Source organism: Bacteroides clarus (assembly GCF_015555825.1).
GTDB lineage: Bacteria > Bacteroidota > Bacteroidia > Bacteroidales > Bacteroidaceae > Bacteroides > Bacteroides clarus.
The window spans coordinates 1-115,343 of sequence record NZ_JADNLF010000004.1 but is presented as its reverse complement, the minus strand read 5'-3'; the positions used below and the strand labels follow the sequence as shown (position 1 = coordinate 115,343).

Genomic DNA, 115,343 nt, shown 5'->3' with positions numbered 1-115,343 from the left:
TACCGAATATACAAGGAGATGATCCTACCAATAATGTTTACGGTTCTTTTGTACCTGTATATTCTAATCCGAGAGGTTCTGTTGGTGCATATGGTTTTGATCAGCCTACTCAGAATTTGGTTGATGAATTTGAAGAAGGGGATCCCCGTTTGTTGTTTACTATTGTGCAGCCTGGTGATAAATTCCCCGGTACGGTGAAAGATGAAGTTTTGGATTTCTCCACTTACCCTAATACAGGTTATCATAGCCGTAAAGCTTTTTTGGTAGCTTCAAGAAGGGGACTAGGGTTTGGTGATGATGCCTGGACATTCAATATCATTCGTTATGCCGATGTTTTGCTGATGTATGCAGAGGCTTTAATTCAAACTAATGGTGATAAACAGACTATAGTAAAATGTATCAACGCAGTTCGTCAACGCGCTAATGATTCGCGTGGAGAAGATGCTGAAGCCGTTTCTCGAGTATTGACTATTCCTGATAAAGACTTGAAAATGGTAACTGTAAATGATGATTTATTGGAAGCTGTCAAGCATGAACGCAGGGTAGAGTTGGCAATGGAATATAACCGTTTGTATGATCTTAAACGCTGGAATTGTTACATTGAAACGATGAACGCATTTGCCAATTATCCTTATGCAAAGGGGCGCGGCGCGGCATTTAAAAAAGGAGTTAATGAATTGTTTCCTATTCCGCAGTCAGAAATTGACCGCTCTGGTGGTTCTATTAAGCAGAATCCCGGATATTAAGAAAATGGGTATTATTAATTAAAATAAGACGGGATAGTTGTATATTTGTAAACTATCCCGTCTTATTATTTTTAATGAGAGTATAATATTATTTTAAAAATAAAGCATATAGTGGGCATAATGAGTATTTTAATAATGATTGAATAATGGTTAGTATAGATATGAAGAAAATAGTTTGCATACAAATATTGTTATGGATGTCATGCCTGATAAATGTATCAGCGCAAGATTCTTACAAAGAATATGAGCAAAAGGTGTATGTGTCTTCCCAGGGCGATTCTTTGCAATATTGTTTGTTGCGTCCGGAAGTGGAGAAGCCGGGTGAAAAATATCCATTGGTACTATTCTTGCATGGTGCAGGTGAACGAGGTAATGATAATCGGAAGCAGTTAAAGCATGGGGGGCAAATGTGGCTTAATCCTGTCAATCGAAAAAAGTATCCGGCTTTTATTTTGTTACCTCAATGTCCTGCAGAAAATTATTGGGGGTATGAAATGCGTCCGAATTCTTTAGAACCTTTTGGGATGCCTGATAATCCGGAACTCACCACTACTATACGTACGTTGAAAAGTTTGCTTGACACTTTTCTTGATATGCCACAGGTAGATAAACTTCGCGTTTATATAATGGGGCTTTCTATGGGTGGAATGGCAACCTATGATATGGTTATTCGTTATCCTGAAATCTTTGCTGCTGCAGTTCCTATTTGCGGCACGGTAAATCCTGTCCGCATTGGAAAAGAACTAAGAGAAATTAAGTTCCGTATTTTTCATGGTGATACAGACTCTGTTGTAACACCTGAAGGTTCCCGGGAAGCTTATAAAGCATTGAAGGCTATTGATGCCAGCGTTGAATATATCGAGTTCGTAGGATGTGATCATAACAGTTGGAATCCTGCCTTTAATTATCCTGATTTTATGAACTGGTTGTTTAATCAAAAGAAAGAGAAATAATTCTCTTTCTTTTGATATGCATTGTCTGTTTTTTATACCCAGAAGTATAATCTTTAGTCAAACAAACTCTTGAACTTCTTGAAAATCTTCTCCTTAATAGAAGTATTCGGCTTGAAATTATCCGAACCTTCCATTTCTTCCAAGGCTTTTTTCTCCTCTTTATTCAGAGTTTCAGGTACATATACACTGACATTCACCAGTAAATCCCCGGTACCGTATCCGTTTACATTAGGCAAACCCTTGCCGCGTAAGCGGAGAACCTTTCCCGGTTGTGTACCCGATTCGATTTTCACCTTCACCTTACCGTCGATGGTGGGTATTTCTACCGCACCGCCCAATGCCGCTGTCGGGAAGCTGAGCAACAGGTTATAAATCAAGTCGTTTTCGTCACGAATCAGTTCCTTATCCTGTTCTTCCTCTACAAGAATCAGCAAGTCGCCCGGTACGCCGTTGTGCTTGCCGGCATTACCTTTGCCGCCCATGGAGAGCTGCATGCCTTCGGCTACGCCTTTCGGGATGTTTACGGTAACAACTTCTTCACCGTAGACGATTCCTTCACCGGCACATTCCTTACATTTATTCTTGATAACTTTACCTTCGCCGCCACAGGTAGGACAGGTGGTGCGTGTCTGCATCGTTCCGAGAATGGTCTGCTGGTTGCGGATTACCGTACCGCTACCTTTACAGGTAGGACAGGTTTCCGCGCCGCCGTCTCCCTCTGCACCGGTTCCGTGACAGTGGCTGCAGGGTACATATTTTTTCAGTTTGAATTTCTTCTCTACTCCGGTAGAAATCTCCTTGAGGTTCAGCTTCACCTTAACGCGTAAGTCCGAGCCGCGATAACGGCGTTGCTGTTGCGCGCCACCGCCGCCGAATCCGCCGAAACCACTGAAACCGCCGCCAAAGCCACCGCTGTGTCCGCCGAATATATCGCCGAACATGGAGAATATGTCGTCCATGGACATACCGCCGCTGAAACCGCCGAACGGTCCGCCGTTACCGGCGGCACCACCCATTCCGGCATGGCCGAATTGGTCGTAACGGGCACGCTTGTCCGGATTGCTTAATACATCGTATGCTTCCGCCGCTTCCTTAAACTTCTCCTCGGCTACCTTGTCGCCAGGGTTTTTGTCGGGGTGATATTGGATGGCTTTCTTGCGATAGGCTTTCTTTATCTCTTCTACCGATGCTGTTTTTTCGACTTCCAGTACTTCGTAATAATCTCTTTTTTCCATATAACTGTGTATGTTATTCTCCAACCACTACTTTGGCATGGCGGATTACTTTGTCGTTTAGCGTGTAACCGGTTTGTACGCAGTCCAGAATTTTACCTTTCAAAGCTTCGTCGGGAGCCGGGATTACGGCAATGGCTTCGTGGTAGTCTGTGTCAAGCGGCTGTTCTTTGGTTTCGATTACTTTGACACCGTTCTGACCCAATACTGTCATAAACTTGTTGTAGATAAGCTCCACACCTTCTTTTACGGCAGCTACATCGGTGGCGGTCTCCATGTTTTTCAGGGCGCGTTCAAAGTCGTCCACGATAGGAAGAATGCTGCTGATGCTCTTTTCTCCGCCATTCAGGATAAGTTCGGCTTTTTCTTTCATTGTACGTTTACGGTAGTTGTCGAACTCGGCGGAGAGACGCAGATACTTGTCTTTCTGGTCTTCAATCTCTGCATTGGCCTTTTCCAATTCCTGAGCGAGTTTCTCTTCTTCAGTCAGGGCAACCTCTTCTTTTTCAGTTGTTTCCTCGCCGTTCTCGTCTTGGACGGCTTGCTCTTTCAACTCTTCTTCGTTGATGTTTTCTTTTTCTTTCGGGTCCATATTGTTATGCTTGTTATTCTTATAAAATGATTTTGCTTTCATTGCTGTCAAGGGTTTAAGTTAATATGATACGGTTTTGATAGCAAAAACTTTGCCAAATTGACGGCTTTTGCCAAAAACGCTGCAAAGGTAATACTTTTATGTCAGATTGACAGCGAAATATTCCATAAATAGGAAGTTAACATCGTGCGGGGAGTAAGTTAACTTGATAGGTTGCAGTAAGTTAACTTCATTGCAGATGTTTACTTAACTTCATATCATGCAATAAGTTAACTTGTTGTAAGCTGTTTTACCGTATTATTTCGTATCTTTGTGCCCGCAATTCGCAGAGTTATAGGTATTAAATAGTAAGTAGTACATAATAAAATAGTAAATATAAAGATGATTACAGTCTCGAACGTATCGGTACAGTTTGGTAAAAGAGTGTTGTTTAATGATGTAAACTTGAAGTTTACAAGTGGTAATTGTTATGGTATAATCGGTGCCAACGGTGCGGGAAAGTCCACTTTCTTGCGGACCATTTCGGGAGATTTGGATCCGACGACCGGCTCTATCATGCTGGGACCGGGCGAACGTCTGTCTGTATTGAGTCAGGACCACTTTAAGTGGGATGCCTATACGGTGATGGATACCGTAATGATGGGGCATACGGTGTTATGGGACATTATGAAACAACGTGAGGCGCTCTATGCCAAGGAAGACTTCACGGATGAGGACGGTTTGAAAGTTTCCGAACTGGAAGAGAAATTCGCCGAGCTCGACGGCTGGAATGCGGAAAGTGACGCTGCCGCTTTATTGAGCGGGTTGGGCATCAAGGAAGACAAGCATTACGTGCTGATGGGCGAGCTGAACAATAAGGAAAAAGTACGTGTCATGCTGGCGCAGGCTTTGTATGGCAATCCCGATAACTTGCTGCTGGACGAGCCTACCAATGACTTGGACATGGACACCGTAACCTGGTTGGAAGAGTACCTTGCCAATTTTGAACATACCGTTTTGGTAGTGAGCCACGACCGCCACTTCCTTGACTCCGTGTGTACGCATACGGTGGATATCGACTACGGAAAGATTAACCTCTTTGCCGGTAATTATAGTTTCTGGTATGAATCCAGCCAGTTGGCTCTCCGTCAGCAACAGAACCAGAAGGCTAAAGCCGAGGAGAAGAAGAAAGAGCTGGAAGAGTTTATCCGCCGTTTCAGCGCCAATGTGGCAAAGAGCAAGCAGACTACCAGCCGTAAGAAGATGCTGGAGAAACTGAATGTGGAAGAAATCAAACCGTCGTCACGTAAATATCCGGGTATCATCTTCACTCCCGAACGCGAACCGGGCAATCAGATTCTTGAAGTTTCGGGACTGACAAAAACGTTGGAAGACGGTACGGTATTGTTCCGCGATGTAAACTTCAATGTGGAGAAAGGGGATAAAATCGTATTCCTTTCACACGATCCGCGTGCTATGACCGCCTTGTTCGAGATTATCAACGAGAATATGAAGCCGGATGCGGGAACTTTCAACTGGGGCGTAACGATTACCACCGCTTATCTGCCGCTGGATAACACTGCCTTTTTCAATACGGACTTGAATCTGGTAGATTGGTTGAGTCAGTTCGGCGAGGGCAATGAGGTATACATGAAGAGCTTCCTCGGCCGTATGCTTTTCTCCGGTGAAGAGGTGCTGAAGAAAGCAAGCGTATTGTCGGGTGGTGAGAAGATGCGTTGTATGATTGCGCGTATGCAATTGCGCAATGCCAACTGTTTGATTCTGGATACTCCGACCAATCATCTTGATTTGGAGTCTATCCAGGCATTCAACAATAATCTGAAGACGTATAAAGGCAATATCCTGTTCTCATCTCATGACCACGAGTTTATCCAGACCGTGGCGAACCGTATCATCGAGCTGACACCGAACGGTATTATCGACAAGATGATGGAGTATGATGAATATATCACTTCGGACCATATCAAGGAATTGAGAGCGAAGATGTATAATAAGTAGTGGTTAGCGATTAGTGGTTAGTGATTAGTAAGCTGCGCCATATATGGTGAGATACTAATCACTAACCACTAATCGCTAATCACTAATTGCTATCAATTTTTTCTGAACATTTTTAAAATCACTGCTGTTCCCGCTACCATTAGTACCGTACAAAGTATGGAACCTTCAAAACCGAAAGCTCCGCCGTTTATCAGATTGGTCTCGGGCAGATAGAGCGTCAGCAAACCGTCACAAAATTTATTTCCACTGACTTCATAACCCAAAACCGGACCTTGTATCCAGTTCCAGAACCAGTGTAAAGCTATCGGGAAACAGAGATTACGCGTGTATATATAAGAAGAACCTAACAGAATGCCTGCCAGCAGGATGTTGATAAAAGACAAAAAGTCGAAGTTCGGATTGGCTATATGAACCAGTGAGAACAGGGTGGCAGAGAGAAACAATGCCCAAAACTTATTCACCCCGCCTTGCAGCATACGCTCCAATACAAACCCCCGCAATGCGAATTCTTCTGTAATGGCTACCAGCAAAAAGAAAACAAAGCTAATTAATAAGGAAGAAGGATTGAATACAACTCCTGCAATCTCTATCGCTCCTGCCAATAAGGATACGCCGAATCCTACCGCATAAAGAACGATTGCCAGTGATATTCCTGATAACAAATCTTTCTTACGTATCGCCAAAGAGCGTCCCAATCCGGCTAATGAAACTCCTCGGAAATGCCATACAATCCAAGCGGAGAGGAATATACCTATCAGCATCAGTGTTTCGCTCAGGACAAAATAGAACATCTTATCGGCTCCTTCCTTACCCAGCTTTTGCAATACTGCCGAGAAAGGTATACCTAGTATTGTAATAATGATAACAGCAAGCGTGACAAAAGATATGATATCGATTGCCACTTTTCCAAAACGTTTGGCTTTAGACTCATTTCCAATAGTTTCCATGCATAGAAAATTAATGTGGTTATATTACAAAATGTATTCTTTGTCTTTTTATACCTTATTACGGTTACGATAAGCTTTAGGACTGACCCCCATAATATGTGAGAACAACCGTGAAAAGTAGTATGGGTCGTCTATTCCTAACTTCAAGCTGATTTGATTAAGTTTCAAATCTGTATTGTCGAGAAAGTTACAGGCTTTGCGCATTTTCATAAAATTGAAGTAATTCAAAGGACTATGGCCTGTGCGCTCCTTGAATACGGTCGAGAGTCGGGACGGAGAAAGGCCGGAGAAGTCGGCGATTTCTTTCAGTGTGAGATGCCTCTCAATATTTTCATCAAAAAAGTGAGTTACTACATTCACTATGTCATTACCATGCGCTGTCTTATCATTCGCATCGCGATATTGCTGGATAAAACGCAATGAGGCGAGATAGTGCTGAAAAGTTGCCATTGCGTAACGGATATTCTCAATGGCAAATGATGATTTAAGAGTATTGAAAATCTCCTCAAACAAATTGATTCTTGTATTGATACGAGATGCCATGCTCGGTGTTACATTCAGTGGACTGATGCAGTCTGTGGCATAGTGCTTTGCGAGTGAGCCATAAAAATGGATCCAGTAAATGGTCCATGGATCATTCTCATCCGCAGCGTAAGTATGGGATATACCGGCAGGAAGGATAAAGTATTGGTTTGTTTTTACATCATAGCGCTTGTCATTGACTTCAAACCAACCTTTTCCATTGACACAATATATAAATACATATTGGTTTATGGGTTTCTTTCTGCTGCGGTAGTGATGCCATGCTTTGGGATAGTAACCGATATCCGTAATATAGATAGAGGACGCGAGAGGGTCATCTTCCATAAGTTTGATTATAGCTTGAGGCAATACAATAGACTGTTCGCCTTTGAATCCGTCTCTGATTTTCATAATACTTGATGTTGATGCACAAATATAATGATTTTGAAAATGTAAATACAGCGATTCTTTGAAAAAGTGATTTAACCCATTACGCTTATACGTCAATAAAACAATAAGATTGTCCATTTATTTTTTACGGAACAGTCATTTTTCACAAAGTTCTAAAACACTACTTTTGCATTGTACAATTAACCTATTTAATATCATGAAAGATTTCAAAAAAGAATTCATCTATTTCATCTGTATTGTTTCGGCCATGGGCGGTTTGCTTTTTGGTTATGATTGGGTGGTGATTGGGGGTGCCAAACCATTTTATGAAGTATTTTTCGGAATAGCAGATGAACCGACTTTACAGGGATTGGCTATGTCTATCGCTCTTGCCGGCTGTCTTGTGGGCGCAATGGCTTGCGGTACTTTGGCAGACCGTCTCGGCCGTAAGCCGCTACTTGTTATTTCCGCATTTATTTTTCTTGTTTCGGCCTATGGTACCGGTGTATTCGATACCTTTACCGCTTTTCTGTGTGCCCGTTTTGTCGGTGGTATTGCAATCGGTTTGGCTTCGGGGTTATCTCCGATGTATATTGCTGAAGTTGCTCCGAGCCATATTCGCGGTAAACTTGTGTCTTTGAACCAACTGACTATTGTACTTGGTATTTTAGTGGCACAAATTGTCAACTTTATGATAGCCGAACCGATGCCTGCCGGAACTACTGTTCCTGCTGTAGATTCGTGGAACGTCCTGATGGGCTGGCGATGGATGTTTTGGAGTGCGGCATTTCCTGCCGGAGCTTTTTTGCTTCTTGCCTGTTTCATTCCTGAGAGTCCTCGTTATTTAGTGATGAAGAATCGCATAACGGAGGCGATGGAAATACTCAGGAATATTGGCGGACAGGAGTATGCCGATGATGAGGTAAAGGCGGTAAGGAATACCAAGAATAGCTCGAAGAAGCAGAGAGGGTTGGGGTTGCTCTTCAGCCGCCCGTTCCGTAAAGTGTTGGTTCTCGGTTTGGTAATAGCTGTTTTCCAACAATGGTGCGGTACGAATGTCATCTTCAACTATGCGCAGGAAATCTTTTCCAATGCCGGTTACGACCTGGGAGAAATGCTTTTTAATATTGTCTTAACCGGAATTGTGAATGTCGTATTTACCGTTGTCGCAATTTACACTGTCGAGAAGCTCGGACGCCGTAAACTGATGCTTTGGGGTGCAGGCGGGTTGAGCGTGATTTATGCTACGCTTGGTACGTGCTACTTTTTTCATGTAACCGGTTTCTTCATGATTATCTTGGTTGTGGCGGCAATAGCTTTCTATGCTATGACTCTTGGCCCTATTACATGGGTGCTTTTGTCCGAGATATTCCCAAATCGGGTTCGTGCCATAGCTGTGGCTACCTGTACTTTTGCACTTTGGGTAGGCTCGTTCACATTGACTTACACCTTTCCGTTGCTTAACGTTTCACTCGGTAGTTTCGGTACATTTTGGGTTTATGCGTTAATCTGCGGTGCGGGTTATGTCTTTTTCAAAATTCGTTGCCCCGAAACCAAAGGAAAAACTCTGGAACAGCTTGAAAACGAACTTGTCGATGTGGAGAAAGAATAAATCCTTTTAGCTTACTTCTAAAAATAATAATCGAATAACATAACTTATAAATGAATCATACTATGGTAAAAGCCTGGAAAGAAAAAGTAGTAATTCCTACTTATGAAGTAGGAAAGCCTGAAAAAAATCCTATATTTCTCGAGAAACGTGTTTATCAGGGTTCAAGTGGCGTGGTTTATCCTTATCCTGTGATAGAGTCGATATCCAATGAGAAAACCGACCATGAGTGGAGCGCTGTTTTCATTGAAAATGAATATATCAAGGTGATGATACTTCCTGAACTTGGCGGACGTGTACAAATGGCATACGACAAGATTAAACAGCGTCACTTTGTTTATTATAACCATGTTATTAAACCCGCCCTTGTGGGGCTTGCCGGTCCGTGGATCTCCGGCGGCATCGAATTCAATTGGCCTCAACATCATCGTCCGTCCACTTATATGCCGGTCGATTGTACTATCGAGGAGCATGGGGATGGCTCCGTTACCGTATGGGTGAGCGAAATGGAGCGTATGTTCCACCAAAAAGGCATGGCAGGATTTACACTCCGTCCCGGATGTGCTTTCCTCGAAATAAAAGGCGTATTGTACAACCGTACCGATGTACCGCAGACATTCTTGTGGTGGGCCAATCCCGCTGTTGCGGTCAACGACCACTACCGTTCGGTATTTCCGCCCGATATCAATGCTGTTTTCGACCACGGCAAACGTGCCGTAAGTTCGTTCCCCATTGCGACGGGAACCTATTATAAAATGGACTATTCGTCCGGTGTCGATATTGCTAACTATAAGAATATCTTTGTGCCTACTTCATACATGGGTGTGAATTCGAAGTACGACTTCGAAGGGGGGTACGAATTCGACACAGAGGCGGGAATGCTTCATGTGGCAAGTCATCATGTGTCTCCCGGAAAGAAACAATGGACGTGGGGAAACGGAGACTTCGGCCGTGCATGGGACCGTTGCCTCACCGATGACGACGGCCCTTATATCGAACTCATGGCAGGTGTTTATACCGAAAACCAACCGGACTTTACATGGCTGATGCCGTATGAAGAAAAAGAGTTTACGCAATATTTTCTTCCTTATCGCGAGCTTGGCGTTGTAAAGAATGCCACCAAGGACTTGCTGATGAATATCGAGCCGCAAGAGGGCGGTAAGGTACATCTGAAAGTATTCGCCACATCGAAGCAGACCGTAATAATCCGCTTGGCCGGAGAAGATAATAGCGAATATCTCAATCGTGAGGTCTTGATAGACCCGGAAAAAGTATTTGAAGAAACTGTCGATGTGCAGGGTGCGCCATTCAGTACATTGACCCTTGACTTTATAAAAGACGGACGCGCAGTGATGTCATGGCATACGGAGCCTGACGAGATTCGTCCTATTCCCGATGCTGCTGAAGCCGCCTTATTGCCGGAGCAGATTAAAACGGTTGAACAACTGTTCCTTACCGGTCTGCATTTGGAGCAATACCGCCATGCTACCTATTCACCGGTTGATTACTATGAAGAGGGGCTGCGCCGTGACCCGGACGATGTGCGTTGCAATAATGCAATGGGGTTGTGGTATATCCGTAAGGGACGCTTTGACATTGCCGGACAATACCTCGAAAAAGCCGTTAAAATCTTGCAAAAACGTAATCCCAACCCGTATGACGGCGAGCCTGTTTACAATTTAGGTCTTGCCCTCAAATATCAGGGACGTTATGAGGAAGCCTATAACCGTTTCTATAAAGCTACTTGGAATGGCGGTTGGCAGGATGCCGGTTATTTTGCATGCGCACAAATTTCGTGTATGAACGGGGATTACAGTGAGGCGCTTTACGAAGCCGAACGTTCCCTTCTGCGTAATTGGCACAATGCAAAGGCACGCGCACTTAAAGCCGCCGTTTTGTATCGGATGAACCGTCATGAGGAAGCAGTTACGTTCTGCCGGGAATCGCTTAAATTCGATAAGTTCAATTATGGTTGCCTGTATATCGAGTATCTTATTACAGAGGAACAGGCGCTGCTCAATAAGCTGGTTTCCCTGGTACATGGCAATGCGCATAATTATGATGAAATAGCCATTGACTTCTGTGCCGCCGGTTTATGGCAAGAAGCAGAATCGCTTTGGCAGGTTGCCATAGCGCAAAAGGCAACTACCCCGATGTCATATTATTATCTTGGCTGGTGTCTGTTGCAGGCAGGTGATAAAGAGAATGCCAGTAAGGCTTTTGATACCGGTAGCGCCGGTTGTCCGGATTTTGTCTTTCCTAACCGTCTTGAGGCTGTCCTTGCCCTGCGTGCTGCGCTCGAAGTCAATCCCGGAGACGCTTGCGCCAATCATTACCTCGGTAACCTTTTCTATGACAAACGTCAGTACGACCTTGCACAAAGCCATTGGGAATGTGCTGCCGAACTTAATCCGGAATTCCCGACCACATGGCGTAATCTTGCCCTTGTCTATTATAATAAACGCAATGCTCCCGGGAAAGCTCTTGAGTATATGGAACGTGCTTTCTTTCTCGATGAAACCGATGCCCGCGTTCTCATGGAGCTGGATCAGCTCTACAAGAAATTACAGCGTCCGCATGCCGAACGCCTGGCATTCTTGCAGAACTATCCGGAACTGATAGAACAACGCGACGACCTCGTTCTTGAGGAGATAACTCTCCTCAATCAGACCGGCCGCTATGCCGAAGCAAAAAGGAAACTTGACAATCATCGGTTCCACCCCTGGGAAGGTGGTGAAGGTAAGGTTCCGTTTCAATATCAGACCGCTCGCGTGGAACTTGCAAAGCTTGCTATTGTCGAAGGAAAACATGCTGAAGCAGTCGTACTTCTCAACGAGTGCCTGCAATATCCTCATCATTTGGGCGAAGGTAAACTTTACGGCGCACAGGAGAATGATTTCTTCTATCTGCTTGGTTTGTGCTATAAGGCGATGAGGCAGGAAGACGATGCCCGCCGATGCTTTGAGCAGGCGACACTCGGACCGACCGAACCGGCTGCGGCTATGTATTACAATGATGCTAAACCCGATAAAATCTTTTATGCCGGTCTGGCATTCCGTGCTCTCGGCAATGAGAATAAGGCGCGTTCTTATTTTAACCGCCTCGTAGACTATGGTAAACAGCATCTGCATGAGAAAGTGGTGATGGACTATTTTGCTGTCAGCCTTCCTGACCTTCAGATTTGGGATGGCAGCCTCGATGAGGCAAACCGCATCCATTGTTTGTACATGCTTGCACTCGGTTATGCAGGTCTTGGCGACAGTGTACACTCTGAACGCTATCTTGCCGAAGCCGAGGCTATGAATATCAATCATCAGGGAATTCAATCATTTAAAACCTTAAGCAATGTCACGAAGCACTAAATTGTTTATAATTTCGTTGGCGCTCTTGGCTGTATATAGCCTTACGGCGTGTAGCGATGATGATGTATATCAGGCTCCCGAAGCAGTCGACACTTATGTGTTGGCTGTCGGGGACAATTATGGGGATGCTATGACAGGGTGGAATGTCACTGATATTCCTAATGGCATCTATGACCTGGAATTCTATACGAAATCATCTCAGACAACCGAACTTCCCTATCTGGCCGCTTCCGGTAAAATGACTGCAATCAAGCCGTCGGAAAAAACTTGGGCTAAAAATGTAATTAAAGGCATTGAGGTGAGTAATGGTACATGCCGCATTGAGCTTGGCAACGGCGAAGGTATCGAAATTGCGGATTTGCAGTTAGTCAGTTCCCGGCAGGCAGAATTCAACCTTGTGAAGGGCGGCGATATTTCTCTTCTTTCGTATGTGGAGGATAATGGAGGAAAGTACTATAATGCGGACGGTCAATCCGATGACTGTCTCGAAATCCTTAAGCAGAATGGTATGAACCTGGTACGTCTGCGTCTGTATAATGACCCGGGTAATAAGGATTTCTATCCTTCGAATACTTTGCCTGCCGGCTATCAAAATCAAGCGGACATCTTGAATTTGGCGAAACGTGCCAAGGAAAAGGGTATGGAAATACTGTTGACATTCCATTATTCCGATTATTGGACGAATGGCGATGACCAGTACAAACCTCATGAATGGGCCGACCTGGATTTTGAAACGTTGAAGACTGCAGTCTATGATTATACGGCCGATTTTCTCCGGAAAATGAGTGCGCAAGGCACTACTCCCGAATATGTAGCTATTGGTAATGAAATTCAGGCGGGGCTTCTTTATCCGGACGGCGCTTGCGATGACCCTATCAAGATGTGCGCTTTGCTTAATGCAGGTGCAAAGGCGGTTCGTGAAGTTGCTCCGGATGCCCGGATTGTAATTCACAGCACGTATAGCGAAGGTATTCCGGAAACAACCCATAAATGGTTTTACGGCTTGATGCGTGATTATGCGGTAGACTACGACATTATCGGTATTTCTTACTATCCTTTTTGGACTAATATGTGGGCTTCGGACTTTCGTGCATGGGCAGACCGTATGGTTAACCTGTTCAATAAAGACATCCTGGTTGTCGAAACCGGTTATGCATGGAACAGGACGCTTCCCGACGGTAATCCGGGACAGCTTTCTCATAACGGCCCGTATGCCGAGTTCTCTAAACTCGGCCAGCGTGACTTCATTGCAGACTTGACGAATCAAATCAAGCAGGTAAAGAGTGGTCGTGTTCTTGGTTATATCTATTGGGACCCTATATTCATTGAAATTCCCGGGTTGGGTTGGATTCTGGGTGATAAGAATTACGTAAGCAACACTACGCTCTTTGGTTTCCAGGGAGAATTGCTTCCGATATTTGACGCTATAAAATATAATAATTAGTTGACCATGAAAAATATTCACTTAACCATATATACTGCCCTGATGACAATAGCGGCAATTTTCGTTTCGGGTTGCAGTAACGAATATGATGACGTTACTCCCGGCAACTATGTCGAAACGGAGCGTATAGAAACTTTTCCCGGTGATACGGTATCTGTTGCCGGCACTGCGTCCAACGGTTCTCCTATATCTTTTGTTTCACTCGTTTGCGAAGCATGGGGCGTAAATCAAGTGTATGACCGGACGGCATACGAAGATAACGTATTCGATTATGAATACCAGCTCATCGTTCCCAAAGACGCTACACTTAATCAGGTACTTACAGTAACGGTGAAGTGTGAAAACGGTAAGTCTACCGTACGCGAAATTCCTATCAGTTTTCTTCCCGACACTTCGGCTCCTACTGTTACTCCGGCTTTCAATGCACAGGTAGGCGTTGACTTTGATACGGAACAGCAAAAGGCTGTTTGGGATATCAACTTTACTGCTATGGATGACCGCCGCCTGAAATCGGTACACATATCCATTCCTGCTTTGTCATATGATGAAACCGTGGAAGTTTTAGACCGTAGCGCATCCGTTAAAAAAACGGTTGAATTCACTACTACGGGTTCTTATCCGTGCGTAATCACCATTGAAGATGCCTCGGGCAATAAATCCGTGCACAATATCGAAGTCATGGTAATGCTTTCCGAAACAGAGAACCCTATTCAGGATTATCCCGGAATGTATGTTGTGGATGCCAATGAAAATCCAGATGACTATATCGACGGCTATTACCGGTGGATGGACCGTAAAGGGGAATACCAATATGAAGGCAAGTTCTATGCTACTACAGACAATTCTAAAATATTCTTCACTCCGGAGCGTAATCTTGACGGAGATTTATACGGCGTTTCACCTTATGTATCTTCAAAGTTGATGAATAATAACGGGTATGCGGTTCCTGTGACGATAAATAAAGCCGGGTATTATGGTATTTGGATTGACCTTCAGGCACACACTTATAGTATATGGGCTCTTGAAATTCCAACTGATGCTTATACTGGTGCTTTGTGTGTGACTGGTGAAGGATTTACTATTGGTAATTGGGCGCTTTCAGCAGAAATGACTAAGATAACGGATTATCGCTATACAGGTACTGTATCATTAGTCGAAGGGTACGGAGATTATGTATATTGTTTAACTTCCCCTGATTGGTCATGCCAATTCCATGGTGATGGTAAATATTGGTGGATAGCTTCTGGCGGTGCTAATTTAACTTTCCACACTGATTATTCCGGAGAAGTAATCGTAACTTTTGATACCGCCTATCCGTGGGGAACAATTAAAAAATCGAATTAAAAACCTTATAATTTAGGACAATGAAAACCAATGTTTTATCACGTTTTGTGATAGCCTTTGCAGTGATAGCATTATCGGTACTTCCTGCACTTGCTCAAATTACGGTTACGGGTACTGTCACCGATAAGACCGGAGAACCGCTGATTGGTGCTTCTGTGCTGGTAATGGGTACGCAAAATGGTAGTGCTACCGACCTTAATGGAAACTTTACCCTCAAGAATGTGGCAGAAGGAGCCATTATCAGAGCCAGCTATGTGACCTATAAAGAACAGGAACAGCGAGCCGCTTCGAAAATGCATTTTGTGCTTGAAGAAAACTCCGAGCTTCTCGATGAAGTTGTGGTAGTGGGTTATGGTTCTATGAAAAAGAGCAACCTTTCCGGTGCTGTTGCTTCCGTCAAAGCAGACGACCTTCCTTCGGCAGGTAGCGCTTCGGTCGGTGAGATGCTTCGGGGGCGTGCCGCCGGTATGAATATCACTTCTTCTACTGCCGCACCCGGTGGTCAGATGAGCATTGCCATACGTGGCGGTTTGTCAGGACAGCAACCACTTGTTGTGATTGACGGCGTACCGCAAGCTCCCCATTCCAAAGTGTCTGCGGGAACTATCTATTCCGGTGCGGCCAAAGATAATTCCGGTTTGATTAATCTCAATCCGAACGATATCGAGAGCATCGATGTGCTGAAAGACGCTTCCGCGGCAGCCATTTACGGTTCCGATGCTTCCGGGGGAGTAATTCTTATCACCACCAAGCGCGGAAAGGAAGGCCGTCCTGAAATTTCATACAGCGGTTCGGTAGCTTTTTCCCGCATAAAAGACGCTCCCGATTTTATGGATGCCCGCCAGTTCATGATTACGCAGAACCAGGTTTTTGAGGAATTGGGACGCGGTGACGAGAAAAAGTTTACGCAGAGCCAGATTGACAATTTCGTGGGAGAAGGCACGGACTGGATGAAAGAAGTTACCCGCACAGGCGTTGTCAATGAACATAACCTGTCTGTCACTGCCGGTGGAAAATCCACTAAGACACTTTTCTCTCTGAGCTATTATGATCATCAGGGATTGGTGAAAAACAATTCTATGAATCGAATCACCGGACGTCTGAATGTAGACCAGGATTTCGGTAAATATATCAAGGGCGGCATTAATTCATCTTTCAGCCAGATTAAATATAACGATGTTCCGACCGGTGACTCCCGTCAGGAAAAATCGGCAGTGCTGTACTCCGCAATGACATTTATTCCTACTGTTCCCGTTCGTGATGCGAATGGCGATTTTTCTGTCAATCCTATCCGTGACATGTATCCCAATCCTGTGTCGCTTCTCGATATCTACGACAAGACAACCGCTAAGAATCTTTATGCAAGCGGTTATCTCGAATATAAACCGTGGTCTTTCTTCAATATCCGTGCCACAGCCGGTGTCGATATCAGCTGGACGCAGGCAGACCAGTACACGCCTACCACTACCAAACACGGTTTCTCGCTCAATGGCGAGGCATCCAAGCAGAATGCCAATTCGCAGATGAACCTTGTAAATGTCATAGCCAATTTCAATAAGACATTTGCGGATAAACATGATGTGAGCGTTATGGCAGGTTGGGAATACAAGAAACAAAGCTGGGACGGTATGGGTATCATAGCCCGTGATTTTCCTTTCGATACTCCGCTGATGAACAATATCGGTTCGTCACAGCAAGAAAAGCCTACTATCAGTTCCTATCGTGGTACGAATGAAATGGCGTCATGGATAGGACGCGTCAATTATACATTGCTCGACCGCTATATTCTTACGGCTAATCTTCGTATAGACGGTTCTTCCAATTTCTCCGAAGAACACCAGTGGGGAGCGTTTCCCGGTTTCTCCGCAGCCTGGAAAATCAATGAAGAAGCATGGCTGCGGGAACAGACATGGCTTACGACTCTTAAACTTCGCGGTGGCTGGGGACAGACCGGTAATGCCGGCAATCTTACCGGTATCAATACTTTTTACAGTGTGATGCAAGGTGCATGGGCTCCTGGCGGTTCTCCTGTCAACGGTGTCGCTTTATCGAAAATCGGCAATCCGAATTTGAAATGGGAAACGCTTACCGATATCAACATCGGTTTGGATGCAGGCTTTTTCAATAATCGTCTCCAAGTCAGCGTTGATGCCTACCAGCGTACCCGTAGCGATGTGATACTGAGCAAGCAGCTTATGAGTTATCACGAAGTCACTACTATCGACTATAACTCAAGGGAAAAATACCGTAGCCGCGGTATCGACATAGGCATACACTCCATAAATATAGCCGGCCGGGATTTTTCATGGAGTACCGACCTGAATTTATCGTTCTATAAAAATCAGACTATCAGCCGCGACCCCGATTTCATACCTGCCGCCTATCAGCCTATGGTGCAAGATTGGGGAGATATTTACGGTTGGCGTACCGACGGCTTGGTACAGCAGGGCGAAACTTACGCTCATCTTCCCAATTCGGGAGCCGGCGCTATCAAGTATCTGGACTTAAATGGTTATATGCTGGACGAGAAAGGGGAGCGTATGCGCGATGCGGACGGACGTTACATCCTTTCCGGCGAACCTGACGGCTTGCTGGATGAGGCTGATTATGTAGCCCTCTACAATTCGACTCCCATACCGTTCTCTATCAATAATACCTTGACCTGGAAAAACTGGGATGCCAACATCTATATTTACGGTTCGTTACGCGGCCGCAAGATTAATGACGTGAAACACCAGAGCGTCTATGGCCTGGAAGATATCACATACGGTGTGAATGCCCTTACCGATGTGATGAACCGTTGGCGTCCCGACTATCAGGAGGGTTCTATGCCCGGTGTGGCTGAGGCCAAAAGCGGATTCGCTCCTTCCAAGAGTGACTTCTTCTATGAAAACGCCTGGTATCTCCGTATCGATAACATATCGGTAGGTTATACATTTCCTGCCAAGTGGTTCAATGATAAAGTAAAGAACCTGCGCCTCTACGGTGCGGTACGCAATATCGGCGTAATCACTCCCTACAAAGGTATGGACCCTGAAACCGGTAACGGTATCGGCGCTTATCCCAATAATTTTCAGGTAGCGGTAGGGGTCGACCTTAAGTTTTAACTTTAATATCAGCAATTATGAATATACATAATGTACATCTTCTCCTTATAGGGGGGCTGCTTTTCCTGCTGACAGGATGCATGGACCTCGAACGTGAGGATTTTACGGAAATCTATCCCGATAATTTCTTCAAGACGGAAACCGACCTTAAACTTGCCGTTGATGGCCTTTACTACGATTTTGGAACCGGTGATTGGGGCGGTAACGGTAAAGCTCCCAGTGTTTTCATTTCCGATTATAATGGCTATCAGACATTCTCCGATATGACAACCGATGTTATGTGGTGCAACTGGGGCTGGCAATCCGATGAATACTATTTTCATCAATGGACTGTTACTGCCGGTTCGGTTCAGTCTCAATTCTGGAATATGTTCAGCCATTACAACTATCTATCCAAGGCTCGCAATACAATCCGCCGCATCGAAGAAAGCCCGGTGAAGGAAGATATTAAGAAGAAATATCTCGGTGAGGCTCATGCTTTGCGCGGGTGGATGGGGCTTTATCTTTACGACCTATTCGGTCCGGTACCTGTTGCTTCCGATGATATACTCGATAATCCCGAAACGTTCGTGTATCTTCCGCGCCTGACCGATGAGGAATATGATGCCATGATGGAAGAAGACTTGCTCAATGCCATTGCCATGTTGCCGGAAATGCCCGAAGCCCGCGGACGCATAGCCAAGGGAGCTGCCCGGATGATTCTGCTCAAATATTATATGATTCGCGGGCATTTTGAAAAAGCTGAGGTATTGGCTCGCGACCTTTATGCAATGGAAGGAAACTATACGCTGCAATCCGATTACAGTTCTATATTCTCGCTTGCCGGAGCCGGTAACAGCGAGGTGATATTGCAGCGCCCCTGTAACGCGACCCTTTACGGTTCCGAGAATTATCTGACAGCCAGTTTCCTGCCTACCGATATGCCTTGGACGGATAAATCGACCGGTTGGGGCGGATACGTAATGGCTTGGGACTTCTATGATACTTACGAGCCCGGTGACAAGCGTTTGGAAAATATGGTGTTCACTTCCTATGTCAATACCAGTGGCAAGACCGTTACCCGCACTGATATGAAATACGGTGCGGTAACCCTGAAATATGGTAAAGACCCCGGTATGACCGATGCCAAGAGTAATGTCGATATAGTAGTTTACCGTTATTCCGATGTATTGTTGAGCCTTGCCGAACTGATTGTACGTAACGGTGGCCCGATAAGCGGTGAGGCTACCCGGCTTGTTAACCGTGTACGTAACCGTGCCGGTCTGGGTAATCTTTCGGCTGCCCAAACAGCCGATACCGATGCCTTCCTCGAAGCCATACTTCTTGAACGGGGTCATGAGTTCTATTGCGAAGGGCTTCGCCGCCAAGACCTTATCCGCTTCGGCAAATATGTTGAATATGCCAACAACCGCATCGATAAAATCAATGCCGAAGAAGGACGCGGATATTATAATGTAAACGACAGCCACAATCGTCTTCCTATACCTGCATCATTCATCGATGAATCTAAATCTGCAATTAAACAAAATCCTTTATACTGATGAAAAAGATTATCATTACCTCGATTTTCGGCATGGCGGCTCTGGCTGCCACTGCCCAGACTTATGAACTGACGGCTCCCCGGAAATGGGAACCTATTCGTAGCGAGCATTTACAAATGGGTGGAAAAGCTCCTGACGGCGGTTCTATCGATGTCAATAATTACTATATCGTTCGTGACGGCAAGCCTGTTATCCCTGTCATGGGAGAGTTCCACTATTCGCGCTATCCGGCCGAACAGTGGGAGCAGGAAATTATCAAGATGAAAGCGGGTGGTGTCAATGTCATTCCTTCTTACATTTTCTGGAGTCTGCACGAGCCTGTCGAGGGGAAGTTCTGTTGGGAAGGCAATCTCAATCTGCGCCGTTTCATTGAGCTTTGTAAGAAACACGATATGGACGTAATCGTGCGTATCGGTCCTTTCGGGCATGGTGAAATCCGTTCGGGAGCTTTGCCCGACTGGCTTTTTACAAAGAATCTCGATGTACGTTCCAACGATTCGAAATACCTTGCATATACCAAGATACTCTATACGGAAATAGCCAAGCAGTTGCAAGGGCTGTATTATAAGGACGGCGGCCCTATTATCGGATGCCAGCTTGAAAATGAACATCAACATTCCGCCGCACCCTGGGCTATCAATTATGCCGGTGAAAAGGTGCTCGACTTTACTGCCGCCAGTTATGATAAGGGTATCACGAAGTTAGGCGTCTCCGTACAGGAAGGCAATATCAGTGCAGCCGAACTTGGCGACAGGCATATGGCTACACTTCAGCGCATGGCCGAAGAAGCAGGTATCATAACACCTTTCTATACGGCTACGGGGTGGGGGAACGCTGCCGTAATTCCGGGTAAGGCAATACCTGTTACAGCCGGCTATACCTATCCCACTTGGTTCCCCGACCAGCGTAAGAGCGATTTCTGCATGTTCAAGAATCTATGGGCCGAGCCCGATTACAGCCCGGTTCGTTACAACCCTCTGGATTATCCGTCGGCTTCCGCCGAAATGGGCGCCGGTATCCAAATGGTCTATGATAAACGTCCTGTCTGTACTCCTGAAGCGGCGGAAGCATTGATGCTCCGTTGCTTGGCAGGTGGTTCGAACATCATTGGTTACTATATGTATCACGGCGGTTCCACTCCCCGTATGAACAACGGCTACGGTGAGTTTCTGAGCGACCAGCCGATGGGGCTTCCGAAAATCAGTTATGATTTCCAGGCGCCTCTCGGAGAGTTCGGGCTGGAAGCACCGAGTTTCCGCCCCCTTCGGGTAATCCATAATTTCCTTGCCGATTTTCAGCATATCCTGGCTCCGATGCAACCGGTGATGCCCGAAAATGTAAAGACGATGACTCCGGAGAACCGCGACGACCTTCGTTATGCCGCCCGTATGACTCCTACCGGTGAAGGCTTTCTGTTTTTGGTCAATACGCAAGACCACGACCTTGAACGTCACGACCAGAAAGACCTTCGGGTTAAGCTGAATCTTCCGAACGAAACTCTGACGATTCCGGCCGAAGGCGGATTTACGCTCCCTAAGAATACTTCGGCCATACTTCCTTTCAACTTCGATATGGAAGGCGCATTGTTGAAATATGCTACAGCCCAGCCTCTGATGAAGATTGAAGATAAAGGGACAGCCCACTACTTCTTTACCGTACATGACGGTATGGAGCCTGAGTTCGTTTTCTCCAAAAGCTCTGTAAAAGGCAAATCCGAGTTTACCGATATTGTTCCCGGTTTCAAAAGTACGTTCAAGGTTACTCCACGTGGCGGCAAAGCTTTTAAAGTAACGGTGCTCACATACGCAGACGCCCTTAACGCTACGAAGGTAAACGGGAAACTGCTTATCACCGAAGCTACCGTTGTTCCTGCTGCCGGTCAAGTAAAACTTCTTAGCTTGGGTAAACACCGGGCAGACTACATCGTATATCCTTCCAAGCAAGGATTTAAGAAACAGACGGTCAGTGTAGAACCTGTTTCGCCGAAAGCCGATGTCGATAAATCTGTTCCCTGGCGAATGGAAGTCGGTTTCACCGAAAAGGCAACGGACACTCCTCAGGTCAATGAATATTTCCTTTCAGTGCCCTACACCGGAGATGTAGCTATGGCGTTTATGGACAATGCAATGGTATTAGACCACTTCTGGCAGGGGATGCCCTGGCGTATAGGCCTTAATCGTTTTGCCGATAAAATGAGCGCAGGCAAGCCATTGGGATTTTACTTCCGTCCGTTGCGTGCTGAAGCGCCTTTCTTGCCCGACATACCGGCAAAGTTTGTTCCCGACTTTTCCCAGGGTCCGGTACTCGAAATCGGGGAGCCGCAGATTATTCCCGAATATGTAATGACTATCCCGTTATGATACGGGTTGAAAAATTGATTTTGCAATATCTACGGAAATGAAAAAGATAATATTACTTGTGGGCATTATGCTTGCAGTCTTGGGATTGCAGGCAAAGGAGCTTGTATATCAGGACAAGGAAGGTAATATCCGTTGGACTAAGGACAATAGCAGGGTCGCTCTTTACGGAGCCAACTATTGCCTGCCTTCGGCATGCGATTTCCGTGCCGCCGTTTATGTGGACGGCGACCGCGATGCTATGATTTCCGAGGACCTCGACCACTTCAAACGAATGGGTTGGGACGGTCTGCGGCTATGCTTCTGGGGCGACTGGCAGAATACGGACGCACAAGGCAACTTGATTCAAAACGAGCATCTCCGTTTGCTCGAACGCCTTATCGACGAGGCTGCGAAGCGCGACATCTATATGCTTCTTTCGCCGATTGTTACCTACAATTCACAATGGCCGGAGATGACGGATAGCACCAATACCGGTTTTATGAATGTCTATTCCAAACCCGACCTTATTCTCGATTCGGCAGCTAAAGAGGCTCAAAAGAACTATGTGAAGCAACTGCTCAATCACACCAACCGTTATACTGGACGTAAAATCAAGGATGAACCGAATATCATCTTTGTGGAAGTGAGCAATGAACCCGCCCAAATGGCCGATAAGCCGGAAGCCATGACCGATTATATTAATGGCATGGTCGATGCAATCAGGTCTGCCGGATGCGATAAGCTGATATTCTACAATGTAAGCCAGGACTTTAAGGTAGCTCCGATTGTAGCTGCCTCGAAAGTCGATGGCGGTACATACGCATGGTATCCTCAGGGGCTTACCAGCTATCGTACCGTCAAGGGAAATCCTCTGCTCTGTGTCGACCGTTACGAGCAACTGGCCGACCCTGCCATGAAGGGCAAGTCGAAAATAGTGTATGAATTCGATTCCACCCAACGCGACGGCGGCTTGCAAGTACCGGCTATGGTAAGGGAGTTTGTACGCGGCGGTTGTCAGTTCATTGCCATGTTCTCTTACGACATGTTGCGTACCGCACCCAAGAACCTGGGTTGGGACGTGCAGTTTACGAATATGGTGTACACTCCGCGCAAGGCGGTGGCATCTATGATTTCCGCCGAAATCGTGCGCCGTTGGAGTCCGGGAGAGCCTAATCGGTATTATCCCGCCAATAACCGTTTCGGCGATTTCCGTTTGAGCTATGAAGAAGACCTTGCATTGCTCAACAGCGGAGATATGTACTACCATTCCGCTTCCGTATCCGACCGTCCCAAGGATATTGCCGCTCTCCGTCATATCGCAGGTATCGGTTCATCGCCAATGGTACAGTATGAAGGCAACGGGATATATTTTCTTGACCGCGACGATAATCGGAACTCATGGACGCTCGAACTTTATCCTGATATTATAGCTGTCGATGACCCCTATGCAGTACCGTCTGCATACAAAGACGTCGTTGTGGCCAGCTCCCGCGAACGCGAGTTCTCGGTATCGCTTCCCGGCATTAAGCGAACCACCGTTGTTTATCCCGGAAAATACAGGATTGACAAGAACGGATTTACCCGTATTGCCGACCACCCGCAGCAGAAGTTGTATTCGCAGTACAAAGGGTGGCCTTCTCATGGAGCGCATCCGGTATATCCGGAGCGTTGGTCGCCCCGCGATTGGTACACCACCATTCAGCCTACGGAGGAGACGGCCAATCTGACAACGGTACTCAATGCCTGCGAAGGGTTGAAAAACATAGATTACTCCCGTAATTTTGAAAGCCCTGAGTGCAGAATCCGCCTTATCCGTACCGCACCTGATATGAATAATGCCTATGAACTCACCACCCCCGACCTGACGGAAAATCCTGCTTGGCGTACTGCCGCCGATGTATCTCTTTCTCATTTTATTGCAGATGAGTTATGGAACAGAAAGGGGACCGCTCCTAAAAAAATAAAGATATGGGCAATGGGACTTAACGGAACCGACCGTGCACTTGTGAACTTTATGGATAAGAATGGCCGTGCTTTCGGTGCGGATTTCACGCTTTCCGGTTCGATGAAAATGATTGAAATCGATGCCGCCGCCTTGCAGCCGTATCCCGCTGTGGTACTGCCTCAGGACTGGCCTGGAGTTTGCTCTTACTATTATCCTCAGTCTGTTGGCGTCACCGGACAGCCGGATTGGGAGAATATGGAGCAAGTGCAGATTTCCTTGCGAGGCAATCTCTATCCGGAAGGAAAGAAGCAAAACAAAGGTATCGTTATCGAGAAAATACTTTTGGAATATTAAGAATACGGTAATTAAGATTGTTGTTTGATTTTATAACTCTGTACTTGTTCTGTTTGCGGACAACGTACAGAGTTATTTATATAATGTATGGAGTCGGATTTACTTTAATTTCCAGAATAACTGTTCTTTTTTCGCGGGTTCTTTGTATATTTGCCCCAAAGCGAAGATAAATTGTACTTTGATATTTAGAAACATGAACCTGCGAAAAATACTTTTAGCGACCGCCGGATTGGGCATTATGATATTGAATGCCTCTGCCCAGACTTCCAAGCGCTATACCGTTGCCAAGCCCGGCACTTTGGTGGAAATGTTGACCGAAGATGAGGCGAATGAGATTACGCACCTTGTCCTGCAAGGCAAACTGAACGCGATTGATTTCCGCCATTTGCGGGATGAGTTCAAGAAACTGCAAATACTGGATATATCCAATGCGTCTATCAGCATGTATGCCGGAAAGAACGGTACGCATCCCGACCGCTTCTATATCTATCCGGCCAATTGCATTCCGTCCTACGCCTTTTGCAAGCAGCTTAGCGACAGTACTTTTATCGGAAAGACATCTTTGACGCAGGTTATTCTGTCCGATAAGACCAAGAACATCGAAGACGGTGCATTCAAGGGATGTACCAATTTGAAGATTTGCCGTATACGCAAAAAAACTCCCCCGAACTTGCTGCCCGAAGCCCTGGCCGACAGCGTGACAGCCATATTCGTCCCTCTGGGCAGCAGCGACTCGTATCGCCGCGGCAAACGGTGGGAGACATTTGCTTTCATAGAAGGCGAACCGGTGGGAGCCACTGTACAGATAGCTACGATGGGCAGCCTTGCCAGCGAACTGATTCGCGCCGGCATACAGCCCAAAGATGTCAACTTCCTTACGGTAGAGGGCAAAATGGACGAAGCGGACTTCACATTGATACGCAATTATATGCCCAACCTGGTAAGCGTAGACCTGTCCAAATGTAACGCCACGGTCATTCCCGACTATACATTCACTCAAAAGAAATACCTGCTCAACATCACACTGCCCCATGCCTTAAAGAGCATCGGCCAACGTGCATTTAGCGGATGCGGACGGTTATGCGGCACATTGGAGCTTCCCCCCGGCGTAACAGCCATAGAATACGGCGCATTCATGGGATGCGACAACCTTCGCTACGTCCTTGCCACCGGCGATAAAATCACAACTTTAGGCGATAACCTCTTCGGTAACGGCAAAGACAAGCTGACTTATAAAAAATAATGAAGAATGAGGTATTCTCATTTATCCATTCCCTTGCTCCACCCCGATCATCGTCAACTGTATGCGTTTCCGTTCGGTATCTACGCTGAGTACCTTTACGCGTACCTGCTGGTGGATGGATACAATCTCGTTAGGGTCTGATACATACTTCTGCGCAAGTTGCGAGAGGTGTATCAGGCCGTTTTCTTTGATACCGATGTCGACGAAAGCGCCGAAATTGGTGATATTCCCCACGATACCCGGCAGTTCCATACCTACGCGCAAATCATCAATCGTGCGTACATTCTTGTCGAACTCGAATACTTTGATCGGGCCGCGAGGGTCACGTCCCGGCTTTTCGAGCTCTTGCAGAATATCTTTCAAGGTGGGCATTCCGATGGTGGGAGAGAGATACCGTTCGGGCTGTATCTTCAGGCGCAGTTCCTTGTTGGCGAGCAGTTCGGCTACGCTGCATCCCAAATCGGCGGCCATCTGCTCTACGATATGGTAACTCTCGGGGTGCACCGCCGTATTGTCCAGCGGGTTCTTGGCATCCGGTATGCGCAGGAAGCCGGCGCATTGCTCAAAGGCCTTTGCGCCCATACGCGGAACTTTCATCAACTCCTTGCGGGAAGCGAATGCTCCGTTCTTGGCACGATAGTTCACGATGTTTTGAGCCAGTTGGGGGCCGAGTCCCGAAATGTATGTAAGCAGATGACTGCTGGCGGTGTTCAGATTGACGCCGACCAGGTTTACGCAGTTCTCTACGGTCTGGTCGAGTGACTTCTTCAGCTTGCTTTGGTCTACATCGTGCTGATATTGCCCTACGCCGATGGATTTCGGGTCTATTTTGACAAGCTCCGCCAGCGGGTCCATCAGTCGGCGCGCGATGGATACGGCGCCGCGCACCGTCACGTCGTATTCGGGAAACTCATCCCTGGCGATTTTGGAAGCGGAATAAATGGAAGCGCCCTGCTCGCTGACAATGAAAATCTGCACTTCCCGGTTGAACGTATGCCGTTTCAGAAAATCTTCCGTTTCCCGGCTGGCGGTACCGTTTCCGATGGCGATGGCTTCCACTTTGTAGGCTTCTATCATCTTCTGCAGTTTGGCAAACGCCTCTTTGCCCTGGTTTACCGGCGGGTGCGGGTAGATGTTCTCGTTGTGCAGCAGGTTACCCTGCGCATCCAGACACACCACCTTGCAGCCGGTACGGAATCCCGGGTCTATTCCCATCACCCTTTTCTGTCCTAACGGCGACGCGAGCAGCAACTGCCGCAGGTTTTCCGCGAATACCCGGATGGCTTCATCATCGGCGCGTTCCTTGCTTTGCGCGGCAAACTCGGTCTCAATAGACGGTTTGAGCAGACGCTTGTAAGCATCCTGCACAGCTTCCGCCACCTGCTTTCCGCAAGCGTTGCCGCTCTGTACAAACTGCCGTTCCAACCGTTCCACACACTCTTCATCGTCGGGGCTGATACTCACTTTGAGCAAACCTTCCGCTTCGGCGCGGCGAATGGCGAGCAGACGGTGCGAGCTGCACCGCTTCAAGGGTTCCGCACAGTCGAAATAATCCCTGTATTTGGCTCCTTCTTCCTCTTTGCCTTTTATCACCTTGGCGGTCAGTACGGCTTGGCGGGCGAAGGTGTTGCGCAATGCGTTACGGGCGCGCTCGTTCTCGCTCACCAGTTCGGCGATGATGTCGCGCGCGCCTTTCAGGGCGTCGTCCGGGCTTTTCACATCCCCTTTCACAAAGTCGGCGGCGCGCTGCCGGGGATGAGGCTCGCGTTGGAGCATCAATAGGGTGGCAAGCGGTTCGAGCCCCTTTTGGCGGGCGGCTTCCGCGCGGGTTTTGCGTTTGGGCTTGTAAGGCAGGTAAATATCTTCGAGGACGGTGCCGTCCCATGTCTCATCGATACGTTTTTGCAGTTCGGGAGTCATTTTCCCCTGTTCGCGGATGGTGCCGATGATGGTCTCCTTCCGCCTGGCCGTTTCCTTCAGCTTTTCGTAGTGGGTTTGGATGGATTCTATCTGCACTTCATCCAGTCCGCCCGTCATTTCCTTACGGTAGCGGCTGATAAACGGGATGGTCGCTCCGTCATCGAGCAGGGCGAGTGTCTGCCCGATTTGTTTTTCTGATATGCCGAGAATGGCAGCTATCATGCTGTGAAAGATTTGTGTCATGTCAGCTTCTTTTTAATAATGAGCGCCAAAAGTACGAAAAACAATCTTTCTTTACGCCTTTTTTGAGTTTTATTGTATCTTTGCGACAGTTCAGGAGGACGTTAAATGAGACAATCCAAGAAAATACTTTATAGAACACTGCTTTGCCTGACGGCATTCTTCTCCCTCATGTTCCCGGCCTTTTCTGCGACGGGCGACCATCCTGTACTGATTATCAGTTCTTATAATCCGGACTCGCGCCAAACTTCGGACAACATTTCCAACTTCATGGAAGAGTTTCAGCGTTTGGGCGGTACATGCGGTGTGGAGCTGGAGAACATGAACTGCAAGAGTTTCTCCGAGTCTCCCTTGTGGAAGACGAGAATGGCGGGCATCCTGTCCAAGTACCGGGATACGAAAGAACCCTCGCTCGTCATACTGATAGGACAGGAAGCGTGGGCTGCCTATCTGTCTCTGGAAGACTCCGTCCGGGGCGACGTTCCGGTAATGACGGCGCTTGCCAGCCGCAATGTAGTGCTTTTGCCGGAGCAGGGCGCGGACTTGAAGACATGGATGCCGGAGTCGCTGGACTTCTTCGCCGACTTCGCCGGCTCCCCGATTAAGAGCGGCTTTGTCTATCAGTACGATGTGGCCGCCAATATCCGCATGATAAAACGGTTGTACCCCCAAACGGAACATATCGCCTTCATCTCCGACAACAGCTACGGTGGCGTAACCTTGCAGGCGCATGTGGTAAAAGAGATGAAGAAATTCCCCGAATTAAGCCTTATCCTCTTGGACGGGCGTGTCAACACGATTTATACCATCAGTGACAAACTGCACTCGCTGCCCCCGCGCACCGTTCTGCTGATGGGCACATGGCGCGTGGACATGAACGACGGCTACTTCATGCGCAATGCCACTTATGCCATGATGGAAGCCGCTCCCGGCCTGCCCGCATTCTCCATTACGTCCGTAGGCATCGGCTACTGGGCTGTGGGCGGAGTAGTGCCCGTCTACCGTGCGCTGGGCAGGGATATGGCGCGGCAGGCTGTCCGTGTGCTGGCAAACTCGAAGAACTCCGAGATAGAGATTATATCCTGCGAAACCGTCATGGACGGCAAACTGGTGAAGGAGAGGAAGCTCGATATCGCTTCGATTCCCGGCCCCATCCGGTTGGTGAATGTCACTCCGGGCTTCTATGAGCAATATAAGTACCATATATGGGGAGTGGCTGCCGTTCTGGTCATCCTGCTGACGGGCTTGCTCATCACGCTCTATTTCTTCTACCGCACCAAGAGGCTGAAAGACGAGCTGGAAGTGTCCGAAGCCGCCCTGCGTGAGGCGAAGGACAGGGCGGAAGAGTCCAACCGCCTGAAAAGCGCGTTCCTCGCCAATATGAGCCATGAGATACGTACGCCGCTGAACGCCATTGTGGGATTCTCGGACGTGCTTTCCGCCGGAGATACCGCCATAGACGACCAGCGCGGATATTTCGAGATAATCAAAGCCAACTCGGACTTGCTGCTCCGGCTGATAAACGACATACTGGATGTGTCCCGCCTGGAAGCCGACCGCGTTACTCTCACCCTGGAGAAGTGCGACGTGGTACAGGTCTGCACGCAGGTGACGGCTTCCGTGACACAGGCGCGCCGGTCGTCCAACCGGATAGTGTTTGAAAGCGCCGCAGACAGCTTGGAAATCCGTACGGACATCCAGCGTTTGCAGCAAGTGGTCATCAACCTGCTGTCCAATGCGGACAAGTTTACGGAGAACGGCACGATAACGTTGAAGCTCGAACCGGACATGCGGAACCGCACCGCCCTGTTCTCCGTATCGGATACCGGCTGCGGCATACCGCCGGAGAAGCGGAAGCGGGTCTTCGAACGGTTCGAGAAACTGAACGAATACGCGCAAGGCACAGGCCTGGGACTGTCCATCTGCAAACTGATTGTGGAGAAGTGGGGCGGCAGGATATGGATAGATTCGCAGTACACCCGCGGCGCCCGTTTTGTGTTTACCCACCCGCTGGATTTATGAAACAGATGAGCTATATGATAAACCAAAGATATATGAAAAAGCTGACTTGTTGTTTTGTATGTATTTTCCTGCTTATCGGCACGGTTGCCGCGCAGGATAAAGAAGTGAAATTGAAAATAGTGCAGACCAGTGACATACACGGGAACTTTTATCCCCGTGATTTCATTCTCCAACGGGATGCCGTCGGAAGTCTGGCACGCGTGTACGCTTTCGTGCAGAAAGAGCGTGAGACGTATAAGGACAATCTGATTCTGCTGGATAACGGCGATATCCTGCAAGGGCAGCCCACCGCCTATTATTACAATTATATAGATACGGTATCTCCCCACGTAGCGGCCGAGATGCTGAACTTCATGGGATATAACGCCGGCAACATGGGCAACCACGACGTGGAAACGGGACGCGCCGTGTTCGACCGTTGGGCGGGCGACTGCCATGCTCCCGTACTGGGCGCTAACATCATCGAAACGGCTACGGGCAAAACCCACTTCCCGCCGTACGTGACGCTCGAACGCGACGGAGTGAGGATTGTCGTCCTCGGCATGATAACCCCCGCCATTCCGGTGTGGCTGTCCGAGAACCTGTGGAAAGGGCTCCGCTTTGACGACATGGAAGAAACGGCGCGCAAGTGGATGAAGATAATCCGTGAAAAGGAGCGTCCCGACATCGTAATCGGCATGTTCCATGCCGGACAGGACGCCCTGCTGATGGGCGGCAAGTACCGGGAGAACGCCTCGCTGGACGTAGCCCGCAATGTTCCGGGCTTCGATATCGTACTGATGGGACACGACCACGCCCGCGAATGTAAGAAAGTGCGGAACATCGCAGGCGACTCCGTACTGGTTATCGACCCCGCCAGCAACGGTGTGGTGGTGAGCGACATAGACATCACCGTGACGCTGCGCGACGGCAAGGTCACGGACAAGAAGATTGACGGCGTGCTGACCGAAACCGGAGCATACGGCGTCAGCGACGAGTTTATGAAACATTTCGCGTCACAGTACGCCACCATTCAGGATTTCGTATCGAAGAAGATAGGGCGTTTCACGGAAACCATCTCCACCCGTCCCGCCTATTTCGGTTCGTCCGCCTTCATCGACCTTATCCATACCTTGCAACTGAATATCAGCGGCGCCGAGATTTCGCTGGCCGCCCCTCTGTCATACGACACCCGGATAAAGGAAGGGGACGTTTACGTGTACGATATGTTCAACCTGTACAAGTACGAGAACATGCTCTACACCATGAAGCTCTCGGGTAAGGAAGTGCACGACGCTTTGGAGATGTCCTACGACCTTTGGACGAACCGCATGACTTCTCCCGACGACCATATCCTGCTGTTCCGCGACAAGCCCCGTGAAGGTGCGGCGGACAGAGCCGCTTTCAAGAATTTCAGTTTCAACTTCGACTCCGCCGCAGGCATCATCTACACGGTGGACGTTACGAAGCCGAGCGGCCGGAAAGTAACCATTCTCAGCATGGCGGACGGTATTCCGTTCGATATGAATAAGATGTACACGGTAGCCCTGAACTCTTACCGCGGCAACGGCGGCGGGGAGCTGCTGACAAAAGGCGCCGGCATTCCGCAGGATGAACTGAAAGAGCGTATCGTCAGCTCTACCGACAAGGATTTGCGCTACTACCTGATGCAGTACATCGAGGGAAAGAAAGTAATCGAACCCCGTGCGCTCGGCCAGTGGAAATTTGTTCCCGAGGAGTGGGCTGTTCCCGCTTCCAAACGTGATTATGAGTTCTTGTTTGGTAAAGTTCAGGAATAATTACTAACTTTGCGGCCTTAAAGTCAAAAGGCGGATAATAAGACGTGAAAAGGATTAAAAGAACCATATACGCATTATGCTTGCTGGTACTCTTTGTAGGGTACCAGGCAAGCGTAACGGCGTTTACTCACGTCCATTACGTCAACGGGGTATTGATTACCCACTCTCACCCTTTTCATAACCAACATTCACACTCCGCTACTTCGCTGATTGCTATCGGTTTGTTGTCGCACTTCAGTTCGGACAAACCGGATTGCAGCGAAATACAACACCCGATGCGTTCTTTGCTGCGGGTGGTGGAAAACGAAACCGATACGTCCGTCATCAAGGGAAAAGCGTATCGGATGATTTCTCTCCGCGCTCCCCCTTATTCCGTTACCCTTTGATATTGTCTGTACCAACGTCCGGTATTTGCCGTACCAACGCTTGGTATTCGTTGTACCAACGTTTGGTATCTGTCGTACCAACGTTTGGTATCTGTCGTACCAATGCTTGGTATTCGCCGTACCAACGCTTGGTATTTGCCGTACCTACGGTTGATACCGGAATGGTACCGTTAAACAACTGATTTTTTAAAGAGTAAATGTTGAAGGTCAGCCCGTATGAGCTGAATCTGTAACAGAAATAAAAGCGATTATTCAAATGAAACATTATATATTGGTGTTGATGCTTACCGTGGTGAGTATCGGCGCGGCTATTGCCGCAAACCCGATTAGGGAAGGCAATATGATTTCCGGCCATGTCCTTGTGAAAGGTTCGGAAGAGAACATACCGTATGCCACCGTTTTGATTGTGGGCAGCGGACAGGGAACGGTATCCAACGAAGAAGGCCAGTTTGAGTTCAAGAACCTGCCGGCCGGTAAGTATACGTTGCGCGTCTCTGCGGTAGGCTATAAGACGCAGGAAAAAGAGATTGAAGTCAACAAGGACTTTACGGCGGTGGTACATTTCCAGTTGCAGGAAGAAAGCTTCATGACCGATGAAGTTGTGGTTTCCGCCAATCGCAATGAGGTAAGCCGGAAGGCGGCTCCTGTGGTGGTGAACGTGATGAGCGCCAAGCTCTTCGAAATGGTGAACTCCACCGACCTCGCCAAAACGCTCAACTACCAGTCGGGCTTGCGTGTGGAAAACAACTGCCAGAACTGCGGTTTCCCCCAAGTGCGTATCAACGGTCTGGAAGGCCCTTACTCGCAAATCCTGATTAACAGCCGTCCCATCATCAGCGCGCTGAGCGGGGTGTACGGCTTGGAGCAGATACCGGTGAATATGATTGAAAGGGTAGAGGTAGTGCGCGGCGGCGGTTCGGCGTTGTTCGGCGCCAATGCCGTGGGCGGAACCATCAATATCATCACCAAAGACCCCATCAACAACTCCTTCCAGGTATCGAGCATGTTCTCCAATATGGACGGCAAGTCCTGGGAGCAGTACATGGGCGGGAACGTCTCTCTGGTGGCCAAAGACAATTCCTATGGAATCGCCCTCTACGAAAGCTACCGCAACCGCAATCCTTACGACCGCGACGGTGACGGTTTCTCCGAACTGGGCAAGCTGAACATGAATACTTTCGGCTTCCGCGCCTATTACCGTCCCACGCATTTCAGCCGCATCAACCTGGAGTATCACACTACCAACGAATTCCGCCGCGGCGGCAACAAGTTCGACCTTCAGCCGCACGAAACGGACATCACCGAGCAGACCAGGCACATCATCAACAGCGGCGGACTGAGCTACGACCTCTTCTGGCGCGAGTATAAGCATAAAATATCGTTGTACGGCTCTATCCAGCACACCGACCGCAACAGCTACTACGGCGCGCAGAAGGATATGAACGCCTACGGCAAGACGAACGACCTGACCTGGGTGGCAGGCGGCATGTACGTAGGCAATATGGACAACTGCCTCTTCGCCCCCGCCACCTTTACGGGCGGACTGGAGTATCAGAACAACTCCATGCACGATGTCATGACGGGCTATCACCGCGACATGCGGCAGGATGTACGCATCGCCAGCGCCTTCGTGCAGAACGAGTGGAAGATGAATGTGCTGACCATGCTCGTAGGCGCCCGTTTGGATAAGCACAACCTGATAGACAAGCTGATATTCAGTCCCCGCGTCAACCTGCTTTATAAGCCCGCCGAGGATTTTCAGGCGCGCCTGACGTACTCCACCGGTTTCCGCGCGCCGCAAGCGTACGACGAAGACCTGCATGTGACCGCGGTCGGCGGTGAAGGCGTGCAAATCAAGCTGGCGGACAACCTGCGCGAGGAGCGTTCCAACAGTTACAGCGGTTCGGTGGACTGGACCACCCGGCTGGGACACTGGCAGGCCAATATCCTCGTAGAGGGTTTCTATACCGACCTGCGCCATGTATTCGTGCTCGAGGACATCGGCAAGAACGATATGGGCGATGTGATTAAGGAGCGCCGTAACGGTAACGGCGCCCGTGTGTACGGCGCCAACCTCGACGCCAAGATTGCCCATGGCAAGGAAGCGCAGTTCCAGCTGGGCTTTACCGCGCAGCGCAGCCGCTATACCCGGGAAGAGGTTTGGACGCAGGTGGACGGTGAAGACCTGACCACCAAACGTATGCCCCGCACGCCCGACTATTACGGCTACTTTACGTTCTCGTCCGCCCCGGTGAAGAATTTCGACTTCTCTCTGTCGGGCACGTATACGGGCAAGATGATTGTGCCGCACTATGCCGGGTATATCGAGAAAGACCGCATGGAGAATACGCCCCACTTCTTCGACCTCAATCTGAAGCTGAACTATACCTTCGTGCTGCACGACCATATCAAGTTTCAGTTGAATACGGGCGTGCAAAACATTTTCAACAGTTTCCAGAAGGATTTGGATAAGGGAGAGTTTCGCGATGCCGGTTATTTTTACGGACCTACACAGCCGCGTACGTTCTTTATCGGCTTTAAAATAATGAATTAGGATAACATTCACGATTTTTAAATTAATAATTCCGTGAATAATCCTATATTTGCCGGCAAAGCACAAGAACAATGAATACAAAACAGATACGCAACGTTGATATCTCCGGAATACAGCATCTGCCCATGATTGACTCTATCGGCAATGATTTCGCTATTTTTGATGATATAAGGGATATTCCTTTTACGCCATATCCTACGCGCCTGAACGCCGCCTGCCTTGCTGTCTGCCGGAAAGGCCGGTGTAAGATGAACATCAACCTGCAGGAATATGAAATGAAAGAGGGAGTGCTTTGTATCATCCTGCCCGAGCAAATAGTGCAGCAGGGTGAACGTTCCGATGATTTCTCCGGCAGCTTTATAGCGGTGTCCAGAGATTTCATGGATTTGGTGATACCTACCATGCAGCAGTTGTTTCCCATGTTCTTCATGATAAAGGAGCGGCCTTGCATCGATATCACCGCCGACGAGTTGCAGGCGTTCGAGGAATATCACTCTTTCCTGTGGAGCAAGGTGAAGCTGAAAGACAACCCGTACCGCAAGGAGATTACGCAAGGATTGTTGCTGGCTCTGTTCTACGAGATATACGACATCTATCAGGGGCATACCGCTAAGGAGCGTACTCCGAAAAGCCGCAAGGAAGATTTGTTTGAACGCTTCATACGGTATGTTTCCGAACACTATAAAGAGGAGAGGAGCGTGTCTTATTATGCCGACAAGATGTTCCTTACCCCTAAGCATCTTTCCACCGTGGTGAAAGAGGTGAGTGGAAAGACGGCGGGCGAGTGGATTGACAGCTTGGTGATTCTGGAAGCGAAAGCCATGCTGAAATCGTCCGAGCAGAGCATTCAGGAGATAGCCGACGAGTTGCACTTCGCCAATCAGTCGTTCTTCGGCAAATACTTTAAGCATCATACCGGCCTCTCGCCCAAGGAATACCGGAAGCAGTAATTTCTAAAGATAACAGCTATGGAAAAAAGAGAAATAGACCTTACCGTTTCCTGCTATGGAAAGGTGAAAGACGTGAAGTATGACGTTGTGATTCTTCCCTGGGGAGCCACCGAGCCGCATAACCTGCATCTGCCGTATCTCACGGACTGCATCCTGCCGCATGACATTGCCGTGGATGCCGCCGCTTTGGCGTTGGAACGTTCCGGCGTGCGCTGCATGGTGATGCCGCCCGTACCTTTCGGCGCCCACAATCCCGGACAGCGGGAACTTCCTTTCTGCATCCATACCCGTTACGCCACCCAGCAGGCCATCTTGGAAGATATTGTGGCTTCCCTTCACGCGCAGGGCATCCGCAAGCTGATTATCATCAGCGGTCACGGCGGGAATAATTTCAAAGGAATGATTCGCGACCTTGCTTTCGTCTATCCCGATTTCCTGATTCTGGCGACGGACTGGTTCGGCATCGTTCCCACCAAGGGCTATTTCGAGGCCGCCATAGACGACCATGCCGGTGAATCGGAGACTTCGGCCATGATGTACTATCATCCCGAGCTGGTGAATCTTGATGAGGCCGGTAACGGAGACTCCCGTCCGTTTGCCATTGCCTCGCTGAATGAAAAGGTGGCGTGGGCGCCCCGCCATTGGGACAAAGCCACTGTGGATAGCGGGGTGGGCAATCCCGGAAAGGCGTCCGCGGAGAAAGGCGGGCGGTATCTGAAACCGGTCATTGAGAAACTGGCGACGCTCTTTGAGGAAGTGGGGCGGCACGAACTTTACTGAGATAAGATTTCTATATAAAACGACAGACAGCTAAATAAAATCCGGACAGCTGCGGCAGAGGAATTCCTTCCTTTACTCCGTATGCTGTCCGGTATCTTTTCAGGGCTGTCCGGGCTTTACTTTCCTATGGACATCAGCCATTTGCCGTCTTTCTTCACCATTTGCTGCTCACCCTCTTCGGTCTCGCCGTTGCCGTAAGTGTATTTGGTCTTTACCACAGCGGTATTGCCGTCCTCGGCCACTTGTTCCGAGAGGATTTCGATGTCCTTTATGCCGCCTTTCTTCTCGTATTCCTTCGATACTTTTTCTTTGAGCATGGATACCAGCGCTTCTTTTTGTTCCTTTACCTTGGCGGCATCCTGACTGTCGTCGAAAGCCAGTCCTTCTACGAAATTCTCATAATCGCCGCTTTGCAGATACCCGCTGTACTTTTTCAACGCGTCGCCCGGAGTGCTTGGAGAAGAAGAGCAAGCCGCCATTACGAAGACTGCCATTACCATCATGGTGAAGTAGAATACTTTTTTCATACGTTTTTTGTTTTAAGTGAATAATGTGTGTTTTAAAAACAGTATATCAAACAGAGGCGTCCGCTCTGCGCAATATCGTTCGGCATCAGATAGTCACCGCTCATGCCGGGGATGTTGACGGAAGTGGTTCGGCCTTCGGACAGGTCTATCCCTTCTTTCCGGTACACATAGTCGATGAGTTCCGTGCAATACATCTCGGTGGTATCGTTCAAGTCGTAGTCATGGTCGAACAACAGGTGTTTGCGGAAAAGTCCGAGTGCGCTTCGGGCGGCTCTGCATGCAAGGGCGGAGTCTGCTTGCACATGCATCACGGCACCCCGCGCGGCTTTCCCCGCATCGAAGAACCGTTCGACGGGTTCCATCTTTATCCTGTCCGCATCTCCCTTAAAGTCCGGTTCGCCGGGAACGGCGTGTATCACGTACCACGCTCCGCGCTCTTTCTTCAGGATGCCGGTATGCGAGTATCTTCCCTCGCTGTCGGCTGCCAGCACTATGCGGCTGGTGAATCCGGTGCCTCTTCTGAATACGATGTCTCCTTCTCTGAATAATTCTTGGGGCAGGTGTAGGCCTTCCTTGGGAGGATTATCTTTGCAAGCGCTAAGGAAAAGCAGGGAGAACAGGCTGATTGCAAACGGCGTGATATGGGTGTTGTTTTTCATTAGGCACAAATATAACAAAAAAGGCAACATCTGTTAACAGATGTTGCCTAATTTTTTTAGTGTACCCTAAAAACTAATCTCTCTCTTATAAAAACTAATTTACTCTATCGTTTTCTAAATGACGCTGCAAATTTAAAGAGTCTTTTCGGAGTACGATTTGACATAAGTCAAAAAAACGGTTACTTTTTGAGGAAACTCCAGAGTCCGCCTTTTTTTGAGGGGGGAGTTTTATCATTGTCACGATACAGCTCCTCGTACGTCAGCTTCTCCTGAACCATGCGGTAGATGTCTCCCCAGTCGGGCAGGCCGCCCAAGTTGCGGTCGTCGATGAAGATGTCCGCTTTTACTTTGCGCGAGAAACCATGATGGGCGGTGTCCTCTTCGGGGTAGTCACGGTTGATGGCATAAAATTCCACGCCCCGTTCCCTGCACCATTCCACAGCCTCTTCCAGCAGTTTCCCCTCACGTACGGTCCATAGTATCAGCCGATGATGAGCCTTAATCAGCATTTTCAGCGTATCGATGGCGAAAGGTATTTCGTTTCCGATTTTAGGGTATCGGTGTTCTACGATTGTGCCGTCAAAATCAATGGCGATAGTCATAGAAGTGAATTTCTGTTTATAAGTTGCTCGGAATGAAGATAATCATCGCGTTGTTTCCGGTCTTGTTTGCATAGCCCATGGATTCGGGAGCGGCGGATGCAATTCTTTCGGGAGCGATGTTGTACTTCTCTACCAACATTTTCTTGATGGCTTCCGTGCGTTTGTTGCGCAGTTCGGTTTCGGCTTTCTTGTCCTTTACGTCATTGCTGAATGCTACAATCTTGATAACGGCAGGATTCTCGGTCATCCATTCGCCGATATTGTTCAGCTTGCCGGCTTGCTCTTCGCTGATGAAGGAACTGAACTCGTCAAAGTGGATATCTACGGAAATGATACCTTTCTGTTGGGCAGGCTCGATAACGATGTTCTTTCCTGCTTTCACCTTTTGAGTGTTCTGCGATTCCTGTTTCAGTTGCTTGATTTCTTCCAGCATACGGTTCATCTTGTCTTTGATTTCCTGTATGTCGGTTTTGTCGGCGAAAGCCTCATTCTTAGCCTTCCGGGATGTTTTGTACTTGTCTTTGAAGCTGTATGTGACACCGATATTCACGCCGGATTGTACAAATACGTCATCGGCGTCTTTGCCCTTGTAGTATTTGGGCAGGATGGTAAACGAAGGTTCAATGAATAGGCTGAGCTTTCTGTTCAGGTTGTATGACGCCTGTAACGCTATCTTTCCACCGATGGAGCTGACGTTCTTGTTATCGATGTCGAGCTTGTTCGTGTTGAAGTAGTTGTAGCTGGCTCCGACGATAGCCGCCAGGTTGAAAGGCTGGTATCCTTTATTTCCCACCAAGGTCAGCATATAGTCCAATTCGGCTCCGTATTGCTGGGCGCGCATGGTCTTTACACGGTTCTTTCCGGCAAACGCGTTGATGCGGAATGCCGAGTAGCGGGTCAGTTGGATACCGGCTCCCACTTTGCCGCCGACAATCATGTTTCCGGTAGTATTGGACAGCCATTCTCCGTTAACGGCTCCGGTTACGAACCAGTTGTACTTTTGGAACGATGTTTTGTCATTTTGTTCCTGTGCAGTAAGACTACCGGCACTCATCAGCGCAGCAGCCAATATAATGTGTTTAAATCCAAATTTCATAACTTTACTTTTTTAATAGAGTACTACGTTGATAGAGCCGATTTGCTCATCTGTCTTTTGTCCGCCGGACACGGTAATGGATGTGATGTAGAATTTATCACCTGCCTGTAACTGTTCGATGGCTTTCTTCTGCTCGCCGGAGAATTTGTTACCTTTGTTTTTAAGGGTAATAACCTTGTTGCTTCCGGCTTCGATGAATACCGTTTCGAAAGATACGACTTTATATTTCACCTGAGGGCCTTCATTGGCTTGCGCCGCCAGTTCGTTCATGCCGAGCAAATGACTTTTGCCAAGAGGTACATCACCCTTGTATAACGTGTTTTTACCGTTATGGGAATAAGAGAGGTAAGGTTGCGGAGCGGGCAGATTTCTGACCTCGTATTCATAACGTGCCAATACATCGGCTCCATCGCTCACGGTAATGACGGCGGTACGGCTGTTGTTGTCGGGCAGGGCGATGTAGCGGTTGTTGCGCATCACTACCTTACCGTTCTTCATGGAAACTTTCAGTTGCTCTTGAGGAATACCGATGCTCGTCAGTTGCAGCTTATTGTCGTATCCTTTGTATAATACGGCGGCTTCGGGAGCCATTTGTACAAAAGGCTTCTTCAGGGTTCCGTCGGCCAGGATGTCGGTAGGTACTCCGTTTACGAAGATTTGGTTATCCGAAAGCTCTGCCGGTTCCTTTTCAGCTTCTTTTTCGGCTTCCTTTTGAGGTTTGCCGGCTTCCGGGGTTGCTTCCGAAGCCTGTATTCCCGTTCCGTTTGTCATGGCGAGCAACACTTCCTTTTCGCAGCTCAGCAATTCCATCTCCATTTTGTCAAGCATGGTGATACCTGCATTGGCAGTCAGATGCGAGAACGTTTCCTCTTCCCATGAAGCGTTGTCGGTTTGAGGAGTGATGTTCATATAACTGCTTACGAGTTTTTTCTGCGCGTCACCGGCAAGCATGCTTTCCATTTCCTGCTTGTAGGTTGCGATGCTGTTTTTAAGATTATTACCCCGTTTGTTGCTGAGGAGTACATCAGGAGTCGCCTTTTCGTTATCGCGGTTCTTGAGGATACCGCTCTGATATTCGTCTTTATCGGCTGTCCGTATGATGTTTTCTTTCAGGTCGTTCAACTCTTGCCGAATGGCATTGGTTTTCTCTTTGACAGATTGTACCTGTCCCGTGACTTCCGGCTTTTCCTGCTCCAGGCGTACTCTTAATTCTTCGTTGTATGTTTGGAGCTGTGCTATTTGCGGGCGGTAGTCATTGCTGATGATATCATAACCCTCTATGGCATCTTTAGATATATGGATGGCCAATATAGCGATTAAGATGATATATATCAGGTTAATCATTTTTTGCCTTGGCGGCATTACATATTTTGACATAACAGCTATTTTACTTTGTTGTTTTTACGTTCATTGTATCCTGCATTTGTTTGTATTGTTTGTTCAGCAGGTCCATTTGTTGCTTCACTTGTTTCAACTGGGCTTCATGGGCTTCGTTCAATGCTCTCACGTTCTCTTCCAGCTTAGCCATTTCCTGTTTATAGTTTTCACCGTTTCCGGACAGTTTGAAGTTCACGGAAGCAACTTTCGGGTCGGTATTCGCCAGTTTGTCGTTCAGGATAGGAAATACTCTTTCCCATTTATATTCTCTGGTGGGTTCGTCGAATCCTGAGATGAAGAAGATAAATACTTCGGTGTACAGGCCTATACCCAAAAGTATGTTACCGTATGGGAAATCACCGATTTTGGAGATGGCACCTAGAATTACCAGACAAGCACCCCAACAATAGCAAAAGTTGTAAAAACGTTTTCCGGTTCTACTTGATAAAAAATTACGTAAACTCATAGGTATGTGTTATTTAAATAATAGTTTTGATTAACTCTCATGTATGCGGTTATTTACCGGTACTACCGCCGGAGTGTTGGCTGATGGGGCCGTTGGTATATTCTTCCGTGTATCCGTTGTAGCTGTTCAAGTTAACTTCCACCGGAGTGCTTTGGCCGTTAATCATGACATGGAATGTGTAAGTCTTTGCCAGGATGTTGGCTTTGTTTCCGTAATACAATACGTGGTTACCGCTGATGTTGGTAGTCAGTTCGGTTGCTGTTTCATATACGCCTTCCTTACCTTCCTGCAGTTCGATGTATCGCTCTATTGCGGCGGCCAGTTTTTGAGAAGCTCCTTTGGCAGCCAATGCCGTGGCCGGAGAAGTGGTGTATGTCCAGCCGTTTTTCACCGTTACATTCAGTTTCACACCGGTCATGGCATTGAATTCTCTGTTTTCCAGTTTCAACACTTCGCTTTTTCCGTTCACGGCATTGTATTCCACGGTACCCGATGTTTTGCTGCTTTTGTCGAATTTCACATTCATCTCATACTTTCCTGCTATTTTTTCTCCGGCAGGGATGGTGATTTCATATCTGTTGTCCCCGGCGTTGAATACCGGTTTACCTAAAGATTTGTCCGCTCTTGTAGCAACTTCGTCTTTTTTAACGGCAGACATATAATCGGTATCGAAATAACCGTCCGTCGCATCATCAGCAAGGTTATTCACGGCGATGGTAACAGCTTGTTTAGCCACCATATCGGCCGGCTCTGTTTTAATGGCTACATTGCTTACCGGTACTTGAGTCTCATTTCCTGTAGCGATTTTAGCTTCTTCATATACAACCGCCGCAACTTTTGTATCTTGTGTTACCGTACCTTCCGGAATAGTGATAGTGGCAGGATCGGCATTGGTGTCTACAATGTTCGGTGCTGTAACTACCGCATCAGCAGCAGGTGTTGCGGTTTCGGTATGATTCTCATCATATACAATCTCTTTTGCCATTCTTACATTCAAGGTCACCTGGCTACGGTTCTTGGCAGAAGATGCGATGCTTGTCTCTGCTTCGAAAGTCTGCAGGCCGCTTGCTGTAAATTTTACTTTGTATGCGGTGGCGTCGTTCACAGTCAGTTTATATACTCCTTTACTGTCTGTTGTCGCAGAAACGTTGCCGGTTTCCACTTTGGCGTTTGCCACTACTCCTTTACTGTCGCTCACTTGTCCTACAATGTAGTATTCGGTTTTATCTTTTAGAGGATCGTCTACAATTTCATTTGTTTTGTCATCTCCGCCGATACTACAACCGGTTGTACTGAAAGCCATTGCGCATAACAAAAGGCTTCCGAATAAAAAACTTTTCTGTTTCATGATTTTGTCTTTAAAAACTAATTTATTTGATTTATTTATTTTATTGATTTTGATTGAACTTTCTTCGCTTCCTTAATCAGGAAATAACGGATATAATCAGGTTGGTAGAATCCGCCGCTTCTGTTTTCGTCAGGGCGGGTATAATAGCTTTTTCCCATTTGTTCGTCGATATATTTCCCATGCGCCACCATGCTGTAAGTCCATGCAAAATAGTCGGCGGGTTTCACCCGGAAGAATCCTTTTCGGTTCCATTTCTTTCCGGGCAAAGGGATTGCAAAATGGAAGCCGCCGTTTATCTCTCCGCTTGTATATATTCCGAAAAGACCGATTGCATATTCCCCGAAATGCCGTGTGCAATCACCTCTTATGCCGTAGTCGCCAAATACGTAGCGGTTGGCGCTCAGGTCGAACTGCAGGTTGGTATGCGGTTCGTAATAAGATGCCGTGACCGATGCGTTCACACGCATTTTGGTACCGATGTACCAACCCTCATCGGCTGTTACGGCAGAAAACCCGGTTACTCCCATTTGGGCCCCGACCTCTGCACGTCCGTTGTCGGTACGGTATTTTATCGCCAGTTGGGCGCCTATGCGGTTATCGGTAAAGTTTCCCACAGTGAGACGTCCGAATAAGTTATGCTTCAACCGTACATCCTGCGATATGGTGATTATCCCCGGCCGTACCCGTTTCATTTCTCCGGTCAGATTGGTCGCTATGGGAAGTATCACCTGTGCGGTCGCTTTGGCTCCTTTCCATAGAGCCATCTCCACTGCCGGATTCAGGTTTATCGCATAGGTATAAAGCTCATCAAAGGTATTGTTCTCAAGAAAAAGGTCCGGATAAATAACGACGTCCACTTTCCATGCCGAGGTATTTCCCGGTTTTTCGCTTTTCTCCAATACCTTCATGGCGTTGTCTGTATCAACGGATATCCGCATCCATTGGTATACTTGCGCAAGGCTGATGTCTCCTTTTTTGTAGGCATGTACCAGTGAGTCCGGCATATCGATATATAAACGGGGGATTCTGTTTTCCAGTACCACCATCTGCAAGTTACCGCCGGGTATACCGTCAAGGCAGGCTGTAACGGCTTTTCCTATGCCGGTGTATGTTCCCCGGTATACATTATTCTCAAAAGCCACTGTTGTTGTTTCCGGCGTCTGTACGCACCGGATATTCTCCATGCCGATTTCCTTCAGCTTCGCCATGATTTGGGCATCTGCCATGGTGCACAGTAGCATCAGAAATGCAACGATGTATATTCTTTTCATTCTGACCGGTAGCCTTGTCGTTAATGTATCAGCGTACATTCATACCTGATTCCGCCTGCTATGCAGTTGAACTCTCTGGTAAAAACATGTACGGACAAATGCTTCCATAACCTGACGGCGCTGCCTACGTTAAACCCATCGGAGTCGTATTCCGCCATGAAACTGATTTCTCTGCATCGGGCGGGAGAGTAGCTGATGCCGCCGAACGGTCCGTCCTGCACACTGTGTTTGTTCAGCGGGAAGTAATATCCGGCAGTCAGCGCCAGCCTGTCGCCTTTCACTATCGAGAAACTCTTGGTAAGCACTCCGTAAACGGTAGCGAAGTAGTTGGTGCCCATATCTTTGAACGGGTCATTGGTACCTATCACTATGGAAGGATGATACTTTCCTTCTTTCAACGGGCGCACACGCGCCGTCATTGAACGGTCTTGTTGGAAATATCCTCTTTTTCCGTCATACCGGGTGGTTTTCAATAACGTACATCTGTAACTCAGTTCTAAGATGGATAGAAACGTGATATTAACGAAGTAATTACCTGTATTGAATTTAAAAGGGGTCATTCCGTCCGGCAGGTAATTAGCCCCGCCCATGAAAGTACCTGTTTCCTGCATGTCCGCCGTGGGTATGTTCAACAAGCCGGTATTTCCCATGGAATACTGCGCCCGTATCACTGTGCAACAGAAAAACAGGAAAAATAGTAATAAGTATTTTTTTATAGGCATTATACCTCGGGAGAGTATGCTACGCTTTTGCCTGTCACATAGGTAATAGTTTCACAGACAGACAAATTGAAGAAAACGAAAAACGACACAAATGTATACATTCTGTTTGTACAAAACAAGGAAAATGAGAAAAATGTATTTATTCTTCCATTTGTGCTTTCAGATACAATTTCTTTGCGAACTTCATATCATGAGCTACCATGATTCTTACAAGTTCGGGGAAACTCGTTTTTGTAGGATTCCAGCCCAGCAATGTTTTTGCTTTGGTCGGATCACCCAATAACTGTTCCACTTCACAGGGACGGAAATATTTCGGATCTACTTCTACCAACACTTTGCCGGTTTTCACATCGATACCCTTTTCATTCACGCCTTCACCTTCCCAGCGCAGTTCTATACCGGCTTCTTTGAAAGCGAGGGTGGCAAATTCGCGCACTGTATGCATTTCACCGGTGGCAATCACGAAATCTTCCGGTTTGTCATGTTGCAGGATAAGCCACATGCATTCCACATAATCTTTGGCGTAACCCCAGTCACGGCGTGCATCCAGATTTCCTAAATACAGTTTATCCTGGAATCCTTGCGCTATGCGTGCGGCTGCCAGTGTAATTTTGCGGGTTACGAATGTTTCGCCGCGGCGTTCGCTCTCATGGTTGAAGAGAATACCGTTTACTGCATACATGTCGTAACTCTCGCGGTAGTTTTTCGTAATCCAGAATCCGTACTGCTTGGCTACACCGTACGGACTGCGCGGGTAGAAAGGAGTGGTCTCTTTTTGCGGCACTTCCTGCACTTTACCGAACAGTTCCGAGGTAGAAGCCTGATAAATTCTTGTCTTCTTCTCCATACCCAGAATCCGTACGGCTTCCAGCATACGCAGTGTACCTACCGCATCGGCTTCCGCCGTATATTCGGGTACATCGAAAGACACTTTTACATGGCTCTGCGCGGCGAGGTTGTATATTTCATCCGGTTGTACCTGCTGGATGATGCGAATCAACGAACTGCTGTCCGTCATATCTCCGTAGTGCAGATTTACCAGACGGTCTTTCTTCATGTCACGTACCCATTCGTCCAGATACAGATGCTCTATACGTCCTGTATTGAAAGAAGACGAACGGCGCAGTATGCCGTGAACTTCATAACCTTTTTCAATCAAAAACTCGGCGAGGAACGAACCGTCCTGTCCGGTGATACCGGAAATCAATGCTACTTTTTTCATTTGGTGTATTTATTAATTTGATATTTTTTCTTTTAATAAGTATCCTAAAAAGAGGGTATTGCCTATGATATACCTTTTCCACATTCTTTTGGGCTCCTTTATCAGGCGGTACAGCCATTCCAGACTATGCTCCTGCCACCACAATGGAGCGCGTTGTATGTTTTCAGCGAAGAAGTCGAATACGGCGCCTATGGTACCTATCGTACCGTTTACATTCAGCTCTTTCAGATGGGTATATGCCCATTTTTCCTGCTTAGGAGCGGTCATACCCACCCATAGTAAATCCGGATTTACACGGTTTACGGCTTCTATCATCTGTTGGTTGTCTTTTTCGGAGAATTCAGCTTTGTAGGGTGGGGAATAGGTTTCGACTTGAATGTTGGGATATAGCCTGACGGCTTTTACTTTGATTTTCCTTAATGTGTCGTCATTGCTGCCCAAGAAGAAACAGGTACCGCCTTTTTGGTTTAATTTATTCATTTCGTGCAGAAATAAATCCCAGCCGGCAATTCTTTCTATCTTTTTATGTCTTAAAAACTTAAAGGCCAATACAATGCTTGCACCATCGGGAATCAAGGCATCACCTTTCAGTAATGCTTCGGCAAATGCCGTATCTTTCTGAGCTGTATTATACGAGTGAGCATTGATTGTATTTATCAGCAATTTGCCTTTAGGCAACGCATCAAGCTCACTTCTGCAGCCCAGAAGCGAAACTGTTCTTAATTTCAACATGTATATTGGAAAAATGTGTTTACCGTGGAGTACGCTACGCTATTGCCTGTCACACAGAAGGTAAATAGGACAGACACTAATATTTAAGTATGATTTATGCGGCAAAATTAAGTCAAATGTATATTATAAGCAAGAAAAAATGTGAAAATGTATATATTTATCGGTAATCGTATTATCCGGCTCAGTTTGTTTTATGGTTGATACAGATACCTTTCAGATACCATTGATACAGTCTGTGAATACCTTCGTCTATTTCCACTTTATGGTGCCAGCCTAAATTGTGTAATTTGGTTACATCCGTCAGTTTGCGCAGCGTACCGTCCGGTTTGCTTGTATCCCATCTTAATTCGCCCTTAAATTCTATTTCAGCCATAATCTTCTCGGCTACTTCCTTGATGCTGAGTTCCTTTCCGGTTCCTACATTGATATGGCAGTTACGTATTTCTTTTGTTTCCGGATTATAAGTATCCTTGAAATCAACATTCAGTAATACGTGTACGCTGGCATCCGCCATTTCCTCACTCCATAGGAATTCACGCAGCGGAGTTCCTGTACCCCACAGCGTCACAGCTTCTTGTGTAATTCCGAATTTTGCCAGTTTCGCTACTATTTCTTCATTGGTATAACTTCCGTCCACACCTTCTACCGGGCGCAGATCAATGTCTTTCCTTACCGCATTCCAATTACCTTCGTTCAGGCATTTGGCTAAATAAATCTTACGTATCATGGCAGGCAGCACATGGCTGTTTTCCAAATGGAAATTATCATTCGGACCGTATAGATTGGTTGGCATCACCGCTATGTAATTCGTTCCGTATTGCAGGTTGAAACTTTCGCACATCTTCAGTCCGGCTATTTTTGCAATTGCATACGGTTCATTGGTATATTCCAATGGAGAAGTCAGTAATACTTCCTCTTTCATCGGTTGCGGAGCTTCACGCGGGTAAATGCAGGTACTTCCTAAAAAGAGTAGCTTTTTCACACCATGTCGGAAACTCTCACCTATAACATTCTGTTGTATCTGCAAGTTCTGATAAATGAAATCCGCCCGGTATTGCAGGTTGGCCATGATTCCCCCTACATGGGCGGCGGCAAGTACCACAGCGTCCGGTTTTTCTTCGTCAAAAAAACTTTTTACGGCCACTCCGTCCAGCAAGTCCAGCTCCTTGTGCGAACGGCCTACTAGGTTTGTATATCCTCTTTGCAACAGGTTATTCCAAATAGCCGAACCTACCAGTCCGTGGTGACCGGCTATAAAAATTTTAGCGTTTTTCTCTAACATAATTAAATACTGCTTCTATGTATTGATTGTTTTACTCCTGTTTATTAGGTGAACAAAACATGTCTGTTCTTATCTTAACGGAGTGCACAACCGATAGTTATGATTTCAACGTCCGTAACAGCTTTTAGTGAGTGTAAAGTATTGGCAGGTATACTGATGAAATCTCCACTGCTACAAACTATTTGTTCCTTATTAACTGTCATGATTGCATCTCCCTTTTGAAACAGGAAGAATTCTTCCATGGTGGGGTGCAGGTGTTCTTCTGCTGTTTCTCCTGCTTTAAGTTGGGTTACAGCTATTTGGGTGAGATCTGTATTAGTTTCTTCGCTTGTTAGTAATATATATTTTTTCCCAATGTGATGAGTTGTTACGGTAGGATGTATATCTATTATTTTTTTTCTCACAAAATATTATAATGAAATGATACAATCTTCTAAAATATTTTTCATTCGTATTTCAAATTTATCTAAAGTAAATTCATTAAAGAATTTTTCTTTTCCTGCTTCTCCCATGTTGATGCATTGTTGGGGATGTTCCATTAAATATTCTATTTTTTCAGCAATTACTTTTGGTGAGTGTTTTTCTATGATATATCCGGTCTTTCCATTTTCTATAATAGCAGGGATTCCACCTTCATTGGTGCTGATGCAAGGAAGTCCTTGTTCCATAGCCTCTAATAATACTAATGGAAAACACTCATTATTGTAATAGGTTGGGAACACAAAAATATTAGCCTTTTGTAAAAAACAATCTTTTTCACTCCCGTATTTAGCTCCGTAAGCAAAAACGGAGTCCGTGAGTTTCTGTTTTTTTATTGTATTGTTAAACTTCTCTTCTGTTATATCACTCCATTTACCAACAAAATGGCATTTTATAACTTTTCCTTTTTTCTTTAATATTGTGCATGCCTCTACTAAATCCCAAACTCCTTTTTCTTCCATCATATTCGAAAGAAATAATATCTCAAACTCATTTTGGGGAAATATTGGGGTGTTTTTATGAGTTGGTATTCCATTGGGACAAATGTAGATATCTTTATAATTGACGTATTTTTTTATATCTTGATATAAGTTTTCAGCTAATAAGATAACTTTTAGTTTTTTGAAAAATAAGCTATATAATAAATTGTCAAAATATCGATTTTGCCTTGTAGCTACACCTTTGTTATGATAATGCACAATAACGTTTTGCCTCATTATTTTTAAAAGCATAACAACGAAAAAATCTTTGTAGAAAGCACCACCTTTTGCATTAGGAGTTACATAACAAAGTTGTGGTTCTATATCTTTTATTTGTTTTCTAATCTGTTTTAGCTGTTTATAGAAATCTTTCAACTTTCTTATTCTACCTTTTCCTATGTCATTTAGGTCTTTTGCTAATGCAAGGTTTAGATAATGGCACTTAAAGGTATTATTTATAACTGCACTATCATGTATATATTTCCCTACCATAGATGCACCATGTACCGGAGGGGGTAGATGGAGGATGAATAGAATGTTTTTATTTGTCATGCTTTTAAGTATATTTGTTCATATTCATGTTGCATTCTCTCAATAGAAAAATTAGTTTTAGCATATTCATATGCTATATTTACATACTCTTCATAATGTGTTGTGTTTTCAAGTGATAAGATTAATTGGACAAAGTCATTAATGTTATTGTTATTTACTTTCAAAGGCCATTTTTCAGGTAATGTGTCTTTCAAACCGGGACAATTATTAATAATGGTTGGAGTGTGTGCTAAACTTGCTTCGATAGGCATTAAGGCAAGTCCTTCGTGGTTTGAAGGCATGAATAAATAGTTAAAATCTCCTATATATTGATTCAATCCAAAAATCTTGTCATAGAAAGATACATTGGTTGATGTTCTCAGAGTATTGTGTACTTTTTCTTTCATAGAACCATCCCCTACTATATGAAAATAAAATTTAGGATTGCATTTAAATGCATTTACAACTGCTATAAGTTGGTCTATTCCTTTTTGGTATTCCAACCTTCCTGCAAATAAAATATTTATTTTGTTTGCTATAATATGTTTGAATTTTTTTTGTTTGACAGATTGTAAACCATTGAATATTATTGATGGCGTTTCTCCATAAACTCGCTTATAACATAGTTGCGTAGATTGACTGATAGCTATATTTGCATGTTTTTTCTTGAAAAAAGATTCAACTTTACGTCCTATTTGAGGCCATTGATTCCATAATTCTGTATTGTGGATTGTTCGGACATATTTTATCGTTGGAAATATCCACCCAAATATTTTATTCCATAAATAGATACTGAGGTCTGGTATCTCTGTATGTGTGTGGATTACCTGCGGTTTCCATTTAAATGATAGATATATAAACCATAGAGGAAACAATATTATTGCAATTTTATTATTTGTAATATGCGAACGATGGCAACAAATACTGCAATCATGTAATTCTTCAATAAAAGATTGACTAAATTCTCCATTTCCTCGTACAACTTCTACAAGATGATATTCTATTCCCGTAGTTTGTGATTTAGCTATGTTGACAGCTACCCTTTCTGCTCCTCCTATATCAAAATGGGTGATAATATGGAATATACGCATATATTAATAAATTTAATGTTGTATATAATCCAAAAACTTTTTAGCTGTTGATTCCCATGTAAAATATTCTATGATTTGCTTCCGTGCATTTTGAACTTTTTTATCAGAAAGTATTATTTGGGACATTTCTTCTACCGAATTACAAAGAAAACCACTCTCTCCATTTTTTATGATACAGTCTGGACCGGGTGCATGTCGTGCCACTACAGTTACATTATGATACATTGCCTCAAGAATAGCCATTCCAAATATTTCGTTAGGGTTAAAGTTTATTACATAATCGGCAATTTCATAATATGCATGAATTTTTTCATTTGGAATTTTGCCCACAAACGATATATTTTTATATATATCATTTGATTTTAATTTTTTCATATATTCCTCTGTTTGCATCCACGGTGTTCCCGCATGTACTAATAAGTATTTATTTCCTAATATTTCTGCTAAAGGAAATATATCCATGGGATGCTTGTCTGGTCTTAATGCACACACCAAGAATACAATGATTTTGTTGTGAGGTAATTCTAACTCTTTTTTAAGTTCTTCTTTAGAATTTATTGTTAGTGGAATAATATCTGTATCTAATCCGACAGGAGCCCATTCAGCACTCGTTACACCTTTCTGTTTCAATTCATCAACCACAGCCGGAGTTTTACAAAAGACTTTTGTTTTTCTGAATGCGGAAAAGTTTCTGCTGCTTAACTTGTCCATTATCCAGCGTGAAATGGCTTTGGGTGAAGAACTATGTACTGTCCCCACATAGCAATAGTGTTTTAACCCATGCTTTTGGCAGAAGTTTACGGCTTCCGGTACACAGAGCAGGTTATCGCTTTGTAAGTGAAACACGTCTATTTCCAAAAAAAGTAGTAACGGGAAATCTGGCAGAATATGGTGAACAAATCGCATCCGATAGGGTAGATAGACCTTCTTTATGTTTGGAGTTATGGTCATTTCTTTACCACACCGTTTGTCTTCTCGGGGCATCCAATATACAATGGTCGTTTGGTGTCCTATCTGTTCCAATGCTTTAGCCAGTCCTATCTCTTGGACGTTGTAGCTATCGGTACTCCACTCTCCGCAGTCTAAATGAATATATCCGATTTTCATAGATCTTAGAATTTATAACGTTTTAGCAGATACTTGATATTCTTAATGACATTCAAGTATAATTTGATACTTACAAAGGCTTTTTCTTTCAGCAGCCATCGTTCCGTTTGGCATAAAAAGCCTTTACTTCTAAATTGTAGCATAGCATCGTAATATGGTTGTTGGCAAACTACTTCTTCAATTTTCTTATTGCTTATTCTTTGTGTTTTGTAGTTGGCAACTAAAGCAATAATCCATCGGGTCCATCTGCGTTGAAACAAATCTTTTATCTCATCTTTGAAAGATTGTTGTTCGAGAATTCTGTTTATTTTATCAAATATGATTTGATAGTCTGCTGCATGTTGCAATGCGCGTTTCCCTGTCACACTGTTCAAGTTCTCTCGATAGAAGTAAAGAGGTGTGTTTATGGCAGAATAATTTTGTATGTACTGATAAAAATTGAGTGAAAACATAAAGTCTTCGCACGTCTTCATATTTTCGTTGAAGCGTAGCTGATATGCGGTGATAATACTTCTTTTGAATACTGCGCACCAAACGGATAGCGAAACAACTTCCAAACAAATAGCTTCATTGTACAATTTGTTTATTTCTTGATATGTCCCTTCCGATAATCTGAACCTGCCCGTTTCCTGTTTATCTGAATTTATCCAACGGATATAGTTAAAGGTGATAAGGTCGGGTTCTCCTTTAATAGCTTGACCGATGACTTTCAAATAATCTTTGCTAACAAAATCATCACTGTCTACAAAAGAAATGTATGCCCCTTGGGCTTTTTCTAAACCATAGTTTCGGGCTTTACTGACTCCTCCGTTTTTTAGATGGAAGACTTTCACACGGTTATCTCTTTGGGCATATTCGTCACATATTATAGGTGAACCATCCGTAGAGCCATCATCTACCAGAATGAGTTCAAAAGGTATGTAGTCTTGGCACAGGATGCTGTCGATGCACTGATTTAAATAGTGCTCTACGTTATAGACGGGGATGATGATGCTATGAAGTGGCATATTATATGTTGTGATGTTTTTTAAATAGTGTCAGACGTATTTTAGCTAAGATATTTATAATACCACCATTGGGTAAATATGAAAACATTCCCATTTTTGCCATAAGATTCTTAATGAAAAAGACCACATTTGTATCATTGTAACTGTCACCAGTTGTCCCTATAGTCCCCAATAGCAAAGGGTAAGAATGAAAAGTTTTTGTTGCAATTTGTTTTTCAGAGATAATTTGATAAAAAACAGCTTCTATATCTTTGTTCTGAGATTCATTACAATTGTTTTTGGCATCAAAGAAATATTTTCTATAATCTTCAATATTTGCTTTGAAGAATACGGTATAACATTTCTTTAAATCATTTCTGAATAAGAAACGAGAAGAATTGTCTTTATATTGGGTAAATAGAGAGTAATTTTTTAAAATTACTCTCCCGGTTATCTTATAAAAAGTTTTTTCATTTTTTAATAAGACACTTTTATTTATACCTTCTTCTATGCATACAGCTTCTCCGTATGACTTTCCTAATTGTATGGTTTTCTTTATGTCGGTATTGATTGGTATATACTCAAATCTTTTATTGTGCTTTTGGGCCAACTTGTGATATATATCTGCATGGAATTCGAAAGATGAATTTTCTACAAAAATAATTGTGTCAAAAGAGCTTTCCGTGATGTAATACTTTAGTGCTGTCTCATATTGTGAAAGCCTCTTTTGAACATTTGTTAAAACGACATTCGTATTGCTATAGTGAGCAGGGTTTATAGTTGCTGTCAATAGAAGATTATTCATCGTTGTTTTTTGAAATTATTAATTCGAGTATAGAGTATATTTAATGCCAAAGGAGTAAGAACTCCAATGATAGTGTAAAATATCCACCAATAGGGAGAAATGTCTTTTATTGTAGGAAAAGATGTTAAAAGATTAATATCTAAATGTTTTATATTAATAATGATTAGAGATACTATCTTGAATGATATAAAATGTAAAGCAAAGATAGCTAAACTATGTTTTCCGCATAGGCAGAGAATTTTTTTAGTAATAACTAGTTGTTTACATTGCTTTAGAAAATTACAGAAATCCAATAGAAGAGTAATTCCGCAGAAAGAACAAACTATTAATACTATAGGGTTGAATATTATACTATATGCTAAGTCTATTTTGGCAAAAAAAGGACATACTAACAATATTAAGATTCTGATAATAAGATATAAATTATTATCTATTTTAAGAATAGACGGGGTCATTTTCAAGTAAAAACCGAATGTAAAGAATAGCAGAAGAATAAATTCTCTTTGCAATTCTAAAGGAAGATGAGTGCCATTCATACAAAAATATGAGCCTATGAAAAATAGGATAAGATTGATAATCATTAATATTCTGGCATCATATTTCCTTCTTAACATAAATGTGTATTCAAATAAGAAGATGACATTGATAATAAACAGACTCCTTAAGAACCAAAACGGAAGGAGAGGAATTGAGTTTTTAAAGATTAATATATGGATGCCTAGTTTCTGAAAATCCTCTAACGAAATTGACTTGCTAATTATGTGTGATTTGTAAAATATATTTGTAAATAGTAAGAAAACAAATGAATATATTACAAAAGGCTTGTAAAGAGAATCGATTTTTCTTTTTATAAAGGAAAATACTTGTATGTTTTTTTTGCTATTGAAAAAATAACCTGAAAAGGTATAAAACACAGGCATATGGAATAAATAAAATTTCTAAGATATTCTGGACATCCACTATGACCAATGACAACCAGTATAATGGCTATTCCTCTTGCAAGGTCAAATACTTCATTTCTCTTATTTTTCTGAATAATAATAGTATTATCTTTTGGCATTATGATTCTTATGAGACTGTATATTTAACTATGTAGATAGTATTAGGTATTTTCTTTGCCATCATGCGACACCATATATGTGTATTTATTTGAATTTTATCCAAATCGAGGGGAAAAGACATCTTGCATGGATGGTGCAATAATGAAATAAAGCGATTCCCAGTCCATAGTGCCTTCTCTCCAGATAGAATATCTCTTTTGGAGGCATTCCGTTGGGGCGGTGTATCAATTTCCAACGTTTGCCAAGTGGTATTTCTGGGTCACACCAAGCATCAATGCGTTCGTGCAGGTCGCATTCTCCTAATGGATGACCAGCCTGCCACATTGCTATTCCTGCTTTTCGGGCACGTAGTCCGTAGTCAAAATCACCACGTGCATGGGTGAAGTAAGGATCGAGTGTTCCTAATTGCCTATACACTACTTGGGGTACAAGGACAATGTTGCCATTCATCATCACAACTGCTACAGGGCTATCATCAGAGGATTGGGCTACCTTACCCGTCTTGTCTCTACCTCCATAAGTTAGTATGCCGTTTCCTTGAGTATCTGTAGTAGAACCCATGATAATGGCTTTGTCTCTTTTCTGTGTAGAGACATATAGCAGGGTACTGATGCAGTCTTTATGGATAAAGGTGTCATCGTTCAGCCAAAGGTAATAATCATAACTATTACCTGCCATTTTCCAAGCTTCAATCATTCCACGATTCCAAAACAGTCCATTTGCAGTTTTTATATGAACTTCCGGAAAATTCTTCTTCACAGTTTCCACAGTACCGTCTGTAGAACCTCCATCCACAATATAGATATCTGTTTGTATATCTGTAGGAAGTTGTTGTGCTTTTATGTTATGCAGGCACTGGATGGTTTTGTCTTTACGGTTGAATACAGTAAGAAGTACAGCTATGGTTTTCATCTTTTTGTATATAGTTCGAATATTTTTCTTGCATTCTTTTCCATGTTGAAATAAGTATCTACGAACTCTTTTCCATTTTGGATTAAAGTAGATTGTTGTTTGGGATTTTCATAAAGTTCGATAATAGATTTAGCTAGTACTTCTGTGCTTTCAGGAATTAGTAGAGCACATTCTTTTTCTTTATTGAAGTCTCTCAGACCGGGCACATTATAAAGAATTGCAGGAATGTTGCATGCCATAGCTTCAATAGTAGTGAGAGAAATTCCCTCAAATTTGCTTGGCATAACATATATATCCGAGGCTATCAAAAAATTGCGTACATCTTTTTGATTTCCATAGAAGCGAACATTTTGGTTTAAATTTAAACTTTTAGCCAATACTTTTTCTTCTTCCAGAGTGTTTCCTTCTCCTAAATGTAAATAAATGGCTTTCGGATATTTTTTTAGAATGGTAGGCATGGCCTTTATAACGTCATGATGGCGTTTGATATGACTGCATCCTCCTACAGAAATTATCACTAAGGCATCTTGTGGAATATTTAGTTCTAGACGGGTTCGTTTTTTTTCTTCTTTTGTAGCCGGATAGAAACGCGTGCTTCCATACCAATTATATACAAGGGTTGTTCGGGTATGGTAGTAATTGTGCTCATTAGCATCTACGGAGCCACTTATAGTTTGAAATGTGCAGTGAAAAAGGTAGCAAGCTGTCCAACGTTGCATATAGTGAAGTGGATAACTGTACCAATGGGAACGAAATACACTATGAGTTGTATATACAGCTTTGCATCCAGCTTTCCATGCACAATAAGACATTATCCAACGCAAATCAGATCGATGAATGTGAACAACATCATATCCGCCTCTTTTAATTAACTGGATTAATTCGTTACGCATTTTCCAATGAGCGGAGATTGAGGATGGAATATATTTGTGTATAATGCTGTATCCCGCTTTCTCAAAATACGGAGTATATTCGCCCAATTGTTTAGCTGTATTTATTACTGTCAGCTCACACCCTAATTTTTGAAAGATAGGGGCAGCATCTACATACATTATTTCAGCACCTGAAAATTTTAATTCATTGAGTAAATGGAGTATTTTCATTTATGATTTTCATTTATGATTGTTTGGTAAATATTAAGATATTGTTCTGCTATCTTTACTCTGTCATGGCGGATTAATGCCAGTTGATATGCGTTTGCACTAAGGTTAATGGCCAATTCATCACTATCAAATATTCTTTTTATTTGATAGGCTATTGCATAGGGATCACCAGCAGGGCCAAAGAGTGCTGTGGTATTATCTGTCATGAATGAGGTAACTCCACCAACCGGTGTAGTTACTATAGGAATACCTATCATGGTTGCCTCGCCGACAGCATTTGGACTGTTGTCTATTGATGAAGGTGATAAAAAAACATTGGCTGTTTTCATCTGTTGTATCATTCCGTTTGCATCTTGTTTAGGAAGTATTGTGATATTGTTTTTTAAATCGTATTTTTTTATGAGATGTTTGCAGTAAATCATATATTCTTCTCCCCATATTCTACTGCTTAGTCTGTCCTTCCCAGTTATATTGAAATTTAATCCAGGTGCAATCAACATAATATCAGGAAAGAAAGGCTTGAGAAGATGAATAGTTTCAATGGCTAAATAGAGACCTTTAATCGGATTAAATCCGGATGGCATAAAAATAGAATTCCTTCTGCAAGTTTCTGTATTCCAAGAGGCAGCATGTTTATAAAATTCAGGTCTTAATAGTTCTTCTCCGTGATAGTAATGCGCTTGAGGATTGTTGAATAGTACATGTGCTTTGTCCCAATTGGTGCGACCAATGAAATATTTACCTTTAATAAGGATATCTGACTCATATACACTACCTCTACTAAAATACTTATACATTAAATTGATTCCCCCCCAGCCCAAATAATTTTTTAGGGTTCGGAATCTTTTTATTTCCTTTATGTCTATGTAATTGGAACTATAAGGTTTATATCCGGTTAATAGACCTTGTATAGATATAACGATAGGAATATCTTTTATAAAGTTTTGAATTTGTGCAAGATTCTTTTCGGTGCCATGTACGTGAATAATATCAGGTTTAAACTCATCGATAACTTGTTTGTATTTAATGAATGTGGATAAATTCATCAATCTATAACACTCCTGTTTACTAAAAGCAACGGAATAAAATGTAATACCTTCCTTCTCTTCTTTTAAATTCTTTTTGCCTCCTATGTGGGGAATAATTACACCTACTGTATTGTTTGAGCTGATTTCGTGGAGCAAAGGTAAAGTCCAAGAACCATAGAAGCTAATCCATAGTATATTCATAATTATTTAATAAGTTTTAAAAAGGGAAACACTTGAGAAACCAATCTTTAAATGTTTTATTATTCATACTTCTAAACTTAGAAGATAGTCCGATAGCTATCATCATCCACAAAGAAATATTCATAATATTGAAACTGTTAATATCCTCTATCCACCCATAAGCCCATCGGAAAGCAATGAAACATCCCAAGAAACGTAGGTAAATATTTTCTGATTTATAGATTGCTAGATACGAACTTCTCAAGTATATAATAGTGTATAATATTACTCCAATTAATCCAAGCCATGTGAAAATATTGAGGTGACATAATTCATTTTTGTGTCTCTCATATTTTCCTGTCTTTAAAATTTCAGCATTGTATGCTCCGAAGGCTCTGCTATCATTACCTCTGGCTGGTGTTCTTCCCCATATAACGTAGTCGTGCTTTATAGCAGATTCAATAACTTCAGTATAAATAAAAGTACGAGTGTCTGTTGATAAATCGATCTCTACGACTTGACCATTCATAATTACTTTCTCAACATATTTTCCTTTATTTGACTCTAAATTTTCAAATATATTGAATCTGCCTGTCACACCTAGAATAAGCAACACTATAGGAATTATGTAACAAGCCCAATGTATAACTTTAAATACTATATTAGGAATGATTTTCCAAAAATAAATGCCAATTGCAATTAGAAGAACTATGGCAGATTTTATTACTTGACTTCTTGCATCTAAGTTGCTTGAAAGCATTATTATTAATAAACCGATAAGGATATATTGCCATTTTCTAGGAGTAATAGGTATAAAACAACCAACTAAAAAAACTGGGCCTAAATAGAAGTGATACGCTCCATTAGGTAGCGTAGGAAGCTGTAATAAAAATAGTAGAATGGCATATTTTAGCCAATATCTGATAACTCTTCCAGTTATGTGTGGTTTGTCAAATGCGTATGAGAAAAGTGGAATAGATAATGCTAAAAAACCACTTATTAGTTGTTTCCATTCCCAATAATTCTCTGCAATGAAAATGCCTCGAATAGTTGAAATTAGAACCCATCCTAAAAAAATGTCAATGAGATAATATCGGGTTGTTACTTTTTTAAACTGCCAAAGAGTATATAGTGTTATAAAATCTATAAACCACCATGCATAAAGATTTCCTATAGGAATTGTACCTGCTTGCATTGTTATGAGTAAAACAAGCAAACATAAACGGTGCCGCTTATTATAAATGAATTTGTTTAACATCGATGAACTGCTTGCAAATTCGATTTAAATGGCTTGCATAGGATTTCCATAAATCTTTATTTTTAGGCGTTTTTTTTATAGAAAATTTCTCTTTTACAGAGAATTGAGGAATTAAATGGTTCTGATTCCATTCAAATATATTGAAAAGTTCTTGTAAACCGCCTAATCTACATGCGCTAACTTCAGATTGATTTCCGTCAATTGTGTAAATTACAGGTGTTTCTAATCCTAAACATGGCAAAGCACAATGTATTCTAGATGTTACAACTAAGCGTGCTTTGGCATATTTTTTCACTAATTTTTCTGCTTCTTCTAAACGTGCCTCGTCTGATGAAAAATTGTCTTTATAATAATTACTTTGCTGGCAAATATATTCTGCATTGATTAATGTCTCTTTTGTAAAGTAACGTTTGTATTTTCGGTAAAATGTTGTGAGTATCATCCTTTTTCTTAATCCTTTTTTTGTTTCGGGATATTTGTGCGCGATTATATTTATAGGTTTCCAATGAAATACTAAATAGATTAAATTTGAAAAAAATGAACTAAGATTCCAGTGAGTAATGAAGTAAGGATCTACAAAATAGCATTTGTCTTCCTTCTCTTTTGTTTGATATTTATAGCCTAATGTAAGTGTCATACAGCCAGAAAAATAAGCATCTATGCCTTGTTTTAGCAATAAATCTCTGGTATAGGTGTCTCTACATCCTATTGGCTCAAATTGTTTTAAATAATTTATACTTTCCTTAGAAAATAGTATCTCTTTGGCAGAAGTGTTAAAATGGACTGCTACATATAGCGGGTGGATTTTGGAAGAAGGTGGCCATTGCTTAGGATTATGCATATACCATCCATTCATTATCACTTTACATTCTTCACCATCATATTTTTTTAGTTCTTCTCTTTGTATGAAATCATCAATTTGTGGGAGAAATTGGGAAGAAGCTAATGCTTGAATATAATCGCCAATATTAACTTGGCTATTCATACTTACTGCTAAAAGTTTATATTTCATATTTTATTAATATTTACCAATAACATCCATTTTCCACATTTGAGGCATTTGTCGGTCTCTCTATTTTATTTGGTCTGCACCAATGCTCATTAACAAGTCCGAGATATGCTCCTGTTCGTTTTAAAGTTTTAATTCCATAATTAGGATTTTCCCATCTTTTGCCACGAATACCAAATAAAAGTTGTAGTGCTCCACCTAAGTGAATGGCTTTTTTCCCCTGTCTTTTGGCATGGGCTGCTAATGGAAAGCCGTATGCTCCGCATCCTATTAAGCAGATGTCATAATCAATTTTATTCATTTCATTTTTCATCCAATTCAGTGCATCAAACCAGTTCGAGAACAGATCATTTCCTCCTATACTTTGGATTGCTTTTATAGTGCTTAGCTTAAATGTGGGTAAAATATCTTTGTTTTTGAATAGTAAATCTTTTTTTGTGTATTGTTGTTTTATACTTTCAGCAAAAGGATGGATAACTAAAACCTTTTTATTTTTTAAAATACGAGTCCATGGATGCTGAGCCCAAAAAGGCTCTAAACTCAACAGACTGACTTTTCGAACAGAAGGCATATATGAAGATAGAAGATATTCTTCTTTTAGCCAACTTCCTAATAAATCAACTTCTTTTGTATCATTTATCATCAGTTCTCCAAATCGTTGCATATTTTGTGGAGTAGCAGGAAAGAAACCACTCCACTGCTGCATCTGATTCATAATATTATGATTCCACCACCATTCCGGTTGTTCCCCTTTGATAAATTTACAAATAGAATGGTGTGGAGTATTTACTCCTAAATAGTTGACTATAGCAGATAATTCTGTTGAGCCGAATCGTGCTATCATACATGGTTTGTCAGAAGATAATAAGTCGTAAATAATCTCTGAAATTTTATCAATATTTTCTTCCCTTTGTAGCGGTGGTAATACATATCCTCCAAAAGTCTTTGCATATAGTTTTCGGAGAACCTTTAAGATGAAGATAGATATAGGATTCATGATAGTTACTTTTTGAATTTTTATTAATATTTAGTGTTATGGAGATAATAAAGTAAATTTTCGTTTATATATGGCTCATTGATGATGTTTATTTATATGAATTTTGATTTTTCATTTAAATCAATTGTTCCGTCATTCTCAACGAGTATCCAATCCTTACTAGTAGGATATCCATGCCAGAAATTCTTGGGACATACTTTTATTCCATTATTCAGTAAGGCTGGTTTATAAGAGAACGAACTTTTGCTGGTTATCAATAGGTCAGCATAGGCAAAATGTAGGAATGATTCTTGTGCGTTCATATCCAAGCACCAATGTAAATTAGGATATTGTGCAAACTCAGGATAATCTTCTGGCTTTCCTTGTGAGAAGAAATAAATGTGGATAGGCTTGTTGGCTTGCAGGTTTTCTGTTACTTGTTTCAACACTTTTTCAAAATAATCATTGCTTAGGTATCTCATAACTAAGTTAGGATTAGATGGATCGAGCATAATGTCTCCTCTTCTTACGTGGATGGCTATGTTAAAGTGGTCTTTGTTATAAATTAATTTTTCATTCTTTCGTGCTGGAGCAGAGTGGAATTTTTGTTTTAACTCTTCCATTACTCCATATTGTGCTTTGTAGAATTGGTCTTGCTCTGCTATGAAAACGACTTTCTCATTTGCATACGACTGAATGATTGCCTTGTTTAAAGCGAATTCTATCGTATTTCCGTCAGTGAACAAAGGGAGTTTCCTTATCTTTATTCCTTGCCGCTTCAACTCTTCAACTTTGACTTCTCCGTTTCCGAATCCTAAAAAAATATCCCACTGCGGAGTTGAAAATGGTATATGGGCAAATGTAAGACCGAGTTGCTTGGCATACCAATATCCGGCTATCCAATTTGCCAGCTGATGCCCGATACCGGCTCCCGGATTCGGGCGAGCGGCGTAATAGGATTTCTTTGATTGGTGGTTGGGCTTGGAGGATTTATGCAAAAGATAATGCCAATAAGAACGATAGAGAAAGGGATATAGCCAAGTAGCACGTGTCTTTCTCACGCTGATTCCCCATAAATAGTTTGTAATGTCTTTTGCACTCTTAATCTTTCTTATTTTCTTTATTTTATCCAAAAACATACCTTTCTTTTATTTTTTTGAAATATTGAGGTTATGATTTTTTTTTCTGTTTGTCCTAATATAATCTTCCAGCTAAAGATTACCATACTAACTGTGGTTAGCAAGCACGTCCCCATTAATCGGTAGAAAGATTCAGAGAATATCAATTGTGGTATAAACCCAAAGAAGAGCATAACGGTAGAAAGCATTAGGCAAGGCAATAAGATCACTTTCGCATATTGCCTAAGACTTAGATCGCATAGTTTTCTTGTATAATATAATGAAACACATCCACCGATGATTCCTCCGCAAATAATCCATATAATGTACATAACATAGGGTGGGAAACTATAATAGAAGAATATGGCTGTGAGTATGATAGGCTGGAACCCGAGTATACTTTTATACAAGGATATTCCTTTTATGTTACCTTGTGCAGCTATGGCTGCGCCAATAGTTACGGTAAGTTGCTCTATGATGCTTCTTAGCAATTGTAATTGGCAGAAAACAATACTCCATTCAGGAACATCCTTTAGCCATAATTTAAGAAGATAAGGCGTCTCTAATATAAATGGTATGGCAAAAAACGATAAGATGATATATGCATATTTGCAACCTAATAAAGAGGCTTGTAGCATTAGCACATTGTTTCCGCTGCCTCTGCTTTTGGTTATGACAGGTCCCAATGCTGTGAGCATGGCATTTGAAAAGGTCATTAACTGTCCTGAAATTTGATTGGCTATTCCTTGCGCCGTATTTAATAGGGTGCCCCAAAAGTGATTCAAAACCACACTCAACCCATATTGAGAGACGATGCTACTGAGCGAACCTAAAAAGTTCCATCCAGCGAAAGTTGTCATTTCTTTCATGAGCTGTCTGTTCCAATACATACGTGGAGAGATAATGCATTCAGTATAGTGTTTGTGACAATAGATTCGCATAATGGTAAGAATGATGAGCGGTATGCAGGTCATTAATATGCCATAAACAATTAATTTATCAAAACTAGTATATGCGCATACAAAAGCTACAGTTAGCTTTAACAGCGATTCCAGGATGCCTACAATGGCAAAATATTTCATATTCTCATGAGCGTTCATCACAGCATTGTAAGGAACACTCATCACTGTGAACATAGTGCTGACAATCAGACTTCCATATACAACTTTGGCAGCAAAGATTCTCTCCCCAGGAATATTGAGAATGCCGTTGAAAAAGAAATATCCGCTAATCAGTAAAGCTAGGCCAACAATGAATGCAAGGCAAAAATGGAGAATAAAGCTGATATTGAAAATGCGTTTCTGTTTCTCTTTATTGCCTTCTCCTTCACAGTAGGACATGAAACGTTGGGTGGCACTTGCCATAGCGGCATTGAGGAAACCGAGCATGGCAATAGCTCCTCCTACAATATTGAAAATACCAAAATCGCTGGCTCCGAGAGAATTTAATATCAACCGGGTAGTATAGAGCGAGATGAACATGGTGATGCCCATTTTCGCATACAGGTAACCGGTATTTTTTATGACACGGTTGGCAGTCGAACTCATGAATTGTTTTTGGAGGTTGCTATAGATGTTTTACTTGTCAGAAGCTAATTCTTTTTCCCAAATAAGAAAAAACTTAAAAAAGAATTGGTGTAGATAATTTTAGTAACTATACAGCAGATGTATGAAATGGGTATAGCAACGATTAAAGTGAGTAAAAATAAAACGAACGGATTCATGTTATGAATATGAATAAATAGGGTTTCATTTCCAAAGTTGCATAATCTAAATTGAAGTATATATATTGCTAACGATTGGGTTTAAATAATTGTAATGTTTTTTTTTACTTTTATGTTAAAATTGAATTTCTGGCAAAGGTTCAGTAGGGTAATAAAAGCAAAAGTTGATACTACAATTTTATAAATATCATCTATGTGATTCCCTGCAAAGTTCCAGTGAGTAGATAATGTAAAAAATGACAAGAGAGAAATGGCATAAACCGATTGTTTGTTTAATAAACGCTCTATGATAGGAAATTTTGCAGTGAAACATCCTAAATAGAAAGCGTAAGTGAATAGAATCAAGTTTGTCTCTGTAATGTTCAGATATACAGATGCTAACGTTAGCAATGTGGTGGGGAGTATCGCAAAAAAATATCATAAAAAATTTGTAGGCTTTAATTTATTGCATATCAGATTGAAGATGCCATAATATACTAAAATGATAAATAGCATTTTGAGAAACCATAAGCCAGGGTATTGTAATATTCTTAATGCTTCTTCGTAAGATAATATTTCCCATTGTTTTTTTAATAAATAAGGATTGATAAATAGCGACCAGGTTATTAGTGGAAGAATAATACTGAGAAACTTCTTTTTCAAATATGTGAAATATTCATATATAGTTTCTATGCTTGTAACTCTTTGGGTAATATATCCGATAATTGCAAAAAAGAGGGGCATGTGAAAACTGTAAATAAATTCAAATGCAGGATTGCTAGTTGGGAAACCATTGAATTGTATCAAGTGTCTCATTACTACGAGGATGATTGCAATACCTCGCATATAATCAATGTAGTTGATTCTTTTAGACATATATTACGTGAGTTTGGGATAAGAGTTAGAATGACTGAGTTTGTTCTTCATTTTTGTCTTAATGCCATGAGCGAGCCTGATGCCATCATCAAACAGGCTGTTGAATAGTTTTTGGGGATGTACCCCTGTCTGCAAAGCCTTCTCCATACAAATCTTTTATCAGGATTATCCAGTCCTTTGGGCTACGGCCATCCACATTAGCTCTTGTAAGGCAAAATATTATTGTCTCTCCTCTGTCATTACAGAGCAGGTGAAGTTTGAAACCATGACACCACCATGTTATCGATGTCTATGATTGTTGTGTATTGTATTTTATGAAGTAATCTATTACATAAGTTACTCCCTATGAATCCTGTGGCACCTGTTACAAGAACTCTTTTTTCAGCTAAATCGATATTGTATCATATCATACTTTAGTCTCTCCTAAAAATATCCCTCGTATAAACCTTTTCTTTCACATCTTCCAAGCAGACATCATATCTATTCGCAATAATCGCATTACTCTGTTTTTTGAACTCATCAAGATTATTCATTACCCGACTGCCAAAAAATGTACTTCCATCTTCCAGCGTCGGTTCATAAATAATAACTTCCGCGCCTTTGGCTTTGATACGTTTCATTACCCCCTGAATAGATGATTGGCGGAAATTATCAGAGTTTGATTTCATCGTCAATCGGTAAACGCCAATCACACAATGTTTCTCTTCTGACGGATTAAAATCGCCCCGATTATAATAATCGTAATAACCAGCTTGATGAAGCACTCTGTCTGCTATGAAATCTTTGCGGGTACGGTTGCTTTCTACAATTGCCTCAATCAGATTTTCAGGGACGTCGCTATAATTAGCTAAAAGCTGTTTGGTGTCTTTGGGCAGGCAATAACCGCCATAGCCGAAAGACGGATTGTTGTATTGTGTACCGATACGAGGGTCGAGGCATACTCCATTGATGATAGCCGCTGTGTCAAGTCCTTTCATTTCGGCATATGTGTCCAGTTCATTAAAATAGCTGACACGTAAGGCAAGATAAGTGTTCGCAAAAAGTTTTACAGCCTCGGCTTCGGTAAGCCCCATGAAAAGAGTATCTATATCTTTCTTTATGGCTCCTTCCTGCAGTAAGGCAGCAAAAGAATGTGCTGCTTTGGTGAGTTGTTCGTTGTCTGTTTTTGTACCTACGATAATACGGCTTGGATATAAGTTGTCATAAAGAGCCTTGCTTTCGCGGAGAAACTCCGGTGAGAATAGTAAGTTTAATTTTTTTATACCTTTTGCTGCATATTTGCTATAAAGTGATTGACAGTATCCTACGGGTATTGTACTCTTAATGATCATCACGGCATTAGGGTTTACTTCCAATACCAAATCTATGACCTCTTCCACATGGCTCGTATCGAAATAATTTTTTACTGGATCATAATTGGTGGGAGCGGCTATTACAACGAAGTCGGCATCTTTGTAGGCAGATGTTCCGTCAAGCGTAGCACGTAAATTCAGATTTTTCTCTTTTAAGAATTGTTCTATATATTCGTCTTGGATAGGTGACTGACGGTTATTTATCAGTTCAACTTTTTCAGGTATTACGTCTACCGCAGTTACTTGATGGTGTTGGCTGAGCAAAGTCGCTATACTTAGTCCGACATAGCCTGTTCCGGCTACTGCAATTTTAATATCCCGTGCCATATTGATTATGTTTTATTTGTTTAAAAGTAATGAGAGGGTGGAATATGCATAAAGAGGTTCATAAAATATTTTTTTGCAAAATATTTTTGAATTCAAATACGCTAGAACTTTTGTTTGGATAGATACGGATGAGTACGCTACGCTTTCGCCCCTCCCAAATCATTGAGCAGGCGAAAGCAATAGTGATTGATAAATGTGCAGCAAAATTACGAATTAACTTGCAATGCTCCAAAGTTTATGAAGAAATTTGAAAGGCATTTTTCTTCATAAACCCATAAAACCTTAGTCTTTCAGCTTAGGAAACAAGAATTTTACCCCTTCCCGATAGATACGCTGTGCGTTTTCCGGTGTCGTGAACTCTTCAAATGCGCTCAGAATGAGCTGGTAACTATCTACCTCATAATTATGGAGCCCTTTTTTATGTCCTCAAGATAGCTTTGCTTCATGTGACAAGTAGAACGGAATGCCTCTCTGGGAATACCAAGTTGTTTCAGTTCTTTTTTGAGGAACGCGCCGAATTCCGGATGGTCGGAAATGAATCTGTTTGATTTCATAATGAAATTGTTTTTAGTTAATTAAATAGAAATGTTTGATATCCGTACCCACTATATGGGTACGGAGAATGTGGGTGCAAAGGTATATCTTTGCGACAGTTTTTTTAATAAATTAAAATAAAATGCGATGAAAGCACATAAAACAACACTTTCCGTACGGGAGCTGCAAAAGACCATCGGACAATGGAAAAGTCGGAAAATCACAGACTCCACCGTTGCGAAACTTTTGGAGTTGCTCTTGGGGATGCCCGCCTATATGAATGAGGATGCGGTCTATCCCGTAGAAAATTTCTATGATATCAGTAAGTCGCTGAAGTTTAAGAACGCACGGTTTCTGGTCGAGGCAGTCCGGCAAAGCGGGGCGTTCGGCATCATACTCGCCGATAATGTGTACGGGATGAGTTCATTCTATTCCTGCCTTTGGAAAGAGAAGGAAAAAACGGATGATCCCGCGGAAACTTTACCGGTAAAATTACCGCAGGGTGATATATATAATATATATACTATACAGGATAATAAGAATAATATATCCTCCGAAAAGATATCTTCCGCGGAAAAAAGTCTGGAGACCGCACGACATTTCTTTCATCTCATCAATGAGAATCCGATACAGAAAGCGCAAGTCTTTACTCCGCTCATCAATCGTTTCCAGCAGGAAGAGGGACTGACACGTGAAGACGCATGCCTCAATCTGGTGTACTTGGTGAATGAGCTGCTGGTACCTTATTTTGCCGGACAGGAACGCTTCATGAAATCCACCTATGCCGGACGCTTATGCTGGCTGAACAACCTGCTGAAATCCGCCGGCGGACAACGAATGCAAAAAGACGCCGCACATGCCGGAAGACAGAGGCGGATACAAAAACTTGCCGATATGCGGAGCGAGCAACGCAATAATCACCCGCTTGGCGAGTTTGAGTGGACGGATAAGGAAAGCGGCCTGCGCTTTTACGACGACCCGCTGGAAGGAGTGGTGAATATACCGGATGAAGCGCCGCCCCGTCCGGGTGCGGGAGCGGAGTGGAATGTGCTGAGCGGAAAATGGGGGAGTGTTGAATTATGAGTTACAGACTATAAATTATGAATATCGGATGATGAAACCTTTTTATTATTTGAGTGATTTTCCTGAGCGTAGAAATGTAGGGAAAAATTTTGTGGCGGAGTGTCCCAAGTGCGGGAAGAAACATCTTTCCATTTCACGAGAGACGGGATTGTATCACTGCTTCTATGCGGGATGCGACTTTCACGGGAGGTTGAAGGATTTTTGGGAAGAACGGCGGGGCACGGTACGGTCGGATGCCGGACATCCGTATTCGGCGGGAGCTTCGCCGGCGGCAAAGCGGAGTTCCGGAAAAGGAGAGCCGGGCGGTATGGCGTTGGCATCGGTCGGCGGGGGAAACGCCGCGTTCGAGGTATCTATGATTCCCGAAGACTACAAGCGGCTGTCGCCTGAGATAATCTCCAAAATCAAACCGCTGACTGACGAACCGGAGACTTCAGACCCTGAACAGCTTGCGGCCCGCCGCTACCTTGCCGATATGGGCATTTCCTTGAAAACCGCTGTCGATGCGCGTATCGGTTGCCTGATGCATCGCTGTTTCGGCGGCAAGGACGGTAAGAGCGGAAAGGGTGAAAAGGATGAAAAGAACGCTGTGGGAATGATGTACCACTGTATCGCCTATGTGAATTACATCAACGGGCAACCCGTCAATGTGAAATACCGCTCGTGCGATGTTTCCGCCTCCGGTTATACCAAGTGCTGGAGCCAAGAGTCGCCCACCACGCCTTGCCCGCCTTACAATATCGACTGCATCAATCCGTTGCGGATTGCCGAAGAGAACGTTCCGCGCCTGATTGTCACCGAAGGTGAACGGGATGTGCTGACCCTGCATGAGGCGGGATATCCGTACGTCATCAGCGTACCCAACGGCGCGGCAAGTGACCTCTCCAAAGGCTTCGAGGCTTTCCGCCCCTGGCTGGACAGGGTGCGGGAACTGGTGATTTGCGGCGACTGCGACCTGCCCGGAAGAACGCTTGTGAAGCATCTTGCCGACTATTTCGGTACGCGTTGCCTGTTCACCGTACTGCCCGGCGGTTGTAAGGATATATCCGACGTGCTTGTGATGTACGGCGCCGGTGTGGTACGTGAGGTTATCGACTCGGCGTGTCCGCATCATACGTCGGACATCATCACGGTAAGTGAGCGTGCGGATGAGATTATGAATGTGTTGAGCGGCAATTACGACCACGGTTACGATGTGGGTTACGGTCCGCTTACCGACCATGTGTTTCATCCCACTGACCAGGGCGGGCTGATAATCGCCACCGGAAAGCCCAATAGCGGCAAGACGGATTTCCTGAATGACCTGACTTGCCGCCTTATGGCCAAGACGGGGCGCTATGTGTGCTATCTCTCCTTCGAGGTGCCCGACAAGAACAAGCACATGGCGAATCTTATCCGCCTGATGCTGGGTAAGGTGAACACGGCGGCATATACCCGTGAACAGTTGCAACCCATCGTCTCTTTTCTGGACGGGCACATGGCGCACCTGGATTTGCACGAGGTTTCGCCCACACCCGCCAACATCATAGAGCGTGCGGAACGGGTGAAACGTGCCGTACCGTTGAAGTATCTCATCATCGACCCGTATCTTTTCATGGAAGTGGAAACCGGACGTTACAATACGGAGACGCAGGCCATCAAAGCCATGCTGACGCAGATGCAGGCGTGGGGACGTACCAACGGAATCTGGGTGATTATCGTGGCGCATCCCCGCAGCCTGAAAAAGCTGAATGGGAAGAACGAACTGGAAGAAATAGACATGTACACCATTTCGGGCAGTGCCAACTGGGCGAACCTGGCCGATTTCATCTTTTCCATCAGCCGCATCGAGCAGCCGGACAGGAGTTATACCCGGCTGGATATGTTGAAAGTACGCGACCAGGATTTGTGCCGGACAGGGAGTGTGCTGTTCGTGAGGCAACCGTGCGGGCGATATGACGAACGGGAATCCGAGGAACAGATAATGACCGAGATGCAAGGGAAAGTGCTGGATAAGGACAGGCTGCCGTGGGTGGGGCTGACAACTCCGTGAGTTTGCTCCCGAAAGGCCGGGAGTTTACTTCCGGAATGCCTTGTGTTTCAGGCTGAAATGCTCGGTGTTTGCCTCTGAAATACCGGGCGTTCGGCTTTTAAACGCTTGGAGTTTTTATGTTACGGTTCTCCCAACGCTTCTACGATGGCGTGCACTTGGATAGGGGTGTAGCATTTGGCGTTGGGGAGTATGCCGGTGGCTGCGAGCTGTTGCCGGAGTCCGGGGTTGAAAGCTATCCAGCGGTTGAGTTTGCGGACGGCGGCTTTGGGTGTGATATAGGGACTGTATAGCATTGCCAGTTCGCTTTTGCTGTAACTGCGGGGAGTGAAAGAGGATTTTTCCATGGCTTTTATGACTTGTTGTATGATGTAAAGTTAATGATAATTAGTGGGTTGTGGAAGAAAAGAGCGTGGTTTATCGCGTCGTAAGGTGTCAAAAACCGCTGAAAAACGCCTTATGGTGTGTGATGATGCGCGAAGGGGCGGATACGGGTGGGCGAAGCGTTATCTTTGCATGGTCAGTCAGGAGAAAGGGCCCCTCGGGACTGAATGATGAATGTTTTACAATTAACAATTAAAAACTGAAGAATTATGGCGACAGCATTGGTAGTGCGTACACAGCGCTACAAAAAGATCGGAGACAAGACTTCTCCGCTGGTGTATACCTTGAAAAGAAAACCGCGTGACGCGAAGATGTATGACTTGAAACGCATCGCGGAAGAAATCGAGGCTTTGGGTGGCATGTCGGCAGAGGATGTGCTGCATGTAGGTAAGGCTATCGTGAGAAACATGCGTGAGAAACTGACCGACGGTAACAGTGTCCGTTTGGATGATTTCGGTATTTTCCGCACTTCGTTTCACTGTGTGGCCACGGAACATCCCAAGGATTGTACGGTGAAAAACATCGATAAGGTGCGGATTAACTTCAAGGTCGCTACGACTTTGAGGCTGGTGAACGATTCGGTTGCCACTACGAAAGGAGCTGCCAACAATGTCTCTTTCGAGCTGGTATCTGCCGATGGAAGCACGGCACCGGGCGGTAATGGCGGCGGTGGAAATACCGGTGGAGAGGAAGAGAATCCGCTGGGATGAGAATGGGTTATAAGTTATGAATTATAAATTAATTGCAAGAAAATGAGTAAAAGTAGAGGAATCTGGGATACGATTTTGAAGGTGGTGATTGCGGTGGCTTCGGCTGTGCTGGGCGTGTTTGGAGCAAATGCGATGACGCTTTAGCGACGGGAATACGTGTAATTGACATGATGCGGAAAAGGCTGTAAGGTGATAAAGTGAAATCATCGTACAGCCTTTTCTTTTTTATCCTTTTTCTCGACAAACCCTATGGGGATGTCTACATGCGCGCATCCCAGCATATCCAGTCGCACGGCTACTTTGCTTTTCCCGTTGACGGTGATGAGCTCTCCTTCAAGGCCGGCAAGGGGGCCTTTTATGACTTTTACGGCATCGCCGGGAGCCAGCGGGACGCTGCACATTTCCACTGCTTCGGGGCTGTAGTCGAGCATGAAGCGGAACTGCGCCATCTGTTCGTCGGGAATGACGGCGGGAGTACTTTCACCGCGCAGCACCATATAGCGGCTGACAGCTTGCAGGCTTAGGGGAAGCGGCCGCTCCTGCGGAGTGACGTGTACGAATATCATCATGGGAATCACCAGCCGGTCGACCCGTTTGCGGCGGTCGCTCCATTGGCGGATTTCGCTCTGAACAGGCAGATAGCACTCGATACCCATGGCGGCAAGCCGTTGCGCGGTTTTTTTCTCGAGGCACGACTGTACATAGGCCACCAGCCATTGGCGGTGAGCTGTGCTGCTTTTTATTTCTATGTGATTCGTATTCTGCATTGTTTTTGTGATCGGTTAGTGTAAAAGGTATGCCCGGCAGCAGCGCTCTACCGCCGCAGCATACCAGCAAACAAACAAAAAATAAGCCCGGAAACGAGAACGGTGTCGCGCGTGCAAGCCCCGGACTTATGGGGTATATATTTTATTTGGTATCGGGGGTGTCACCATAGCCATACCCGTAGCCATATCCGTATTTCTTACCATAGCCATAATACTTGCCATACTTACCGTAACCGTAATAATAGCCGTATTTTTTCTTTGTCATGTCCAGTCCGTTAATGACGGTACATAAGTTAGGCAGGCGTTTATTGTTGTACAACTCATTAATTAGCCGGTAATCGTTCTTGTGTGTATAGTCGGCCCGGCAGACATAAATACTCGCGTCGGCTACACGGGCGATGAGTTGCGTGTCTGTTACCATACCGATGGGAGCCGTGTCGAGCACAATGTAATCGTATTCTTTTTTCAATATATCGATGGCATCTGCCAGAGACTGACGCGCCAGCAGTTCCGTCGGGTTCGGCGGTACGGCTCCGCCCGGCAGTACGCTGAGGTTGGCGGAGATATCGGTAGGGAGTACCATGGAACGCAGGTCTGTATTTTGGGGAGCGGACAGATACTGGGTAATGCCTCGTTCCTTATGAGGAATGTGGAATACTTTGTTCAACCCCGGTTTGCGGATATCCAGTCCGACGATGATTACCTTTTTACCCAAGAGCGCCAGACTGACGGCAAGGTTGGAAGCGATGAACGTTTTCCCTTCACCGCTCATGGTGGAAGTGACAAGGATTACTTTTTTATCCGGGTCGCCCAATATGAAAAGCAGATTGGTGCGTAGACTGCGGAATGTTTCCGCCATGATGTCATTGTCGTTTTCACGGACGGCAATGGTATGGGTGTGTCCGGCTTCCGGTTCTGTGAGGGGAACATCACCGATAATGGGTACATCGGTGAGCTTCTCGACATCGGCACGTCCTTCGATACGGAAACTGAGTAGGTTCAGGAGATAAATGACTCCAACCGGAATACCGAATCCGAGCACGAGGGCTATCATGTAGATTTTTTTGCTTTGAGGAGATATGGGGAAATCATCCGCTATCGCATCGTCAATGATTTTGGCGTTATTGGCGGTGGCGGCCAGCGCGATGTTGTTTTCCTCGCGTTTCTGCAACAGCATGAGATAAAGTCCTGCTTTGATTTCCTGTTGGCGCTGGATGCTGACAAAGCGGCGTTCCTGAGCGGGGGCGTTACTGATGCGTCCGGCGTATTTGCCTGCCTGGCGGTCGAGGTCGGCTTTGGTGATGAGCAATCCCTTGCGCACGCTGGCAATGGTTGTAATGATACCGGCGCGCATGTCCTCTATGTTGCTGTCGAGACGGCGTACAACCGGATTGGTTTCCGAAGAGGTGCGCAACAGGCGGTTGCGTTCCAAAATCAGGGCGTTGTATTGTGCTATGAGTCCGGACAGGGTTTCGTCGTTCAGCCCTACATTGGCAGGGAGAGTGGCGGTTACGTTTTCCGGCTTCCGGATGTATTCGGAGAGATATTGAATCAGGTTGAGTTGCGTGCCGTTTTCCACACAAAGTTTTTCATAGGCGGACTGTTCGCTGATGGCAAGCTGGGCATCGCTGCTGAGGTCGGTAAGCCCCGCTTCGCGCTTGAAGCTTTCCAACTCCTGCTCCGTGGTACCTAACTCCTGATTGATGACGGAGATGCGCTCATCGATGAAACGGGCGGTATTCTGCGCAACTTCGTTTTTGTCGTTGTTGGCGTTCTTGTTATATATTTCTATCAGTTTGTTGATAAAATCCTCACCGCGTTTCTTACTGGTGTTTTTCACCGATACGGTAACGACGGAAGTGGTTTTGCTGGTCGGTTCGATAGACAGGGCTGTCCGGTAACCTTTGGCTACGGATAGGGGATTGACGATGCTTACCTCTATGTTACCGCTGCCCGTGAGGGCTACGGAAGGATTGGACATAAAAGTGAGTGTACCCGCTTCACCGGACAGAACGGCAGGCAGCTCCGTGAAATGTTTGTTGACGGTATTCCCCTTAACAGTTGCCGTTACATCTATCTGACGGTCGGAATTATAGCTGATACTCAGAAGTATCGGCTCGGTAAGGCGTTCGGCATCTTCCGGCAGGAAGTGTACGAGTACCGGAGATGAACCATATAAATCGGTCTTGTTAAATCCGCTTTCACCGGAATAGTTGATATATAAGCCCAGTTCGCTGACTACATCTTTGATGAGCGATTTACTGCGAAGAATTTCGATTTCATTGTCAATGTTTTTAGAAGAAGATATGATGCCGATATCCTCGAAAGCGCTAAGGTCGCTTGCGTTCCCGCCTTTCTTGTCATCCTTAATAATAATGGATGCATTGATGTTATATACAGGAGTGGTGGTTTTCAGATAGAACCAGGCGCATACCAGACAAAGGATGACTGAGGCGATAAACCACGGCCAGCGGATGACATATTTGAAAAGTATAGCCTGCCAGTTGGTCTTTTCTTCTTTTTCTTCGAACAAGTCGTCGTATATTTCTTCTTTCACGTCCGTATTTTTTAATTTTCTGTTTTGGTTTTTCAATTCTCCTTATTTTGTAATCGCGATGATAAGACTCGCCAATGATACCAATGATCCGACAACCGAGAACCAGATTGTGGTACTGGTACTGATATTGGATGTCTTTGCCTTCGTTTTATTGGGAGTGACATACAGAATGTCATTTTGTTGCAGGTAGTAGTAAGGTGATTGCAGTATGTCTTGGTCGTTCAGGTTGAGTGTGATAATCTCCCGTTTTCCGTTATTGTCTTCGCGAATCAGTTTTACATTGTCCCGGATGCCGTAGATAGTCATGTCACCCGCCATGGCAAGAGCTTCGAGGATATTAACTTTCTCGTTGGATATGGTGAAAGTTCCCGGACGACCTACTTCGCCGATAACGGAAATCTTGTAGTTCACCATACGTACGGTAACGATGGGAGTTTCGCGGAATTGGGGTTTGAGTTTGTCTTTGATATATTGTTCGGCCTCTCCTTTGGTAAGCCCTCCCAAATGAATGGTTCCTAATACCGGGAACTCTACATTTCCATCGTTGTCTACAAGATATTGTTGCAATGCGGGTTGGGAAGTAAGGGATTTACTGCCGGTATTGCTTACAGGAGTGGCTACTGTCAGGTTAAAAGGTTCCGCCAATTCGGGTTCTTCGGGACAGCTCACTACAATTGTCAGTAAGTCTTTCGGCATGATACGCGCATCGTACAAACTCATATCGGGAACGTTCGTATTCGCTGTTGCGGTCTGCTGTAAAGCATCCTGCAGGTAAGGTACTTTCTTGTAGCTTTGGCATCCGGTAAGTATTAGCGGAAATAATAAAATAATCAGACTCTTTTTTTTCATGTGTTTATGATTTTTAACTCTCAACTCGCAATTTTCAACTCACTGTTTAATAGGCTTCTTTTTCTCCTTTTACCGCGTTCTTTACGGTTTTGTAGATGATATACAGGTCGAGCATGAAAGTCCAGTGCTCCAGATACCAGATATCTCGTTCTACGCGTCCTTCCATCTGCCACAATTCTTTGGTTTCGCCGCGGAATCCGGTGATTTGGGCCCAACCGGTAATACCGGGTTTGACAAGGTGGCGCACCATATATTTATCAATCAGTTTGGAGTATTCTTCGGTATGTTTCAGCATGTGCGGGCGTGGACCTACTACGGACATGTCACCCAATAGCACATTGATGAACTGGGGGAGTTCGTCGATATTGCTTTTGCGCATAAAATTGCCCAGGCGTGTTTTACGCGGGTCGTTTTTAGTGGCTTGCAGCTTATCACTGTCTTTATTGACGCGCATGGAACGGAACTTATAGCACCAGAATTCTTTACCCTCTTCACCGCTGCGTTTCTGTTTGAAGAAAACAGGTCCGGGAGAGCTGATTTTTATGGCGGTTCCTATAATTATAAAAATAATCGGGAATAGGGTACACAAGAAAAGCAAGGAGAACACAATGTCGAACAGACGTTTGAGCATACGGTTCTCCGGTTGAGCCAACGGTTCCTGACGTATGTACAGGACGGGCACGTTTCCCAACATTTCGAGATGCATGCGTCGCTTTAAATATTTACGTACGTTGGGTACGCTGTAAAAATGCAGAAAATGGTTCTCGCAATAATTGATGATGGGCAGGATTTCCTTGCTATGAGCCGAAGTCAGTCCGCAATATACTTGTTCGATATTGTTGGAGCTGAGGTAGGGGACTACCTGTTCCGGGACACCCAGATACGGGAGATGCTCCGGATAAAGATAGGAAGGGCTTTCCGCGAAATAGCCGACTACCCGATAACCGGAAGTCGGATCGCCGGTCATTTCATGGTGAAGCTCCACCATGTTGCTGCCGTCACCTACCAGTATGGCTGTACGGGAGTTTCCGCCGGAACGGCGATATAATTTCAGGATATGTCTGAATGCCAGCCTGTAAATAATCAGACACGCTAAAAACGATATATAGAATAGCGTGAAAAAACGGGCCGAGAGCGTTCCGAAATCCGCAAGGCTGATTAAGCTGATATATACAAAAGCATGGAAAAAAGTACTGCGGATGGCGCGCATGATAATACGATCGGGACGTACGATGCGCTGGTGCAGGATGATGCCTTTGGAATAGTTACATACAATGTATACTAAATTCAAGAGAACCAGCAGTTGAGGCAGAGAATTGCTGAATGTAGCTCCAAGCGTATTACTGTCCAATGTATGATATAACACTATAAAAATAGCGTTAAGTATACATAAATCGCCTGCGATGATGATGCATTTGATAATTCTGTTGAAACGTAAAACCTGTCTCATACCTTCTGTAATGTCCTGTCATTCAATTTATTTTGGTGGATAAAATGAATGATTTTGCTGTATATTTGTTCTATTTGTTTGTCTTTTCTCCTACTTACAAGGTAGTGGAAAAAAGAAATCCCTTACTTACAAGGTAAGAGAATCTCTTCTCATGGCGACAAAGATAGAAAAAAAATCACCAATACAAATAAATAAATTTGTATTTTTTATTGGTGTATATTTATTGTAAATAGGAATAAAAAGGTATAAAACATATTTTTTGTATTTAAAAATAATTACAGATATAATTTTTATAATCCTTTGATTTTTACAAATACCCGTTTCTGAAGAAATAAAGGCGCAACCTGTTTTAAATTATCCTGTTTCATTGGGATAGTATCCTTATATGTCATTATAAAACGTTTTTTCCCGATTCTATTCCATTCTCTTACCTTGTAAGTAAGAGAATGGATTTCTTGTAAAATTTGTTGATTAATTCGTAAGATAAGTTGACACGCTATTTTTTGCTTTTTCTTTTTTTTTCTTTGCTATGAATTGTAGATATTACTTTTCTATTGGCTTTACTCATCGCATTATTGTTAAAAGAAGCGAGATATACGTGTGTAACTTTTTCGGAACTATGCCCCAAACCCTCGCTTATCATGGCAAGGGCCACTCCCTCTTCTTTGGCGGTAGTGGCCCAGCTGTGGCGGGCTACGTAAGAGGTTAGCGGTACATTCAGGCGCAGCATTTTGGATAGTTGGTGCAGGTGTTGGTTATAGAGGCGTAAAGCGCTCTTGTACTGTCGGTAACCCTCTGCGCCGGTGGATGAAAGTATGGGCAGGAGATAGGGGGATTTGGAACGCTTGTCGGTGTACCGGTGCAGGATATCGGCGGCATAAGGCTCGATATAGACCGATAGCTGCTGGCGGGTTTTATGCCGGTGGTAATGAATGGTGTTGTATCTCATGTCCGTTTTGCGGAGATGGACGAGGTCGACGAACGGAATCCCTCTGAGATAGAAACTGAGCAGGAACAAATCGCGGCTGAAGCGTAAGTTGGGCTGCTTCTCCAGATTCAATTGCGAGAGGCGCCGTATGAGAGTGGGCGAAATAGCCCGCTTGGCGGTGGGTTCGTATCCTGTGAAAACGAAACGAAACAGTTCGTCGGCGGATATGGCGTCGGGAATACCTTGTAAATGCGCCTGGTTGAAGATGGAGCGTAACATACGCATATAAGCGGATATGGTATTGTGACGCCGTCCCTGTTGGAGCAGGCTTTCTTCGTAAGTTTTAATCAGACCTGCCGTGAGTTCTTTGAAGGTGAGAGGGATGTCTCCGGTGAATTTACGGAAACTGTTGATGGCGCTGGTGTACAAGTTGGCGGTGCCGTAGCGCCCGGCGCTTCTGGCGTCTTCGATGGCACTTTGCGCAAAAGTATATATTGTAGTCATAATCTGAATTTTAAGATGAATAATGAGCTTGATAACAAGCTATCTCAAAAAAAGATTTGAGATAGAACAGGTTTAAATATAGAAAGGATAAATATTCTATATAAATTCAGATATGACCGGTTCGGGCACCCCCGCAAAAAATCAGAGTATGCCCGAACGCACTCTGCTTAATGTCTCGGGAGTCATCAGCAGATAAGACGCGATATGCGACAAGGGAGCACGCTTGATGACTTCCGGCTGGTGCCGCATCAGTTGGTTGTAACGCTCGCGTGCAGTCTCGAACCGCCAGGAATCGGCTTTGATTTGTGAAACAATAAGGGAGTATTCAAGTATCTTGCGATAGAACATATTGATTTCCCGGGAGATTTCGGTGAGTAACATCAACTTGTCATAGGGAAGTAGGTAGACGATGCTGTCCTCGAGCGCTTCGATCATCAGGTGGGTGGGCTCTTTTTTGAGGGTGCTTTCGATGCAGATAACGATGCAGCCTTCATACGAGAAATGTTCGGTGACGTCTTTGCCGTTTTTGTAGTAGAACTGTCGCAGCATGCCTTTGCCGACGAGTACGATGTTGTGGCTGATTTGTCCTTCCTTCAACAGAAGCTCGCCTTTTTCCACCTCTTTGCGAATCAGGATTTCTTCGATTTGTCGTCTGCCTTCGGGAGCCATGCCCGGATAACGGGAATTGACAGTGATATCAACTGTCTCTTTGAGTAATGTTTCCATAACAGTTAATGTAGATTGGGGGTGTCATTTAGTGTGGCAAAGATAAGGAAATTTATTTGATATGTATCAATTTCGCGTCTCTTTCCTTTCCGTATCTTTGCGCGATTTTTAGCATAGCACATCCCACGAACAATGATACAGCAGGAGAACCTGAAGAAACGGCTTGCCAAACTGGCGGCTCCTATCTTTATAGAGACATTACTCATAATGATGCTCGGCGCGGTGGACACCATCATGCTGAGCCGCCATTCGGATAACAGCGTGGCTGCCGTAGGTGTAGTCAACCAGATTATTATGCTGACTTTTCTGGTTTTTGAGGTGATAAACCTCGGTACTTCGGTCTTGTGTTCGCAATATCTTGGAGCGAGGTTGCATAAACAGGTGGTACAGGTGGTGGGAGTGTCTGTTCTGGTTAACCTGGTGGTGGGTGTCAGTATCAGTATGCTGCTGTTCGGCGGTGCGGAGCCTATCTTACGTTTGATGGGACTCGGACCTGAGCTGATGCAGGATGGTATGGATTATATGCGTATCGTAGGGGCATTCGCCTTTTTTCAGGCGTTGTCTCTGACTCTTTCCGCATCCTTGCGTAGCGCAAACAAGGCGATATATCCGATGATGGTGACGGTGGTTGTGAATATCCTTAATATCATAGGTAATTATTCTTTGATTTTCGGACGGTTCGGTTTCCCGGAGCTGGGAGTAGAGGGAGCTGCCATTTCCACGGCTTTCAGCAGGGGCGTTTCGATGGTTATTCTGTTCGTCATCCTGTTTCGCAAACATATCCACCGTTTTCCGTTGGCTTATTTCCGTCCGTTCCCTTGGATGGAGTTGAAGAATTTGATGAAGGTGGGGCTGCCCTCTGCCGGTGAGCAACTTTCTTACAGTTCTTCGCAGGTGGTAATCACTTATTTCATTAATATGTTGGGGGTGGAAGCGTTGGCTACGCGTACTTATTGTGTCAATATTATCATGTTCGCCTATCTGTTCAGCATTTCTATGGCGCAGGGCGGGGCGATATGTATCGGACATCTGATAGGGGAGAAGAAACCTCGGGCGGCTTTTCTGATGGGGAAGTATGTAATGAAGAAGTCTGTGATGATAACCTTGATTCTGTCCTGTATATTGGCGCTTTTGGGACATGTTATTTTCGGTTGGCTGACGTCTAATCCCGAAATTATCAAAATGGGGGTCACGATTCTGATAATCGACGTTGTACTGGAGATAGGGCGGCCTATCAATATTTTCGCTACCAATGCCTTGCGTGCGGCGGGAGATGTAAATTATCCGTTCTATGTGGGACTGGTAGTGATGTGGAGCGTGGCTGTGGGGCTTGGATATTTGTTTGGAATTCCGTTTGGTTGGGGAATTTGCGGTATGTGGATTGCGTTTTTGCTGGATGAAAACATTCGGGGTGCTATCTTTGTGCGTCGTTGGTATAGCATGAAATGGGTAAGTAAGAGTTTTATAAAATAATGTTTGATGGCGAAAGCTTGATTTTATTGTTTTTTTTCTGCTCTATTAGATTTTGAGTGTTAACGTGTTATCTCTTTTCTTGCGAAAATGAGGAAAAAATTATGCAGGAAAGATTTGCATAGTCCAAAAGTTTACCATACATTTGCACCGCATTTGAGAAGAATGTTGGTTACTAAGGAAGTTTGGGTGAGTGGCTGAAACCACCAGTTTGCTAAACTGACGTACGGGTAACCGTACCGGGGGTTCGAATCCCCCAGCTTCCGCAAGGAACAAAAATAGAAAGCATCGGTTTGCAAAAGCCGGTGCTTTTCTAAAAAGTCGGTGGATTCGTCTAACGGTTAGGACACATGCCTCTCACGCATGTAATACGAGTTCGATTCTCGTATCCACTACAATTTAATAGAAGCACTCTTAGCTCAGTTGGTAGAGCAACTGACTCTTAATCAGTGGGTCCAGGGTTCGAATCCCTGAGGGTGTACTTTTCTTTGAGTTATTTTTTTAAAACGAAAAAGGCGGTTGTCATTTTGGCAACCGCTTTTTTCGTTTAAAAGCGATAACCGATACCTATAAAGAAAGAATGCATCAAGGGGTGCCGTTCAGGATTCAGTTTCCTGCCCTCGATGACAATATTCCGGCTTCCGCCATATAAGTCGAAGTTGGAAAGAGTATATCCCATTGACAGGATGATGCTGTCGTCTATTTCGAGCGATACGGCACTTCGGAGATGGTAGTAAACAAAGGTCGCATCTTTGTTTTTGACATGCTCTGTTTTAAAGGCGGTCCATGCTCCGGGCTTTTGCGGGAAGTACTCGATATTGAATTCCCGGTTCGGGGGCAAAGGCATGGTTATTCCGGGAGAAATGGAAAAAGATAAGGCGTAATCTTTATCCTCGCCCAGCCATATAGAAGGTGAGGTGAATAGGACGGAAGGGCGCAGGGCAAAAAGATAACTTCCATTATCGTCGTCCACTGCACTCCAATACCATTGTTTGTCTTGCGATTCTCCGATGAAACCGCTCTCGTTTATCGGATTGCAGAATAAGAGTCCCATCGTCAGTCCGATATAACGGACGGGTTGGTAGGTTACGGAAGGTTCTATTTCCCAGCCGTCGTAAGTGTTGACGGCTCCCGTTAATTCCACTTTCCAATATTTCACGGTTCCCTTTTCCTGTGCGTATATGGACGTTCCTATCGATGAGAAAATAAATATCAGGATGTACCCGAAAGTGTTATATCTGCTTGTTGTCATGCGGATTCCGTTATTTAAGTTTATGGCAGAGGAAGCGGAAAGTGTTACGGACGGGCCGCAATCTTTTCTGCAAATTTATTCCAGCCTCGGGCGGTTTTGTATGCTTCGACAGCCTGTGCCGGGACGAGGATACTTGTTACCGTTTTAGGGAATCCGTACCATTCGCCTTCGGGAGTAGCGGGTGGCGTGACGGCTTCTACAATGACCTCTTTAACTCCTGTATTGTCAAAAGCGGAAAAATTGATTCGGACAACACGGGACGGGATTGTCAGTTTGTTTACCTTTTGATTACCCGTTATCAGCCCTTGTCCCAAGATGCGGATACTCCGGGGTATTTCAAGCCGGGAGAGGTTGGGACATCCAACAAAACAATAGGCTTGAATCATGGCGTCGGGGTCGTTGTCCGAAACAGGACCATAGGTTGACACTTCCGTCAGATTGGGACAGTAATAGAAAGCGCGGTCTACAATGGTAGAGATACCGTTGGGGAGCTGTACATTGATGATGCCGCTTTCCCGGAACGCTTCCTGACCGATATATTTTACATTTGGAGGGATGACAACGGATTTCAGCTTACCTGTCTTCATCAGAGCCTGTACTTCTATGCTTTGGAGCGTAGACGGCAATAATACTTCTTCTACACCGGCGTATACGAAACTTCCGGAAGTCAAGCGGGTGATTTGCGTATGTGAGAGATCGGCGCGTTTCAACTGGTTGCAGTAATAGAAGATGTCTTGTCCGAGTTGCTTCAAAGTAGAGGGGAAGACTACTTCCTGTATGCTCGAATTGAAGAATGCTCTTTCGCCTATCGAAGTTAATCCTTCGTTCATTATTACTTTGGCGATTTGCCGGTTACCTTGGAATACCTGCGGCGCGATAGCCGTTACATTGGGGGGAAGCGTGATTTCACTGTAACCTTTAAGGACTTCTGTCAGCACGCCTTCCCGCACGCGAACGGGTGCAACTTGAATGATAAAGCTCACTTGCCGTTCTTCTATATTGACTGTTAACTCCAAATGCTCTGCGGGAGCTTCGGAAGAAAAACCGCTGATGTGTTCCGGACTGACAGTGACGGGATATTCTTTCCCGTCACTGTATAATCCGGTTAGTTGAAGTCCGTTTAGATTCAGTTCTTCTCCTAAAGTATAGAAAGTTTTATGAGGCAGTTGCGCGATTGATAACTTCTCGAGCGTAGCTTGTATCTCCGGTTGCTGTTCGGGTTTCTCTTCCGGTTGCCCTTCTGTCGTACCTTCCGGTTTCTCTTCCGGTTTTTCATCATTGCTGGATGGGGCGGGGGCTTCAATGGGTTTCTCCAAAGGAATCTGTTCTTTCTCGCACGCTACTATAAAAAACATGATACACACTAAAAAAACAATCTTACTCTTCATATTTTTACACTTTTATTATCGTTATTTTTGGTTGCAAAAGTAGCGAATCCGTTTCTTCGGGGAGTTACGATATAAACGTGTAAATCTAACAGGCTGTTTTCTATATGCTTGTTTTACAGTAGATTAATTTCCGGAGGATTTGTCTTTTTCTAACATGCGTCTGACAGTTATCCGAAGAGGGACATGAACAGCTCCGTATGAGGTGTTCCGGAAGTTTTGATGCGTGACTTTAACCGGGATTTACGCGCATAGATGTTTGCCACGCTTTCTTTCATGAACAAGCTGATTACTTGCGGAGAAAAACCGGTAAAAATATAACAAAGCAGACGGATGTCGTTCTCTTTCATCGCAGGAAAAACCTGCCGAAGCTTCTGCATGGCATTGTCGTGGCAGGTATTGACCATCTGCTCCAATTCCTGAAACATTTCATTGTTCTCTGAGAAATCGGTAATGATTCGTTTCACTTCCTGAAACATGGCAGCCTGTTGTGACGGGGTGTTTTCCCGTTCGTAATAGGTCTTGCCGAGTTTATCGATGATGTCGAAACGGGAAGCTACCAGATTCTTCAAACGTTTTTCCGTGTCGTATCGCCCTTCCATTTGCCGGGTGAGAGCCTGGTATTCGGCACGGGCTTCTTCTGCCAGCAGCAGATAATGGTCGTTACGTTCACGTTGCAGGTGCAGGCGCTGGCGGACAATATAGAAAGCTACTCCCACAAGAAGGAATATCCCGCAGATAACGGCTATTTCCCAGAAAATGCGGTGCTTCATCCGGTACTCGGCGAAAGCGGAACGCTCCTGATAGTACTCTTTTTCGATTACACCGGCAGAAAACTGCATGATTGAGCGTGTCAGGGAATCCGTGAGATAGATATAACGGTGTATGTGATCGGTGGCCTGCCGGAAATTGCCGGACAAAGCCTCTATCCGGTAGGCGGTGTAATGCAATTCCGCCTTGTCCAGCACATCATTATCCTGAGCCGCCGCCAGTTTCAGATAATGGCGTGCGCTGTCTGTACGGTGCTTGAGCAACTGTACGTCAATCATGGTATGGTTGCCGAACAGTGTGTCTTTGCGTGCGGACCGTTCGATGCGCTGCAGCAGGTCTTGCGGAATCTGCTTTTTGTGCGACTTTACATAAAGGGAAGCGAGATTGCTGAGTGCTGTTTCGGCAAGCGCTTCACTATCTTGCTCGTCAGCAAGGTCGAGGGCAGCCGAGTACAGCCTCATGGCACGTTCCAGGTCTTTCTGGCGGTAGGATGCGGCGGCCATGTCAAGCGTGGCTTCCGTCTCTTCACGAAGGCTGTCGGATACTTGAAAATTCTCTCTGGCCTGCTTGAAGTAGTGGTAGGCGCGTACGTAGTTCATCTGCTCGTAGTATATGTCGCCGATGCGCTCGTAGAGCAGTCCTTTGCCGTAAGGGTCTTGCCGGCTTTTCAATTGCTCCTCAATCTGCAGGAAGATGCGCAAGGCTCCGGATTTATCGCCGGCATTGACCAGCAGGCTGTCCGCGATATCAAGGCCGGGAAGCGGCTTGCGTTCATGGCATCCGGCCAGCGGCAGGAGCATACATATAATCGGTATAATAAGGCGTTTCATGCCGTGAATGTAGTGATAAAAGATATTTTGTACAAGTGAAAGGCGGGAAATGAGGGGCTTTGCGTGAATTTCCTGCATTTATCTTTTTAGGCTTCGCGGAACTTCCTATCTTTGCACTTCTAAATGTAGATAAAACCGTAACACTTTGGAATGGCTATATAGTTTGTTTATCGAACACTCCGCTTTGCAGGCGGTGGTGGTGCTCTCACTGATTTCAGCTATCGGATTGGGGTTGGGGAAAGTACATATTTGCGGTATCTCCCTCGGCGTGACTTTTGTTTTCTTTGCCGGTATTCTCGCCGGGCATTTCGGGTTGTCCATCGACCCGCAGATGCTGAACTACGCGGAAAGTTTCGGACTGGTAATATTTGTGTACGCGTTGGGCTTACAGGTGGGGCCCGGTTTCTTCAGCTCTTTCCGCAAGGGCGGGGTGCAACTGAACATGCTGGCTCTGGGAGTGGTGCTGATCGGTACGTTGATGGCCGTATTGGGCAGTTACGGACTGAACATATCGCTGCCGGACATGGTAGGCATCCTCTGCGGCGCCACAACCAACACGCCGGCGCTGGGCGCGGCGCAACAGACCTTGAAGCAGATGGGGCTGGAGTCCAGCACTCCGGCTTTGGGCTGTGCGGTAGCCTATCCGCTGGGGGTGGTGGGAGTGATTCTTGCCGTACTGATAATACGCAAGGCATTGGCCCGTAAGGAAGATTTGGAACTGAAAGAGAAAGATGATGCGAACAAAACCTATATCGCGGCGTTTCAGGTACACAATCCGGCCATCTTCGATAAAAGCATCAAGGAGATAGGCGGTCTGAATTATCCGAAGTTCGTCATCTCCCGTTTGTGGCGGGACGGCAACGTAAGTATTCCTACTTCCGAGAAGATAATAAAGGAAGGAGATCGCTTGCTGGTGGTGACTTCGGAGAAGTATGCCCCGGCGTTGACCGTACTGTTCGGCGAGCAGGAACATACCGACTGGAATAAAGAGGATATCGACTGGAATGCCATAGACAGCCAGCTCATCTCGCAGCGTATCGTGGTGACACGTCCCGAGCTGAACGGAAAGAAGCTGGGTTCGCTTCACCTGCGCAATCATTACGGCATCAACATCAGCCGTGTGTACCGCAGCGGCGTACAGTTGCTTGCCACCGCGGAACTGACCTTGCAGTTGGGTGACCGCCTGACGGTAGTAGGTGAGGCCGCCGCCATCCAGAATGTGGAAAAAGTGCTGGGCAACGCCATCAAGAGCCTGAAGGAGCCGAATCTGGTTGCGGTATTTATCGGCATCATCTTGGGACTTGCTTTGGGGGCAATCCCCATTTCCCTGCCGGGCATCAGCGCTCCGGTGAAGCTGGGACTTGCCGGCGGACCGATTATCGTGGGTATTCTCATCGGTACTTTCGGACCGAGAATGCACATGATAACCTATACCACACGCAGCGCCAACCTGATGCTGCGCGCATTGGGACTGTCGCTGTACCTCGCTTGCCTGGGACTGGACGCGGGAGCGCATTTTTTCGATACGGTATTCCGTCCGGAAGGCTTGCTGTGGATTGCGGCCGGATTTACGCTGACTGTCGTCCCGGTACTGATAGTGGGCGTGATTGCCTTTAAGTGGATGAAAGTGGATTTCGGCTCTATGGCAGGCATGCTGTGCGGAAGCATGGCGAACCCGATGGCGCTGAATTACGCCAACGACACCATCCCTGGCGATAACCCGTCGGTGGCTTATGCAACGGTATATCCGATGTGTATGTTCCTGCGGGTAATCATAGCGCAGGTGCTGTTGATGTTCTTGTTAAGTTGAGAATGGAGAATTGAAAAATGAGAAATAATGTGTGTCAGGAGTTAGAGGAGTTATCGCTCCTGATAGTATCGATAACCGAATATAAATCATAAATCTGAAATCATATCATGGGAACTATTACTCCGGAAAGTATAATCAGCGACTTACGCTATTTGCAATTGTTGTCGCGCAGTTTTCCTACCATCGCCGATGCCAGTACGGAAATCATCAATCTGGAAGCCATTCTGAATTTGCCTAAGGGAACAGAGCATTTCCTGACGGATATTCATGGAGAGTACGAGGCTTTTCAGCATGTATTGAAGAACGCTTCGGGCGCGGTAAAACGAAAAGTGAATGAGATTTTCGGCCATACGCTGCGCGAAAGCGAGAAGAAAGAAATCTGTACGCTGATTTATTATCCGGAAGAGAAATTGCAGTTGATAAAGGAACAGGAAACAGACCTGGACGACTGGTATCTCATCACCTTGAACCAACTGGTGAAAGTCTGCCAGAACGTATCTTCCAAATATACGCGCTCGAAGGTGCGCAAGGCGTTGCCGGCAGAGTTCTCCTACATCATTCAGGAGTTGCTGCACGAGTCCAGCGTAGAGCCCAACAAGCACGCGTATATCAACGTCATCATCAGCACGATTATCTCTACCAAGCGTGCGGACGACTTCATCATCGCCATGTGCAACCTTATCCAACGGCTTACAATCGATTCCCTGCACATCGTGGGGGATATTTACGACCGTGGTCCGGGAGCGCATATCATCATGGATACGCTTTGCGACTACCATAACTTCGACATCCAGTGGGGTAACCATGATATTCTGTGGATGGGCGCCGCATCGGGTAACGATGCCTGTATAGCAAACGTTATCCGCATGTCCATGCGCTATGCCAACCTGGCGACGCTGGAAGACGGATACGGCATCAATCTGCTGCCTCTGGCTACCTTCGCGATGGATACCTATGCGGACGACGCCTGCACTATCTTTGCCCCGAAAATGAACTTCGCCGACGCCAATTACAATGAAAAGACATTGCGCCTGATTACGCAGATGCACAAGGCCATTACGATTATCCAGCTTAAACTGGAAGCGGAGATTATAGACCGCCGTCCGGAATTCGGCATGGCCAACCGGAAGTTGCTGCATAAGATAGACTTTGAACGGGGCGTATTTATATACGAGGGTAAGGAATACGAACTGCGCGACGCCAACTTCCCGACCATCGACCCGGCTGACCCGTATCGCCTGACCGATGAGGAACGGGAACTGGTGGATAAGATTCATGCCTCGTTTATGAACAGCGAGAAGCTGAAGAAGCACATGCGCTGCCTGTTTACTTACGGCGGTATGTACCTGGTGTGCAACAGCAACCTGCTGTATCATGCGTCCGTGCCTTTGAATGAGGACGGAAGCTTCAAGCACGTACGCATCGGCAAGAAAGAGTACTGGGGGCATAAGCTGCTGCAAAAGACCGACCAGCTTATCCGTACCGCCTACTTTGACGAGGATGGTTCCAAAGAGAAGAACTTTGCGCTGGACTATATGTGGTATATGTGGTGCGGGCCGGACGCTCCGTCTTTCGACAAGGATAAGATGGCGACTTTCGAGCGTTACTTCATAGCCGACAAGGCGCTGCATAAAGAGAGCAAGGGATATTACTACACGCTTCGCAACCGTGCCGATATCTGCGATAATATCCTGGCCGAGTTCGGAGTGGAACCGGGGCCTCATTCACATATCATCAACGGACACGTGCCCGTGAAGATTATTAAAGGCGAGCGCCCCATAAAGGCGGACGGCAAACTGCTGGTGATTGACGGCGGTTTCTCCAAGGCCTATCAGCCCGAAACGGGTATCGCGGGCTATACGCTGGTATATCATTCGCACGGCATGCAGCTGGTGCAGCACGACCCGTTCCAAAGCCGTCAGAAAGCGATTGAAGAGGGACAGGACATCAAGTCCACGACATTCGTTATCGAGTTCAACTCACAGCGCATGATGGTGAAAGATACCGATAAGGGCAAGCAGCTCGTAACGCAAATCCAAGATTTGAAGAAACTGCTGGTAGCCTACCGGACGGGATTCATTAAAGAAAAGGAGATTTTCTAAAACAATACCACGCCGCCTTCCACAATAACCCCTTTGTCGAAGGCGGCGTTTTTGTTGTAATGCCTGTCCCAACCGTAACCACCTGTCACGAACACTCCTGACTTTGCCGTCAGGCGATATTCGAGGTTGATGCGGGTTTGGAGAGAATACAGCCGGGCAGGGAAACCATAGTCTTTGTTCCTGAAGGTTTCTGCGTGTTGATAGCCCAAATCGCCGCTGATGAACAGTTGCTTGTAAACAGGCAGTTCCAGTCCGGCACGGTAGAAAAGCGCGCCGGAGAATTTGTCGCTGAAATCGAGGAAATGCGTACCGCCGCCAAGAATGGTATAAAACAGCTTGTTCTTGAAGCGGGCCGCGAGATTCAGTTTCGTGGCGTTACCGCCGAAAAGCATCATCTGCACTTTGGTATTCGGATTAGCATTGACCAGTCCCAACTGGAAGCCGTCCAGCTTTTCCTTATAATAGTTCACCAGACCTATCTGAAGTCCTTTAGCGCGAACCGCCACATTGAGGGGAGCAAGCTGCACGCCGGCAGACGTACCGCCTGTGATGTTTCCCAAACCGGAAATCTGGATTCCCCTCATATCGCCGCCTGCCACATTCAACAGGCCGGATGCGGTGACGCCTGCAAAATTACCGCCCGAAATATTGGCAAGTCCCGCAAGTTGTACGCCGGCGGTCTTGTCACCTGTGATATTCAGCAGGCCGCCCGCAATCACTCCGCTGCTGTTATCGCCCGTGATATTGGCCAAGCCGGAAAAGACCGCTCCCTGCGCATGATTCCCGGTGATACCCACAAGCCCGGCAACGGACAGGCCGCTGAGATTATTGCCGTTGATATTGGTGATTCCGGCCATTTGTACGCCCCGCATACTTCCACCCACCATATTGGATATGCCGGAGAACTGCGCTCCGTTCATGTCTTTGCCCACAACGGCTCCCAATGCATTTACTCCCAAGCCGTTCAAACGGTTCATGGCCGAGAAGATACCGAGATTGAAGAAAGTGCTTCCGACCGTGTCCGTGCGTTGTGTGGAGAGATTCTTCCAAAGGGAGAGGTTGACGCCCGCTTTTCCTTTACGGACGGGTTGCCGCTTGCCTGTCTGGGCATAGCCTGTCCCTGCCAACAGCAAGGACAGGCAAATAAGTGAAAATATACGTTTCATGATTCTTTATAATGTTTCATCAGGCCAGGGCGCCGGCTGTCGGGTGGCGCGCAGTATCGGACGCTGTGCGTCCACTGACCGCAGATAGTTGCTTAATTTTCTGGATAGTTTCTTTACAAGTTTCGGGTTCCCGGCTGCTACGTCATGCTGTTCGCCGATGTCGGCCGGGATATTGAACAATTCGCGCTTGCCGCTGTCAAAGTAGTATACCAGCTTCCATGCTCCGGAGCGGATGGAGCAGGTGGCTCCTATACCCGGGCCGGAAGGACCCCAACTGTGCGGGTAGTGCCAGTATATGTCGCGAGCGGGCATTTTGCCTTTGCCGGTAAGCAAGGGCAGGAAGCTGATGCCGTCGCGTTCCTGTACCGTATTGTAATGCTTCACACCGGCTATTTCGAGAATGGTGGGGAAGAAGTCCTCTATCATCAGATAATGGTCGCATTTGGTTTCTGCGGCTACCGTGCCGGGCCAGCGTACAATCATCGGTTCGCGCACCCCGCCTTCGTAGGCGGAACCTTTTCCGCTGTTGAGCGGATAGTTCTGCACATGCAGTTGTCCGGCACGGGTGTGCGCGGCCAACCCGCCGTTATCGGACATGAAAAGCAGGACAGTGTTATCGGTGAGATTATTCTTATCCAGATAGTCCATCAGGTCGCCGAGGCTTTTGTCCATACCCTCTATCAGTGTGGCATACGCCGCTTCTACCGGGGGAAGGCCTTTGTCCAGATACTTTTGGTAGAAACGCATATCGGGCTGGATAGGAGTGTGTATGGCGTAATGAGCCATGTATAGGAAGAAAGGCCTGTCCGTTTTCCGTGCGTCGTCCAAGGCTTTTTCGGCTTCTATGGTGAGCGCTTCCGAGAGGAATATATCTTTTCCATGATACTTTTCCAATCCGGGTACGGCAGCCAGCGGGCTTTTCCCGTCAGGTTTGTTTCCGAAGTTCTGCATGCCGTAGTAGCTGGCGGGAGAGCCTGCCGCATGACCGGCTATGTTTACGTCAAAGCCCATTTTCAGCGGATCGGCTCCGGGCGTGTCGTTGGCCCCGAAGTGGGCTTTGCCGCAATGGATGGTGTGGTAACCGTTGTCTTTGAGTACCTGTGCCAGCGAGGTAACTTGCGTGGTGCGTTCCACACCGGGCTCCTGGCAAATGCCGTTAACGTTCCATTCGGGATAAATCATAACGGAGTCCGGTTGCTCGTGGGTGGTATTCTTACGCAGCGTCCAGCTTGTCACCCGGTGTCGCGCGGCGTTCATACCCGTAAAAAGGCTGACGCGCGTAGGCGAGCTGATACTGCACGCGTAGGCTTGTGTAAACATCTTGCCCTGAGTTGCCAGACGCTCCATGTTGGGTGTATGGTACGTGTCGTTGTAGCGGGTGCGCTGTGTCCAGAAAGGCAGGGACGTGTCCTGCCATCCCATATCATCCACTAAAAATAAAATAATGTTCGGGCGTTGCTCCGCGGCGGGCATTGCCTCGCTTGACGGCACCGCCTGGACTGCTCCTGACATTCCGGATAACGGAAGTAACGCGGCGGATAATAATAATTCGTTTTTCATCGGAGAAAGAAAGGGTTAGTGATTAGGGGTTAGGGATTAGTGATTAGGGGGGATTGAATGAATGGCGGTGAACAATCAGCGCAGGCCGCATAACCCGTTAATCACTAATCACTCACCGCTATCCACTATTTCGTCTTATCCTTTTGCTTCCTGATACAAGAAGCGTTTGATGGACTTCTTGGGTGTCTTTTCAAATTCTTCGGGATATATCTTCATCTTGGAAATCTGACTGTAAGCAGGCAATTCCGCGTTCAGCGCAACACGGTTCTCTTCCATGACGCGTTCTATGTCGTCGTTGTTGAGGCCGTGTGCAAAGGCATCGTCAAAGTCGGGATATACCAGTCCTACGAGCTTTTCGTTCTGCTGTACGATGATGCTTTCGGATACGTACGGCAGGTTGTTCAGCTTATCTTCTATTTCTTCGGGGTAGATGTTCTGTCCGCTTGGGCCGAGGAGCATATTCTTGCTGCGTCCTTTGATGGTGACATTGCCTTCGGCATCCATCAGGGCGAGGTCGCCGGTATGCAGCCAGCCCTCTTTGTCCACCACTTCGGCGGTAGCCTCTTCATTCTTGTAGTAGCCCAGCATGACGTTGGGGCCGCGGCAGACAATCTCGCCGGGTACATTCTCCGGATCGGGAGAGAGAATCTTCACTTCCATGCGGGGAGCGGCCTTACCGCAGGAACCGGGCTTGAAGCGCGTCCAGTCTTCGTAGCAGATGATAGGGCCGCATTCCGTCATGCCGTAGCCTACGGTGTAGGGGAAATCTATCATGCGCAGGAACTGCTCCACTTCCTGGTTGAAAGCTGCGCCGCCGACGATGACCGCTGCGAAATTGCCCCCGAACGCCTGTATCATCTGCTCGCGTACGGTGGCTTTTATCTTGTCGTTGATGATGGGCACTTTCAGCAGCAGCTTCATGGTAGGGGTTTCCAGCTTGGGCAATACGCTCTTCTTGATAATCTTTTCGATGATGAGCGGTACGGCTACGATGAGGTTCGGTTTCACGTCGGCGAAGGCCTGGAAGATAATCTTCGGGCTCGGCATGCGGGTGAGGTAGTAGATGTGGCAACCCACGGAGAACTCATACAGGAACTCGAATGCCAGTCCGTACATGTGCGCCATGGGCAGCATGCATACCAGTTTGTCGCCGGCTTTCAGCGGCAGTACCTCGAAGGCGAACTTGGTGTTGGACCACAGGCTGCGGTAGGGCAGCATTACGCCTTTCGAGTAGCTGGTCGTACCGGAAGTATAGTTGATGACGGCCAGCTCTTCGGGTTGGTCTTTGTGGTAATCGATGTGTTCCTTGCGGAAGTTCTTGGGGAATTTCTTGCCGAACATCTCGTTGAGGTGCTCGCGGGCGTAAGTAACCCGTTCGTTGCGCGATACCAGCAGGGTGAAGTCGGTCATCATGAAGATGCCTTCCAGCAACGGCATGGCGCTTTCATTGAGGTTTTCCCATACTTGGTCGCCTACGAAAAGGAGCTTGGCTTCGGAGTGGTTCACGATGTTGTGCACATTGTCGGCCTTGAACTCGTGAAGAATGGGCACAATGACTGCGCCATACGTCAGTGTGGCGAGGAAAGTCACTCCCCAGTGCGAACTGTTACGGCCGCAGACAGCGATTTTATCGCCTTTCTTGATGCCGCTCGCTTCAAAAATGATATGCAGCTTTTCTATTTTGCGGGCTACATCCTTGTATTGCAGGGTTGCCCCTTTATAGTCGGTCAGGGCGTCCAGGTCCCAGTTTTCCTTTATACTGTTCTCTATATAGGCGATAAAACTTTGTTCCATTATTATATTGCACATTTAGTTGAAAATTGTGCAAATATAAGGGTTTATATAGAGAATGCAAACTTTTAGGGGAAAATAGTACTCCGGCGGATTTCCTAAAACTCTACGGTAACGCCCAGGGTAGGCAACAGGGTTCCGCTTTCCTGTTTGAGGTATTTCATCTTGTAACGTTGTTCGGACGCGGGGGCGGCGGGGTTTTCAATGACGCCTGTGCTCATGATGACATCCGGCTGCTTCAGTTTGCTGCCGGTCACGTTTTGCAAGTCCAGATAGAGCCCCACCATGCAACGGCGGAAGTAGAAAGACTTGTCCACACGCACATCCAGTTGGGCGAAGTCGGGAAGCCGCCCGGTATTGTAGAGCGAGTAGTCGTAATAAGGCTGTCCTTTGGCATCCCAGGCCTGGACGAGCGATGATTTGTCCTCATCGTAGGGAGTGTAGGGCGCACCGCCTATGTAGCTCACCTTGCCGCCTATGCTCCAGCGCTTAGGCAGGTTGTACGTGCCGCTCATGTTGAGGATGAAACGGTTGTCCCATGCGGACGGAATGTAATCGTCTCCCGAATGGTTGCGGTATTCGCTTTTGTAGAGGGTGAAGGAAGATACCAGGTTGAAGCGGCCGGAGACCTGCCACCTGAACATGGTTTCCAGGCCGTATGCCCTGCCGTCGGCGGTAGAAGCCAGCGGTTCATTGCCTACCACGCCGTAGTCGTTGCCTTTGCAGGCCAGCGGGATGTTATCTTGCAGGGAGAGGGGAATACGGTTGTAACGCTTAAAAAAGCCTTCGGCGGAAATCATGATACGGTCGTGCAGATGCCAGTCTGCGCCGATGCTGCTTTCCATTACCCGCATATATTTCAATGCTTTGTTGAGGTAGGTCCCATCGTTGTTTTTGTAGCCCAGCGCCGTATAGGGCGGCAACTGGTGGTAAAGCCCGGCGCTTCCGTTCAGAATCCATTGCTCCGACAGCTTGTACGAGGCGGAGAGGCGGGGAGACAACTGTTTCCACAATTGTTTCATGCCGCGGTTGTAGTTGTTGCCGTCCACGCGGATGCCGGCGGAGAGGGTGAAACGGTTGTCGCGGGTGGAATAGTCGGACGAGAAGAAAGCTCCCCAGCCGATGATATTGAGCGAGGTTTTGTAGAGCGAGAACGGACTGTCGGTATTATTCGTATAGCCGGAGTTGGTAAGTTCCGCACCCTCTTTCAAAGTCCATTGTCCGAGACGGGTCCGGTTCTCGAACAGGGCGGTGGTTTTCTGTTCTACCGAACGGAGACGCAGGGTAAGGTTGTCTTCGGAAGAGTCATCATTATTCCGGTACTTCAGGTTACGGTTGTTCAGATAGTTGTGGCTGAGGGTGACGGACTGCGTGTGCTTTCCGGCGTAATGCCTGTACACGGCTCCTACGGTGAAAGTCTCCTGATGGATGGTAGGCAGGTAGCTGAGCAGGTATTCGGCGTCTTCTCCTTTTTCGTCCGTATTCAGCTTCATTTTGTCGATGCCTGTCAGGGCGAGTACGGTCAGCTCGTCATGTTCCGTCAGCCTGGTTTTTATTTTGAATTGCCCGTCTATGAAGTTGGGCAGGAAAGGCAGCCCTAATGCTTTGAATAACAGTTGCAGGTACGACTGGCGTACGGAGAAAAGGTAGGTGGTGCGGTCATTGAAATGTCCGCTGCCGCTCAGGGACACTTCGGATGCTCCGAGGGTTGCCTTGAAAGTCTGCTTGTCCGGGTTGCCGTCACGAAGCCGGAAGTCGAGCACGGAACTCAATGCTCCGGAGCGGTTGGCGGGGAATGCGCCTGTATAGAATGTAATCTCCCGTACGAGGTCGGCGTTGACGATGCTTACCGGGCCGCCCGACGCGCCTTGCGTGGCGAAATGATTGATGTTAGGTATCTCGATGCCGTCCATGTAGAAACGGTTTTCGGAAGGTGAGCCGCCCCGTACGATAAGGTCGTTTCGGTAGCCGACAGGAGAGAATGACACGCCCGGATAGGCGCGTACTATGCGGGAAATATCCCGGTTGGCTCCGGGACTTTTCTCGATTTCCTGCAAGCCGATGACACGCATGCTTACAGGGCTTTCTATGCTTCTCCGGAAAGGAGAGGGCGTAACCACGACTGCCGTCAGCAGATTGGCGTCTTCTTCCATCTCTATTTCGATGAACGGAGTAGAGGCGGAGACTATATATTCCGGGCTGGATGCGGTGACGTATCCTATGCACGTAGCCTCGAAACGGTATATTCCCGGCGGTACCTGCTCGATGCGGAATACGCCGAGCGAGTCGGTGGAAGCCCCTTTGCCCGGAAGGCCCGTTACCGTTACGTTGGCGTAGGCGACGGGCTTTCGGGAGTTCTTGTCAATGACTTTTCCCCGGACAGGGTAGGTTGTGGCAGCGGCTGTCGCCACTGCCGGGACGATGCAAAAGAGGAGCATCAGCCATACGATGCCGCCGATGTGCCGGAGTTTTACCGTCATGCTTATTTATCGTTGCTTAAATACCAGCGGTACATCCGCTCTACACCTTCCTCGATGTCTATCTTATGCTGCCAGCCCAACGCGTGCAGTTTGCCGGGGTCGGTGAGTTTGCGCATGGTGCCGTCGGGTTTGCTGCTGTCGAAAGTGAGCTTTCCGCGATACCCCACGGTGTCCGCAATCAGTTCGGCAAGGCGGCGGATGGTGATTTCCTTGCCCGTACCGATGTTGATGTGGCAGTTGCGGATATCCTTCTCTCCGGTTTTGCAGGTATCTTTAAAGTCCACGTGCTCCATGACGAATACGCTGGCGTCCGCCATTTCCTCACTCCAGAGGAATTCACGCAGCGGCGTTCCCGTACCCCATAACTTGACTTCCCCTTCGCCGATGCCGTATTTGGCAAGTATGTTCAGTATCTCTTCGTTGCTGTTGCCGCCGTCGATACCTTCTACGGGGCGCAGGTTCATGTCGCGGCGTACGGCATCCCAGTCGCCTTGTTGCAGGCAGTGGGCCAGGTGTACCTTGCGAATCATGGCGGGCAGTACGTGGCTGCGTTCCAGGTCGAAATTGTCGTTGGGTCCGTAGAGGTTGGTGGGCATGACGGCGATGTAGTTCGTACCGTATTGCAGGTTGAAGCTTTCGCACATCTTCAGCCCGGCAATCTTGGCAATGGCATACGGCTCGTTGGTATATTCCAGCGGTGAGGTGAGCAGGACGTCTTCTTTCATCGGCTGCTCGGCGTCACGCGGGTAGATACAGGTGCTGCCCAGGAAAAGCAGTTTCTTCACGTTGTGGCGGAAGCTCTCGCCAATGACGTTTTGCTGTATCTGGAGATTCTTGTAGATGAAGTCGGCGCGGTAGATGCTGTTTGCCATGATACCGCCTACGAAAGCGGCGGCGAGGAACACGTATTCCGGTTGCTCCTCATCGAAAAAACGGCGTACGGCGACTCCGTCCAACAGGTCGAGTTCTTTATGGGTTTTGCCTACGAGGTTGGTGTAGCCTTTCTCCTGCAAGTTTTTCCAGATGGCGGAACCTACCAGTCCGCGATGCCCTGCGATGTATATTTTTGCGTTCTTGTCTAACATTGTAATGAATGGGATGGTTTCTGAAAATTAATTATTTGGTTAAATCTCTTTGCTTCTCAAATGCAGTTTCCGTACGAACTTCATGTCATGCTCCGCCATGATGCGCACCAACTCTTTAAAGCTCGTCTGCTGCGGGTTCCAGCCCAGTAACGTTTTGGCTTTGGTGGGGTCGCCCAGCAGTTGTTCCACTTCGGACGGACGGAAGTATTTGGGATCTACTTCCACCAGTACTTTGCCGGTTTTGCAGTCGATGCCTTTCTCGTCTGCGCCTGTGCCTTCCCAACGAAGCTGTATGCCCGCTTCTGCAAAGGCCAGCGTGGCAAACTCGCGTACGGTGTGCATCTCTCCGGTGGCAATCACGAAGTCTTCCGGTGTGTCGTGTTGCAGGATGAGCCACATGCATTCCACGTAGTCGCGGGCATATCCCCAGTCACGGCGTGCGTCGAGGTTTCCCAGATACAGTTTGTCTTGAAAGCCTTGGGCTATGCGTGCGGCGGCCAGTGTGATTTTGCGGGTTACGAATGTTTCGCCGCGGCGTTCGCTTTCGTGGTTGAAGAGGATGCCGTTTACGGCGAACATGCCGTAGCTTTCACGGTAGTTCTTCGTAATCCAGAAGCCGTATTGTTTGGCTACGCCGTACGGGCTGCGCGGGTAGAACGGGGTAGTCTCTTTCTGGGGCACTTCCTGTACCTTGCCGAACAGCTCTGATGTAGAGGCCTGGTATATCTTCGTTTTCTTTTCCAGTCCGAGGATACGTACGGCTTCCAGCATGCGCAGCGTGCCTATGGCGTCTGTCTCGGCGGTGTATTCGGGCACGTCGAAAGATACTTTTACGTGGCTCTGTGCGGCGAGGTTGTATATCTCGTCCGGTTGCACCTGCTGGATGATGCGTATCAGCGAGCTGCTGTCCGTCATATCTCCATAGTGCAGGTTGACGGTACGTTTCTGCTTCATGTCACGCACCCATTCGTCAAAGTACAGATGCTCGATGCGTCCGGTGTTGAAGGAAGATGAACGGCGCATGATGCCGTGCACTTCATAGCCTTTCTGCAATAGGAATTCTGCAAGGAACGAGCCGTCCTGTCCGGTGATTCCGGAGATTAGAGCTTTTTTCATTTATCTTTAATTTTGTATGACCGTTGTTTTGAACGAGCAAAATTCGCTATTTTTTGCGAGATGGCAAAATATAGCTGGGAAAATGCAATAAACTCCGGCATAATTAGTAAAATGTCGAAGTGTACTTTAAGTTTTGAAACAGACATGTCAAAACCTATGGTAAAGAATCAACAGCTCTGTAAAACGAGGTCTTAATGAACGAAAATATGGAACACTATGAGATAGCTGCATTGAATTGTGTTGTGATGAGAGCAAGTTTGTGCAAGTATTGTTTGCACAAATAATCATAATATCATTTATCACTGTATTCCCAATGTTGTATATTGGGGTAAACAGACTTACTTTTATGGGTAAAAGTAAACGTAGCTTTTGATTGACTAATGTGCAGTTGACTGGATAATTATCAATATAATTCTTTGAAAAAGGACAAAAAATCTTGCGTTATACGGGTACCTTCAACGAGCATATGTCAGTTACAGCTGATATATTAACCACTCTTCTTCAAAATATGCAAAGATGTTGTCTGAATATCATTTCTTTTGATAAAGTGTTGTAATTCAGATGGTAACTGTTTGTGGCAAAATAAAAATTTTCAGAGAATTCGTCTATAAATAAAAGAAAATAGTAACTTTGTTGTCAATTAGCATGGATATGGAAAACGGTTATTTGCACATGATTTAACGTTATGGGGAGCTACTCTGATAAATAGTGATAGTTCTACTGTTTTTTATTTACTTTGTTCTTGCTATATTTCAAATAATAAACGTTGCAAATGAGTGAAGATTTAATAAGTATAAAAGATGCCAGTTTGTGGGCCTCTGAATTTTTGAATAAGGAAGTAACACCTTCTAATATAAGTTATCTTGTTAATTATGGAAAGATAACTAAATTTGGAGAAAATGGTAGTACTCAGGTTTCTAGGGCAGAATTGAAAGAGTATTACCAGAAACTTAGTAAAAAAGAAGAATTGTGGAAAGAAAAATTAGGTGATGATCTTAATTGGAAACTTTCTTTTGAAAGTTTAAAAGAATCAGAAACGACAAAACATGTTCATAGACTTCATCCCTATAAAGGAAAATTCATACCTCAGCTTGTTGAATATTTTCTAGATTCTCATGTTGATGATTTTAAAAAAGAAGTGTATTTTAAAAAGGGAGATATTGTTTTAGATCCATTTTGTGGAAGTGGTACAACTTTAGTTCAAGCTAATGAATTAGGGATACATGCTATTGGTGTTGACGTATCTATATTTAATACATTGATTTCAAATTGCAAAATAAAAAAATATGACTTTAAGTTGTTGGAAAGATATATTAGCGTCATCACTAAAGGTTTAGATGAATTTGATAAAAAAAATCATACTTCTGCTTTTGAGAAAGAACTTTTGGAAGAACTTGCTATTTATAATAAAGAATTCTTTCCTTCTCCTGAATATAAAGCTAAGGTACAAAAAAAACTTGTTGATGGGAAAAAATATGGAAAGGAAAAAGAGTTAGAATTTCTTGATAAGTATAATAACTTAATCAAAAAACATAAGATAGAATTATTGACTTCTGGAGAAGATAATTTTATAAACAAGTGGTTTATAAAACATGTAATCAATGAGTTGGAGTTTGTTGCTAATGAAATAGAACAAGTCGAATTACCGGAAATAAAAGAAATTCTTAAAATAATCTTGAGTAGAACAATGCGCTCTTGTAGGGCTACTACTCATTCTGATTTGGCTACTCTAAAAGAAGCTGTTACGACAACATATTATTGTACAAAACATTTTAAGATATGTAAGCCATCATTTTCAATATTGAAATGGTGGAGAACTTATAGTAAAGATACAATTAAACGTTTAAAACAATTTGATTCTGTTCGAACTCAAACTAATCAAATATGCTTGACAGGAGATAGCCGATCGATTGATATAATTGAAAAACTAAATCTTGTAGACTCTAATTTTGCAAAGGATGTAGTAACAAAGAAAATCAATGGAATCTTCTCAAGCCCTCCATATGTAGGTGTTATTGATTATCATGAACAACACGCATATGCTTATGATTTATTCGAACTAGAGAGAAAAGAAAGCTTAGAAATAGGTCCGTTATATAAAGGTCAAGGCAAAGCTGCTCAACAAAGTTATGTGGAAGGTATAGTAAAAGTGTTGCTTAATTCCAAAAAGTATTTAATTGATAATTATGATGTGTTTTTAGTTGCAAATGATAAGTATAATTTATATCAGGAAATTGCAACTAAGGCTGGGATGAAGATTGTAAATCAGTATAAACGACCTGTATTGAATCGCACAGAGAAAGATAAAAATGCGTATGCTGAAATCATATTTCATTTAAAAGACAAAAATGGTGAATAAATTAAGTATTGTTAGTGAAGTTATTAAGAAAATAATTACATCTATGATGGATAGAGTAATTATAATTGGAATTTCCCCGCTAGGTAGTTCAACATGAAAGAGGATAAAGTTGTGCTAATTAGAAATGAATTTTGGGATCTTATCGGGGGAGAGGGAACATACTATTATTCATCAATGAAATTAACAAAATAGGGGTTGAATATAAGTCTCAGGTTTATAAAGATTATTTAGGAATTACTCCACCTAATCAAAGTTGTTCATTTAAATTGTAAGAAAATGGCTATATCAAATCAGAAAAAAGAACAAATAGCAGAAGTTGTTATCAAAATATTATACTCTCGTTTTGAGAGTTTTCCTCAAGATGCATCAGGAAATAGAAATGCACCTTTTCATGAAGCATTTCTTAATGCTTTCTCTGATAAATTTGATGAAAAAGTAACAGACATTCCATTCTTCATAAGTATGAGCAGTTGGTTACATGGATTAAATACAACAATGGGACAAACTTTCTTTGAATCAGTTGCACATATATTAAGTGACGGGGATAAAAGAGAATTTACATCTGGAGCTGGGCGCGCTGGTGTACTTCAAATAACATCACAACAGAAAAAAGCGGCAAGTGATATTATTACTAAACTTAGTAATAGTGAAGCAACACCGAATTTAGATAATTCTAATTCATTATTATTTGTCCCAGACACACCTCCTTTTACTAATGCGATAGATTTTTCAGCAGATGTGTTTTTAGAGACTAATGATGAAATCATTGCAATTGAGTTGAAATCGGTAAAACCCAATAGTGGGGAAATGAGAGGTGAAAAACAAAAAATATTAGAGGGGAAAGCTGCTTTATACAGACATTATCCAGGTAAAGATATAAAATTTTATATTGGATTTCCTTTTGATCCAACTACTGATCCGAATGATCCCACTAGTTATGATAAAGTACGTTTTACAGCATCTATAATAAATATGGATAAATATTTTGATCATAGAGAGGTGCTCTTAGCTTCTGAGTTATGGGACTATTTGTCTGGTGATACATCTACAATGGAGCAAATTTTATCTATTATAAATAGCATAGCAACACCTACGTTTATGGCTGATTTTGCTTTTTTATGTGACAATTCTAATCGAAAAATTGATAAACAAAGATATAGGCAGTTACTTGAAAAATGGCATTTGGCATCAGAGTTAGAGGTTTTGGATAACCAAGAAGCTATCTTAGAGAAGATAGGGACAAATAAAAGGTTACAGAAAGTTTATTATAAATCGATGTTTTGTAGTAATAAATCTTATAATAAAGAACGGGCATTGACATTAATGAGGCTATTATGACATTTTATTCTCTGGGTCTTAATCCGAGGCTCACTTCGGGGGCATAGTGACTATAATACTGCTGTAATAACCCTTTTTAGAAATCATTGTCCTCAAAGGGAAGAATCTCGCTTATGGTGAGGGGTTGTCATCTGTTGGAATTTGGCGTGGATATTGAAACTTTCATCGGCTATGGTGTCAATGAATTGAAGCTCGATAATGAATTCGGTTTGAAGCTGCTTGCGCTGAAACGTGCCGAAACGTTGAAAAACTGTCTGGGCATCTCTTTCATAGAGCATGATGTTGTAAACGAGTTGCCGGATAACGACCAGATACAGGCAGGAGACCAGCTGGTGTGTTATGGACGGTATCAGGACTTCCGGAAGTTCTGGAAGGTGCTGTGGTAATCGGATGCCTGAATTCATCCTGTTCGATACAAGAATGGACGAACGGCGGAATAAATTGGAGAACGGAAAAGTTTCGTTTCCCAATTTATTCCGCCGTTCTCAGTGCATGTCATATCAGCCTCACGCTATAATGGACTAAAAAGCCAAAATCGCCCAGGAATACGTGCCGTTAGGGTCTGAATAGCGGTCATGTTTGTTAAGGCTTGATATTCGTTGGCTTACGGGAGTGGCTGCTACATCTAATACCAGTACGGACAAACTTGTATTCGCGCTATCTTCCGAAGACGACCAGTACCGTCTATGGTCGGGAATAATGTTGTGTAATAAATCCTTCTGCTGCCAAATTTCATACAATTGTCCGATGGCGGGCAGGAACCAGCCGCTGCTTGTCGCTGGGGCTGCTACTTGCGTTTCATAGGCTATTTTGGCATAATAAGTGGCCGGGTATCCGTCAAAGTTTTCAGGATCGAGTCCTGAGCCGTTAGCAGTGGCATAATCATCGATTTTTTTGGTATATAAATATCCGCTCCAGTCTTTTTCGGGATAGGAGCCGTTGTTGGATACACTGCATCCTACAACAGGGCCGGGGACGCCCCACCGGCATTCAGCGCCCACGTCTTTTAAAGCTATCACATAGGCCTGGCATTTATCCTGACGGATGCCGGTGTTTCTGTAGTTGGATGTATCATAATCTGAATGGCCTACGGCGAATACGATGCCGATACATGTTTTCCCTGCGAGGGGCGGTACGTTTTCTTGCAGGCAGGTGCCGTCCGTCAGTAGCCGGTAGCCACCGTCGCTCCAGGTGCCGTCGCTGTAATAGTAGTCGCCTACATGGATATCTCCGTCGGGACGGACGTGGCCGCCTCTGCCGCTCATGTCAAGAAAATAGGAGCTGTTGGCTCGGGTGTTGGTTAGGGCTATGACCTTATGATTGGATGTTGCAAGGTTTATTTCACCGGGAAATACGTAATACACTCCGTTGTCGGAAATGAAATCCGTTTTACTGACGGTGGTGATGCTGAAACTGCCTTTGGCGGGCTGTATGTCTATGCTTTGGGGAATATTTGCAAGGCTGGAAGTGGGGGTAATGCCATTGTCCATTCCGGCTACTTCCACCCGTACCTGCGTGCTCAGAAAGGTTAGATTTATGGGTTCGGCAGGGGCTGTGACCTTAATGTTTTTGGTACTCGCTTTCATTATGATGCTGTTGTCCGCAAGAGTCATGGTGTTACCGGACAGCGTACCTTTGGCGTAGATTGCTTCCACATTGACGTTGGCGCCTGCCGGGGCGGAGATGGGCGGGGTGAGCGCGCTCCATTTTTTTGTACTGCCGTTGTATGTGGCGGTGGAGTAGGCGTACGTGGTACTTGTGCTGACGGTTATTGCTGCGGCGAGATATATCTTGTCGTTATTCTCCCAGGACACGGCTTTGCCCGAATCCGCGATACGGGTATGGGGACGTGCATGCGAGTAGTCCCTGCCTGACGGCTGAGCGGCGGTGTTGCCGCTGCCTGCTGTCATTTCCTGAAAGGGCAGGGGCTCGTCTATGATGAAGGTGAGAGGTTGCAAGATGGCGGCGGAAAACTCGTCCTGTTCCGTGCAGGCGGTACAGAGCCATAACAGGCCTATGCCGCACCATATGAATAGACTGTGTATATGGCTTGTGTTGCGTGCACGGAATGTGTTACGTACACAGTGTATGCCGTGTGCACCATTGCATACGTTGCGTTTACTGTATGGGATATGTAAAATATGCTTTTTCATCGTTACGCTGTTTTTAGGATAAAGACATGGTATCTGCAAAGACATAACGCCTATAACGACGTCATATCTACATAATAGTTTATTTCGGGGTATGTCGGATCGGCCGGAGTCTGCTTCCAGAAATTATCGCTGTCCCAATTTATGATGTAAAGCATCGGGGGCATCGTATAGTATGCATTGATGGAAGAGTCGTACTTGGCGCATCTGAATGTTTTGGATGATTTAATCTTGCTGCTTGGTCTGAGAATTTCTTGTACCGTTTTCCCGCCTAATGTATTGCAGGAATAAGATGTTGAATTCGGGCTATCAGAGAACTCATAGCAGCTTATTTTATAATTGAAATAGCTTGTTCTGGGCAGAACCGAGCCGTCTCCATAGCAGTATCTGAATGTCGAATAATCTAGGGGTGTAAAACCGCCGAAATTAACAGTACCTATATTACCCTGCGAATCTATATCGGGGTACGTAAGGGAAAGTGTCGTATAACTATAACAAGATGTACACAGAACAGCGTTGACAGTGCCTATAAAACCGCCTGCGTTTACTGTTCTGGTGTCACCGCTGCTGGCCATTCCGCTGAAAGAGAGCGCTATGCTTCCTAAAGAATAGGAACCGTAAATATCGCCGCTATGGGCATCGCCGCCTAAAAATCCGCCGACTGTGACAATATACCCGGCGTTTGCGGGAATAGGTCCCAGCTTTATATTGCCTGAAGACCAACAGGATGCGATTCTGCTTTTGTTTGTTGACATGTAGCCCACTAATCCTCCTATGGTGCAGGCATTCATGGCGGCTGACGAGGTGTGATTGTAAATACCTCCTTCCCCTATATCGACATTGGCATGGCATAAGATTATTGAAGCATCCTTTGCATCTCCTATCAGCCCGCCTGTTATGTACGGCTGGCCGCCGTCGGCATTACATGAAACTTTCCTGATTTTTCCGGTGGCGGAACAATAGTTTACTTGCGTCTCTTGGTCGACCGTTCCTGCCAGTGTTCCTGTGTAGGTTACAGGAGACCCGACCGTTATATCTGCGTCGCGCAGATTTATACCCACCAGCAGAGACTGAATTACCTGTCCGAAAAGGCCGATACCCTGGCTTGTCTTTCCGGTTTTTATCTTTAAATTTTTTATGGTATGTCCGTTCCCGTTGTATACTCCTTGAAACTCGACATTATATCCTATCGGTGTCCAGTCGGTGGCATCGTTGGAGAAGTTTTTCGAGGTAGCGAGGTCTTGTATGTCGATGTCCGCTACTTGTAAAGCTTTGATGGGACGGATTCTACTGTTATTCACATCATTGCGGAATTGGGCGAGGTCTTCGGCGGTGGCTATGATATAGTCATAGTCGGTGTCGGAAGGGATAGGGACTTTCAGTTCGTCCCATGTTATGTCGGAGTTCACCGTGATGGCGGTTATCTGGTTGTTTTGTATCGTCAGGGTGTAGCCTATGGCTTTGCCGGACAGCCAGTCGTTGGGGGTGACGTTGGGCAGGGTGGCTGTTACGGTTGTGGAGCCGCTTCCATCGGCATAGGTCAGCGTCACCTTCGTATCGTTCGGGTGCGAGGGTATCAGGAAGAATTCTTTTACGGTCTTTGCCGTGCCGTCGACCGCTATGCTGACGGTGGCCGTGCAAGTGCTTTTGCTTGTACCGATGTTCTCCGCGGCGACCGCGGTGTTGGCGTCGTTTATGCTGAAGTCGGCCGATGAGGCGCACTCGGTGCTGATACCGGTTATGGTTTTGGAGTCACTGCCGCCCGTCTTTACTTTAAAGACCACCTTGGTCATGGCGTGCTTCATGGTGAACTGCACGGGGCCATGAGTATTGGTACAGTCCGTTACGCCTGTGGAGAGCAGCAGGTCGAGTTCCCCTTGGGGGGCGGAATAGCTGATAACGGGTCTGCCCGGGGCGTTGAAGGCGGTGGGTTTCGCTATCCGTATCTTGTCGTTGGCGTTGCCGGAAACGGCGGCGGTATGGGGCGCGTAAGCGAAGAATGATACTTTCTCGTTGGCGTTGGCAGGCCAATACCTTACGGGGCTGTACGTCCAGACGCCGCCCGTTTTCTTCACCGATTGGTTGTACAGGTGGTTGGGAGTGGAACTGCCGTTGCTGAAGTTGCCGGTACCCGTAAAGTAGGCGAATACGCCCATTTCCGTAAGGTTGTCGGTGGTGGCTTCGGCACGTGTGCCGGGTTCCGCTTCACTGCTTGCTACGGTGGTGGAGAAACCAATCTCCCGGGTGGACATAAGGCTTTCGTCCTTGCTGTCGCAGCCGGCGCACAGGGTGCACAGCAGCGGAATCAGGATGTACGCGCCTTTCATTCTTCTCGTCATATTCATTGCTTGCTTCTTTTACTGAAAAAGTTTGTTGTGTGCCCGGAGAAGGACATTCAACCTTGACCGGGCGATGGGAAATCGTCTTATTATCGTTTCATTATCGTTTCGTTACATCGGGTTATTGAACGGTTACGGGTGTGTCGCTTTCCGTTCCCCAGCCTTCTACGGTAGTTACGTTGAAGGAGATGGCGTTCAGGCTCACCGTGAAAGTGAATTTTTGGGCTGTGCCTTTCTTGAAAACACCGGCAGGCAGGTTCACTGTCTTTTCCACCGAGGATTTGGTGTGGGTAGCGGCACCTGTCTTGTTCACCATGTCGTATGCGATTTTTACCTGTACATCACCGGCCGCGGCTGTGCCTGTGGCATTGCTCACCGGGAGCAGGAACAGGTATTCATTGGCGGGGAATAGCGATGTGGCGGTTGTTCCGGCGGAAGATATGTCGATGGAGCTTGTGGTGTAGCCTGCGAAGTTGGCTGCCGTCAGGTTCAATATGCCGTTGGATGAGGCTGCCGTCAGCGCATAAGGAGATGCCAGATAATCCGACGTATTGCTTGCCCACGTCAGGGCTTTCATGTCCAGCGTGCCCTTGCTGTTCAGCTTGCTGGTATGTATCAGCGATACGGCTGTGATGAATACCTTTGTGTCGGTGTTGGCGCTGATGTCCGTACCCGTTTTGGCTTCCATGGCCACTCTGGTCAGTTGGTGCAGGAACTTGAAGTTTACCGTGCCCGAAGTCGAATTCTTGTCCATCGTATTGTTGGAACCGTCCGTAGGATCGGATACTACCAGGTCTACCATATTCTTTTGGTTGGTTTGCAGCTCAAATTTTACTTTCGGGTTGTTGCTTACGTCGGCGGACACCGGTGTGATGCCGTTGCTGCCCGCATAGGGGGCGTAGGCGAAGAACGAGATTTTGTCGTTGGCGCCTGCCGGCCAGAATTTTACGGGGCTGTATACCCATGCGTTGCCGCTGCTGTTCCATGTCACTTTCTGGTTGTTCATGAATTCGGACTTTGCTCCGGCGGTGCTGTAAGCTCCGTTGGTCTGGTACGCCATCACCCCGAAGCCGGAAGTCTTTACAGCGGGAAGCCCGTTTTCCGCTCCACGGGCTTGCGCCGCGGTGTAGGTGTCGAAACCGATAGGCTTGTTGGCGTCCGGGTTCTGTTCGGTAATCTCATTTTCCGAACATCCTGCCAAGGCCATTACGATGATGGCCAGTGAGAATAAACTCTTTGCTTTCATAACTGAATGTTGTTTTTAGATTGATAAATTATATCTTTAAATTTGTATCTTTAGCTTTGCGTCTTTAGGTTGATGAGCCGTATTTCTTAAATCGGAATCTCTGTATCGTTCTCTTGTCCCCATTCGTCTACATTGGCGTTGAATCCGGAGTCTTCCGAGATGGTTACGTCGGGCAGAGGTTCGGTGATGTCGGCTTCTATATGCAGGGTGGTGACGCCGCTGCCGTCCGCCTCTTCGTTCGCTTCGATGTTCTCCACTTCGCGCTCTATAACGGTGGTGTTGTCTTTCAGCAAGGCTCTTACCTTGATTTGCACTTCTTCGGTAGAGGGCAGTCCGAAGAGGTGGATGGTGCCGCTGAGCGTGCCGTTGGCGGCGAAGTCCTCGTCCGGGGTGATGTCCTCTACTTCAAACTCCTGCACGCCTTTCTCGGCGTTGTCCGTATTGCCGTCGTGCAGGTAGATGGAGAGGGGCACGCCGCTGAGTTGGCACGTGGCCTGCTTGAGGTTGTTGATGCCCGTGATGTGCAGCTTTACTTTCACCTTGCGGGTGAGGGGCAGGGGAGTGAATTGCAGCCGGCAGGCTCCGTCGGGACAGTCGGCCACGCTGCGTGCTCCGGCCGGGGCGTAGTTGCCCAGCATGTTGTCCGTCACTTCAAAGTCGCGTATCACGGCAGAGGCCAGCTTGCCGGGCGCCGCGGTGATGATTTTCGTTCCGTAGCGCGTCTCCGTTTGCAGGGCGTAGGCTTCGAGGGTGTGCAGTTGCTCCTGTCCCCGGAATGCCATTGTGCCGAACTCGTCGAACGAACGGTTGAATAGTATGGCGTCGTAGCGTCCATCGGGCAGGCGTACGGTAGTTTGCGTACGGTCTCCCATCAGTACGACGCGCGGTGTGCCTCCGTCCTGCGGATAGAAAATCAGGGTGGCTCCGTATTGGTTTTCTTCCTGCTGGTCGGCACGGCTCCAGTCGGCCGTCACGGTTATTTCGGCCTCCGTATAGAAGGTCAGTTCCCTTCGTTCGCAGGACGCCAGCCAGAGCGGCAGTAGCAAAAACAAAACTGTATTCTTCATTTATTTCTGTGTTTTAGTATTAACAATCTATCAGTTTTATTTCCGACAGATAGAGCCTTGTAATATAGTTGACCACTCCCAGTTTCTGCGCCATCTTTCCGTAGCGGGTGTAGAACGCTTCGGATGTGGGGTGGTTGCAGTTCAGGTGTCCGTTTATAGCTTCGAGCACTTCGAGCAGGGAGATTTCGCATAACGGGCGGCACAACTTGTAGGAACAGGTGGTGTATGTATCGGCGTCGGCATCTTCGGTTGCCTTTTCGTTTGCCTTTTCGGTTGCCTTTTCCTTGCGGCATATCATTCCTTTCTGTTCGAGGCGTGTGTATATGTATCGCAGCTCTTCGGGAGAGGTGCAGTGGCCTATCGCTTCATGCGGTTCGTGCATGGCGATGTCGTGCAACAATGTTATTGCTATTTGAGTAAGAGGGGATAGCATATTCTTTTATTTTTTGTTTTTTCCTGTAATCAGCCAAACGAGTGATATTTTCAGTTTTGTGGGGCCCAGCCAGGTGTACTCGCCGTTTTCCTGCCAGAGCAGGGTCCGGTGGTTGTCTCGGGAGTGGTAGTGGCGATAGTCGGTTCGGAGCATTCCGATGCCGATGTTGTATTCCAGTCGGAGATTGCGGGCGATGCTGTGGGCGTAGCCGTAGCTCACTCCGGCGGCAATGAAGAATTCTCCCTGATAGCCGTTCTTGTCCCATTGCAGGTCGTATTTTCCACCGCCCGCGTAGAGGCCGATGAAATGTCCGGTGAGTACGTCGCGTCCGCTCCTTTTGCCCGGCCGGTAACGGACTTCCAGTCCGCCCATGAGTATTTGCAGGCAGTATCTGTCATCGTTTATCAGCCACCAGGGGAACATGTATTCTCCGTTGAGCGACCAGCGTTTGCCTATGGGGACTTCCACTTCGATGTTGGGCATGAGCGCCGCATCAAAGAGGAGATTGGTTTTTACTGCGAAGAGGGGGCGACGGCGGGATTTGCCGGGTGCTATTGCGTTGGCGCTGCCTTTTGTTGGGGTATTGCCTGTTACTTGCGTGCTACCGATGATTTCTGTGTTGTCTGTTAGTTCTGTACCGTTAGCGTTTGTATCATTGCCTTTCGCAACTCTTACACCGTTTATGACTTCTGTACCGTTTGCGTTTGTATCATTGCCTTTTGCAGCATTTACGCCGTTTACAGTTTCTGTACCGTTAGCGTTTGTAACATTGCCTTTTGCAACATTTACGCCGTTTACAGTTTCTGTACCGTTAGCGTTTGTATCATTACCTTTTGCAACTCTTACACCGTTTATAACTTCTGTACCGTTAGCATTTGTATCATTACCTTTCGTAACCCTTACACCGTTTATGACTTCTGTACCGTTAGCGTTTGTATCATTACCTTTCGTAACTCTTACACCGTTTATAACTTCTGTACCGTTAGCGTTTGTGTCATTGCCTTTCGCAACTCTTACACCATTTACGACTTCCGTATCATCCGTAATCTCCGTTCCGTCTGCCTTTTGGTACTCTTTCCCGTTATTACCCTGAGCATCTGCTACAAGCCTGCTACCCTGCTGTGCATGCCTTAGCGGCCGCATATAGACGGTGCATATAGATGCGTTTCTCAGTTCAGGCAAAATCCATTGGCTTATATGCCGATACGGAATACCTGTATTCAGCTTCTTCAAGAGAGCCTCTTTCCGTTTTTCGCCTGTATTCAGCTTTAATATCTGCAATATTTCGTCCCGGCAGGGCAGGAGCGTGTCGTTCAGTGCGACATCACGCAGGGCATCCCAGCTCTCCGCCTGCGCAGAGGTGCGGATGCGGTACTGGTTCAGTCCGGGGTATTTCCAGACCAGATACCCTTTGACGGCCTGTGCGCGTCGCAGAGCGAGACGCCGGTTGTAATCGGCGTCTCCTTCGGGTGAGGAAAAGGCTTGTATGCACACGGAATCTATCCGGGATACACACAGGCTGTCTGCGAAGATTTTGTGCATGGCGGCAAGTATCCGGTTATTGTCACGATATCCGTAGTCGACCATTGAGCGGTCGAAGCGGAAATGCAGTACGAGTTCTGTCTTTTGTTCGGTATCGGCGCTGAAGACCTCTTTTTTTGTCTCTCGCGCTTCCTGTGAATATATCGGAAAAGGCAGTACCTGCATAAACCCAATGATTAACAAAGGTTTCAGGTTCATAAATGTTATTTGTTTGTTTGCTTGTTTACTTGCTTTTCAGGGCAAAGTGTTTATTAAACGTACGTCTGAAAAACACCTTTTCGGGGCTCTCTTTCAGCCCCGCCCTTTATACTTATTCCTTTGTCAGAGTACTATTTTTATTTCGGATGTAAGCGTCTGTTCCACAACATATTGAAAAATTATTTTGCTGTCATCCAAAATTAATATTATCAAAATAATTTGGTATTATGAAAAGTATGCGTATCTTTGTGTTTATCAAACGTACGTTTAAAAAACACCTCCGTTTTCGTTGAATTTTCGTTACAACACTCCCCGCCGTTATTTCTCTGTTCTTTACAACTTTTCCCTGATGATACAAGTTTCATATATATAGTACATGCGCGTGTGCGCACGCACGGGCGTATTCTTTCTTTTTTTTCGGTTAAAAATCGCCGATTCATTAGAGAGGGGGATATACCCTCCTGCCTTTCTTCACGGTGTCGGCGATTTTTTTTATTCTCAACAAGTTTCCGGCGATTGTTTTGCCCGCGTTTAATAAATGTTTAAATTTGCCTGTTAATATTAATTGAAGCCTTTAAATGTTAAACGAAAAAAGAGAAAAGAGTATGAAAAGTGCTATTTTAAAAAAGCGGAGTTTGTAGATTGCGACCGTTATGTGTTTGTTTCGAAGGATGAAAAGCTCGACGTATCCCGCATCGTTGCGGGGATTGACCTGATGCTTGACGGCAAGGTGCACGTGGATACGGGCAAACAGCTTCTGTTCGAGGCCGTTGCCTGCCAGATACACGGCCATCAGACGGCGGGATGTCCTGATTTAAGTATAAGCCGCGAGGTGAGGGGCTGGGCTCATATTCTGCACGCGTTCTGCTTTGTGGAGAAAGACCGCGACCGTAGTTCGGAGATGAAGGAACAGTCCATCGAAACGGCGCTGTACAATACCCTTGCCCGTCTTTTCCCGAAAGAGGAGCAGGGCGCGTCCGATGAGCGTCCGAAATAAGTGAAGCGGATAGTCCTTTCCTGTGGAGAGGACTATTTTCGTATCCGGGAGCGTACGCTTATCTTTGTTCCCGCCGATAGGGCAAACTAAAACAAACATCGATGAAAGACCTCATGATTACCGCTTACAGCGGCTTCTCCACCGTTTCCGGCGAAACGAACCTGACTACCGTGATAACCAACATCCGCAACGGCGCCTACTTCCATACGGTTCGGAAAGTGGAGCAGCAGTTGCGTCTGGGCGACCTCTCCAAAGCGAACGCCATTAAGAAGCAGCTCCCTTTTTTTACGCTCACGGGAAACTACTCCGCCTTGCGGCAGCCTTACAGCCTGCTTCGCTACAACCCCGTCATCACCGTGGACGTGGACGAGCTGGCGGACGACCGTGTGGATGCCGTCCGCCGTTTGCTTGAGGCCGACGCCGATGTTGTGGCGTGCTTCCTCACGCCCAAGCGGCACGGCTTTAAAATCTTCCTTTACCTGCGCACGGCGTATGCCCGCCGTCTGCGCAAGATGACCTTCTCCGTGCCTTTCATCACGTACGCGGAGCTTGAGAACCATCATGCGCTGATGTACGAGGCCGCCCGTCTGTACGTGGAGCGTCTCATCGGACTTCCGGTGGACGTGAGCGGTAAGGATATCGGTAGGGGCTTCTTCGCTTCGTTCGATGCGCAGGCGTATTTGAATACGGCTCTGCTGGGGGAGATTGAGGAAGTGACGACCCGGGTGCTCGTGCCCGGGAAGACGGAGAGGAAGAAGAAAGGGACGGGAGATAAGTCGGTGGAAGACGGGCTGACGGGGAAACTGCCGGACGAAACGGCGGATAACGGAACATTGCAGGGCAAGAAGAGTGACAGGCCGCGGCGTGACGACGCTTCCGCCCTGTCTGCCGAAATAGCCCCCTGGCATCTCATGGAGTATAAAAAGGCGCTCAACACCACCCGCCGTTCCGAGGTTTTCCGTAAGGGTAACCGTGACAATTTCCTCTTCATACTGGGCAACCGCTGCTTCCGCAAGGACATCCCTCAGGAAGTTGCCGTGCTCCTTGCCGAACGTGACTTCCGGCAGGATGACCTGGACGTTGCGGGGGCTATCGGCAACGCCTACCTGTACGTGAGTAAGACCTGTGCGGCCGAGAAGGCGAAAGAGGACAAGGTTCCCGTCGTCAGCCGCGTCATGGATTTTCTTTCGCTTCGCTACCGCTTCCGCCGCAATACGGTGCTGGACCGTCTGGAGTTCTGCGAGCAGGACGGTGCGTGCGGGACGGACTCCCTTACCGCTTCTCCCGTTTTCAGCCCCCTGCGGAGCAAGGATTTGAACTCCATCTACGTAAGCCTGCTGACGGACGGCATCAACTGCTCCCTGAACACGCTGAAGGCCATTGTCGACTCCGACTACGCAACGGCGTTCAATCCCTTTGAGGATTATCTGCTCAATCTTCCCCCGTGGGACGGCGTAACGGACTACATCGGCGAACTGGCCGATACCGTACGGACGGAAGACGGGAAGTTCTGGCGCGAGAGTTTCCGCCGCTGGCTGGTAGGTTCGGTAGCCTGCGCGCTGTATGAGAAGAAGGTGAACCAGCTCGTGCTGATACTTTTCGGCGGTCAGGGCAAGGGTAAGAGCACGTGGATAAGCCGTCTGCTTCCGCCCCAGTGGCGCGAGTACTACCACACGGGCATGATATGTCCGGACAGCAAGGACGACATGCTGCTGCTTTCCACCCGCTATCTCATCAACATGGAAGAGTTTCAGGGTGTGAAGGCGGCCGACCTTGCGGGGCTGAAGCGTATCATCACGCAGGAGAGCGTGACGCAGCGCAAGGTGTACGATACGCAGGCTTTCTGTTTCGCGCGGCACGCCTCGTTCATCGCGAGTACCAACAAGCGGCAGTGCTTGCAGGACATCGACGGCAACCGGCGTTTCCTGCCCTCATCGGTGCTTTCGGTGGATTATCGGCGTCCCGTGAATTATCAGGGGGTGTATTCGCAGGCTATGTCGCTGCTGGGCAGCGGCTTCCGGTATTGGTACGAGGGCGACGAGATAGACGGGCTGAACACTCATAACGAGCGTCACCGGATGAAGGACCCGGTGGAAGAGAACCTGTTCGTCTTTTTCCGCCGTCCTCTGGCTGAGGATTTGTCTGTTCAGTGGATGCCCGCTTCCGCCATCCTTACCCATCTTACGATTTACGGTAAGGTGCAGGTGAACCGGCAGACGCAGCAGGAGCTGGTGCAGGCGCTCGAGAAGTATGGTTTTGCGACGCGTACGAACGGTCAGGGCAGTACGGAGTATGAAGTGGTGAAGTTCCAGTCGGACGAGGTGGAACGTAACTTCCGGCAATAGGATGTATATCAAAAAAAGTTCTGCCTATGTTGCAACTTCCGTTTGATGTACGGCAAACGGGATTGGCGGCATAGGCAAAATATTATTCTTTTCCGTAGGGAGAGGATGGTTCACAGACTTCGAGAGGACAGGATTTTAAAGTGTCGGGATTTCGGTAGGTATGCCAAAAGAGATGTATTCTAATAATCTCTCCTTTGATAGAATAGATTACTTTATAAGGCTTTACAAAAATAAATCTGTATTCATGCTCTTTATCGGTGAGCAGCCATTCAATGCTTCCTGCCAAAGGATGCTGTTTTAATCCGTTGATGTTCTCTCTCAGCTTCTGTATATATCTTAAAGCGGTTTGAGAACCGAAGTTACTTTTTCCGTATTGAAAGATTTCTTCAATCTGATACCGGGCTTTAACGTCGTATCGTATAATCATTACCGCAGTGAGTTAAAAAGCTCTTCCATTTGTTCCTCACTGATGTATTCTCCTGCATCAAACCGCTTTTCAGAAGCTTGCAGGTGTTGCTTTACCTCACTGAAATTCATCCGGCAGGGTGCATTATGTCCCGTACCTTTCAATATGATTTCTTTTATATCGTCCAGCACTTCTTTGTTGTCAATGCTCAATACTTCCCTTGCCAATTCTGCCTTATAAGCTTCTAATTCTAAGGTATTCATAATTACTTTGTTTTGTACACTGACAAAGATAGGTAAAAAACTCGGTATATGTTTGATGTCGGTGGTATTGTTTTTTACGGCTCTCCCAGCGTCTCTACAATCAGCCTCACCTGCCGCCTCGTATAGCGGTGGTCTCCCCTTGCTTCTCCCGACCTGTACATGGCCTCGTACAGTTCGGGATTTCTTTGTATCCAGTACCTCATCTTGCGCATGGCGGGCACAAGCGGCATATCGGGATTATATAAGTGCGCCAACTCCGATTTTCTGTAAGAACGGATAATGAAAGGTTCTTCAATGCAATGATTCTCCATCTCTTTGTTATGATTTTAAACGTTTTATGATTACTGTTTTTTTGTTTGAGCCATCTCTCGGATATACCTCAAATATACGGAAAAAATACGGACTACGGAAGTGAACCGCACATTATAATCACTTGAAATCCAACTATCGACATACATATACCGCCGCACCCATGTACGACAAAACAGCGGTGCGTATTTCCGTATCTTTGTCCTACGGAACAAGAGAGGGTATGGTTAACCGCCAATTGCGCACCCCGGCTCAGTCTCCCTATTTTTTAATTTTTAATTCTCAATTCTCAATTTACTATGGCAGTACCATTTAAGAAAGTGGGTTATCGGAAAGACCCGAAGAATAAAAATTCCGAGATAGTGTTTCATCCCCGCCTCGTTACGATGGGTCAGACAATGACGCTGGAGAGTATCGCGTACGAGATGAAAGAGAAAAGTTCCCTTTCTTACGGGGATATCAAGAGTGTGCTGACGAACTTCGTGGAAGCGATGCGGACGGCGTTGTATAACGGTCATTCGGTGAATATTCAGGAGTTCGGCGTGTTCAGCCTTTCGGCGCACTCGGCGGGAGTGGCGGATGTAAAGGATTGTACATCCAAGAATATCAGGACGGTGAAGATAAACTTTCGGGCTTCGAGCAGTGTGAAACCGAATCTGACGTCTACGCGTGCAGGGGAGAAGATTGAATTTCTCGATGTACAGGCGGCCATGGACGGAGAGACAGGCGGCGGTGGCAACGGCGGCGGAAACGACGGAGAAGAAGAGAATCCGTTGGGCTAAGAACCCGCCGGACTGAAACAGGGTAAAAGACAGGACAGAACGGATTTCAAGCCTTATCCCGTTATTGAAAGCCCGTCTGCCCGTCCGTACCCTATCCCCTGATAACATTTCAATAAATTTTCATTATTATAAATAACCCATAAGTAAATATTGAAAACCAGTTTATATCAAGATAGTATAAGCCGATTATGCGTATTTACTTAACTTAACCCCAATTATTATGTCAACAAAATCAACCTGGTGGGAC

General features: G+C 45.8%; 91 protein-coding genes, 3 tRNA genes and 3 pseudogenes (1 of these 97 running past the window's edge). 34 read left to right on the top strand and 63 right to left on the bottom strand.

The window, feature by feature from the left end:
* On the top strand, positions 1–746 hold the final stretch of the coding sequence (locus tag I2F54_RS06140) for a RagB/SusD family nutrient uptake outer membrane protein (protein ID WP_016661253.1). 844 nt of this gene lie to the left of the window's left edge; the window shows 746 of its 1,590 coding nt (coding positions 845–1,590); its start codon lies off the left edge, out of view; its stop codon occupies positions 744–746.
* Positions 747–907: 161 nt separating this feature from the next.
* Positions 908–1,699 (top strand): carboxylesterase family protein, encoded by a 792-nt coding sequence (locus I2F54_RS06135; protein WP_117857871.1) that lies wholly within the window; start codon positions 908–910, stop codon positions 1,697–1,699.
* A gap of 53 nt (positions 1,700–1,752) precedes the next feature.
* On the opposite strand, the gene dnaJ is transcribed toward I2F54_RS06135, so the two are convergent.
* Together dnaJ and I2F54_RS06125 are read right to left on the bottom strand one after the other, a co-directional pair.
* The gene (dnaJ, locus tag I2F54_RS06130) at positions 1,753–2,934 is read right to left on the bottom strand and encodes a molecular chaperone DnaJ (RefSeq protein WP_009120667.1); all 1,182 of its coding nucleotides are present in this window, start codon (positions 2,932–2,934) and stop codon (positions 1,753–1,755) included.
* 13 nt (positions 2,935–2,947) lie between these two features.
* On the bottom strand, positions 2,948–3,565 hold the full coding sequence (locus I2F54_RS06125; protein ID WP_009120668.1) for a nucleotide exchange factor GrpE: 618 nt from the start codon (positions 3,563–3,565) through the stop codon (positions 2,948–2,950).
* A gap of 339 nt (positions 3,566–3,904) precedes the next feature.
* Here I2F54_RS06125 and I2F54_RS06120 point away from each other — a divergent pair, with 339 nt between their 5' ends.
* On the top strand, positions 3,905–5,521 hold the full coding sequence (locus I2F54_RS06120) for an ABC-F family ATP-binding cassette domain-containing protein (RefSeq protein WP_009120669.1): 1,617 nt from the start codon (positions 3,905–3,907) through the stop codon (positions 5,519–5,521).
* 92 nt (positions 5,522–5,613) lie between these two features.
* Here I2F54_RS06120 and I2F54_RS06115 read toward each other — a convergent pair whose 3' ends face one another.
* On the bottom strand, positions 5,614–6,468 hold the full coding sequence (locus I2F54_RS06115; protein ID WP_195500754.1) for a CPBP family intramembrane glutamic endopeptidase: 855 nt from the start codon (positions 6,466–6,468) through the stop codon (positions 5,614–5,616).
* 48 nt (positions 6,469–6,516) lie between these two features.
* Positions 6,517–7,404, bottom strand: coding sequence for an AraC family transcriptional regulator (locus I2F54_RS06110; RefSeq protein WP_195500842.1), 888 nt, complete (start codon positions 7,402–7,404; stop codon positions 6,517–6,519).
* Positions 7,405–7,597: 193 nt separating this feature from the next.
* On the opposite strand from I2F54_RS06110, the gene I2F54_RS06105 reads away from it, so the two are divergent.
* The 9 genes from I2F54_RS06105 (at position 7,598) to I2F54_RS06065 (ending at position 25,668) form a co-directional block, all read left to right on the top strand.
* The gene (locus I2F54_RS06105; protein WP_195500753.1) at positions 7,598–8,992 is read left to right on the top strand and encodes a sugar porter family MFS transporter; all 1,395 of its coding nucleotides are present in this window, start codon (positions 7,598–7,600) and stop codon (positions 8,990–8,992) included.
* Between the two features lie 62 nt (positions 8,993–9,054).
* Complete coding sequence (locus I2F54_RS06100) at positions 9,055–12,351, top strand: DUF5107 domain-containing protein (RefSeq protein ID WP_195500841.1); 3,297 nt, start codon at positions 9,055–9,057, stop codon at positions 12,349–12,351.
* Entirely contained in the window at positions 12,335–13,795 is a 1,461-nt protein-coding gene (locus I2F54_RS06095; RefSeq protein ID WP_195500752.1) for a glycoside hydrolase family 53 protein, read from the top strand. The genes I2F54_RS06100 and I2F54_RS06095 overlap by 17 nt, the downstream gene beginning before the upstream one ends.
* Before the next feature lie 6 nt (positions 13,796–13,801).
* A complete protein-coding gene (locus tag I2F54_RS06090) occupies positions 13,802–15,139 on the top strand; it encodes a hypothetical protein (protein WP_195500751.1) in 1,338 nt (445 codons plus the stop codon).
* A 20-nt stretch (positions 15,140–15,159) separates the two neighbouring features.
* The gene (locus tag I2F54_RS06085) at positions 15,160–18,246 is read left to right on the top strand and encodes a SusC/RagA family TonB-linked outer membrane protein (RefSeq protein ID WP_195500750.1); all 3,087 of its coding nucleotides are present in this window, start codon (positions 15,160–15,162) and stop codon (positions 18,244–18,246) included.
* Between the two features lie 17 nt (positions 18,247–18,263).
* Positions 18,264–19,787 carry a RagB/SusD family nutrient uptake outer membrane protein gene (locus I2F54_RS06080; RefSeq protein ID WP_195500749.1) on the top strand — a complete coding sequence of 508 codons (1,524 nt, stop codon included), beginning with the start codon at positions 18,264–18,266 and terminating at the stop codon, positions 19,785–19,787.
* Positions 19,787–22,147 carry a beta-galactosidase gene (locus I2F54_RS06075; RefSeq protein ID WP_195500748.1) on the top strand — a complete coding sequence of 787 codons (2,361 nt, stop codon included), beginning with the start codon at positions 19,787–19,789 and terminating at the stop codon, positions 22,145–22,147. Before I2F54_RS06080 ends, I2F54_RS06075 begins: the two co-directional genes overlap by 1 nt.
* Positions 22,148–22,184: 37 nt before the next feature.
* Positions 22,185–24,425 carry a cellulase family glycosylhydrolase gene (locus tag I2F54_RS06070; RefSeq protein WP_195500747.1) on the top strand — a complete coding sequence of 747 codons (2,241 nt, stop codon included), beginning with the start codon at positions 22,185–22,187 and terminating at the stop codon, positions 24,423–24,425.
* 193 nt (positions 24,426–24,618) lie between these two features.
* Positions 24,619–25,668: a leucine-rich repeat domain-containing protein gene (locus I2F54_RS06065; protein ID WP_195500746.1), complete on the top strand. Its 1,050-nt coding sequence runs from the start codon at positions 24,619–24,621 to the stop codon at positions 25,666–25,668.
* 21 nt (positions 25,669–25,689) lie between these two features.
* Here the strand turns inward: I2F54_RS06065 and I2F54_RS06060 are convergent, their stop codons facing one another.
* Entirely contained in the window at positions 25,690–27,831 is a 2,142-nt protein-coding gene (locus I2F54_RS06060) for a Tex family protein (protein ID WP_195500745.1), read from the bottom strand.
* 105 nt (positions 27,832–27,936) lie between these two features.
* Here I2F54_RS06060 and I2F54_RS06055 point away from each other — a divergent pair, with 105 nt between their 5' ends.
* From I2F54_RS06055 to I2F54_RS06045, 3 genes are read left to right on the top strand one after another with little or no spacing between them, the layout of a single operon-like run.
* Positions 27,937–29,850, top strand: coding sequence for a sensor histidine kinase (locus I2F54_RS06055; RefSeq protein WP_195500744.1), 1,914 nt, complete (start codon positions 27,937–27,939; stop codon positions 29,848–29,850).
* A 32-nt stretch (positions 29,851–29,882) separates the two neighbouring features.
* Positions 29,883–31,628, top strand: coding sequence for a bifunctional metallophosphatase/5'-nucleotidase (locus I2F54_RS06050; RefSeq protein WP_195500743.1), 1,746 nt, complete (start codon positions 29,883–29,885; stop codon positions 31,626–31,628).
* Positions 31,629–31,672: 44 nt separating this feature from the next.
* The gene (locus I2F54_RS06045; protein ID WP_022218365.1) at positions 31,673–32,014 is read left to right on the top strand and encodes a hypothetical protein; all 342 of its coding nucleotides are present in this window, start codon (positions 31,673–31,675) and stop codon (positions 32,012–32,014) included.
* Here I2F54_RS06045 and I2F54_RS06040 read toward each other — a convergent pair.
* Positions 32,004–32,279 carry a hypothetical protein gene (locus tag I2F54_RS06040; RefSeq protein WP_195500742.1) on the bottom strand — a complete coding sequence of 92 codons (276 nt, stop codon included), beginning with the start codon at positions 32,277–32,279 and terminating at the stop codon, positions 32,004–32,006. The genes I2F54_RS06045 and I2F54_RS06040 overlap by 11 nt on opposite strands.
* Between I2F54_RS06040 and I2F54_RS06035 the strand changes: the two genes are divergently transcribed.
* The 3 genes from I2F54_RS06035 (at position 32,271) to I2F54_RS06025 (ending at position 36,298) form a co-directional block, all read left to right on the top strand.
* The gene (locus tag I2F54_RS06035) at positions 32,271–34,568 is read left to right on the top strand and encodes a TonB-dependent receptor (RefSeq protein ID WP_195500741.1); all 2,298 of its coding nucleotides are present in this window, start codon (positions 32,271–32,273) and stop codon (positions 34,566–34,568) included. The two genes, I2F54_RS06040 and I2F54_RS06035, sit on opposite strands and share 9 nt — an antisense overlap.
* A gap of 71 nt (positions 34,569–34,639) precedes the next feature.
* On the top strand, positions 34,640–35,518 hold the full coding sequence (locus tag I2F54_RS06030; protein WP_195500740.1) for a helix-turn-helix domain-containing protein: 879 nt from the start codon (positions 34,640–34,642) through the stop codon (positions 35,516–35,518).
* A gap of 18 nt (positions 35,519–35,536) precedes the next feature.
* Positions 35,537–36,298, top strand: coding sequence for a creatininase family protein (locus I2F54_RS06025; RefSeq protein ID WP_039950263.1), 762 nt, complete (start codon positions 35,537–35,539; stop codon positions 36,296–36,298).
* A 116-nt stretch (positions 36,299–36,414) separates the two neighbouring features.
* Here I2F54_RS06025 and I2F54_RS06020 read toward each other — a convergent pair whose 3' ends face one another.
* From I2F54_RS06020 to I2F54_RS05865, 32 genes and pseudogenes are all read right to left on the bottom strand, one after another.
* A complete protein-coding gene (locus I2F54_RS06020) occupies positions 36,415–36,825 on the bottom strand; it encodes a DUF4878 domain-containing protein (protein WP_009120678.1) in 411 nt (136 codons plus the stop codon).
* 32 nt (positions 36,826–36,857) lie between these two features.
* Positions 36,858–37,484, bottom strand: a complete 627-nt coding sequence (locus I2F54_RS06015; RefSeq protein WP_009120679.1) for a C40 family peptidase — start codon at positions 37,482–37,484, stop codon at positions 36,858–36,860.
* A 179-nt stretch (positions 37,485–37,663) separates the two neighbouring features.
* Complete coding sequence (locus I2F54_RS06010) at positions 37,664–38,086, bottom strand: BT0820 family HAD-type phosphatase (RefSeq protein ID WP_129619054.1); 423 nt, start codon at positions 38,084–38,086, stop codon at positions 37,664–37,666.
* Between the two features lie 16 nt (positions 38,087–38,102).
* Positions 38,103–39,182, bottom strand: a complete 1,080-nt coding sequence (locus I2F54_RS06005; protein ID WP_195500739.1) for an OmpA family protein — start codon at positions 39,180–39,182, stop codon at positions 38,103–38,105.
* Positions 39,183–39,194: 12 nt separating this feature from the next.
* Positions 39,195–40,559 (bottom strand): type IX secretion system motor protein PorM/GldM, encoded by a 1,365-nt coding sequence (gene porM, locus I2F54_RS06000; protein ID WP_195500738.1) that lies wholly within the window; start codon positions 40,557–40,559, stop codon positions 39,195–39,197.
* A gap of 10 nt (positions 40,560–40,569) precedes the next feature.
* Positions 40,570–41,025 (bottom strand): type IX secretion system motor protein PorL/GldL, encoded by a 456-nt coding sequence (porL, locus tag I2F54_RS05995; protein WP_009120683.1) that lies wholly within the window; start codon positions 41,023–41,025, stop codon positions 40,570–40,572.
* Between the two features lie 49 nt (positions 41,026–41,074).
* Positions 41,075–42,373: a carboxypeptidase-like regulatory domain-containing protein gene (locus I2F54_RS05990; RefSeq protein WP_195500737.1), complete on the bottom strand. Its 1,299-nt coding sequence runs from the start codon at positions 42,371–42,373 to the stop codon at positions 41,075–41,077.
* A 35-nt stretch (positions 42,374–42,408) separates the two neighbouring features.
* Positions 42,409–43,644, bottom strand: coding sequence for a YjbH domain-containing protein (locus I2F54_RS05985; RefSeq protein ID WP_195500736.1), 1,236 nt, complete (start codon positions 43,642–43,644; stop codon positions 42,409–42,411).
* Positions 43,645–43,664: 20 nt separating this feature from the next.
* On the bottom strand, positions 43,665–44,366 hold the full coding sequence (locus tag I2F54_RS05980) for a YjbH domain-containing protein (protein ID WP_195500735.1): 702 nt from the start codon (positions 44,364–44,366) through the stop codon (positions 43,665–43,667).
* A gap of 139 nt (positions 44,367–44,505) precedes the next feature.
* Positions 44,506–45,588, bottom strand: a complete 1,083-nt coding sequence (gmd, locus tag I2F54_RS05975) for a GDP-mannose 4,6-dehydratase (RefSeq protein ID WP_195500734.1) — start codon at positions 45,586–45,588, stop codon at positions 44,506–44,508.
* A gap of 12 nt (positions 45,589–45,600) precedes the next feature.
* Positions 45,601–46,320 carry a WecB/TagA/CpsF family glycosyltransferase gene (locus I2F54_RS05970; RefSeq protein ID WP_195500733.1) on the bottom strand — a complete coding sequence of 240 codons (720 nt, stop codon included), beginning with the start codon at positions 46,318–46,320 and terminating at the stop codon, positions 45,601–45,603.
* A gap of 181 nt (positions 46,321–46,501) precedes the next feature.
* Positions 46,502–47,602 carry a GDP-L-fucose synthase family protein gene (locus I2F54_RS05965; RefSeq protein WP_195500732.1) on the bottom strand — a complete coding sequence of 367 codons (1,101 nt, stop codon included), beginning with the start codon at positions 47,600–47,602 and terminating at the stop codon, positions 46,502–46,504.
* Between the two features lie 74 nt (positions 47,603–47,676).
* Positions 47,677–48,006: a cupin domain-containing protein gene (locus I2F54_RS16285; protein WP_195500731.1), complete on the bottom strand. Its 330-nt coding sequence runs from the start codon at positions 48,004–48,006 to the stop codon at positions 47,677–47,679.
* Between the two features lie 6 nt (positions 48,007–48,012).
* Positions 48,013–49,113 (bottom strand): glycosyltransferase, encoded by a 1,101-nt coding sequence (locus tag I2F54_RS05955; protein WP_195500730.1) that lies wholly within the window; start codon positions 49,111–49,113, stop codon positions 48,013–48,015.
* Positions 49,110–50,183 (bottom strand): glycosyltransferase family 4 protein, encoded by a 1,074-nt coding sequence (locus I2F54_RS05950; protein ID WP_195207227.1) that lies wholly within the window; start codon positions 50,181–50,183, stop codon positions 49,110–49,112. Before I2F54_RS05950 ends, I2F54_RS05955 begins: the two co-directional genes overlap by 4 nt.
* A gap of 12 nt (positions 50,184–50,195) precedes the next feature.
* Positions 50,196–51,290 carry a glycosyltransferase family 4 protein gene (locus I2F54_RS05945; RefSeq protein WP_195500729.1) on the bottom strand — a complete coding sequence of 365 codons (1,095 nt, stop codon included), beginning with the start codon at positions 51,288–51,290 and terminating at the stop codon, positions 50,196–50,198.
* A gap of 5 nt (positions 51,291–51,295) precedes the next feature.
* Positions 51,296–52,297 (bottom strand): glycosyltransferase family 2 protein, encoded by a 1,002-nt coding sequence (locus I2F54_RS05940; protein ID WP_148359909.1) that lies wholly within the window; start codon positions 52,295–52,297, stop codon positions 51,296–51,298.
* A 1-nt stretch (position 52,298) separates the two neighbouring features.
* Positions 52,299–53,081 (bottom strand): hypothetical protein, encoded by a 783-nt coding sequence (locus I2F54_RS05935; RefSeq protein ID WP_148359908.1) that lies wholly within the window; start codon positions 53,079–53,081, stop codon positions 52,299–52,301.
* Positions 53,078–54,004: pseudogene (locus I2F54_RS16315) on the bottom strand (acyltransferase family protein); the annotation flags it as partial. The pseudogene I2F54_RS16315 and the gene I2F54_RS05935, both read right to left, overlap by 4 nt.
* 222 nt (positions 54,005–54,226) lie before the next feature.
* A complete protein-coding gene (locus I2F54_RS05925; protein WP_195500727.1) occupies positions 54,227–55,054 on the bottom strand; it encodes a glycosyltransferase family 2 protein in 828 nt (275 codons plus the stop codon).
* Positions 55,051–56,157: a glycosyltransferase family 4 protein gene (locus I2F54_RS05920; protein WP_195500726.1), complete on the bottom strand. Its 1,107-nt coding sequence runs from the start codon at positions 56,155–56,157 to the stop codon at positions 55,051–55,053. Before I2F54_RS05920 ends, I2F54_RS05925 begins: the two co-directional genes overlap by 4 nt.
* Positions 56,154–57,386 carry a glycosyltransferase gene (locus I2F54_RS05915; RefSeq protein ID WP_195500725.1) on the bottom strand — a complete coding sequence of 411 codons (1,233 nt, stop codon included), beginning with the start codon at positions 57,384–57,386 and terminating at the stop codon, positions 56,154–56,156. Before I2F54_RS05915 ends, I2F54_RS05920 begins: the two co-directional genes overlap by 4 nt.
* Positions 57,387–57,402: 16 nt before the next feature.
* Positions 57,403–58,560, bottom strand: coding sequence for a hypothetical protein (locus I2F54_RS05910; protein ID WP_229097140.1), 1,158 nt, complete (start codon positions 58,558–58,560; stop codon positions 57,403–57,405).
* A 40-nt stretch (positions 58,561–58,600) separates the two neighbouring features.
* Complete coding sequence (locus I2F54_RS05905) at positions 58,601–59,635, bottom strand: polysaccharide pyruvyl transferase family protein (protein WP_195500723.1); 1,035 nt, start codon at positions 59,633–59,635, stop codon at positions 58,601–58,603.
* A 13-nt stretch (positions 59,636–59,648) separates the two neighbouring features.
* On the bottom strand, positions 59,649–60,629 hold the full coding sequence (locus I2F54_RS05900) for a GT-D fold domain-containing protein (RefSeq protein ID WP_195500722.1): 981 nt from the start codon (positions 60,627–60,629) through the stop codon (positions 59,649–59,651).
* Positions 60,630–60,721: 92 nt separating this feature from the next.
* On the bottom strand, positions 60,722–61,747 hold the full coding sequence (locus tag I2F54_RS05895) for an O-fucosyltransferase family protein (RefSeq protein WP_195500721.1): 1,026 nt from the start codon (positions 61,745–61,747) through the stop codon (positions 60,722–60,724).
* Positions 61,729–63,273 (bottom strand): MATE family efflux transporter, encoded by a 1,545-nt coding sequence (locus tag I2F54_RS05890; protein WP_195500720.1) that lies wholly within the window; start codon positions 63,271–63,273, stop codon positions 61,729–61,731. The genes I2F54_RS05895 and I2F54_RS05890 overlap by 19 nt, the downstream gene beginning before the upstream one ends.
* Positions 63,274–63,866: 593 nt before the next feature.
* The gene (locus I2F54_RS16310) at positions 63,867–64,304 is read right to left on the bottom strand and encodes an acyltransferase family protein (protein WP_195500719.1); all 438 of its coding nucleotides are present in this window, start codon (positions 64,302–64,304) and stop codon (positions 63,867–63,869) included.
* A 36-nt stretch (positions 64,305–64,340) separates the two neighbouring features.
* Positions 64,341–64,578 (bottom strand): annotated as a pseudogene (locus tag I2F54_RS05880) (transposase); the annotation flags it as partial.
* Complete coding sequence (locus I2F54_RS16175) at positions 64,544–64,699, bottom strand: NAD-dependent epimerase/dehydratase family protein (RefSeq protein WP_195500840.1); 156 nt, start codon at positions 64,697–64,699, stop codon at positions 64,544–64,546. The gene I2F54_RS16175 and the pseudogene I2F54_RS05880, both read right to left, overlap by 35 nt.
* 18 nt (positions 64,700–64,717) lie before the next feature.
* Positions 64,718–65,983 carry a nucleotide sugar dehydrogenase gene (locus I2F54_RS05870; RefSeq protein ID WP_195500718.1) on the bottom strand — a complete coding sequence of 422 codons (1,266 nt, stop codon included), beginning with the start codon at positions 65,981–65,983 and terminating at the stop codon, positions 64,718–64,720.
* A 392-nt stretch (positions 65,984–66,375) separates the two neighbouring features.
* Entirely contained in the window at positions 66,376–66,537 is a 162-nt protein-coding gene (locus tag I2F54_RS05865; RefSeq protein ID WP_022218689.1) for a hypothetical protein, read from the bottom strand.
* A gap of 127 nt (positions 66,538–66,664) precedes the next feature.
* Here I2F54_RS05865 and I2F54_RS05860 point away from each other — a divergent pair, with 127 nt between their 5' ends.
* Both I2F54_RS05860 and I2F54_RS05855 read left to right on the top strand, forming a co-directional pair.
* The gene (locus tag I2F54_RS05860) at positions 66,665–67,600 is read left to right on the top strand and encodes a hypothetical protein (protein ID WP_195500717.1); all 936 of its coding nucleotides are present in this window, start codon (positions 66,665–66,667) and stop codon (positions 67,598–67,600) included.
* Between the two features lie 31 nt (positions 67,601–67,631).
* Positions 67,632–69,632 (top strand): bifunctional DNA primase/helicase, encoded by a 2,001-nt coding sequence (locus I2F54_RS05855; RefSeq protein ID WP_195500839.1) that lies wholly within the window; start codon positions 67,632–67,634, stop codon positions 69,630–69,632.
* 119 nt (positions 69,633–69,751) lie between these two features.
* On the opposite strand, the gene I2F54_RS05850 is transcribed toward I2F54_RS05855, so the two are convergent.
* Complete coding sequence (locus I2F54_RS05850; RefSeq protein WP_009120718.1) at positions 69,752–69,976, bottom strand: DUF4248 domain-containing protein; 225 nt, start codon at positions 69,974–69,976, stop codon at positions 69,752–69,754.
* Positions 69,977–70,222: 246 nt separating this feature from the next.
* Here I2F54_RS05850 and I2F54_RS05845 point away from each other — a divergent pair, with 246 nt between their 5' ends.
* The gene (locus I2F54_RS05845) at positions 70,223–70,723 is read left to right on the top strand and encodes an HU family DNA-binding protein (protein WP_009120720.1); all 501 of its coding nucleotides are present in this window, start codon (positions 70,223–70,225) and stop codon (positions 70,721–70,723) included.
* A gap of 42 nt (positions 70,724–70,765) precedes the next feature.
* The gene (locus I2F54_RS05840; protein ID WP_022218693.1) at positions 70,766–70,867 is read left to right on the top strand and encodes a smalltalk protein; all 102 of its coding nucleotides are present in this window, start codon (positions 70,766–70,768) and stop codon (positions 70,865–70,867) included.
* Between the two features lie 59 nt (positions 70,868–70,926).
* Here I2F54_RS05840 and I2F54_RS05835 read toward each other — a convergent pair whose 3' ends face one another.
* The 6 genes from I2F54_RS05835 to I2F54_RS05810 form a co-directional block, all read right to left on the bottom strand.
* Positions 70,927–71,490, bottom strand: a complete 564-nt coding sequence (locus I2F54_RS05835) for a UpxY family transcription antiterminator (RefSeq protein WP_009120721.1) — start codon at positions 71,488–71,490, stop codon at positions 70,927–70,929.
* Between the two features lie 142 nt (positions 71,491–71,632).
* A complete protein-coding gene (locus I2F54_RS05830; protein ID WP_195500716.1) occupies positions 71,633–74,047 on the bottom strand; it encodes a polysaccharide biosynthesis tyrosine autokinase in 2,415 nt (804 codons plus the stop codon).
* Between the two features lie 42 nt (positions 74,048–74,089).
* Entirely contained in the window at positions 74,090–74,896 is an 807-nt protein-coding gene (locus I2F54_RS05825; protein ID WP_195500715.1) for a polysaccharide biosynthesis/export family protein, read from the bottom strand.
* A 46-nt stretch (positions 74,897–74,942) separates the two neighbouring features.
* Positions 74,943–76,346 (bottom strand): undecaprenyl-phosphate glucose phosphotransferase, encoded by a 1,404-nt coding sequence (locus I2F54_RS05820; RefSeq protein ID WP_022218696.1) that lies wholly within the window; start codon positions 76,344–76,346, stop codon positions 74,943–74,945.
* A gap of 496 nt (positions 76,347–76,842) precedes the next feature.
* Entirely contained in the window at positions 76,843–77,778 is a 936-nt protein-coding gene (locus tag I2F54_RS05815) for a tyrosine-type recombinase/integrase (RefSeq protein WP_009120728.1), read from the bottom strand.
* 141 nt (positions 77,779–77,919) lie between these two features.
* Complete coding sequence (locus tag I2F54_RS05810; protein ID WP_009120729.1) at positions 77,920–78,504, bottom strand: Crp/Fnr family transcriptional regulator; 585 nt, start codon at positions 78,502–78,504, stop codon at positions 77,920–77,922.
* Between the two features lie 132 nt (positions 78,505–78,636).
* Here I2F54_RS05810 and I2F54_RS05805 point away from each other — a divergent pair, with 132 nt between their 5' ends.
* From I2F54_RS05805 to I2F54_RS05790, 4 genes are all read left to right on the top strand, one after another.
* Positions 78,637–79,977, top strand: coding sequence for an MATE family efflux transporter (locus tag I2F54_RS05805; RefSeq protein WP_022218699.1), 1,341 nt, complete (start codon positions 78,637–78,639; stop codon positions 79,975–79,977).
* Between the two features lie 176 nt (positions 79,978–80,153).
* A tRNA-Ser gene (locus I2F54_RS05800) sits at positions 80,154–80,240 on the top strand.
* Positions 80,241–80,297: 57 nt separating this feature from the next.
* A tRNA-Glu gene (locus tag I2F54_RS05795) sits at positions 80,298–80,369 on the top strand.
* 13 nt (positions 80,370–80,382) lie between these two features.
* Positions 80,383–80,455, top strand: a tRNA-Lys gene (locus I2F54_RS05790).
* A 66-nt stretch (positions 80,456–80,521) separates the two neighbouring features.
* Here the strand turns inward: I2F54_RS05790 and I2F54_RS05785 are convergent.
* The 3 genes from I2F54_RS05785 to I2F54_RS05775 all read right to left on the bottom strand — a co-directional run bounded on the left by I2F54_RS05785 (position 80,522) and on the right by I2F54_RS05775 (position 84,290).
* On the bottom strand, positions 80,522–81,226 hold the full coding sequence (locus I2F54_RS05785; protein WP_009120731.1) for a hypothetical protein: 705 nt from the start codon (positions 81,224–81,226) through the stop codon (positions 80,522–80,524).
* Between the two features lie 44 nt (positions 81,227–81,270).
* A complete protein-coding gene (locus I2F54_RS05780; protein WP_195500714.1) occupies positions 81,271–82,614 on the bottom strand; it encodes a leucine-rich repeat protein in 1,344 nt (447 codons plus the stop codon).
* A 167-nt stretch (positions 82,615–82,781) separates the two neighbouring features.
* Positions 82,782–84,290, bottom strand: coding sequence for a tetratricopeptide repeat protein (locus tag I2F54_RS05775; protein ID WP_195500713.1), 1,509 nt, complete (start codon positions 84,288–84,290; stop codon positions 82,782–82,784).
* A gap of 67 nt (positions 84,291–84,357) precedes the next feature.
* Here I2F54_RS05775 and I2F54_RS05770 point away from each other — a divergent pair, with 67 nt between their 5' ends.
* Positions 84,358–86,022: a putative transporter gene (locus I2F54_RS05770; protein ID WP_009120734.1), complete on the top strand. Its 1,665-nt coding sequence runs from the start codon at positions 84,358–84,360 to the stop codon at positions 86,020–86,022.
* 107 nt (positions 86,023–86,129) lie between these two features.
* Positions 86,130–88,124 (top strand): fructose-1,6-bisphosphatase, encoded by a 1,995-nt coding sequence (locus I2F54_RS05765; RefSeq protein WP_195500712.1) that lies wholly within the window; start codon positions 86,130–86,132, stop codon positions 88,122–88,124.
* On the opposite strand, the gene I2F54_RS05760 is transcribed toward I2F54_RS05765, so the two are convergent.
* From I2F54_RS05760 to gmd (I2F54_RS05735), 6 genes are all read right to left on the bottom strand, one after another.
* Positions 88,121–89,290 (bottom strand): LA_2272 family surface repeat-containing protein, encoded by a 1,170-nt coding sequence (locus I2F54_RS05760; RefSeq protein WP_195500711.1) that lies wholly within the window; start codon positions 89,288–89,290, stop codon positions 88,121–88,123. The two genes, I2F54_RS05765 and I2F54_RS05760, sit on opposite strands and share 4 nt — an antisense overlap.
* A gap of 6 nt (positions 89,291–89,296) precedes the next feature.
* Complete coding sequence (locus I2F54_RS05755) at positions 89,297–90,850, bottom strand: sulfatase (RefSeq protein WP_195500710.1); 1,554 nt, start codon at positions 90,848–90,850, stop codon at positions 89,297–89,299.
* A gap of 135 nt (positions 90,851–90,985) precedes the next feature.
* Positions 90,986–92,644: a long-chain fatty acid--CoA ligase gene (locus tag I2F54_RS05750; RefSeq protein WP_009120738.1), complete on the bottom strand. Its 1,659-nt coding sequence runs from the start codon at positions 92,642–92,644 to the stop codon at positions 90,986–90,988.
* 95 nt (positions 92,645–92,739) lie between these two features.
* Positions 92,740–95,121, bottom strand: a complete 2,382-nt coding sequence (locus I2F54_RS05745) for a TonB-dependent receptor (RefSeq protein WP_195500709.1) — start codon at positions 95,119–95,121, stop codon at positions 92,740–92,742.
* Between the two features lie 2 nt (positions 95,122–95,123).
* A complete protein-coding gene (locus I2F54_RS05740) occupies positions 95,124–96,206 on the bottom strand; it encodes a GDP-L-fucose synthase family protein (protein WP_195500708.1) in 1,083 nt (360 codons plus the stop codon).
* A 39-nt stretch (positions 96,207–96,245) separates the two neighbouring features.
* On the bottom strand, positions 96,246–97,322 hold the full coding sequence (gene gmd, locus I2F54_RS05735) for a GDP-mannose 4,6-dehydratase (RefSeq protein WP_118047842.1): 1,077 nt from the start codon (positions 97,320–97,322) through the stop codon (positions 96,246–96,248).
* 772 nt (positions 97,323–98,094) lie between these two features.
* On the opposite strand from gmd (I2F54_RS05735), the gene I2F54_RS05730 reads away from it, so the two are divergent.
* The 3 genes and pseudogenes from I2F54_RS05730 to I2F54_RS05720 form a co-directional block, all read left to right on the top strand.
* The gene (locus I2F54_RS05730) at positions 98,095–99,681 is read left to right on the top strand and encodes a DNA methyltransferase (protein WP_195500707.1); all 1,587 of its coding nucleotides are present in this window, start codon (positions 98,095–98,097) and stop codon (positions 99,679–99,681) included.
* 276 nt (positions 99,682–99,957) lie between these two features.
* Complete coding sequence (locus tag I2F54_RS05725; RefSeq protein ID WP_195500706.1) at positions 99,958–101,019, top strand: TdeIII family type II restriction endonuclease; 1,062 nt, start codon at positions 99,958–99,960, stop codon at positions 101,017–101,019.
* Between the two features lie 134 nt (positions 101,020–101,153).
* Positions 101,154–101,405: pseudogene (locus I2F54_RS05720) on the top strand (TrkA family potassium uptake protein); the annotation flags it as partial.
* A 135-nt stretch (positions 101,406–101,540) separates the two neighbouring features.
* On the opposite strand, the gene I2F54_RS05715 reads toward I2F54_RS05720, so the two are convergent.
* The 6 genes from I2F54_RS05715 to I2F54_RS16170 all read right to left on the bottom strand — a co-directional run bounded on the left by I2F54_RS05715 (position 101,541) and on the right by I2F54_RS16170 (position 109,994).
* The gene (locus tag I2F54_RS05715) at positions 101,541–103,172 is read right to left on the bottom strand and encodes a hypothetical protein (RefSeq protein WP_195500705.1); all 1,632 of its coding nucleotides are present in this window, start codon (positions 103,170–103,172) and stop codon (positions 101,541–101,543) included.
* 50 nt (positions 103,173–103,222) lie between these two features.
* Positions 103,223–105,514, bottom strand: a complete 2,292-nt coding sequence (locus I2F54_RS05710; protein WP_195500704.1) for a fimbrillin family protein — start codon at positions 105,512–105,514, stop codon at positions 103,223–103,225.
* A gap of 115 nt (positions 105,515–105,629) precedes the next feature.
* Positions 105,630–106,754 carry a fimbrillin family protein gene (locus I2F54_RS05705; RefSeq protein WP_087413675.1) on the bottom strand — a complete coding sequence of 375 codons (1,125 nt, stop codon included), beginning with the start codon at positions 106,752–106,754 and terminating at the stop codon, positions 105,630–105,632.
* A gap of 86 nt (positions 106,755–106,840) precedes the next feature.
* Positions 106,841–107,821, bottom strand: a complete 981-nt coding sequence (locus I2F54_RS05700) for a DUF5119 domain-containing protein (RefSeq protein ID WP_118047863.1) — start codon at positions 107,819–107,821, stop codon at positions 106,841–106,843.
* Between the two features lie 19 nt (positions 107,822–107,840).
* Positions 107,841–108,254, bottom strand: a complete 414-nt coding sequence (locus I2F54_RS05695) for a helix-turn-helix domain-containing protein (RefSeq protein WP_195500703.1) — start codon at positions 108,252–108,254, stop codon at positions 107,841–107,843.
* 6 nt (positions 108,255–108,260) lie between these two features.
* On the bottom strand, positions 108,261–109,994 hold the full coding sequence (locus I2F54_RS16170; RefSeq protein ID WP_229097138.1) for a DUF3575 domain-containing protein: 1,734 nt from the start codon (positions 109,992–109,994) through the stop codon (positions 108,261–108,263).
* Between the two features lie 565 nt (positions 109,995–110,559).
* On the opposite strand from I2F54_RS16170, the gene I2F54_RS05685 reads away from it, so the two are divergent.
* Positions 110,560–110,991 carry a hypothetical protein gene (locus I2F54_RS05685; RefSeq protein WP_087413673.1) on the top strand — a complete coding sequence of 144 codons (432 nt, stop codon included), beginning with the start codon at positions 110,560–110,562 and terminating at the stop codon, positions 110,989–110,991.
* Positions 110,992–111,092: 101 nt separating this feature from the next.
* Entirely contained in the window at positions 111,093–113,336 is a 2,244-nt protein-coding gene (locus tag I2F54_RS05680; protein ID WP_195500702.1) for a VapE domain-containing protein, read from the top strand.
* 82 nt (positions 113,337–113,418) lie between these two features.
* Here I2F54_RS05680 and I2F54_RS05675 read toward each other — a convergent pair whose 3' ends face one another.
* The 3 genes from I2F54_RS05675 to I2F54_RS05665 form a co-directional block, all read right to left on the bottom strand.
* A complete protein-coding gene (locus tag I2F54_RS05675; protein WP_022218420.1) occupies positions 113,419–113,763 on the bottom strand; it encodes a type II toxin-antitoxin system RelE/ParE family toxin in 345 nt (114 codons plus the stop codon).
* Positions 113,763–114,005, bottom strand: coding sequence for a hypothetical protein (locus I2F54_RS05670; protein ID WP_087413671.1), 243 nt, complete (start codon positions 114,003–114,005; stop codon positions 113,763–113,765). The genes I2F54_RS05675 and I2F54_RS05670 overlap by 1 nt, the downstream gene beginning before the upstream one ends.
* A 74-nt stretch (positions 114,006–114,079) precedes the next feature.
* Complete coding sequence (locus tag I2F54_RS05665) at positions 114,080–114,316, bottom strand: DUF4248 domain-containing protein (protein ID WP_009120811.1); 237 nt, start codon at positions 114,314–114,316, stop codon at positions 114,080–114,082.
* Between the two features lie 297 nt (positions 114,317–114,613).
* Between I2F54_RS05665 and I2F54_RS05660 the strand changes: the two genes are divergently transcribed.
* On the top strand, positions 114,614–115,096 hold the full coding sequence (locus I2F54_RS05660) for an HU family DNA-binding protein (protein WP_022218417.1): 483 nt from the start codon (positions 114,614–114,616) through the stop codon (positions 115,094–115,096).
* Positions 115,097–115,343: the final 247 nt, after the last annotated feature.

Excerpts from the sequence above, each read along its gene's own strand:
- I2F54_RS06135 (WP_117857871.1), top strand. The coding sequence starts at position 908 with ATGAAGAAAATAGTTTGCATACAAATATTGTTATGGATGTCATGCCTG.
- dnaJ (WP_009120667.1), bottom strand. The coding sequence starts at position 2,934 with ATGGAAAAAAGAGATTATTACGAAGTACTGGAAGTCGAAAAAACAGCA.
- I2F54_RS06125 (WP_009120668.1), bottom strand. The coding sequence starts at position 3,565 with ATGAAAGCAAAATCATTTTATAAGAATAACAAGCATAACAATATGGAC.
- I2F54_RS06120 (WP_009120669.1), top strand. The coding sequence starts at position 3,905 with ATGATTACAGTCTCGAACGTATCGGTACAGTTTGGTAAAAGAGTGTTG.
- I2F54_RS06115 (WP_195500754.1), bottom strand. The coding sequence starts at position 6,468 with ATGGAAACTATTGGAAATGAGTCTAAAGCCAAACGTTTTGGAAAAGTG.
- I2F54_RS06105 (WP_195500753.1), top strand. The coding sequence starts at position 7,598 with ATGAAAGATTTCAAAAAAGAATTCATCTATTTCATCTGTATTGTTTCG.
- I2F54_RS06100 (WP_195500841.1), top strand. The coding sequence starts at position 9,055 with ATGGTAAAAGCCTGGAAAGAAAAAGTAGTAATTCCTACTTATGAAGTA.
- I2F54_RS06095 (WP_195500752.1), top strand. The coding sequence starts at position 12,335 with ATGTCACGAAGCACTAAATTGTTTATAATTTCGTTGGCGCTCTTGGCT.
- I2F54_RS06090 (WP_195500751.1), top strand. The coding sequence starts at position 13,802 with ATGAAAAATATTCACTTAACCATATATACTGCCCTGATGACAATAGCG.
- I2F54_RS06085 (WP_195500750.1), top strand. The coding sequence starts at position 15,160 with ATGAAAACCAATGTTTTATCACGTTTTGTGATAGCCTTTGCAGTGATA.
- I2F54_RS06080 (WP_195500749.1), top strand. The coding sequence starts at position 18,264 with ATGAATATACATAATGTACATCTTCTCCTTATAGGGGGGCTGCTTTTC.
- I2F54_RS06075 (WP_195500748.1), top strand. The coding sequence starts at position 19,787 with ATGAAAAAGATTATCATTACCTCGATTTTCGGCATGGCGGCTCTGGCT.
- I2F54_RS06070 (WP_195500747.1), top strand. The coding sequence starts at position 22,185 with ATGAAAAAGATAATATTACTTGTGGGCATTATGCTTGCAGTCTTGGGA.
- I2F54_RS06065 (WP_195500746.1), top strand. The coding sequence starts at position 24,619 with ATGAACCTGCGAAAAATACTTTTAGCGACCGCCGGATTGGGCATTATG.
- I2F54_RS06060 (WP_195500745.1), bottom strand. The coding sequence starts at position 27,831 with ATGACACAAATCTTTCACAGCATGATAGCTGCCATTCTCGGCATATCA.
- I2F54_RS06055 (WP_195500744.1), top strand. The coding sequence starts at position 27,937 with ATGAGACAATCCAAGAAAATACTTTATAGAACACTGCTTTGCCTGACG.
- I2F54_RS06050 (WP_195500743.1), top strand. The coding sequence starts at position 29,883 with ATGAAAAAGCTGACTTGTTGTTTTGTATGTATTTTCCTGCTTATCGGC.
- I2F54_RS06035 (WP_195500741.1), top strand. The coding sequence starts at position 32,271 with ATGAAACATTATATATTGGTGTTGATGCTTACCGTGGTGAGTATCGGC.
- I2F54_RS06040 (WP_195500742.1), bottom strand. The coding sequence starts at position 32,279 with ATGTTTCATTTGAATAATCGCTTTTATTTCTGTTACAGATTCAGCTCA.
- I2F54_RS06030 (WP_195500740.1), top strand. The coding sequence starts at position 34,640 with ATGAATACAAAACAGATACGCAACGTTGATATCTCCGGAATACAGCAT.
- I2F54_RS06025 (WP_039950263.1), top strand. The coding sequence starts at position 35,537 with ATGGAAAAAAGAGAAATAGACCTTACCGTTTCCTGCTATGGAAAGGTG.
- I2F54_RS06020 (WP_009120678.1), bottom strand. The coding sequence starts at position 36,825 with ATGAAAAAAGTATTCTACTTCACCATGATGGTAATGGCAGTCTTCGTA.
- I2F54_RS06015 (WP_009120679.1), bottom strand. The coding sequence starts at position 37,484 with ATGAAAAACAACACCCATATCACGCCGTTTGCAATCAGCCTGTTCTCC.
- I2F54_RS06010 (WP_129619054.1), bottom strand. The coding sequence starts at position 38,086 with ATGACTATCGCCATTGATTTTGACGGCACAATCGTAGAACACCGATAC.
- I2F54_RS06005 (WP_195500739.1), bottom strand. The coding sequence starts at position 39,182 with ATGAAATTTGGATTTAAACACATTATATTGGCTGCTGCGCTGATGAGT.
- porM (WP_195500738.1), bottom strand. The coding sequence starts at position 40,559 with ATGTCAAAATATGTAATGCCGCCAAGGCAAAAAATGATTAACCTGATA.
- porL (WP_009120683.1), bottom strand. The coding sequence starts at position 41,025 with ATGAGTTTACGTAATTTTTTATCAAGTAGAACCGGAAAACGTTTTTAC.
- I2F54_RS05990 (WP_195500737.1), bottom strand. The coding sequence starts at position 42,373 with ATGAAACAGAAAAGTTTTTTATTCGGAAGCCTTTTGTTATGCGCAATG.
- I2F54_RS05985 (WP_195500736.1), bottom strand. The coding sequence starts at position 43,644 with ATGAAAAGAATATACATCGTTGCATTTCTGATGCTACTGTGCACCATG.
- I2F54_RS05980 (WP_195500735.1), bottom strand. The coding sequence starts at position 44,366 with ATGCCTATAAAAAAATACTTATTACTATTTTTCCTGTTTTTCTGTTGC.
- gmd (WP_195500734.1), bottom strand. The coding sequence starts at position 45,588 with ATGAAAAAAGTAGCATTGATTTCCGGTATCACCGGACAGGACGGTTCG.
- I2F54_RS05970 (WP_195500733.1), bottom strand. The coding sequence starts at position 46,320 with ATGTTGAAATTAAGAACAGTTTCGCTTCTGGGCTGCAGAAGTGAGCTT.
- I2F54_RS05965 (WP_195500732.1), bottom strand. The coding sequence starts at position 47,602 with ATGTTAGAGAAAAACGCTAAAATTTTTATAGCCGGTCACCACGGACTG.
- I2F54_RS05955 (WP_195500730.1), bottom strand. The coding sequence starts at position 49,113 with ATGACAAATAAAAACATTCTATTCATCCTCCATCTACCCCCTCCGGTA.
- I2F54_RS05950 (WP_195207227.1), bottom strand. The coding sequence starts at position 50,183 with ATGCGTATATTCCATATTATCACCCATTTTGATATAGGAGGAGCAGAA.
- I2F54_RS05945 (WP_195500729.1), bottom strand. The coding sequence starts at position 51,290 with ATGAAAATCGGATATATTCATTTAGACTGCGGAGAGTGGAGTACCGAT.
- I2F54_RS05940 (WP_148359909.1), bottom strand. The coding sequence starts at position 52,297 with ATGCCACTTCATAGCATCATCATCCCCGTCTATAACGTAGAGCACTAT.
- I2F54_RS05935 (WP_148359908.1), bottom strand. The coding sequence starts at position 53,081 with ATGAATAATCTTCTATTGACAGCAACTATAAACCCTGCTCACTATAGC.
- I2F54_RS05925 (WP_195500727.1), bottom strand. The coding sequence starts at position 55,054 with ATGAAAACCATAGCTGTACTTCTTACTGTATTCAACCGTAAAGACAAA.
- I2F54_RS05920 (WP_195500726.1), bottom strand. The coding sequence starts at position 56,157 with ATGAAAATACTCCATTTACTCAATGAATTAAAATTTTCAGGTGCTGAA.
- I2F54_RS05915 (WP_195500725.1), bottom strand. The coding sequence starts at position 57,386 with ATGAATATACTATGGATTAGCTTCTATGGTTCTTGGACTTTACCTTTG.
- I2F54_RS05910 (WP_229097140.1), bottom strand. The coding sequence starts at position 58,560 with ATGCAAGCAGGTACAATTCCTATAGGAAATCTTTATGCATGGTGGTTT.
- I2F54_RS05905 (WP_195500723.1), bottom strand. The coding sequence starts at position 59,635 with ATGAAATATAAACTTTTAGCAGTAAGTATGAATAGCCAAGTTAATATT.
- I2F54_RS05900 (WP_195500722.1), bottom strand. The coding sequence starts at position 60,629 with ATGAATCCTATATCTATCTTCATCTTAAAGGTTCTCCGAAAACTATAT.
- I2F54_RS05895 (WP_195500721.1), bottom strand. The coding sequence starts at position 61,747 with ATGTTTTTGGATAAAATAAAGAAAATAAGAAAGATTAAGAGTGCAAAA.
- I2F54_RS05890 (WP_195500720.1), bottom strand. The coding sequence starts at position 63,273 with ATGAGTTCGACTGCCAACCGTGTCATAAAAAATACCGGTTACCTGTAT.
- I2F54_RS16310 (WP_195500719.1), bottom strand. The coding sequence starts at position 64,304 with ATGTCTAAAAGAATCAACTACATTGATTATATGCGAGGTATTGCAATC.
- I2F54_RS05870 (WP_195500718.1), bottom strand. The coding sequence starts at position 65,983 with ATGGCACGGGATATTAAAATTGCAGTAGCCGGAACAGGCTATGTCGGA.
- I2F54_RS05865 (WP_022218689.1), bottom strand. The coding sequence starts at position 66,537 with ATGAAATCAAACAGATTCATTTCCGACCATCCGGAATTCGGCGCGTTC.
- I2F54_RS05860 (WP_195500717.1), top strand. The coding sequence starts at position 66,665 with ATGAAAGCACATAAAACAACACTTTCCGTACGGGAGCTGCAAAAGACC.
- I2F54_RS05855 (WP_195500839.1), top strand. The coding sequence starts at position 67,632 with ATGAAACCTTTTTATTATTTGAGTGATTTTCCTGAGCGTAGAAATGTA.
- I2F54_RS05850 (WP_009120718.1), bottom strand. The coding sequence starts at position 69,976 with ATGGAAAAATCCTCTTTCACTCCCCGCAGTTACAGCAAAAGCGAACTG.
- I2F54_RS05845 (WP_009120720.1), top strand. The coding sequence starts at position 70,223 with ATGGCGACAGCATTGGTAGTGCGTACACAGCGCTACAAAAAGATCGGA.
- I2F54_RS05840 (WP_022218693.1), top strand. The coding sequence starts at position 70,766 with ATGAGTAAAAGTAGAGGAATCTGGGATACGATTTTGAAGGTGGTGATT.
- I2F54_RS05835 (WP_009120721.1), bottom strand. The coding sequence starts at position 71,490 with ATGCAGAATACGAATCACATAGAAATAAAAAGCAGCACAGCTCACCGC.
- I2F54_RS05825 (WP_195500715.1), bottom strand. The coding sequence starts at position 74,896 with ATGAAAAAAAAGAGTCTGATTATTTTATTATTTCCGCTAATACTTACC.
- I2F54_RS05820 (WP_022218696.1), bottom strand. The coding sequence starts at position 76,346 with ATGAGACAGGTTTTACGTTTCAACAGAATTATCAAATGCATCATCATC.
- I2F54_RS05815 (WP_009120728.1), bottom strand. The coding sequence starts at position 77,778 with ATGACTACAATATATACTTTTGCGCAAAGTGCCATCGAAGACGCCAGA.
- I2F54_RS05810 (WP_009120729.1), bottom strand. The coding sequence starts at position 78,504 with ATGGAAACATTACTCAAAGAGACAGTTGATATCACTGTCAATTCCCGT.
- I2F54_RS05805 (WP_022218699.1), top strand. The coding sequence starts at position 78,637 with ATGATACAGCAGGAGAACCTGAAGAAACGGCTTGCCAAACTGGCGGCT.
- I2F54_RS05785 (WP_009120731.1), bottom strand. The coding sequence starts at position 81,226 with ATGACAACAAGCAGATATAACACTTTCGGGTACATCCTGATATTTATT.
- I2F54_RS05780 (WP_195500714.1), bottom strand. The coding sequence starts at position 82,614 with ATGAAGAGTAAGATTGTTTTTTTAGTGTGTATCATGTTTTTTATAGTA.
- I2F54_RS05775 (WP_195500713.1), bottom strand. The coding sequence starts at position 84,290 with ATGCAGGAAATTCACGCAAAGCCCCTCATTTCCCGCCTTTCACTTGTA.
- I2F54_RS05765 (WP_195500712.1), top strand. The coding sequence starts at position 86,130 with ATGGGAACTATTACTCCGGAAAGTATAATCAGCGACTTACGCTATTTG.
- I2F54_RS05760 (WP_195500711.1), bottom strand. The coding sequence starts at position 89,290 with ATGAAACGTATATTTTCACTTATTTGCCTGTCCTTGCTGTTGGCAGGG.
- I2F54_RS05755 (WP_195500710.1), bottom strand. The coding sequence starts at position 90,850 with ATGAAAAACGAATTATTATTATCCGCCGCGTTACTTCCGTTATCCGGA.
- I2F54_RS05750 (WP_009120738.1), bottom strand. The coding sequence starts at position 92,644 with ATGGAACAAAGTTTTATCGCCTATATAGAGAACAGTATAAAGGAAAAC.
- I2F54_RS05745 (WP_195500709.1), bottom strand. The coding sequence starts at position 95,121 with ATGACGGTAAAACTCCGGCACATCGGCGGCATCGTATGGCTGATGCTC.
- I2F54_RS05740 (WP_195500708.1), bottom strand. The coding sequence starts at position 96,206 with ATGTTAGACAAGAACGCAAAAATATACATCGCAGGGCATCGCGGACTG.
- gmd (WP_118047842.1), bottom strand. The coding sequence starts at position 97,322 with ATGAAAAAAGCTCTAATCTCCGGAATCACCGGACAGGACGGCTCGTTC.
- I2F54_RS05730 (WP_195500707.1), top strand. The coding sequence starts at position 98,095 with ATGAGTGAAGATTTAATAAGTATAAAAGATGCCAGTTTGTGGGCCTCT.
- I2F54_RS05725 (WP_195500706.1), top strand. The coding sequence starts at position 99,958 with ATGGCTATATCAAATCAGAAAAAAGAACAAATAGCAGAAGTTGTTATC.
- I2F54_RS05715 (WP_195500705.1), bottom strand. The coding sequence starts at position 103,172 with ATGAAAAAGCATATTTTACATATCCCATACAGTAAACGCAACGTATGC.
- I2F54_RS05710 (WP_195500704.1), bottom strand. The coding sequence starts at position 105,514 with ATGAATATGACGAGAAGAATGAAAGGCGCGTACATCCTGATTCCGCTG.
- I2F54_RS05705 (WP_087413675.1), bottom strand. The coding sequence starts at position 106,754 with ATGAAAGCAAAGAGTTTATTCTCACTGGCCATCATCGTAATGGCCTTG.
- I2F54_RS05700 (WP_118047863.1), bottom strand. The coding sequence starts at position 107,821 with ATGAAGAATACAGTTTTGTTTTTGCTACTGCCGCTCTGGCTGGCGTCC.
- I2F54_RS05695 (WP_195500703.1), bottom strand. The coding sequence starts at position 108,254 with ATGCTATCCCCTCTTACTCAAATAGCAATAACATTGTTGCACGACATC.
- I2F54_RS16170 (WP_229097138.1), bottom strand. The coding sequence starts at position 109,994 with ATGAACCTGAAACCTTTGTTAATCATTGGGTTTATGCAGGTACTGCCT.
- I2F54_RS05680 (WP_195500702.1), top strand. The coding sequence starts at position 111,093 with ATGAAAGACCTCATGATTACCGCTTACAGCGGCTTCTCCACCGTTTCC.
- I2F54_RS05675 (WP_022218420.1), bottom strand. The coding sequence starts at position 113,763 with ATGATTATACGATACGACGTTAAAGCCCGGTATCAGATTGAAGAAATC.
- I2F54_RS05670 (WP_087413671.1), bottom strand. The coding sequence starts at position 114,005 with ATGAATACCTTAGAATTAGAAGCTTATAAGGCAGAATTGGCAAGGGAA.
- I2F54_RS05665 (WP_009120811.1), bottom strand. The coding sequence starts at position 114,316 with ATGGAGAATCATTGCATTGAAGAACCTTTCATTATCCGTTCTTACAGA.
- I2F54_RS05660 (WP_022218417.1), top strand. The coding sequence starts at position 114,614 with ATGGCAGTACCATTTAAGAAAGTGGGTTATCGGAAAGACCCGAAGAAT.